The 112,975-nt window shown below is 75.7% G+C and carries 109 protein-coding genes, 2 tRNA genes, 1 pseudogene and 1 riboswitch (1 of these 113 cut by a window edge); of the genes and pseudogenes, 76 read left to right on the top strand and 36 right to left on the bottom strand.

All coding sequences use genetic code 11. The annotated features are described in order from the left end of the window. Positions 1-1,403, bottom strand: partial view of a glycogen debranching protein GlgX gene (gene glgX / locus KVT14_RS00560; protein WP_308160784.1) — the 5' portion only. The gene continues 871 nt to the left of window position 1, outside the view; only the first 1,403 of its 2,274 coding nucleotides appear in the window; its start codon is at positions 1,401-1,403; its stop codon lies off the left edge, out of view. Positions 1,404-1,534: 131 nt separating this feature from the next. On the opposite strand from glgX, the gene KVT14_RS00555 reads away from it, so the two are divergent. Together KVT14_RS00555 and KVT14_RS00550 are read left to right on the top strand one after the other, a co-directional pair. Then, positions 1,535-2,368, top strand: coding sequence for an electron transfer flavoprotein subunit beta/FixA family protein (locus KVT14_RS00555; protein ID WP_217613863.1), 834 nt, complete (start codon positions 1,535-1,537; stop codon positions 2,366-2,368). Next, the gene (locus KVT14_RS00550; RefSeq protein ID WP_217613862.1) at positions 2,368-3,357 is read left to right on the top strand and encodes an electron transfer flavoprotein subunit alpha/FixB family protein; all 990 of its coding nucleotides are present in this window, start codon (positions 2,368-2,370) and stop codon (positions 3,355-3,357) included. Before KVT14_RS00555 ends, KVT14_RS00550 begins: the two co-directional genes overlap by 1 nt. A gap of 29 nt (positions 3,358-3,386) precedes the next feature. Here KVT14_RS00550 and KVT14_RS00545 read toward each other — a convergent pair whose 3' ends face one another. Further along, complete coding sequence (locus KVT14_RS00545; protein WP_254630124.1) at positions 3,387-4,391, bottom strand: phosphotransferase family protein; 1,005 nt, start codon at positions 4,389-4,391, stop codon at positions 3,387-3,389. Positions 4,392-4,421: 30 nt separating this feature from the next. Here KVT14_RS00545 and KVT14_RS00540 point away from each other — a divergent pair, with 30 nt between their 5' ends. The 5 genes from KVT14_RS00540 to KVT14_RS00520 are packed head-to-tail and all read left to right on the top strand — an operon-like array spanning position 4,422 to position 8,662. Next, complete coding sequence (locus KVT14_RS00540; protein WP_217613860.1) at positions 4,422-5,648, top strand: cysteine desulfurase family protein; 1,227 nt, start codon at positions 4,422-4,424, stop codon at positions 5,646-5,648. Continuing rightward, complete coding sequence (gene mnmA, locus KVT14_RS00535; protein ID WP_217613859.1) at positions 5,648-6,793, top strand: tRNA 2-thiouridine(34) synthase MnmA; 1,146 nt, start codon at positions 5,648-5,650, stop codon at positions 6,791-6,793. The genes KVT14_RS00540 and mnmA overlap by 1 nt, the downstream gene beginning before the upstream one ends. Next, on the top strand, positions 6,790-7,833 hold the full coding sequence (locus tag KVT14_RS00530) for a hypothetical protein (protein ID WP_217613858.1): 1,044 nt from the start codon (positions 6,790-6,792) through the stop codon (positions 7,831-7,833). The genes mnmA and KVT14_RS00530 overlap by 4 nt, the downstream gene beginning before the upstream one ends. Beyond that, a complete protein-coding gene (locus KVT14_RS00525; RefSeq protein ID WP_217613857.1) occupies positions 7,830-8,294 on the top strand; it encodes a hypothetical protein in 465 nt (154 codons plus the stop codon). Before KVT14_RS00530 ends, KVT14_RS00525 begins: the two co-directional genes overlap by 4 nt. Positions 8,295-8,353: 59 nt before the next feature. Then, positions 8,354-8,662 carry a helix-turn-helix domain-containing protein gene (locus KVT14_RS00520; RefSeq protein ID WP_217613856.1) on the top strand — a complete coding sequence of 103 codons (309 nt, stop codon included), beginning with the start codon at positions 8,354-8,356 and terminating at the stop codon, positions 8,660-8,662. A gap of 51 nt (positions 8,663-8,713) precedes the next feature. On the opposite strand, the gene KVT14_RS00515 is transcribed toward KVT14_RS00520, so the two are convergent. Next, positions 8,714-9,100: a hypothetical protein gene (locus KVT14_RS00515; protein WP_217613855.1), complete on the bottom strand. Its 387-nt coding sequence runs from the start codon at positions 9,098-9,100 to the stop codon at positions 8,714-8,716. Positions 9,101-9,214: 114 nt separating this feature from the next. Next, positions 9,215-9,439 (bottom strand): helix-turn-helix domain-containing protein, encoded by a 225-nt coding sequence (locus KVT14_RS00510; RefSeq protein ID WP_147795985.1) that lies wholly within the window; start codon positions 9,437-9,439, stop codon positions 9,215-9,217. A gap of 140 nt (positions 9,440-9,579) precedes the next feature. Between KVT14_RS00510 and ligA the strand changes: the two genes are divergently transcribed. The 8 genes from ligA to KVT14_RS00470 all read left to right on the top strand — a co-directional run bounded on the left by ligA (position 9,580) and on the right by KVT14_RS00470 (position 18,277). Beyond that, the gene (ligA, locus tag KVT14_RS00505) at positions 9,580-12,036 is read left to right on the top strand and encodes an NAD-dependent DNA ligase LigA (RefSeq protein WP_308160782.1); all 2,457 of its coding nucleotides are present in this window, start codon (positions 9,580-9,582) and stop codon (positions 12,034-12,036) included. After that, positions 12,033-13,301 (top strand): GNAT family N-acetyltransferase, encoded by a 1,269-nt coding sequence (locus KVT14_RS23340; protein ID WP_217613854.1) that lies wholly within the window; start codon positions 12,033-12,035, stop codon positions 13,299-13,301. The genes ligA and KVT14_RS23340 overlap by 4 nt, the downstream gene beginning before the upstream one ends. Before the next feature lie 93 nt (positions 13,302-13,394). Then, on the top strand, positions 13,395-13,808 hold the full coding sequence (locus KVT14_RS00495) for a pilus assembly protein CpaE (RefSeq protein ID WP_217613853.1): 414 nt from the start codon (positions 13,395-13,397) through the stop codon (positions 13,806-13,808). A gap of 159 nt (positions 13,809-13,967) precedes the next feature. Next, positions 13,968-14,240: a winged helix-turn-helix domain-containing protein gene (locus KVT14_RS00490; protein WP_368858775.1), complete on the top strand. Its 273-nt coding sequence runs from the start codon at positions 13,968-13,970 to the stop codon at positions 14,238-14,240. Between the two features lie 10 nt (positions 14,241-14,250). Next, complete coding sequence (gene gatC / locus KVT14_RS00485; RefSeq protein ID WP_147795987.1) at positions 14,251-14,547, top strand: Asp-tRNA(Asn)/Glu-tRNA(Gln) amidotransferase subunit GatC; 297 nt, start codon at positions 14,251-14,253, stop codon at positions 14,545-14,547. 1 nt (position 14,548) lies between these two features. Continuing rightward, positions 14,549-16,063, top strand: coding sequence for an Asp-tRNA(Asn)/Glu-tRNA(Gln) amidotransferase subunit GatA (gene gatA, locus KVT14_RS00480; RefSeq protein ID WP_217613851.1), 1,515 nt, complete (start codon positions 14,549-14,551; stop codon positions 16,061-16,063). Beyond that, complete coding sequence (gene gatB / locus KVT14_RS00475) at positions 16,060-17,568, top strand: Asp-tRNA(Asn)/Glu-tRNA(Gln) amidotransferase subunit GatB (protein ID WP_217613850.1); 1,509 nt, start codon at positions 16,060-16,062, stop codon at positions 17,566-17,568. The genes gatA and gatB overlap by 4 nt, the downstream gene beginning before the upstream one ends. A 163-nt stretch (positions 17,569-17,731) precedes the next feature. After that, positions 17,732-18,277 (top strand): GNAT family N-acetyltransferase, encoded by a 546-nt coding sequence (locus KVT14_RS00470; protein WP_147795990.1) that lies wholly within the window; start codon positions 17,732-17,734, stop codon positions 18,275-18,277. Positions 18,278-18,392: 115 nt separating this feature from the next. Here the strand turns inward: KVT14_RS00470 and KVT14_RS00465 are convergent, their stop codons facing one another. From KVT14_RS00465 to KVT14_RS00450, 4 genes are all read right to left on the bottom strand, one after another. Then, positions 18,393-18,956 (bottom strand): DoxX family protein, encoded by a 564-nt coding sequence (locus KVT14_RS00465; protein ID WP_217613849.1) that lies wholly within the window; start codon positions 18,954-18,956, stop codon positions 18,393-18,395. Between the two features lie 318 nt (positions 18,957-19,274). Further along, positions 19,275-19,841 (bottom strand): DoxX family protein, encoded by a 567-nt coding sequence (locus KVT14_RS00460; RefSeq protein ID WP_217613848.1) that lies wholly within the window; start codon positions 19,839-19,841, stop codon positions 19,275-19,277. A 172-nt stretch (positions 19,842-20,013) separates the two neighbouring features. Continuing rightward, entirely contained in the window at positions 20,014-21,375 is a 1,362-nt protein-coding gene (locus tag KVT14_RS00455; protein ID WP_217613847.1) for a deoxyribodipyrimidine photo-lyase, read from the bottom strand. 259 nt (positions 21,376-21,634) lie between these two features. After that, positions 21,635-22,438, bottom strand: coding sequence for a MerR family transcriptional regulator (locus KVT14_RS00450; protein ID WP_217613846.1), 804 nt, complete (start codon positions 22,436-22,438; stop codon positions 21,635-21,637). 116 nt (positions 22,439-22,554) lie between these two features. Here KVT14_RS00450 and KVT14_RS00445 point away from each other — a divergent pair, with 116 nt between their 5' ends. From KVT14_RS00445 to KVT14_RS00430, 4 genes are all read left to right on the top strand, one after another. Beyond that, positions 22,555-23,238: a VOC family protein gene (locus tag KVT14_RS00445; RefSeq protein ID WP_217613845.1), complete on the top strand. Its 684-nt coding sequence runs from the start codon at positions 22,555-22,557 to the stop codon at positions 23,236-23,238. Positions 23,239-23,359: 121 nt separating this feature from the next. After that, positions 23,360-25,222: a dihydroxy-acid dehydratase gene (ilvD, locus tag KVT14_RS00440; RefSeq protein WP_217613844.1), complete on the top strand. Its 1,863-nt coding sequence runs from the start codon at positions 23,360-23,362 to the stop codon at positions 25,220-25,222. A gap of 79 nt (positions 25,223-25,301) precedes the next feature. Next, positions 25,302-27,017, top strand: a complete 1,716-nt coding sequence (ilvD, locus tag KVT14_RS00435; RefSeq protein WP_217613843.1) for a dihydroxy-acid dehydratase — start codon at positions 25,302-25,304, stop codon at positions 27,015-27,017. Positions 27,018-27,092: 75 nt separating this feature from the next. After that, complete coding sequence (locus KVT14_RS00430; protein WP_217613842.1) at positions 27,093-28,814, top strand: alpha-glucosidase; 1,722 nt, start codon at positions 27,093-27,095, stop codon at positions 28,812-28,814. Positions 28,815-28,829: 15 nt separating this feature from the next. On the opposite strand, the gene KVT14_RS00425 is transcribed toward KVT14_RS00430, so the two are convergent. After that, complete coding sequence (locus KVT14_RS00425; RefSeq protein ID WP_217613841.1) at positions 28,830-29,486, bottom strand: hypothetical protein; 657 nt, start codon at positions 29,484-29,486, stop codon at positions 28,830-28,832. 365 nt (positions 29,487-29,851) lie between these two features. On the opposite strand from KVT14_RS00425, the gene KVT14_RS00420 reads away from it, so the two are divergent. The 13 genes from KVT14_RS00420 (at position 29,852) to KVT14_RS00360 (ending at position 43,998) form a co-directional block, all read left to right on the top strand. Continuing rightward, on the top strand, positions 29,852-31,729 hold the full coding sequence (locus tag KVT14_RS00420) for an acetolactate synthase large subunit (RefSeq protein WP_217613840.1): 1,878 nt from the start codon (positions 29,852-29,854) through the stop codon (positions 31,727-31,729). 10 nt (positions 31,730-31,739) lie between these two features. Beyond that, positions 31,740-32,264 (top strand): acetolactate synthase small subunit, encoded by a 525-nt coding sequence (gene ilvN / locus KVT14_RS00415; RefSeq protein WP_147796002.1) that lies wholly within the window; start codon positions 31,740-31,742, stop codon positions 32,262-32,264. A gap of 42 nt (positions 32,265-32,306) precedes the next feature. Then, complete coding sequence (gene ilvC, locus KVT14_RS00410; RefSeq protein WP_147796003.1) at positions 32,307-33,335, top strand: ketol-acid reductoisomerase; 1,029 nt, start codon at positions 32,307-32,309, stop codon at positions 33,333-33,335. Between the two features lie 112 nt (positions 33,336-33,447). Then, positions 33,448-34,017, top strand: coding sequence for an ASCH domain-containing protein (locus KVT14_RS00405; protein ID WP_217613839.1), 570 nt, complete (start codon positions 33,448-33,450; stop codon positions 34,015-34,017). A 44-nt stretch (positions 34,018-34,061) separates the two neighbouring features. Continuing rightward, positions 34,062-35,105: a 3-isopropylmalate dehydrogenase gene (locus tag KVT14_RS00400; RefSeq protein WP_217613838.1), complete on the top strand. Its 1,044-nt coding sequence runs from the start codon at positions 34,062-34,064 to the stop codon at positions 35,103-35,105. Between the two features lie 102 nt (positions 35,106-35,207). Next, positions 35,208-36,317: a branched-chain amino acid aminotransferase gene (locus tag KVT14_RS00395; RefSeq protein WP_217613837.1), complete on the top strand. Its 1,110-nt coding sequence runs from the start codon at positions 35,208-35,210 to the stop codon at positions 36,315-36,317. 269 nt (positions 36,318-36,586) lie between these two features. Further along, positions 36,587-38,242 carry a citramalate synthase gene (gene cimA / locus KVT14_RS00390; protein ID WP_256447912.1) on the top strand — a complete coding sequence of 552 codons (1,656 nt, stop codon included), beginning with the start codon at positions 36,587-36,589 and terminating at the stop codon, positions 38,240-38,242. A gap of 89 nt (positions 38,243-38,331) precedes the next feature. After that, positions 38,332-39,492, top strand: coding sequence for a glycerate kinase (locus KVT14_RS00385; RefSeq protein WP_217613836.1), 1,161 nt, complete (start codon positions 38,332-38,334; stop codon positions 39,490-39,492). Positions 39,493-39,531: 39 nt separating this feature from the next. Next, complete coding sequence (locus KVT14_RS00380; protein ID WP_217613835.1) at positions 39,532-40,404, top strand: sensor domain-containing protein; 873 nt, start codon at positions 39,532-39,534, stop codon at positions 40,402-40,404. A gap of 75 nt (positions 40,405-40,479) precedes the next feature. Beyond that, on the top strand, positions 40,480-41,358 hold the full coding sequence (locus tag KVT14_RS00375; RefSeq protein ID WP_217613834.1) for an NAD(P)-dependent oxidoreductase: 879 nt from the start codon (positions 40,480-40,482) through the stop codon (positions 41,356-41,358). A 250-nt stretch (positions 41,359-41,608) separates the two neighbouring features. Next, positions 41,609-42,418 (top strand): 23S ribosomal RNA methyltransferase Erm, encoded by an 810-nt coding sequence (gene erm / locus KVT14_RS00370; protein ID WP_308160779.1) that lies wholly within the window; start codon positions 41,609-41,611, stop codon positions 42,416-42,418. Between the two features lie 10 nt (positions 42,419-42,428). Then, positions 42,429-43,505, top strand: coding sequence for a biotin/lipoate A/B protein ligase family protein (locus KVT14_RS00365; protein ID WP_217613832.1), 1,077 nt, complete (start codon positions 42,429-42,431; stop codon positions 43,503-43,505). 94 nt (positions 43,506-43,599) lie between these two features. After that, positions 43,600-43,998, top strand: a complete 399-nt coding sequence (locus KVT14_RS00360) for a YccF domain-containing protein (protein ID WP_217613831.1) — start codon at positions 43,600-43,602, stop codon at positions 43,996-43,998. Between the two features lie 21 nt (positions 43,999-44,019). On the opposite strand, the gene KVT14_RS00355 is transcribed toward KVT14_RS00360, so the two are convergent. From KVT14_RS00355 to KVT14_RS00340, 4 genes are read right to left on the bottom strand one after another with little or no spacing between them, the layout of a single operon-like run. Further along, positions 44,020-44,403 (bottom strand): DUF202 domain-containing protein, encoded by a 384-nt coding sequence (locus KVT14_RS00355; RefSeq protein WP_217613830.1) that lies wholly within the window; start codon positions 44,401-44,403, stop codon positions 44,020-44,022. Further along, positions 44,400-44,771 carry a DUF202 domain-containing protein gene (locus tag KVT14_RS00350; protein WP_217613829.1) on the bottom strand — a complete coding sequence of 124 codons (372 nt, stop codon included), beginning with the start codon at positions 44,769-44,771 and terminating at the stop codon, positions 44,400-44,402. Before KVT14_RS00350 ends, KVT14_RS00355 begins: the two co-directional genes overlap by 4 nt. Further along, a complete protein-coding gene (locus tag KVT14_RS00345; protein WP_217613828.1) occupies positions 44,768-45,541 on the bottom strand; it encodes a YggS family pyridoxal phosphate-dependent enzyme in 774 nt (257 codons plus the stop codon). The genes KVT14_RS00350 and KVT14_RS00345 overlap by 4 nt, the downstream gene beginning before the upstream one ends. A 50-nt stretch (positions 45,542-45,591) precedes the next feature. Then, on the bottom strand, positions 45,592-46,623 hold the full coding sequence (locus tag KVT14_RS00340) for a YafY family protein (RefSeq protein WP_217613827.1): 1,032 nt from the start codon (positions 46,621-46,623) through the stop codon (positions 45,592-45,594). A gap of 85 nt (positions 46,624-46,708) precedes the next feature. Here KVT14_RS00340 and KVT14_RS00335 point away from each other — a divergent pair, with 85 nt between their 5' ends. Beyond that, the gene (locus KVT14_RS00335) at positions 46,709-47,701 is read left to right on the top strand and encodes an ABC transporter ATP-binding protein (protein WP_217613978.1); all 993 of its coding nucleotides are present in this window, start codon (positions 46,709-46,711) and stop codon (positions 47,699-47,701) included. Next, a complete protein-coding gene (locus tag KVT14_RS00330) occupies positions 47,698-48,519 on the top strand; it encodes an ABC transporter permease (RefSeq protein WP_217613826.1) in 822 nt (273 codons plus the stop codon). Before KVT14_RS00335 ends, KVT14_RS00330 begins: the two co-directional genes overlap by 4 nt. Before the next feature lie 29 nt (positions 48,520-48,548). Here the strand turns inward: KVT14_RS00330 and ybaK are convergent, their stop codons facing one another. Then, a complete protein-coding gene (gene ybaK / locus KVT14_RS00325) occupies positions 48,549-49,046 on the bottom strand; it encodes a Cys-tRNA(Pro) deacylase (protein ID WP_217613825.1) in 498 nt (165 codons plus the stop codon). 46 nt (positions 49,047-49,092) lie between these two features. Next, a riboswitch (TPP riboswitch) is annotated at positions 49,093-49,201 on the top strand. Positions 49,202-49,256: 55 nt separating this feature from the next. Between ybaK and KVT14_RS00320 the strand changes: the two genes are divergently transcribed. The 4 genes from KVT14_RS00320 to KVT14_RS00305 are packed head-to-tail and all read left to right on the top strand — an operon-like array spanning position 49,257 to position 53,100. Next, positions 49,257-49,919, top strand: coding sequence for a Ykof family thiamine-binding protein (locus tag KVT14_RS00320; protein ID WP_217613824.1), 663 nt, complete (start codon positions 49,257-49,259; stop codon positions 49,917-49,919). Next, complete coding sequence (locus KVT14_RS00315) at positions 49,912-50,541, top strand: ECF transporter S component (protein WP_308160778.1); 630 nt, start codon at positions 49,912-49,914, stop codon at positions 50,539-50,541. The genes KVT14_RS00320 and KVT14_RS00315 overlap by 8 nt, the downstream gene beginning before the upstream one ends. A 58-nt stretch (positions 50,542-50,599) precedes the next feature. Beyond that, complete coding sequence (locus KVT14_RS00310) at positions 50,600-52,363, top strand: ABC transporter ATP-binding protein (protein WP_217613823.1); 1,764 nt, start codon at positions 50,600-50,602, stop codon at positions 52,361-52,363. Continuing rightward, positions 52,360-53,100: an energy-coupling factor transporter transmembrane protein EcfT gene (locus KVT14_RS00305; RefSeq protein ID WP_217613822.1), complete on the top strand. Its 741-nt coding sequence runs from the start codon at positions 52,360-52,362 to the stop codon at positions 53,098-53,100. The genes KVT14_RS00310 and KVT14_RS00305 overlap by 4 nt, the downstream gene beginning before the upstream one ends. A 111-nt stretch (positions 53,101-53,211) precedes the next feature. On the opposite strand, the gene KVT14_RS00300 is transcribed toward KVT14_RS00305, so the two are convergent. Together KVT14_RS00300 and KVT14_RS00295 are read right to left on the bottom strand one after the other, a co-directional pair. After that, positions 53,212-53,868 carry a VIT1/CCC1 transporter family protein gene (locus tag KVT14_RS00300; protein ID WP_217613821.1) on the bottom strand — a complete coding sequence of 219 codons (657 nt, stop codon included), beginning with the start codon at positions 53,866-53,868 and terminating at the stop codon, positions 53,212-53,214. A gap of 115 nt (positions 53,869-53,983) precedes the next feature. Beyond that, the gene (locus KVT14_RS00295; RefSeq protein ID WP_308160776.1) at positions 53,984-56,578 is read right to left on the bottom strand and encodes a DUF3516 domain-containing protein; all 2,595 of its coding nucleotides are present in this window, start codon (positions 56,576-56,578) and stop codon (positions 53,984-53,986) included. A 43-nt stretch (positions 56,579-56,621) separates the two neighbouring features. On the opposite strand from KVT14_RS00295, the gene rnhA reads away from it, so the two are divergent. Together rnhA and KVT14_RS00285 are read left to right on the top strand one after the other, a co-directional pair. Continuing rightward, a complete protein-coding gene (rnhA, locus tag KVT14_RS00290) occupies positions 56,622-57,086 on the top strand; it encodes a ribonuclease HI (protein ID WP_147796023.1) in 465 nt (154 codons plus the stop codon). 116 nt (positions 57,087-57,202) lie between these two features. Continuing rightward, the gene (locus tag KVT14_RS00285; protein WP_147796024.1) at positions 57,203-57,472 is read left to right on the top strand and encodes an HPr family phosphocarrier protein; all 270 of its coding nucleotides are present in this window, start codon (positions 57,203-57,205) and stop codon (positions 57,470-57,472) included. Between the two features lie 94 nt (positions 57,473-57,566). On the opposite strand, the gene KVT14_RS00280 is transcribed toward KVT14_RS00285, so the two are convergent. Further along, positions 57,567-58,949: a PTS transporter subunit EIIC gene (locus KVT14_RS00280; protein ID WP_217613820.1), complete on the bottom strand. Its 1,383-nt coding sequence runs from the start codon at positions 58,947-58,949 to the stop codon at positions 57,567-57,569. A gap of 255 nt (positions 58,950-59,204) precedes the next feature. Between KVT14_RS00280 and KVT14_RS00275 the strand changes: the two genes are divergently transcribed. The 5 genes from KVT14_RS00275 to KVT14_RS00255 all read left to right on the top strand — a co-directional run bounded on the left by KVT14_RS00275 (position 59,205) and on the right by KVT14_RS00255 (position 61,788). After that, entirely contained in the window at positions 59,205-60,026 is an 822-nt protein-coding gene (locus KVT14_RS00275; protein ID WP_308160775.1) for a GntR family transcriptional regulator, read from the top strand. After that, positions 60,023-60,268, top strand: a complete 246-nt coding sequence (locus KVT14_RS00270) for a glucose PTS transporter subunit EIIB (protein WP_147796027.1) — start codon at positions 60,023-60,025, stop codon at positions 60,266-60,268. The genes KVT14_RS00275 and KVT14_RS00270 overlap by 4 nt, the downstream gene beginning before the upstream one ends. 80 nt (positions 60,269-60,348) lie before the next feature. After that, on the top strand, positions 60,349-60,579 hold the full coding sequence (locus tag KVT14_RS00265; protein ID WP_147796028.1) for a PTS transporter subunit EIIB: 231 nt from the start codon (positions 60,349-60,351) through the stop codon (positions 60,577-60,579). Beyond that, complete coding sequence (locus KVT14_RS00260) at positions 60,579-61,043, top strand: PTS glucose transporter subunit IIA (protein ID WP_217613818.1); 465 nt, start codon at positions 60,579-60,581, stop codon at positions 61,041-61,043. The genes KVT14_RS00265 and KVT14_RS00260 overlap by 1 nt, the downstream gene beginning before the upstream one ends. An 82-nt stretch (positions 61,044-61,125) precedes the next feature. Continuing rightward, positions 61,126-61,788: a pyridoxal 5'-phosphate synthase gene (locus KVT14_RS00255; protein ID WP_217613817.1), complete on the top strand. Its 663-nt coding sequence runs from the start codon at positions 61,126-61,128 to the stop codon at positions 61,786-61,788. Positions 61,789-61,794: 6 nt separating this feature from the next. On the opposite strand, the gene KVT14_RS00250 is transcribed toward KVT14_RS00255, so the two are convergent. Next, entirely contained in the window at positions 61,795-62,850 is a 1,056-nt protein-coding gene (locus tag KVT14_RS00250; RefSeq protein ID WP_217613816.1) for a heparan-alpha-glucosaminide N-acetyltransferase domain-containing protein, read from the bottom strand. 135 nt (positions 62,851-62,985) lie between these two features. Between KVT14_RS00250 and KVT14_RS00245 the strand changes: the two genes are divergently transcribed. The 6 genes from KVT14_RS00245 (at position 62,986) to KVT14_RS00220 (ending at position 67,354) form a co-directional block, all read left to right on the top strand. Next, positions 62,986-63,807, top strand: a complete 822-nt coding sequence (locus tag KVT14_RS00245) for a methyltransferase domain-containing protein (RefSeq protein ID WP_217613815.1) — start codon at positions 62,986-62,988, stop codon at positions 63,805-63,807. 14 nt (positions 63,808-63,821) lie between these two features. Then, on the top strand, positions 63,822-64,604 hold the full coding sequence (locus KVT14_RS00240) for a fumarylacetoacetate hydrolase family protein (RefSeq protein WP_217613814.1): 783 nt from the start codon (positions 63,822-63,824) through the stop codon (positions 64,602-64,604). 57 nt (positions 64,605-64,661) lie between these two features. After that, the gene (gene gltX / locus KVT14_RS00235; RefSeq protein ID WP_217613813.1) at positions 64,662-66,167 is read left to right on the top strand and encodes a glutamate--tRNA ligase; all 1,506 of its coding nucleotides are present in this window, start codon (positions 64,662-64,664) and stop codon (positions 66,165-66,167) included. Further along, positions 66,164-66,922: an HAD family hydrolase gene (locus KVT14_RS00230; protein ID WP_217613812.1), complete on the top strand. Its 759-nt coding sequence runs from the start codon at positions 66,164-66,166 to the stop codon at positions 66,920-66,922. Before gltX ends, KVT14_RS00230 begins: the two co-directional genes overlap by 4 nt. 185 nt (positions 66,923-67,107) lie before the next feature. Then, positions 67,108-67,179, top strand: a tRNA-Gln gene (locus KVT14_RS00225). Positions 67,180-67,281: 102 nt separating this feature from the next. Further along, positions 67,282-67,354: transfer RNA gene (locus tag KVT14_RS00220), tRNA-Glu, on the top strand. A 364-nt stretch (positions 67,355-67,718) separates the two neighbouring features. On the opposite strand, the gene KVT14_RS00215 is transcribed toward KVT14_RS00220, so the two are convergent. Continuing rightward, positions 67,719-68,438 carry an IclR family transcriptional regulator gene (locus KVT14_RS00215; protein WP_154728344.1) on the bottom strand — a complete coding sequence of 240 codons (720 nt, stop codon included), beginning with the start codon at positions 68,436-68,438 and terminating at the stop codon, positions 67,719-67,721. Positions 68,439-68,534: 96 nt separating this feature from the next. Here KVT14_RS00215 and leuC point away from each other — a divergent pair, with 96 nt between their 5' ends. The 8 genes from leuC (at position 68,535) to KVT14_RS00175 (ending at position 77,624) form a co-directional block, all read left to right on the top strand. Beyond that, positions 68,535-69,986 (top strand): 3-isopropylmalate dehydratase large subunit, encoded by a 1,452-nt coding sequence (gene leuC / locus KVT14_RS00210; protein ID WP_217613811.1) that lies wholly within the window; start codon positions 68,535-68,537, stop codon positions 69,984-69,986. Positions 69,987-70,038: 52 nt separating this feature from the next. Continuing rightward, positions 70,039-70,704: a 3-isopropylmalate dehydratase small subunit gene (leuD, locus tag KVT14_RS00205; RefSeq protein WP_217613810.1), complete on the top strand. Its 666-nt coding sequence runs from the start codon at positions 70,039-70,041 to the stop codon at positions 70,702-70,704. Positions 70,705-70,860: 156 nt separating this feature from the next. Next, on the top strand, positions 70,861-72,177 hold the full coding sequence (gene murA, locus KVT14_RS00200) for a UDP-N-acetylglucosamine 1-carboxyvinyltransferase (protein WP_147796039.1): 1,317 nt from the start codon (positions 70,861-70,863) through the stop codon (positions 72,175-72,177). Between the two features lie 192 nt (positions 72,178-72,369). Further along, positions 72,370-73,719 (top strand): ABC transporter substrate-binding protein, encoded by a 1,350-nt coding sequence (locus KVT14_RS00195; RefSeq protein ID WP_217613809.1) that lies wholly within the window; start codon positions 72,370-72,372, stop codon positions 73,717-73,719. Further along, positions 73,716-74,717, top strand: a complete 1,002-nt coding sequence (locus KVT14_RS00190) for a carbohydrate ABC transporter permease (RefSeq protein ID WP_217613808.1) — start codon at positions 73,716-73,718, stop codon at positions 74,715-74,717. Before KVT14_RS00195 ends, KVT14_RS00190 begins: the two co-directional genes overlap by 4 nt. Beyond that, positions 74,714-75,568: a carbohydrate ABC transporter permease gene (locus tag KVT14_RS00185; protein ID WP_308160773.1), complete on the top strand. Its 855-nt coding sequence runs from the start codon at positions 74,714-74,716 to the stop codon at positions 75,566-75,568. Before KVT14_RS00190 ends, KVT14_RS00185 begins: the two co-directional genes overlap by 4 nt. Before the next feature lie 5 nt (positions 75,569-75,573). Continuing rightward, a complete protein-coding gene (locus KVT14_RS00180; RefSeq protein ID WP_308160772.1) occupies positions 75,574-76,635 on the top strand; it encodes a glycoside hydrolase family 43 protein in 1,062 nt (353 codons plus the stop codon). Next, a complete protein-coding gene (locus tag KVT14_RS00175) occupies positions 76,632-77,624 on the top strand; it encodes a LacI family DNA-binding transcriptional regulator (protein WP_217613807.1) in 993 nt (330 codons plus the stop codon). The genes KVT14_RS00180 and KVT14_RS00175 overlap by 4 nt, the downstream gene beginning before the upstream one ends. A 272-nt stretch (positions 77,625-77,896) precedes the next feature. Here the strand turns inward: KVT14_RS00175 and KVT14_RS00170 are convergent, their stop codons facing one another. The 3 genes from KVT14_RS00170 to KVT14_RS23335 are packed head-to-tail and all read right to left on the bottom strand — an operon-like array spanning position 77,897 to position 79,905. Continuing rightward, positions 77,897-78,688: an ANTAR domain-containing protein gene (locus KVT14_RS00170; protein WP_217613806.1), complete on the bottom strand. Its 792-nt coding sequence runs from the start codon at positions 78,686-78,688 to the stop codon at positions 77,897-77,899. Between the two features lie 4 nt (positions 78,689-78,692). Continuing rightward, positions 78,693-78,866 carry a hypothetical protein gene (locus KVT14_RS00165; protein ID WP_217613805.1) on the bottom strand — a complete coding sequence of 58 codons (174 nt, stop codon included), beginning with the start codon at positions 78,864-78,866 and terminating at the stop codon, positions 78,693-78,695. Positions 78,867-78,891: 25 nt separating this feature from the next. Further along, entirely contained in the window at positions 78,892-79,905 is a 1,014-nt protein-coding gene (locus tag KVT14_RS23335; RefSeq protein ID WP_217613804.1) for an ANTAR domain-containing protein, read from the bottom strand. 351 nt (positions 79,906-80,256) lie between these two features. On the opposite strand from KVT14_RS23335, the gene KVT14_RS00155 reads away from it, so the two are divergent. After that, positions 80,257-80,985 carry a 1-acyl-sn-glycerol-3-phosphate acyltransferase gene (locus tag KVT14_RS00155; protein ID WP_217613803.1) on the top strand — a complete coding sequence of 243 codons (729 nt, stop codon included), beginning with the start codon at positions 80,257-80,259 and terminating at the stop codon, positions 80,983-80,985. Continuing rightward, complete coding sequence (locus KVT14_RS00150; protein WP_217613802.1) at positions 80,982-81,983, top strand: NAD(P)H-dependent glycerol-3-phosphate dehydrogenase; 1,002 nt, start codon at positions 80,982-80,984, stop codon at positions 81,981-81,983. Before KVT14_RS00155 ends, KVT14_RS00150 begins: the two co-directional genes overlap by 4 nt. Positions 81,984-81,988: 5 nt before the next feature. Here the strand turns inward: KVT14_RS00150 and KVT14_RS00145 are convergent, their stop codons facing one another. After that, entirely contained in the window at positions 81,989-83,155 is a 1,167-nt protein-coding gene (locus KVT14_RS00145; protein ID WP_308160771.1) for a PLP-dependent transferase, read from the bottom strand. A gap of 70 nt (positions 83,156-83,225) precedes the next feature. On the opposite strand from KVT14_RS00145, the gene KVT14_RS00140 reads away from it, so the two are divergent. Beyond that, the gene (locus KVT14_RS00140; RefSeq protein WP_217613801.1) at positions 83,226-84,380 is read left to right on the top strand and encodes a D-alanine--D-alanine ligase family protein; all 1,155 of its coding nucleotides are present in this window, start codon (positions 83,226-83,228) and stop codon (positions 84,378-84,380) included. A 33-nt stretch (positions 84,381-84,413) separates the two neighbouring features. Here the strand turns inward: KVT14_RS00140 and KVT14_RS00135 are convergent, their stop codons facing one another. Next, a complete protein-coding gene (locus KVT14_RS00135; protein ID WP_217613800.1) occupies positions 84,414-85,076 on the bottom strand; it encodes a DUF3515 family protein in 663 nt (220 codons plus the stop codon). Positions 85,077-85,322: 246 nt separating this feature from the next. Here KVT14_RS00135 and KVT14_RS00130 point away from each other — a divergent pair, with 246 nt between their 5' ends. Beyond that, a complete protein-coding gene (locus tag KVT14_RS00130; protein WP_308160770.1) occupies positions 85,323-86,342 on the top strand; it encodes a thiamine-phosphate kinase in 1,020 nt (339 codons plus the stop codon). A 64-nt stretch (positions 86,343-86,406) separates the two neighbouring features. On the opposite strand, the gene KVT14_RS00125 is transcribed toward KVT14_RS00130, so the two are convergent. From KVT14_RS00125 to rpmB, 4 genes are all read right to left on the bottom strand, one after another. Continuing rightward, complete coding sequence (locus tag KVT14_RS00125; RefSeq protein WP_217613799.1) at positions 86,407-86,673, bottom strand: type II toxin-antitoxin system RelE/ParE family toxin; 267 nt, start codon at positions 86,671-86,673, stop codon at positions 86,407-86,409. Beyond that, positions 86,670-86,945: a type II toxin-antitoxin system Phd/YefM family antitoxin gene (locus tag KVT14_RS00120; protein WP_217613798.1), complete on the bottom strand. Its 276-nt coding sequence runs from the start codon at positions 86,943-86,945 to the stop codon at positions 86,670-86,672. Before KVT14_RS00120 ends, KVT14_RS00125 begins: the two co-directional genes overlap by 4 nt. A gap of 280 nt (positions 86,946-87,225) precedes the next feature. After that, complete coding sequence (locus tag KVT14_RS00115; protein ID WP_147796046.1) at positions 87,226-87,747, bottom strand: GNAT family N-acetyltransferase; 522 nt, start codon at positions 87,745-87,747, stop codon at positions 87,226-87,228. 132 nt (positions 87,748-87,879) lie between these two features. Beyond that, complete coding sequence (gene rpmB / locus KVT14_RS00110; RefSeq protein WP_135974635.1) at positions 87,880-88,071, bottom strand: 50S ribosomal protein L28; 192 nt, start codon at positions 88,069-88,071, stop codon at positions 87,880-87,882. A gap of 353 nt (positions 88,072-88,424) precedes the next feature. On the opposite strand from rpmB, the gene KVT14_RS00105 reads away from it, so the two are divergent. From KVT14_RS00105 to mutM, 11 genes are all read left to right on the top strand, one after another. Beyond that, positions 88,425-89,888 (top strand): DAK2 domain-containing protein, encoded by a 1,464-nt coding sequence (locus KVT14_RS00105; RefSeq protein ID WP_217613797.1) that lies wholly within the window; start codon positions 88,425-88,427, stop codon positions 89,886-89,888. Beyond that, complete coding sequence (locus tag KVT14_RS00100) at positions 89,885-92,131, top strand: ATP-dependent DNA helicase RecG (RefSeq protein WP_308160769.1); 2,247 nt, start codon at positions 89,885-89,887, stop codon at positions 92,129-92,131. Before KVT14_RS00105 ends, KVT14_RS00100 begins: the two co-directional genes overlap by 4 nt. 55 nt (positions 92,132-92,186) lie before the next feature. Continuing rightward, entirely contained in the window at positions 92,187-92,879 is a 693-nt protein-coding gene (locus KVT14_RS00095; RefSeq protein ID WP_217613796.1) for an ABC transporter ATP-binding protein, read from the top strand. Continuing rightward, a complete protein-coding gene (locus KVT14_RS00090; protein ID WP_308160768.1) occupies positions 92,876-94,546 on the top strand; it encodes a DUF6297 family protein in 1,671 nt (556 codons plus the stop codon). Before KVT14_RS00095 ends, KVT14_RS00090 begins: the two co-directional genes overlap by 4 nt. Further along, positions 94,543-95,151, top strand: coding sequence for a 16S rRNA (guanine(966)-N(2))-methyltransferase RsmD (rsmD, locus tag KVT14_RS00085; RefSeq protein ID WP_217613795.1), 609 nt, complete (start codon positions 94,543-94,545; stop codon positions 95,149-95,151). The genes KVT14_RS00090 and rsmD overlap by 4 nt, the downstream gene beginning before the upstream one ends. 18 nt (positions 95,152-95,169) lie before the next feature. Beyond that, positions 95,170-95,673 (top strand): pantetheine-phosphate adenylyltransferase, encoded by a 504-nt coding sequence (gene coaD, locus KVT14_RS00080; RefSeq protein ID WP_217613794.1) that lies wholly within the window; start codon positions 95,170-95,172, stop codon positions 95,671-95,673. Next, on the top strand, positions 95,670-96,170 hold the full coding sequence (locus KVT14_RS00075; RefSeq protein ID WP_217613793.1) for a hypothetical protein: 501 nt from the start codon (positions 95,670-95,672) through the stop codon (positions 96,168-96,170). The genes coaD and KVT14_RS00075 overlap by 4 nt, the downstream gene beginning before the upstream one ends. A gap of 147 nt (positions 96,171-96,317) precedes the next feature. Then, complete coding sequence (locus KVT14_RS00070; RefSeq protein WP_308160767.1) at positions 96,318-96,896, top strand: DUF177 domain-containing protein; 579 nt, start codon at positions 96,318-96,320, stop codon at positions 96,894-96,896. A gap of 2 nt (positions 96,897-96,898) precedes the next feature. Next, positions 96,899-97,093, top strand: a complete 195-nt coding sequence (gene rpmF, locus KVT14_RS00065) for a 50S ribosomal protein L32 (protein ID WP_147796053.1) — start codon at positions 96,899-96,901, stop codon at positions 97,091-97,093. Positions 97,094-97,153: 60 nt separating this feature from the next. Beyond that, entirely contained in the window at positions 97,154-97,933 is a 780-nt protein-coding gene (rnc, locus tag KVT14_RS00060) for a ribonuclease III (RefSeq protein WP_217613792.1), read from the top strand. A gap of 7 nt (positions 97,934-97,940) precedes the next feature. Then, positions 97,941-98,864 (top strand): bifunctional DNA-formamidopyrimidine glycosylase/DNA-(apurinic or apyrimidinic site) lyase, encoded by a 924-nt coding sequence (gene mutM, locus KVT14_RS00055; RefSeq protein WP_217613791.1) that lies wholly within the window; start codon positions 97,941-97,943, stop codon positions 98,862-98,864. 117 nt (positions 98,865-98,981) lie between these two features. Here mutM and KVT14_RS00050 read toward each other — a convergent pair whose 3' ends face one another. Both KVT14_RS00050 and KVT14_RS00045 read right to left on the bottom strand, forming a co-directional pair. Continuing rightward, complete coding sequence (locus KVT14_RS00050) at positions 98,982-99,731, bottom strand: hypothetical protein (protein WP_217613790.1); 750 nt, start codon at positions 99,729-99,731, stop codon at positions 98,982-98,984. Between the two features lie 116 nt (positions 99,732-99,847). Next, positions 99,848-100,795, bottom strand: a complete 948-nt coding sequence (locus tag KVT14_RS00045; RefSeq protein ID WP_147796057.1) for a phosphoglycerate dehydrogenase — start codon at positions 100,793-100,795, stop codon at positions 99,848-99,850. Positions 100,796-100,994: 199 nt separating this feature from the next. Between KVT14_RS00045 and KVT14_RS00040 the strand changes: the two genes are divergently transcribed. After that, positions 100,995-101,624: a response regulator transcription factor gene (locus KVT14_RS00040; protein WP_217613968.1), complete on the top strand. Its 630-nt coding sequence runs from the start codon at positions 100,995-100,997 to the stop codon at positions 101,622-101,624. Between the two features lie 87 nt (positions 101,625-101,711). Here KVT14_RS00040 and KVT14_RS00035 read toward each other — a convergent pair whose 3' ends face one another. The 6 genes from KVT14_RS00035 to KVT14_RS00010 all read right to left on the bottom strand — a co-directional run bounded on the left by KVT14_RS00035 (position 101,712) and on the right by KVT14_RS00010 (position 112,145). Next, positions 101,712-103,565 (bottom strand): DUF222 domain-containing protein, encoded by a 1,854-nt coding sequence (locus KVT14_RS00035; protein WP_217613789.1) that lies wholly within the window; start codon positions 103,563-103,565, stop codon positions 101,712-101,714. A gap of 137 nt (positions 103,566-103,702) precedes the next feature. Beyond that, complete coding sequence (locus KVT14_RS00030; RefSeq protein ID WP_217613788.1) at positions 103,703-105,640, bottom strand: GAF domain-containing protein; 1,938 nt, start codon at positions 105,638-105,640, stop codon at positions 103,703-103,705. Continuing rightward, a complete protein-coding gene (cydC, locus tag KVT14_RS00025) occupies positions 105,625-107,673 on the bottom strand; it encodes a thiol reductant ABC exporter subunit CydC (protein ID WP_217613787.1) in 2,049 nt (682 codons plus the stop codon). Before cydC ends, KVT14_RS00030 begins: the two co-directional genes overlap by 16 nt. Continuing rightward, positions 107,670-109,550 (bottom strand): thiol reductant ABC exporter subunit CydD, encoded by a 1,881-nt coding sequence (cydD, locus tag KVT14_RS00020; RefSeq protein WP_217613786.1) that lies wholly within the window; start codon positions 109,548-109,550, stop codon positions 107,670-107,672. Before cydD ends, cydC begins: the two co-directional genes overlap by 4 nt. 15 nt (positions 109,551-109,565) lie before the next feature. Then, a complete protein-coding gene (gene cydB / locus KVT14_RS00015) occupies positions 109,566-110,648 on the bottom strand; it encodes a cytochrome d ubiquinol oxidase subunit II (RefSeq protein ID WP_217613785.1) in 1,083 nt (360 codons plus the stop codon). A gap of 12 nt (positions 110,649-110,660) precedes the next feature. Next, positions 110,661-112,145 carry a cytochrome ubiquinol oxidase subunit I gene (locus KVT14_RS00010; RefSeq protein WP_217613784.1) on the bottom strand — a complete coding sequence of 495 codons (1,485 nt, stop codon included), beginning with the start codon at positions 112,143-112,145 and terminating at the stop codon, positions 110,661-110,663. 470 nt (positions 112,146-112,615) lie between these two features. Here KVT14_RS00010 and KVT14_RS00005 point away from each other — a divergent pair. Further along, positions 112,616-112,975: pseudogene (locus tag KVT14_RS00005) on the top strand (transcription termination factor Rho); the annotation flags it as partial.

Raw genomic sequence — 112,975 nt, 5'->3', positions numbered from 1 at the left:
AGGTCGACGGACCCGGCGAGCCGGGTCGCGAGGTCCCGGACCCGGTGCTCGGGCAGGCCGTGGGCCGCGCGGGCCGGGTCGGCGAGCCAGAACGACCGCACGGAGTTGCGGAACCGGTCGTTCCACTCGGCGAACGGCGGCGGGAACTGCCCGGTCCGCCAGCCGCCCGGCCCGACGTCCCAGGGCTCGGCTATTAGCTTGAGCCCGTGCAGGGCGGGGTCGGTGGCGGCGGCGACCAGGAACGGGTGGTCGGGGTCGAAGCCGGTGTGCCCGCGCCCGAGGGTCACGGCCAGGTCGAACCGGAAGCCGTCGACGCCGACCTCCTGCGCCCAGTACCGCAGCGAGTCGAGCGCGAGCCGGACGACCTCGGGGCGCCGGAAGTCGAGGGTGTTGCCGGTCCCGGTGACGTCCGCCAGGGCCGCCGGGTGGGCGCCGTCGTGCAGGTAGTACACCGCGGAGTCGAGGCCGCGCCAGGACAGGTGCTGGCCGGGCAGCCCGCCCTCGCAGGTGTGGTTGTAGACGACGTCGAGGAGCACCTCGATGCCCGCCTCGTGCAGCGCGTGCACGGCGGTGCGCAGCTCGTCGAGCACCGCGGCGGGCCCGGCGGCGCGCGCGGCGGCGGTGGCGTACGGGGCGTGCGGGGCGAAGAAGCCCAGCGTGCTGTAGCCCCAGTAGTTGGTGAGGCCGCGCTGCACGAGGTGCGGCTCCGCGGAGAACGCGTGCACCGGGAGCAGCTCGAGGGCCGTGACGCCGAGCGCGCGCAGGTGGTCGACGATGGCCGGGTGCCCGAGCGCCGCGTAGGTGCCGCGCAGGTGCGGCGGCAGCTCGGGGTGCCGGACGGTGAGGCCCTTGACGTGCGCCTCGTAGACGACGGTGTCGGTCCACGGGGTGTGCGGCCGGTTGGCGGCGGGGTCCACCGCGTCCCCCGCGCCCCGGCGTCCCGGGCGGCGGTCCAGGACGACGGCGTGCGGCACGTGCGCGACCGAGTCCCGGGGGTCGGGCTCGCCGGCGGGGTCGCCCCGCAGCGCGTCGTCGACGACGTGCCCGTACGTCGCCGGGCCGTGGTCCACCTCGCCGACCAGCCCGCGGGCGTACGGGTCGACCAGCAGCTTCGCCGGGTTGTACCGCAGGCCGGCGCCCGGGTCCCAGGGCCCGTGCGCGCGCAGGCCGTACCGCTGGCCGGGCCGGACGCCGGGGACCCGCGCGCTGAACACGCCCAGGTCCGGGCCGTCGAGCCGGACGCGGCGCTCGGCCCACCCGGTCGGCGCGGCCGGGTCGGGGTCGAGCAGGCACAGGTCGACGGCGTCCGCGTGCGGCGCGAGCACGCCGACCTCGACGCCGTCGTCGGTCGCGTGCACCCCGAGGCGGGGCGGCGGGCCGGGGTGCGGGGCGGCGGGGGTCACGCGCCCCATTGTGGCCCGGACGCGGGGCTCCGCGGGGCCGCGACCTGGGACTCCGGTGCCGCGTGGCGCGCGGTGCCCCGGGGGACCGGGTCCCGTGCACCCGCTCCCGCGGGGCGGGTAACGTTCCCGGGGTGAGAATCGTGGTGTGCGTGAAGCACGTGCCCGACATCCAGTCCGAGCGCGCGCTGGGGGCCGACGGGCGCCTCGTCCGCGACGGCGGCGACGGCACCATCAACGAGCTGGACGAGAACGCGGTCGAGGCCGCGGTCGTCCTGGCCGAGCAGGCGCGCGACGCCGGCGACGAGGCCGAGGTCGTCGTGGTGACGGTCGGCCCTGACGACGCCGAGGACGCGGTGCGCCGTGGCCTGCAGCTGGGCGCCGACGCGGCCGTGCACGTGCTCGACGACGCCGTCGCCGGCTCCGACGTGTTCGGCACCGCCGCCGTGCTCGCCGCGGTGCTGCGCCGGCTGGGGGAGCAGGCGCCGGTCGACCTGGTCGTCACCGGCATGGCCGGCCTCGACGGGCTGACCTCGCTGCTGCCCGCGGCGCTCGCGGCCACGCTCGACCTGCCGCAGCTCACGCTCGCCGCCGAGGTCACGCTCGCGGACGGTGCCGTCACGGTGCGCCGCGACCTGGACCACGCCGTCGAGGAGCTCACCGCGCCGCTGCCCGCGCTGGTGTCGGTCACCGACCGCGCCAACGAGCCGCGCTACCCGAACTTCCAGGGGATCATGGCCGCCCGCAAGAAGCCGGTGGAGACCCTGACGCTCGCGGACCTGGGCGTCGACCCGGCCACCGTGGGCACCGCGGGGGCCCGCACCGAGGTGCTGGAGGCCGCGCCCCGGCCGCCGCGCACCGACCGGGTGCTGGTCACCGACGACGGCCAGGCGGGCGCGCGGCTCGCCGCGTGGCTGCTGGAGCGCGACCTGGTCCGCACCATCCCCGCGACCGGAGAGGTCCTCTGATGGCGACCGTCCTCGTCCTGCTGGACCACGCCGAGACCGGCGCCCTGCGCGGCAGCGTCCTCGAGCTGGCCACGGCGGCCCGCGACCTCGCCGACGGCGGCGAGGTGCACGGCCTGTGGGTCGGCGACGAGCCGGTCGACCCGGCGCTGCCCGTCCTCGGCCGGCACGGCGTGGCCGTCGTGCACCAGGTGTCCACCGGCGCCGTCGACGCCCGGCTGACCCCCGTGCTCGCCGAGGCACTCGCCGACGCCGTGCGGGAGACCGGTGCCACGGTGCTCCTCGCGCTGTCGACCTTCGAGAACAAGGAGGCGGCCGCGCGGCTCGCCGTCGCCACCGGGGCGGGCGTCGTCACCGACGCCGCCGCGGTCGAGCGGGACGCCGAGGGCCGGGTCGTCGCGTCGAAGACCGTGCTCGCGGGCACCTGGACCACCCGGTGCGCCGTGCGGACCGACCTCGCCGTCGTGCTGCTCAAGGCCGGCGCGGTGGTGTCCCGGCACGTCGAGGCGGAGGCGCCGCTCGCGCCCGAGCTGCGCACCCGCGCGCTCGCCGTGTCCGAGCGGGCAACCCGCGCGGCGCTCGTGCGGCGCACCCCCGCGGCACCCTCGGACCGGCCCGACCTGTCGTCGGCCGACGTGGTCGTCGTGGGCGGCCGGGGGACCGAGGGCGACTTCGCGCCGATCGAGGTGCTCGCGGACGAGGTCGGCGGCGCGGTCGGCTCGACGCGCGTCGCCACCGACGAGGGCTGGATCGGGCACGAGACCCAGATCGGGCAGACCGGCGTGACCGTGTCGCCGCGGCTGTACATCGGCGCGGGCGTGTCCGGGGCGGTGCACCACCGCGGCGGCATGCAGGCGTCCGGGACGATCGTGGCGATCAACCCCGACCCGGAGGCGCCGATCTTCGAGATCGCCGACTACGGCATCGTCGGGGACCTGTTCACGGTGCTCCCGCAGGTGACCGAGGAGCTCCGCCGGCTGCGGCAGGGCTGAGGCCGACCCGGGGCGGGACGGCCCGGGGCTCAGGCCAGCGCGCGGAGCCACTCCACCGCGTGCCGGCCCTGGGCCCCCTGGAACCGGCGCAGGTTCGGGATGCCGACCGGCGCGGGCTGCAGCGCGCCGTGCACGAAGTAGCCCGCGAGCCCCGCGACCGCGGCGCGCAGCCGCTCCTGCTCGACGCCCTTCGACGCCGGCCGGGTCCAGAACAGGTCCTGCGGCTCGCCGCCGCCCTGCATCGCGACGCTCGGCAGCATGAACGCGAGGTCCAGCCACGGGGCGCCCACGCTCGCGTGCGGCCAGTCGATCAGCGCGACCCGGCCGCCCTCGTGGTCGTGGTCGACCATGACGTTGTCCGCGCGCAGGTCGCCGTGCACCAGGGCGCTGCCCGCGCAGGCGGCGAGCGCGTCGTCCTCCCAGGCGACCAGGGAGTCCAGGTGCGCGAGCACCCAGGCGCCGGCCTCGCCGGTCCGGGCGGCGAGCGCGTCGAGGTCCGCGCCGGGGCGGTCCGCGATGGTCCGCCAGCCGGTGAAGTCGCCGGCCAGCGTCTCGGCGCTCGGGCGCAGCTCGTGCCCCGGCAGCGGCTCGGCCTCGGCCAGCGTGTCCAGCGCCGCGAGCACGAGGGCGAGCTCGTCGTGGCGCCAGGGGAGCAGCGGCGGCCGGCCGGGCGCCACCTCGAAGCCCAGCAGCACCCAGTCGCCGTCGTCGTCCGACCACAGCAGCGCCGGCGCGGGGACCTGGGGCGGCAGCGCCGCGGCGGCGCGCACCTCGGCCCGGGCCAGCTCCGGGGACTCCGGGTTCTGCTCGGGCGACACGGCCTTGACGAACACGCCGCGCCCGTCCGCCAGCTCGAGGACCGCGGCGAACCCCGGGCTGAACCCGGTGGTCGCGCTGGTCTCGGCCGTCACCTGGGCGCCCGCGAGCTCGGAGATCCGGGTGCGGACGGACCGCGGGAGGTCCCGCCAGTCCAGCCGTTGCCCGCTGAAGGCCAGCGGAGGCGTCGTCGCGTCGTCGGCACTCACGCGCCACATCCTGACAGAACGATTCGTAGACTTCTGCGGGTGAGCGCGTATCTGGACCACGCGGCCACGACGCCCGTGCTCCCGGAGGCGGCTGCCGTCCTGGTCGAGCACCTGTCCCGCACCGGCAACCCCTCGTCCCTGCACACCGCGGGCCGGGCCGCCCGGCGCGCCGTCGAGGAGGCCCGCGAGACGCTGGCCGCGGCGCTCGGCGCGCGGCCCAGCGAGGTGCTGCTGACCGGCGGGGGCACCGAGGCCGACAACCTCGCGGTGAAGGGCCTGTTCTGGGCCCGCACCGCCCAGGACCCGGCGCGGCGCCGCGTCCTGGTGTCGGCCGTGGAGCACCACGCGGTGCTGGACCCGGCGTTCTGGCTGGCCGAGCACGCGGGGGCGGAGATCGTCCTGCTCCCCGTCGACGACGAGGGCCGGGTGCGCCTCGACGCGCTGCGGGACGAGCTCGCCGAGCACGCCGGGCAGACCGCCCTGGTGTCGGTCATGTGGGCGAACAACGAGGTCGGCACCCTGCAGCCGCTCGCCGAGGTGGTCGCGCTCGCGCACGCCCACGGCGTCCCGGTGCACGCCGACGCCGTGCAGGCCGTCGGGCAGGTGCCGGTCGACTTCGCCGCCTCCGGGCTCGACGCGATGACCGTCACGGGGCACAAGCTCGGCGGCCCGGTCGGCGTCGGAGCGCTCCTCGCGCGGCGCGAGCTCGACCTGGTGCCGGTGCTGCACGGCGGAGGCCAGGAGCGCGGCGTGCGCTCGGGCTCGCTCGACGTGCCCGCGATCGCGGCGTTCGCGGTGGCGGTCGACGCGGCCGTGCGCGGGCGCGAGGCCACGGCGGCGCGGCTCGCCGATCTCCGGGACGCGCTGGTCGCCGGCGTGCGCGCGACGGTGCCCGACGCGGTGCTCCGCGGGCCCGCCGACCCCGCGGACCGGCTGCCCGCCAACGCGCACTTCACGTTCCCGGGCTGCGAGGGCGACTCGCTGCTCTACCTGCTCGACTCCGCGGGCGTCGAGTGCTCGACCGGGTCGGCGTGCCAGGCGGGCGTGCCGCAGCCGAGCCACGTCCTGCTCGCGATGGGGCTGGACGAGGCGGACGCGCGCGGGGCGCTGCGGTTCTCGCTCGGCTGGCCGTCGACGCGGGACGACGTGGACGCGCTGCTCGCGGCGCTGCCGGGCGTCGTGGACCGCGCGCGGTCCGCGGGGCTCGCGGGCGGCGGGCGGTCGGCGGGCGCGGCCGGTGCCTGGTCGACGGCGGGGGCGGTCTGATGCGGGTGCTCGCGGCGCTGTCCGGCGGGGTCGACTCGGCGGTGGCGGCCGCCCGCGCGGTCGACGCCGGCCACGACGTCGTCGGCGTGCACATGGCGCTGTCGCGCAACCGGGCGCAGATGCGCACCGGTTCCCGCGGCTGCTGCTCGATCGAGGACGCCGGTGACGCCCGGCGCGCGGCCGACGTGCTGGGGATCCCGTACTACGTGTGGGACCTGTCCGAGCGGTTCGAGGACACCGTCGTCGCCGACTTCCTGTCCGAGTACGAGGCGGGCCGCACGCCCAACCCGTGCGTGCGGTGCAACGAGCACATCAAGTTCGACGCGCTGCTCGACAAGGCGCTGGCGCTGGGCTTCGACGCGGTCGCCACGGGCCACTACGCCTCCGCCACCGCGGGGCCGGACGGTGCGCCCGTGCTGCGCCGCGCGCGCGACCGGGCCAAGGACCAGTCCTACGTGCTGGCGGTCATGGGCCCGGAGCGGCTCGCGCGGGCGATCTTCCCGCTCGGCGACGTCGCGTCCAAAGACGAGGTCCGCGCCGAGGCGGCGGCCCGCGGGCTGAGCGTCTCCGCCAAGCCCGACTCGTACGACATCTGCTTCGTGGCCGACGGCGACACCCGCGGGTTCCTCCGGGACCGGCTCGGCTCGCGCCCGGGCGAGGTCGTCGACGCCGACGGCACGGTGCTCGGCACGCACGACGGCGCCTACGGGTACACCGTCGGGCAGCGCAAGGGCCTGCAGCTCGGGCGCCCCGCGGCCGACGGGAAGCCGCGGTACGTGCTGGCGATCGAGCCGGTGAGCAACCGGGTCGTGGTCGGCGGTGCGGAGGCGCTCGAGGTCGGCGCGGTCGAGGCGCGGGACGCGGTGTGGTTCGGCGCCGCGCCGGCGGACTGGACGGCGTGCCTGCTGCAGGTGCGGGCGCACGGCGCGGCGGTGCCCGCACGGGCGCGCGCCACGGCGGCGGGCGGGATCGAGATCCGGGTCGACGGGTCGCTGCGCGGGGTCGCGGCGGGCCAGTCGGCCGTGCTCTACGGCGGGACGGACGGGGACGTGGTGCTGGGTCAGGGGACGGTCGAGCGGACGGAGCGCGCCTCCGAGGGCGCCGCGGACGGGGCCGTCGCCGGCCGCTCCGGGGCGACCGCGTGACGGCGGTCGGCGGGACCGGGCCCTGGCCGGGCTCGGAGCCGCTCGAGGCCCAGACGACCGTGCTCGGCGACGTCGCGGCGGCGCCGTCCGGCGTCGACGGGCTGCCCTGGACCGTGCGGCTGCCCGAGCGCGGGCCGTTCGGCAGCCTCGCCGCCCAGGCGCTGGGCCTCCTGGTGGAGCTGCCCGCCGAGCTCGGGCCGCACGGCTGGCGGCTCGCCGACCGGCCCGGCGCGGACGCCACCCGGCTGGCTGCGCTGCGCCGGGAGGACCTGGACGCGCTCGCCGTCGCCGCGCACGGCTGGGACGGCCCGCTGGTCGTGCCCGTCGCCGGGCCGCTGACCCTCGCCGCGAGCGTGTACCTGGCGCGGGGCGACCGCGCGGTCGCCGACCCGGGTGCCGTCGCGGAGCTGGCCGAGTCGCTGTCCGCCGGCGTCGCCGAGCACCTCGACGCGATCCGCCGGGCGGTCCCCGGCGCGCGGCCGACCGTGCTGCTGCACGAGCCGCTGCTCGCGCAGGTGGTCGCGGGCGTGCTGCCGTCGTTCTCCGGGTACGCCCGGCTGCGCTCCGTGGCGGCGCCGGTGGCGTCGGAGCGGATCGGGACGGTCGTCGCCGGGGTGCGGGCCGGCGGTGCCGAGCGCGTGGTGCTGCACGTCGGCGCCGGCGCGGCGGCGGTCGGCGCCGCGCGCGGAGCCGGGGCGGACGCGGTGGGGCTGGAGGTCGCCGGGCTCGACGAGCGCCGGTGGGAGTCCGTCGCCGAGGCCGTCGAGGGCGGCCTCGCGCTGTGGGCGTCCGTGCCGCAGCCGGAGACGTCGCAGTGCGCGGGCCCCGACGTGCGCGGGGTCGCGGACGCGGTGCTCCGCGGCTGGGAGCGGGTCGGGCTGTCCCGGGCAGGCCTGCGGGACGTCGTGCTGCTCGCGCCCGCGGGTCCGACGGTGCCCGGCGGGCCGACTGGCGCGCGGGTCGACCCGGCGGCGGCGCGGGCGACGCTCGCGACCGTGGCGCGGGCGGCGGCGGTTGTGGCCGAGCGGGCGGAGTCGTGAGCGGCGGCGCGGGGCTGCCGGACGCGGGGCGCGCGGGTGCGCCGGGTGCCGGGGGCGCGGGTGCGCCGGTCCTGCGGCGGCCGTGGCTCTCGCGCCGGCACGCGGCGGTGCTCGCCGCCGGGGCCGGGCTCGCGGTGGTCGGGCTGGTGGTGCTGCTCGTCGTCTGGGTGGGGCTGGTGACGTCGACGCTGCGCACCGGGCTCGGCGAGGAGGACACCTGCGTCGCCGCCGCGACCGCGGGGGAGGACGGCGCGACGGTGTCCTCGTCGCTGCTGCCGCCCCGGGCGGTGTGCACGTGGACCCTCGACGGCCGCGCGACGGAGACCGTGCTGGCGGAGCGCCCCGCCGCGCTCGCGGGCTCGGCGGTCGGGGCCGTCGGCGTCGGCGTGCTGCTCGTGGCGGGCGGCGCGGTGGCGGCGTGGCGGGCCCGGCGCCGCCCGGAGGTCGCGCCCGCGGGATGACCGCGGTGCTACTCATGAGGGTGTAGACCGCCGGGCGAGCGCGTCGGGACGCTCACGGTGTGGACGGAGAGCTGCAGCGCACCGTGGGACGCAACATCCGGCGCATCCGCCTGGCGGGTGACCTCAGCCAGGAGGACCTGGCGGACCGGATCGGGCACCACCGCACGTTCGTGGGGTCCGTGGAGCGGGGCGAGCGCAACCTGTCGCTGCGCTCGCTGGAGCGCCTGGCGGCGAGCCTGGGCGTCGACCCGGTCGCCCTGCTCACGCCGGTCGTCGCGCCCGCGCCGGGCGACCCCGACGCGCCGGGAGACCTCGACGGGCCGGGCGACCCCGACACGCCGGACCTCGACGGCCCCGCCCCCTCCTGAGCGCGCGACCGGGGCCCGCGCGGGGGTGCGGCTCGCCCCCGCGCGGACCGGTCAGGCGCGCGCCAGGTCCAGCACCCGGTCGAGCGCCGGCATCAGCCGGTGCCAGGACTCGGCGCTGAGCTCCAGGTGCTGCACCGCGCCGTCGCCCACGTACACCCAGGTGGTGCGGGCGCCGTCGCGGCGGTGCACGCAGACCGCGAGCTCGGCCGCCGCGGTGCGGTCCAGCGCATCCGGGGTCCCCGGCGCGGCGCTCGGCTCGCGCTCCGCGAACGGCGACACCGGAGCGCCCGGCCCGCCCAGGAGCTGCCGGGAGGCCACGGACATCGAGCTGCTGACGTGCGCCCGGTCGCGCACGTCGTCGTCCTGCGCGTGCAGCACCACGCACCAGTCGGGGCAGGGCTCCGCCTGCCAGGTCGGTCGGTCCTGCTCGGTGGTCACGGGTCCTCCTCGGTCGGCCTGCCGAGGGGCTCCTGCGCGGCCGCGCCCCTCGTCCCACCCACTGTGGGCACGACCACCGACACGGGAGCTCCGTCGTCCACAGGCCGCTCGGGCTCAGGCCTCGGGGGCGTCGCCGATCAGCTCGCGGACGGGCACGCCGAGGCGCTCCGCCAGCCGCTCGACGGAGCGCAGGGTGAGGTTGCGCTCCCCGCGCTCGACGCCGCCCAGGTAGGTGCGGTGCATCTCCACGTCGCGCGCGAGCGCCTCCTGGCTGATCCCGCGCTCGATCCGGAGCCGGCGCACGCGCCGCCCCACCGTCACCTGCAGCTCACCGATCACGGTCCCACGGTCGGGGTCGTGCTACTTCTCTGTCTACAGACTGATGAGTAGCAGCCTAGCGGCGCGGCCGCCCGGCGGGAACCCCCGCGCACCGCGCGCCCCGCAGGTGCCGTGTCGGGGGCTCGCGGCATGATGTCCGCGTGGACGCGACACGACCCGAGACGACGAACCCCGAGGACGCCGGCCTGGACGAGGCCGTCGCACGCCAGCGCTGGACCGAGCTGGCGGACCGCGTCCGGGAGCTCCAGTTCGCCTACTACGTGCGGGACGAGCCGGCCGCGAGCGACGCCGAGTACGACACGACGCTGCGCCGGCTGGAGGCGCTCGAGGACGCGTACCCGGAGTTCGGGCTCCGCACGCCCGAGTCGCCCACCCAGAACGTCGGCGGCACGTTCTCCACCGAGTTCCGCGCGGTCGACCACGTCGAGCGGATGCTGTCGCTGGACAACGCGTTCTCCGCCGAGGACGTCGCCGCCTGGGCCGAGCGGGTGCACCGCGACCTGGAGCTCCCGGCGGGCGCCGACGTCGGCTACCTCACCGAGCTGAAGATCGACGGCCTCGCGATCGCGCTGCTCTACGAGCGCACCGGCGACGGCCCGGCCCGGCTCGTCCGCGCGGCGACCCGCGGCGACGGGCGCACGGGCGAGGACGTCACGCTGAACGTCCGCACGATCGCGAGCATCCCGGACGTGCTCGCGGGGGACCCGGCGACGCACCCGGAGCAGATCGAGGTCCGCGGGGAGGTGTTCCTGCCGGTCGAGGCGTTCGAGCGGCTGAACGAGTCGCAGGTGGCGGCGGGCAGGGCCCCGTTCGCCAACCCGCGCAACGCCGCCGCCGGCTCGCTGCGGCAGAAGGACCCGCGCGTGACCGCGGGCCGGCCGCTCGGGATGTACGCCCACGGCATCGGGGCGCTGCGGTGGGGTCCGGGCGCGGTCGCGCTCGAGCGGCAGTCCCAGGTGTACGAGCTGCTGGCCGGGTGGGGCGTGCCGACGTCGCCGCACTACCGGGTCGTCCCCGCGCTCGCGGACGTCACCGCGCGGATCGAGGAGATCGGCGAGCACCGGCACTCCTACGAGCACGAGATCGACGGCGTGGTCATCAAGGTCGACGACCTGGCGCTGCAGCGGCGGCTCGGCGCCACCAGCCGCGCGCCCCGCTGGGCCATCGCGTACAAGTACCCGCCGGAGGAGGTGAACACCCGGCTGCTCGCCATCGAGGTGAACGTCGGCCGCACCGGCCGGGTCACCCCGTACGCGGTGATGGAGCCGGTCAAGGTCTCCGGGTCGACCGTGGCCATGGCGACGCTGCACAACAAGGACGTCGTCGCGCTCAAGGGCGTGCGTCCGGGCGACATGGTGGTGCTGCGCAAGGCCGGTGACGTGATCCCGGAGATCGTCGGCCCCGTCACGGCGCTGGCGGACGACGGCTACCCGCGCACCGACTGGACCATGCCGACCGAGTGCCCCGAGTGCGGGTCGACGCTCCGGCCGATGCGCGAGGGCGACGTCGACCTGCGCTGCCCGAACGCCCGCACCTGCCCGGCGCAGGTCCGCGGCCGCGTCGAGCACATCGGGTCCCGCGGGGCGCTCGACATCGAGGCGCTCGGCGAGGTCACGGCCGCCGCGCTGACCCAGCCGGAGATCCCCGAGGTCCCGCCGGTGGTGAACGAGGCCGACCTGTTCGAGCTCGTCGGCTGGGCGGCGGACGCCCCGGAGGAGGAGAAGGAGCGCGTGCGCGCGCGCAGCTTCGCCCGGCTGCAGCAGGTCCAGGTCGTCGTGCGCGACCCCGAGACGGGCGAGCCGCGGGTCGACGAGGACGGCACCGTGCGCCGCCGGACCCCGTTCCGGCGCCGCGTGACCCACAGCGTGAAGGCCCGGCGCGACGCCGAGGCGGCCGGGCAGCCGCTGCCCGAGTACGAGGACGTGCCGTCGGAGCAGGCCAAGAAGCTGCTCGACGAGCTCGACGCGGCCAAGACCAAGCCGTTCTGGCGCGTGCTGGTCGCGCTGAGCATCCGCAACGTGGGCCCCACCGCGGCGCGCGCGATCGCCCAGCGCTTCGGCTCGATGGACGCGCTGCGTGCGGCGCTCGCCGACGTCGAGGGGGCGCGGGCGACCCTGGCGGGCGTGGACGGCGTCGGCCCGACGATCGCCGACTCGGTGCTCGACTGGTTCGCCGAGGACTGGCACGCCGACATCGTCGACCGCTGGCGGGACGCCGGCGTGGTGATGGCCGACGAGGCCGACGAGTCCGCGCCCCGCACGCTCGAGGGCCTGACGGTCGTCGTGACGGGCAGCCTCGCGGGGTTCAGCCGGGACGGCGCCAAGGAGGCGGTGCTGTCCCGCGGCGGCAAGGCGTCCGGCTCGGTGTCGAAGAAGACCGACTACGTGGTCGTGGGGGAGAACGCCGGGTCGAAGGAGGCCAAGGCGATCGAGCTCGGGCTGCGGATCCTGGACGAGGACGGGTTCGTCGCGCTGCTGGCCGGCGGGCCGGCGGCGGTGGGGGACGGGCCGGGCGAGGACGACGACCCGGCGGGCGACACCCCGGCGGGCGACGACGCCGAGGCCGGCGACGGCGCCCGCGACGCGGACGCCTCGTGACCGCCGCGGCCGCAGCTGTCGGCCCGGTGCGCATCCGGCTCGCCCGCCCCGAGGACCACGCCGCCGTCGGCGCCCTGACCGCGGAGGCCTACCGCGCCGACGGGCTGCTGGAGGTCGACGACGAGTACGAGGTCGAGCTCCGCGACGCCGCGCGTCGCGCCCGCGAGGCCGTGCTCCTGGTCGCGACGGCGGCCGGCCGGGACGACGCGCCCGCCGAGGAGGTCGTCGGCACGCTGACGCTCGCGCCGTACGCGACCTCGTACGCCGAGATCGCCGAGCCGGGCGAGCTCGAGCTCCGGATGCTCGCGGTCGCCCCCGGCGCGCGCGGCCGCGGCGTCGCCGCCCGGCTGGTCACCGCCGCCCTGCGCGAGGCGGTCGCCCGGCGCGCCCGCGGCGTGGTGCTGTCGACGCTCGCCGAGATGGCGACCGCCCGCCGGCTGTACGACCGGCTGGGGTTCGCTGCCGCGCCCGACCGCGACTGGGGCCACGAGGGCGTGCACCTCCAGGCCCTCACCTGGGTCCCGCCCGTCGCGCCGGGCGTGCTGGTCGAGGCCGCGACCTGGGTCCCGGTCGCGACGCGGGACGTCGACGGCTGGCGGCTCGGGCTGTCGGGCGGGTTCACCCGCCGGGCCAACAGCGCCCTGCCCCTCGGCACGCCGGAGGACCTGGCGGCGACGCTCGGCCGGGTCGAGGCCGTCTACGCCGCGGCCGGGCAGCCGTCGGTGGTGCGGGTCTGCTCGGGCGCCCCCGACGGCCTCGCCGCCGCCCTGGCCGCGCGCGGGTACGCCGAGCGTGCGGCCACCGACGTGCTGGTCCGCGACCTCGCCGCGCTGCCGCCCGAGCGCGCCGCGGTCCCGCCGGACGTCCGCGTGACCCTCGCCGACGAGCCCGACGACACCTGGCTGGCCGGCTGGCTCGGCGTGAAGGCGGCGGGCGGCGCGGTCGACCCCGCGACCGCGCGCGCCGTCGTCGCCGGCTCCCCGGCGCTCTACCTGACGGCGACCGGCGCGGACGGGGCGACCCTGGCCGTGCTGCGCGCCGCGCTCGCCGACGGCTGGACCGGGCTGTCCTGCCTGATGGTCGAGCCGGCCGCGCGCCGCCGGGGCCTCGGCCGGCTGCTCACCCGCGCCGGGTTGCGCGCGGCCGCCGACCGCGGCGCGCGGCGGGCGTTCCTCCAGGTCGAGGTCGGCAACCCCGGCGCCGCCGACCTGTACGCGGGGGAGGGCTTCCGGCCGGCGGAGCGGTACGCGTACTGGGAGCGCTGACGGCGCGGGCCACGTGCCCGGCCCGGTCCGCGCGGCTCACCCGCGGCGGGGCCCCGCCGAGCGCGCCGTGACGCGCCGGACGATACTGGCGCGATGATCGCCATCGAGCGCGCGGAGCTCCTGCAGGCCGCGGGCCTGCGCTGGACGCCGACGTCCGGGGACCGGTTCGTGCTGCGCCAGCCGGCGCTGGCCGGCGAGGTCTTCACCATCAGCGAGATGACCATCGAGCCGCACGTGTACCCGAGCGGCACGGTGCTCGGCTTCAACGGCACCACCGAGTGGGCGCTCGACTCCGTGACCCAGGACGACGCCGTGTGGCTGCCGCGCGAGGACCAGCTGCGCGAGCTGCTCGGCGGCACGTTCCGGAGCCTGGCGCGGGCGCTCGACGGCTCGTACCTCGTGGTCGTCGAGCTGCCGGGCCAGCCGGAGCGCGCGTTCGCCGCCGAGGAGGCCGAGGACGCGTACGCGGACGCGGTGCTGGCGCTGGTCTCGGCGGCGCGGGTCTGACCCGGCCGGGGACCACCTGGGTGGTTCCGCAGCGCGGCTGCGTGCTGGGTGTGCGCGGCTAGCGTCGCCGGACTTCCAAAGGAGTCCAAATGCTGCGACGCAACCCGTTCCGTCCGACCGCCGGGTCGACGCCGCCGTTGCTCGTCGGCCGGGACCGCCATGACGCAGGACGAAGGTGACTCTTCGACCGGGGAGGTCGCGCGGAGGTTGGGCGTGACGCCCTCGTACGCCTCGACGTACCGGGCCCGCCTGATCGCCGCCGGGGTGATCGAGCCGACCGGGCACGGGAGGGTGGACTTCACGATCCCCTACCTGCGCGAGTACCTCCGGGAGCACGCGACTCGTCACGAGATGGCGACCCGCCGACGCCGGAACACGCGGGGGGGAGCGGGCGTGACGCGTCCCGACCTCCCGGGACGGCACCACGTCTAGACTCCGGGGTATGTCCTCCCTCTCTCGTGACGAGGTCGCGCGCGTCGCGGGCCTGGCGCGGATCGACCTGACCCCCGAGGAGCTCGACCGCCTCGCGGGCGAGCTCGACGTGATCGTCGAGTCGGTCGCCCGGGTCAGCGAGGTCGCCACGCCCGACGTGCCGGCCACCAGCCACCCGCTGCCGATGACCAACGTGTTCCGCCCGGACGTGCCCGAGCAGCCGCTGACGCAGGAGCAGGCGCTGTCCGGCGCCCCCGCGTCCGAGGACGGCAAGTTCCTCGTCCCGCAGATCCTCGGGGAGGAGTGAGATGACCGACCTGACCCGTCTCTCGGCCGCGGAGCTGGCCGACAAGCTCGCCGCGCGCGAGGTGACCAGCGTCGAGGTGACGCAGGCGCACCTGGACCGCATCGCCGCCGTCGAGCCCGCCGTGCACGCGTACCTGCACGTCTCCGCCACCGAGGCGCTCGCCACGGCCGCCGACGTCGACGCGCGCCGCGCCGCGGGCGAGGAGCTGCACCCGCTCGCCGGCGTGCCGATCGCCGTCAAGGACGTCGTCGTCACGGAGGGCCTGCCGACCACGGCCGGCTCGAAGATCCTCGAGGGCTGGGTGCCGCCGTACGACGCGACCCTGGTCGAGCGGATCAAGGCCGCGGGCCTGCCGATCCTCGGCAAGACCAACATGGACGAGTTCGCCATGGGGTCGTCGACCGAGCACTCGGCCTACGGCAACACGCACAACCCGTGGGACCTGGACCGGATCCCCGGCGGCTCCGGCGGCGGCTCGGCCGCGGCGGTCGCGGCCTACGAGGCCCCGCTGGCCATCGGCACCGACACCGGCGGCTCGATCCGCCAGCCCGGAGCCGTCACCGGCACCGTCGGCGTCAAGCCGACCTACGGCTCGGTGTCCCGCTACGGGCTCATCGCGCTCGCCTCGTCGCTCGACCAGGCCGGCCCCGTCACGCGCACCGTGCTCGACTCGGCGCTGCTCCACGAGCTCATCGGCGGGCACGACCCCCGCGACTCGACGTCCATCCCGGAGCCGCTGCCGGGTCTCGTCGCCGCGGCCCGCCAGGGCGCGTCCGGCGACCTCACCGGCGTGCGCGTCGGCGTGGTCCGCGAGCTGCAGGGCGAGGGCTACCAGCCCGGCGTGCTCGCGCGGTTCGAGGAGTCGCTGGAGCTGCTCCGCGGCGCGGGCGCCGAGATCGTCGAGGTCTCCTGCCCGCACTTCGAGTACGCGCTCGGCGCGTACTACCTGATCCTGCCGTCCGAGGCGTCGAGCAACCTGGCGAAGTTCGACGGCATGCGGTTCGGCCTCCGGGTCGAGCCCTCCGAAGGCCCCGTGACCGCCGAGCGCGTGATGTCCGCGACCCGCGGCGCCGGCTTCGGCGACGAGGTCAAGCGCCGGATCATCCTCGGCACCTACGCCCTGTCGGCGGGCTACTACGACGCCTACTACGGCTCGGCGCAGAAGGTCCGCACGCTCATCCAGCGCGACTTCGCGAACGCGTTCGAGCAGGCGGACGTGCTGGTCTCCCCGACGGCGCCGACCACGGCGTTCAAGCTCGGCGAGAAGCTGGACGACCCGCTGGCGATGTACCTCAACGACGTCGCCACCATCCCGGCGAACCTCGCCGGCGTGCCCGGCATGTCGCTGCCGAACGGCCTGTCGGACGACGGCCTGCCCGTCGGCTTCCAGGTGCTGGCCCCGGCCAAGGCCGACGACCGGCTGTACCGCGTGGGCGCCGCGCTCGAGGCGCTGCTGGAGAAGAACTGGGGCGGCCCGCTGCTGGCCAAGGCTCCCGAGCTGGAGGTGGGCGAGTGAGCACCCAGACCGTCGACCTGGTCGACTACGACGAGGCCGTGGCCCGGTTCGACCCGGTGATCGGCATCGAGGTGCACGTCGAGCTCGGCACCGCGACCAAGATGTTCGACGGCGCCCCGCAGACGTTCGGCGCCGAGCCGAACACCGCGGTCACGCCGGTGTCGCTGGGCCTGCCCGGCGCGCTGCCCGCCGTCAACGGCACCGCGGTGGAGTACGCGATCCGGATCGGCCTCGCGCTGAACTGCGAGATCGCGGAGACCTGCCGGTTCGCCCGGAAGAACTACTTCTACCCGGACGTGCCGAAGAACTTCCAGACCTCGCAGTACGACGAGCCGATCGCCCACGACGGGTACCTGGACGTCGAGCTCGAGGACGGCACCGTGTTCCGCGTCGAGATCGAGCGCGCGCACATGGAGGAGGACGCCGGCAAGAACACCCACGTCGGCGGCGCCACCGGCCGCATCCAGGGCGCGGAGTACTCGCTGGTCGACTACAACCGCGCGGGCATTCCGCTGGTCGAGATCGTCACGAAGCCGATCACCGGCGCCGGCGAGCGGGCCCCCGAGGTCGCGCGCGCGTACGTCCAGACGCTCCGGGACATCTTCCGGGCGCTCGGGGTCTCCGAGGCGCGGATGGAGCGCGGCAACGTCCGCGCCGACGTCAACGTCTCGCTCCGCCCGACGCCGACCGCGCCGCTGGGCACCCGCACCGAGACCAAGAACGTGAACTCGTTCCGCTCGGTCGAGCGCTCCGTCCGGTACGAGATCAGCCGCCAGGCCGCGATCGTCGACGCGCAGGGCTCGGTCACCCAGGAGACCCGGCACTGGCACGAGGACACCGGCATCACCACGGCCGGGCGCGTGAAGTCGGACGCCGAGGACTACCGGTACTTCCCGGAGCCCGACCTGGTGCCCGTCGCCCCGTCGCGGGAGTGGGTCGAGGAGATCCGCGCCGCGCTGCCCGAGCTGCCCGCCGCCCGTCGGCGCCGGCTGCAGGGGGAGTGGGGCTACGCCGACGCCGAGATGCGCGACGTGGTCAACGCGGGTGCCGTCGAGCTGATCGAGGCGACCGTGGCCGCGGGCGCGAGCCCGGCCGCCGCGCGCAAGTGGTGGATGGGCGAGCTCGCCCGCACCGCCAAGACGCAGGAGATCGAGCTCGCCGAGCTGCCGATCACCCCGGCGCAGATCGGCCAGCTGCAGCAGCTGGTCGACGCGGGGCGGATCAACGACAAGCTGGCGCGGCAGGTCCTCGAGGGCGTGCTGGCCGGCGAGGGCGACCCGGAGGCGGTCGTCGTCGCGCGCGGCCTGGAGGTCGTCTCGGACGACGGCCCCCTGCTCGAGGCGATCGACGCGGCCCTGGCCGCGCAGCCGGACATCGCGGAGAAGATCCGCGGTGGCAACCTCGGCCCGGTCGGCGCGATCATCGGCTCGGTCATGAAGGCGACCCGGGGCCAGGCGGACGCGGGCCGCGTGCGCGAGCTGGTCCTGGAGCGCGTCCAGGCCTGAGCAGCACGACGACGGCGCGGCACCCGGCGGGACCGGGGCCGCGCCGCCGTCGCGTGCGGCGGCCTGCACGCTCCGGCGCCCGCTCCGGAACGCGCCCGACCGCGCGGCGAAACACGACGGTCACCCGCAGTGCCTAGGCTCGGGTCGACGAGGAGGCAGCCCCATGGAGAAGCCCACGCTCGAGGGCGAGATGATCCACCTGCGCCCCATCCGCGCCGACGACGCGCCGGCGATGTGGGACATGGTCAACGACCCCGAGGGGATGCGGACCACCGGCACCACGACGGTGTTCACCCGCGCCCAGATCGACGCGTGGTGCGCGACGGTCTCCGGCATGGACGGCCGGATCGACCTCGCCATCACCGCGAACGGGTCCGACGAGTACCTCGGCGAGATCGTGCTGAACGACATCGACGAGGTCGTCGGCTCGGCGAACATGCGCCTGGTCATGCGGCCGGCCTACCGCGGTCGCGGCTACGGCACCGAGGCGATCGAGCTGGTGCTGGGCCTGGCGTTCGACGGGATCGGCCTGCACCGGGTCGGGCTGGACGTGCTGAGCATCAACGCCCGCGCGCGGTCGCTCTACGAGAACATCGGGTTCCGGGTCGAGGGGCGCCGCCGGGACGCGTACCGGGACGGCGACGGCTGGTGCGACGGGATCGACATGGGGATGCTCGAGGACGAGTACCGGGCGCTGCGCGCGGCCTGACCGACGTCGTCCGCGTCGCCCGCGCGCACGCCACGAGGCGCCGGTCCCCGGGAGGGTGGGGACCGGCGCCTCGCGCCTGCGGTGAGCGGCCGGGCCGCTCAGGGGTGCTGGTCGATCAGATGAGCCAGCGGTTCTTCTGCACGATCGGCAGGCTCTTCCACCAGCGGCCGAGGCCCCAGGTGTCGCCGCCGGCGGTGAGGGCCACCAGGACCAGCACCAGCGCGTAGATGATGTGGTAGTCCATGACCGGGTTGGTCGAGCCCGAGATGAGCGGCCACTCGGCGAGCCACATCATCGCCATGATCAGCGAGCCGGCGCCGGCCGCGACCCGGGTGCCGATGCCGAGCATGACCGCCAGGCCGACACCCAGCATGCCGAGCATGAACAGGACGTCCGAGACCGGGCTGGCGATGCCGTTGAAGAAGCCGGTCAGCGGGCCCTGGGCCGCGAACTGCAGGAAGCCCTGGCTCGGCGCGCCGCCGTTGATCCAGGCCGCGTCCGAGGCCGTCGAGTAGCCGAACCCGAACGTCTTGTCGAGGAACGCCCAGAGGAAGATGAACCCCGTCGACAGGCGGAGAGCGGCGAGCACGCGGCGGGCGGCCACCGAGGTGACGACGTCCTCCTGGGTCCGCGAGGTCGCGGGGGCCGCCTCGGTGCGGGGGGTGGTGATCGTGGTCATGATCCGTGCCTTCGTTGTTGTGGGTTCACCTTGTGATGACTTTCCCAATGTCCTCCCGTCGAAGGCCCTGCACCCCGGACGGAAGTCCCAAACTCCCTGCGTGCGGCTGCTGGAAAGCGCTCCGCGTCACCCGGATGCCGGTCACCCGGGACCTCGGTCCTGGGGTCGGGAGGGCCTGGTCCGGGACCTCGGTCCCAGCCCGAGACCCTGGAGGCGCCGGGTGCTCCCGCGCGCGGACGAGGCGCCCGCCCCGGGGTCGGGACGGGCGCCTCGTCGTGCTGCCGGCCGCGGCGGTCTCCGTCCGCCGCGGCCGCGTCCTCAGCGCAGCCAGCGCTGCGACCGCACCACCGGCAGCTCGCGCCACACGCGGCCGAGCCCCCAGGTGTCGCCGGCCAGGCAGGTCGCGCAGGCGATCAGGGCCAGGGCGTAGATGATGTGGTAGTCCACCAGCGGGTTCGTCGACCCGGCGGTGAGCGGCCACTCCGCGGCCCACATCAGGACCATGATGAGCGAGCCCGCCCAGGCGGAGACCCGCAGGCCGATGCCGAGCATGACCGCGAGGCCGACGCCGAGCATGCCGAGCATGAACAGCACGTCGGTGGCGGGGCTGGCGATCGACTGGAACAGGTCCTTGAACGGGCCGACCACGGCCTCGCTGTTGAGGAAGCCCTGGCTCGGCGTGCCGCTGTTGATCCAGGCGCGCTCGGACGGGGTCGAGTAGCCGAGGCCGAACGTCTTGTCGACGAAGGCCCACAGGAAGATGAACCCGGTGGCGAGCCGGGTCGCGGCGAGCGCGCGGCGCGCGTTCAGGGAGGTGACGACGTCCTCCTGGGCCGGCAGCGGGGCCGGTGCGGTGGACGAGCGCGAGACGGTGGGTGCGGACATGGCGGCTGCCTCCGGTCGGGATCACGGCTTTGTGACGACGCGCTCAATGTCCCGCTCTGTCCCTTGGGAGGGAGGGGTCGAAGGTCCCGACTTCACCGACCGCGTGCGCGCTCGGGCCTCGCAGGCCTCCGCCTTGGGACCTCGGTCCCGGGCCGACACCGGCCGGCCGCGCTCAGCGCATCGACTGGTACGCGCCCAGCGAGACCGCGCGCTCGTGGGCGTGGTCGACGATGCGCTCGGGGTAGTCCGGCGCGGCGGAGCGCGGCAGCTTCCACGGCTCGTGCACCGCCTTGCCGGGGATGTCGCGCAGCTCGGGCACCCAGCGCCGGACGTAGTGCCCGTGCGGGTCGAACTTCACGCCCTGGGTCACCGGGTTGAACACCCGGAAGTACGGCGCCGCGTCCCGGCCCGTGCCGGCGACCCACTGCCAGTTCATCTGGTTCTGCGGGATGTCGCCGTCCACCAGCCACGCCATGAAGTGGTCCGCGCCGCGCTGCCAGCGCACGTGCAGGTCCTTGACCAGGAACGAGGCCACGGCCATCCGCACCCGGTTGTGCATCCAGCCCTCGCCGCGCAGCTGCCGCATCCCGGCGTCGACGAGCGGGTAGCCGGTGCGGCCGTCGGCCCAGGCGGCGAGGGCGTCCGCCTCCGCGCGGCCGTCCACCCAGGCGTTCTCCGGGATGACCGGGGTCAGCGACTCGTGCGCGGCGCGGGGGTTGTGGAACAGCACGTCGGCGTGGAAGTCGCGCCACGCGATCTGGCCCCGGAACGTGTCGGCGCCCTCGCCCCGGCGGTGCGCGAGGTCCGCGAGGATCGTGCGGGGGTGGATCTCGCCCCACTTGAGCGGGACGGACAGGCGCGAGGTGCTGTCGAGGTCGGGTCGGTCGCGCTCCGCCTTGTAGTGCGACAGCGGCCCGTCGAGCATCTCCGCCCACCGGGCGAGCGCCGCCGCCTCGCCGGCCTCGGGCAGCGCGAGGCCGTCGGGCACCGGGGCGTCCGGCACCGCGTCGGACCGGCCGCCGTCCAGGAACGTCACCGCGCGGGCGGTCGCGACGGCGTCCGGGGCGGGGGAGTGCCAGCCGTGCTCGGCCCAGGCGCGGCGGAACGGGGTGAACACCTTGTACGGCGTGCCGGAGCCGTTGCGGACCCGACCCGGCGTCACCGCGTACGGCGACCCGGTCCGGACCAGCGCGCGGCCGTCCTCCTCGAGCGTCCACTCCACGTGGTCGTCCCGGCGCCGGCCGAACGGCTCGGTCGACGCCGCCACGTGCACGGCCTCGGCGCCGACCTCGCGGGCCACCGTCGGCACCACCTGGCGCGGGTCGCCGAGCCGGACCAGCAGCCGGCCCCCGGTCTGCTCGTCGAGCGCGGCGAGGCTCCGGGCCAGGTACGCCCGGCGGGGTGCGCCGGACGACGCCCACAGCCGCGGGTCGAGCACGTACAGCGCGAGCACGTCGCCCTGCGCGGCCGCCGCGTGCAGCGCGGGGTTGTCGCCGAGCCGCAGGTCGCGGCGGAACCAGTGGAGGGCGGTCACCCGGCGACGGTAGCCAGCGGTGTCCGCGGTCGCGACCCGGACCTGCGTCGAGGCACCACCGGCCCGGGCGATGAGCCGATGGTGCCTCGACTGGGGGTACCTGCTGACGGGTCGTCGTCATCAGGTGACCGGAGCGGACCGCGGGCGGGAAGCCCGGTGATCGCCCCGGGGGAGAGACGACCGGTGGTCCGTGCGCACCAGCCTGCCCCCGCGGCCCGGCTCGCGGATGGGCCGTTGGTCCCGACCTTCGCGCGCCCGATCAGCCGCCCGCGACCGCGTCGGCGTGCGCGTCGACGGCGTCCCGCAGGTAGACCGCGAGCCCGGGCGCGACCGCGTCGTACGTGGCCGCGAACCGCGGGTCGTCGACGTACATCGCCGCCAGGTTCCGGTACGCCTCGGCGTCCGGGGTCCAGAACAACGCCACCCAGGCGTGGTGCCGGGCGACCAGGTCGCGGACGGCCGGGTCGGTGACGGGCGTGCCCGCCGCCAGCAGCGCGGCGAGCCCCGTGCTCACGGCCTCGCCCTCGCGGCGGTGCGCCTCGCGCTCGTCCACGGACAGGTCCTCCCACGCGCGGGTGCTGCGGTCCACGGCCGCGTCGCCCCAGCGCTCGCGCGCCTCGGCCTCGTACCGGCGGTGGTCGAAGCCCTCGTACATCTCCTCGGCGGGCATGTCGGTGCCCCCTTCCAGGGACTCGATGGTGGCGGCGACGGTGCGGGCGAGCCGGTCGAGCCGGTCCCGCTCTCCGAGCAGCGCGGCGTGGTGCTCGCGCAGCCGGTCGGCCTGGACGCGCGCCGGGTCCGCGTCCGGGGTGCTCCCGCCGGGTGCGGTCGCGTCGAGGATGTCCCCGATCACCGCCAGCCCGACGCCGAGCTCCCGGAGCACGAGCACCTGCTGCAGCCGCAGCAGCTCCGCGCGCCCGTACTCCCGCTGCCCGCCCGGCGTGGTGCCGGCCGGGCGCAGCAGCCCGATCGCGTCGTAGTGCCGCAGCGTCCGGGACGTCACCCCGGACAGCCGGACCACCTCGGCGGTGGTCCACCGCTCCGTGCCCGTGGTGCCGGTCATCCCGTCCGCCCCGTCCTGCCGCCGACGGCGGTCGTTCCGCCGTCGCTGCTCGACGGTAGGCGTTGACGCGGCGTCAACCGCAACCCCGTGTCGGTGGGGCGTGGGAGGGTCGGGGCATGGACAGCGCAGAGCAGCGAGTCATCGGTCCCGGCGCCGCCACCGAGCGGGTCGACCCGCGGCACTGGCGGGTGCTGCTCCTGTGGCTGCAGGCCGCCTTCCGGGTCCCCGACCTCGCGACCGGCGCGGCGCTCGTCGCCCGGGTGGCCGCCGCGGCGGAGCGGGTCGGCGCCGCCCCGGACGTGACGCTGCGGCCCGGCGTGGTCCAGGTGCGCACGACCACGTGGGCGGCGCACGGGCTCACCGAGGCGGACCTGGCGCTCGCGGACGCCGTCTCGGCGGCGGCGGACGAGCTCGGAGTCAGCGGCGACCCGGCCTCGCTGACCTCGCAGGAGATCGCCATCGATGCCCTCGACATCCCGCGCGTCGCCCCGTTCTGGCGCGCGGTGCTGGGGTACGAGCCGGAGCCCGGGACCGACCCGGACGACCCGGCGCTCGCGGACCCAGGCGCTCTGGGACCGGGGTACTGGTTCCAGCAGATGGACGCCCCGCGCCCGCAGCGCAACCGGATCCACGTCGACGTCACGGTGCCGCACGACCAGGCCGAGACCCGGGTCGCGGCTGCGCTGGCCGCCGGGGGCACGCTGCTGTCCGACCGGCGCGCGCCCGCGTTCTGGGTCCTGGCCGACCCCGAGGGCAACGAGGCCTGCGTCTGCACCTGGCAGGCGCGCGGGAAGGGCTGAGGCGTCTCGCCCCTCGGTCGATCACAGGACGGACGCCCGACGCACCGTGACGTGCGCGGACGTACCGTGACGGCCACGCCGCCGCCGCGGTGGCGCCCTGCTCGTCCGAAGGAGCCCCAGCGTGAGTCGTCCTCTGCGCTCTCGTACCTCGACCCACGGCCGCAACATGGCCGGCGCCCGCGCCCTGTGGCGCGCCACCGGCATGGGCTCCGAGGACTTCGGCAAGCCGATCATCGCGATCGCGAACTCGTACACGCAGTTCGTCCCGGGCCACGTGCACCTCAAGGACATGGGCGACCTCGTCGCGTCGGCGATCCAGGAGGCCGGCGGCGTCGCGAAGGAGTTCAACACCATCGCGGTCGACGACGGCATCGCGATGGGCCACGCCGGCATGCTCTACTCGCTGCCCAGCCGCGACCTGATCGCCGACTCGGTCGAGTACATGGTCCAGGCGCACTGCGCCGACGCCCTGGTGTGCATCTCGAATTGCGACAAGATCACGCCCGGCATGCTCAACGCGGCGCTGCGCCTGAACATCCCGGTGATCTTCGTGTCGGGCGGCCCCATGGAGGCCGGCAAGGCCGTGATCGCCGACGGCGTCGCGAAGACGCACCTGAACCTCATCAACGCGATCAACTACTCCGCGGACGACAACGTCTCCGACCAGGCGCTGGCCACGGTCGAGGAGAACGCCTGCCCGACCTGCGGCTCCTGCTCCGGCATGTTCACCGCCAACTCGATGAACTGCCTCACCGAGGCGCTCGGCCTGTCGCTGCCGGGCAACGGCTCGACGCTGGCCACGCACGCCGCCCGCAAGGAGCTGTTCCTCGAGGCCGGCCGCACGATCGTCGACCTGGCCCGTCGGTACTACGAGGACGAGGACGACACCGCGGCGCCCCGCGGCATCGCGACCCGCGCCGCGTTCGCGAACGCGATGGCGCTCGACGTCGCGATGGGCGGCTCGACCAACACCGTGCTGCACGTGCTGGCCGCGGCGCAGGAGGCCGAGGTCGACTTCACGCTCGAGGACATCGACGCGATCAGCCGCCGGGTGCCCTGCCTGGCCAAGGTCGCGCCGAACCACCCGGACTACCACATGGAGGACGTGCACCGGGCGGGCGGCATCCCCGCACTGCTCGGCGAGCTCGACCGCGGCGGCCTGCTCGACCACGACGTGACCAGCGTGCACACGCCGACGCTGCGCGCCTGGCTGGACGACTGGGACGTGCGCGGCGGCAAGGCCACCGAGCGCGCCACCGCCCTGTTCCACGCGGCCCCCGGCGGCGTCCGCACGACGCAGGCGTTCTCGACGTCGAACGTGTGGGAGTCCCTCGACACCGACGGCGCGTCGGGGTGCATCCGCGACGTCGCGCACGCCTACACCGTCGAGGGCGGCCTGGCGGTGCTCCGCGGCAACCTCGCCGAGGACGGCGCCATCATCAAGACCGCCGGGATCGACCCGGACGTGTTCCACTTCGTCGGCCGCGCGCTGGTGTGCGAGTCGCAGGACGAGGCCGTCGACAAGATCCTGCGCAAGGAGGTCGAGCCGGGCCACGTCGTCGTCGTGCGCTACGAGGGCCCCTCCGGCGGCCCCGGCATGCAGGAGATGCTCTACCCGACGTCGTTCATCAAGGGCCGCGGCCTGGGCAAGGTGTGCGCGCTCATCACCGACGGCCGGTTCTCCGGCGGGTCGAGCGGCATCTCGGTCGGCCACATCAGCCCCGAGGCGGCGGCCGGCGGCACGATCGGCCTGATCGAGGACGGCGACGAGATCGAGATCGACGTCGAGACCCGTCTGATCCGGGTGAACGTGCCGGACGAGGTGCTGGCCGACCGCCGGGCCAAGATGGAGGCGAGCGAGAACCCGTGGCAGCCGGTCGACCGCGACCGCTACGTGTCCCCGGCCCTCCAGGCGTACGCCGCGATGGCGACCAGCGCCGACCGCGGCGCGGTCCGCGACGTGAGCCGCCTCCGCCGCGGCTGACGCAGCACCACCCGAGCGTCGCGCGGCGCGCCCCGGCACGTCAGGGGCGCGCCGCGCCGCTCGCGCCTACAGTCGGCACATGACGACCACGGGCGGGAACACCCCGGACATCGACATCAAGCCGCGCTCCCGGCAGGTGACCGACGGCATCGAGGCCACGGCGTCGCGCGGCATGCTCCGCGCCGTCGGGCTCGGCGACGACGACTGGGTGAAGCCCCAGATCGGCGTCGCGAGCTCCTGGAACGAGATCACGCCCTGCAACCTGTCGCTGCAGCGGCTGGCGCAGGCCGTGAAGAGCGGCGTGCACGCCGGCGGCGGCTACCCGCTGGAGTTCGGCACCATCTCGGTGTCGGACGGCATCTCGATGGGCCACGAGGGGATGCACTTCTCGCTGGTGAGCCGCGACATCATCGCGGACAGCGTCGAGACCGTCATGCAGGCCGAGCGCCTGGACGGCTCCGTGCTGCTGGCCGGCTGCGACAAGTCGCTCCCCGGCATGCTGATGGCAGCCGCGCGCCTCGACCTGTCGAGCGTGTTGCTCTACGCCGGCTCGATCATGCCGGGCTGGGTGAAGCTCGAGGACGGCACCGAGAAGGACGTCACGCTGATCGACGCGTTCGAGGCGGTCGGGGCGTGCTCCCGCGGCCTGATGTCGAAGGGCGACCTGGACCGCATCGAGCGCGCCATCTGCCCGGGCGAGGGTGCCTGCGGCGGCATGTACACCGCGAACACCATGGCGTCGGTGGCCGAGGCGATGGGCATGTCCCTGCCGGGCTCCGCCGCCCCGCCGAGCGCGGACCGCCGCCGGGACAACTTCGCGATGCGGTCCGGCGAGGCCGTCGTCGAGCTGCTGCGCAAGGGCATCACCGCGCGGCAGATCATGACCAAGGAGGCGTTCGAGAACGCCATCGCCGTGGTCATGGCGTTCGGCGGCTCGACGAACGCCGTGCTGCACCTGCTGGCGATCGCGCACGAGGCCGAGGTCGACCTGACGCTGGACGACTTCAAGCGCGTCGCCGCGAAGGTCCCGCACCTGGGCGACCTCAAGCCGTTCGGCCGGTACGTCATGGCCGACGTCGACCGCATCGGCGGCGTCCCGGTGATCATGAAGGCGCTGCTCGACGCCGGCCTGATCCACGGCGACTGCCTCACCGTCACCGGCAAGACCGTCGCGGAGAACCTCGCCGACGTCGCCCCGCCCGACCCGGACGGCAAGATCCTGCGCGCGCTGGACAACCCGATCCACCACACCGGCGGCATCACGATCCTCGACGGCTCGCTGGCCCCCGAGGGTGCCGTGGTGAAGTCGGCCGGCTTCGACACCGACGTGTTCGAGGGCACCGCCCGCGTGTTCGAGCGCGAGCGCGCCGCCCTGGACGCGCTGGAGGACGGCACCATCCAGGCCGGCGACGTCGTCGTCATCCGGTACGAGGGCCCCAAGGGCGGCCCGGGCATGCGCGAGATGCTCGCGATCACCGGCGCGATCAAGGGCGCCGGGCTCGGCAAGGACGTGCTGCTGCTCACCGACGGCCGGTTCTCCGGCGGCACGACGGGCCTGTGCGTCGGGCACGTCGCGCCCGAGGCGGTGGACGCGGGCCCGATCGCGTTCGTGCGGGACGGCGACCGGATCCGGCTGGACGTCGCGAACGCGACGCTCGACCTGCTGGTCCCCGAGGAGGAGCTCGCCGCGCGCCGGGTCGGGTGGGCGCCGCTGCCCCCGCGGTACACCCGCGGCGTGCTGGCGAAGTACGCGAAGCTCGTGCAGTCGGCGTCCACGGGGGCGGTGCTGATCTGAGCGCGGCGCCGGGGCGGCCCCGGGGACGACCGACGTCCCCTGCGCCGCCCCGGCGCACGTGACAGGGTGGTCCGCATGGGCTGGACCGTCGAAGATGCGCCGTGGTGGACCCGAGCCGTCGTCTACCAGATCTACCCGAGGTCGTTCCAGGACTCCGACGGCGACGGCGTCGGCGACCTGCGCGGGATCATCTCGCGGCTCGACCACCTGAGCGCCCTGGGTGTCGACGTGGTGTGGCTGTCGCCGATCTACCGGTCGCCGCAGGACGACAACGGCTACGACATCAGCGACTACCAGGACGTCGACCCGTCGTTCGGCACGCTCGCGGACCTGGACGAGCTCATCGCCGCGCTGCACGAGCGGGGCATGAAGCTGCTCATGGACCTGGTCGTCAACCACACGTCCGACGAGCACCCGTGGTTCACCGAGAGCCGGAGCGGCCCGGACAGCCCGAAGCGCGACTGGTACTGGTGGCGGCCGCCGCGCGACGGCATGGCGCCGGGGCAGCCCGGTGCGGAGCCGACCAACTGGCACTCGTTCTTCTCGGGCTCGACCTGGGAGCTGGACGAGGCGTCCGGCGAGTACTACCTGCACCTGTTCAGCCGGAAGCAGCCCGACCTCAACTGGGAGAACCCGGAGGTCCGGCAGGCCGTCTACGCGATGATGCGCTGGTGGCTGGACCGCGGGGTCGACGGCTTCCGGATGGACGTCATCAACCTCATCTCGAAGGACACGGCGCTCCCGGACGGCCCGGTGGTCGCGGGGGTGTGGGGCGACGGCAGCGCGCACTACACGGACGGCCCGCGGGTGCACGAGTACCTGCACGAGATGCACCGCGAGGTGTTCGAGGGCCGGGCGGACCGGCTGCTGACCGTGGGGGAGACCCCGGGCGTCACGCTGGACGAGGCGCGGAGGTACACCGACCCGGACCGGCGCGAGGTCGACATGGTGTTCCAGTTCGAGCACGTCGGCCTGGACCACGGCCCCGGCGGCAAGTTCGACCCGAGGCCGCTGCGGCTGACCGACCTCAAGGCGACGTTCGGGCGCTGGCAGGCGGGGCTCGCGGACGCGGGCTGGAACAGCCTGTACTGGGACAACCACGACCAGCCGCGCGTCGTGTCCCGGTTCGGGGACGACGGGAAGCACCGCCGGGAGTCGGCGAAGGCCCTCGCGACGCTGCTGCACCTGCACCGCGGGACGCCGTACGTCTACCAGGGCGAGGAGCTCGGGATGACGAACGCGCACTTCACGCGGTTCGACCAGTACCGGGACATCGAGTCGGTCAACCACGTCGCCCAGGCCCGGACGCTCGCGTCGGCGACCGACGAGCAGCTGCTCGCGGGCCTCGCGGCGATGAGCCGGGACAACGCCCGCACGCCGGTGCAGTGGGACGACTCGCCGCAGGCGGGGTTCACCACCGGGACCCCGTGGCTCGCGGTCAACCCGAACCACGTCGAGGTCAACGCGGCCGCCGAGCGCGCCGACCCGGACTCGGTGTTCCACCACCACCGGCGGCTGATCGAGCTCCGGCACGCCGACCCGGTCGTGGCGCTCGGCGACTTCACGATGCTGCTGCCCGAGGACGAGCAGGTGTACGCGTACAGCCGCGAGCTCGACGGCGACGCGCTGCTGGTCGTCGTCAACGTGTCGGGGGAGGAGCGGGTCGTCGACCTCGGGGACGCCTGGCCGCTCGCGCGCGACGGCGGCTGGGGCGAGCTGGTGCTCGGCACGCACGCCGACGCCGGGGAGCCGACGACGCTGCGGCCGTGGGAGGCCCGGGTGGTGCGGCGGGCCTGAGCCCGCCGCACCGGGTCAGGCCATCGAGCGCTGCACGTCGACCACGAGACGCACCGGGTCCTGCAGGAGGAACACCCGGTACGGCGCCTCGGGGTCGGTGAGCCCGAGGAACACCTGGGCCTGCGCCTCGAACGTGCCGGAGTACTCCGTCCCGGTGACCACCGTCCCGCCCGGACCCCGGGTCCCGGGCTGGAGCTCCTCGACCCCGGTGTCGAACGGGTAGCCGAGCCCGGTCACGTACAGGGTCAGCACGGCGTCCCCGCCGAGGTCGACCGCGTCCCCGGTGGGGTCCTCGGCAGCCGTGGCCGAGCGCTCGACGTGCCAGCCGGGAGTGCCGGTCCCACCCAGGTCGACGACGACGCGGTCGTATCCCAGGTGGGTGCCGAGACGGACCCCGCTCACCGTGAGCAGCGCGTCGGCGGACGCCTCGCCGTCGCCCGTGGTGCCCCAGTCGGGCGCGGCGGCGTCCGCCTCGGCGTCGTCGACGGGCGCGGTGGCGGACGCGCTGGGCGTGGGGGAGGGCGTCGCGGTGGCGCTCGCCGTCGGCGCCGGGGCGGTGGTCGACGGGTCGTCGCCCGACGTGCCATCGCCGCCGCACGCGGCGACCAGGGCGAGCGCCAGAACGGCGGTGCCGGCGAGCAGCGGGCGGCGGGCGGTGCGGGATCGCGTCATGCGCACGAGGCTAGGAGGCGGACCCCCGGCGCGCCGGGACGCGGGCGGCGTGGCCGGTCACGACTCGGCACCGATCACGTGGTGGACTCGTGCACCACGATGTGAGACGGACCAGGGCGGGCGTGACACCGCACGACGCGCGGCGTAGTGTCACGTGCCATGCGGACGAACCTCCTCCTCGTAGTACTTCCCGAGCGCGCCGGCTGACGCCACGCACGGAAGGCATCGCCCGCGCGCGCACCCCTCGACCGGCCCGGCTCCCCGGGCTCGAGGGGTTTTTTCGTGCCGGCGAGGCATCGCGCGGCACCCACGCGGCCCCGGTCGCAGCAGCACCCGCTCCACCCGCACAGACGCAGGAGACACCGATGGTCCAGGGCCCCCACCCGGCACCGCCCCGCAGGGCGGCCGCGGCCGCAGCGCCCGCCGGCGCAACCGAGGCGCGCGAGCCGGCGCGCCTCGCCGCACCCGCCGCGCCGCCGCGCCCCGTCGTCACCGAGCAGGTCACCGGCGCCAAGTCGATCGTCCGCTCGCTGGAGGAGGCCGGCGCCGAGGTCGTCTTCGGCATCCCCGGCGGCGCGATCCTGCCGACGTACGACCCGCTGATGGACTCCACCCGGCTCCGGCACATCCTCGTGCGGCACGAGCAGGGCGGCGGCCACGCGGCCACGGGCTACGCCCAGGCCACCGGCAAGGTCGGCGTCACGATGGCGACCTCGGGCCCGGGCGCGACCAACCTGGTGACCCCGATCGCCGACGCGAACATGGACTCGATCCCGCTGGTCGCGATCACCGGCCAGGTCGGCGCGTCGCTGATCGGGACGGACGCGTTCCAGGAGGCCGACATCGTCGGCATCACGCTGCCGATCACCAAGCACAACTTCCTGGTGACCGACCCCGACGACATCCCCCGGACGATCGCCGAGGCGTTCCACATCGCGTCGACCGGCCGCCCGGGCCCGGTGCTCGTGGACATCGCCAAGTCGGCCATGCAGACGGACACCACCTTCACCTGGCCGCAGCAGCTGGACCTGCCGGGCTACCACCCGGTGACCAAGCCGCACGGCAAGCAGATCCGCGAGGCCGCCCGGCTGCTGGCCACGGCCCGCCGCCCGGTGCTGATGGTCGGCGGCGGCGTGATCCGCTCCGGCGCGTCCGCCGAGCTGCGCCGCCTGGTCGACGAGTCCGGCGCCGCCGTGGTCACCACGCTGATGGCCCGCGGCGCGCTGCCCGACACCCACCCGCAGCACCTCGGCATGCCGGGCATGCACGGCACGGTGGCCGCGGTCGCCGCGCTGCAGAAGGCCGACCTGGTGGTGGCGCTCGGCGCGCGGTTCGACGACCGCGTGACCGGCAAGCTGTCGTCGTTCGCCCCGAACGCGACGATCGTGCACGCCGACATCGACCCCGCGGAGATCGGCAAGAACCGCGCGGCGGACGTGCCGATCGTCGGCGACCTGCGCGAGGTCATCGCGGACCTGCTGCCGGAGCTCGCCCGCGAGCAGGTGCAGCACGGCAAGCCGGACCTCGAGGCCTGGTGGCAGCAGATCGACTCCTGGCGGGAGACGTTCCCGCTCGGCTACGACGAGCCGACCGACGGCCACCTGGCGCCGCAGCACGTGATCTCCCGGATCGGCGAGCTGTCCGGGCCGGAGTCGATCTTCGTGTCCGGCGTGGGCCAGCACCAGATGTGGGCCGCGCAGTTCATCAAGTACCAGCGGCCGAACTCCTGGCTGAACTCCGGTGGCCTCGGGACCATGGGCTTCTCGGTGCCCGCGGCCATGGGCGCGAAGGTCGGCCAGCCCGACCGCACCGTGTGGGCGATCGACGGCGACGGCTGCTTCCAGATGACCAACCAGGAGCTCGCCACCTGCACGATCAACGAGATCCCGATCAAGGTCGCGGTGATCAACAACTCCTCGCTGGGCATGGTCCGGCAGTGGCAGACGCTGTTCTACGAGTCCCGGTACTCGAACACCGACCTGCACACCGGCCACGGCACCATCCACGTCCCCGACTTCGTGAAGCTCGCCGACGCCTACGGCGCAGTCGGCCTGCGCTGCGAGACCACCGCCGACGTGGACGCCACGATCAAGCGGGCGATGGAGATCGACGACCAGCCCGTCGTCGTGGACTTCACGGTGTCGCGCGACTCGATGGTGTGGCCGATGGTCGCCGCCGGCGTGAGCAACGACGACATCCAGTACGCCCGGGGCATCTCCCCGGCGTGGGACCGCGAGGACTGAGGAAGAGATCATGAGCCGTCACACCCTCTCCGTCCTCGTGGAGAACAAGCCCGGCGTGCTGACCCGCGTCGCGGGCCTGTTCGCCCGCCGGTCGTTCAACATCCACTCCCTCGCGGTGGGCCCGACCGAGCACGACGAGATCTCCCGGATCACCGTCGTGGTCGACGTCGACGCCCTGCCGCTCGAGCAGGTCACCAAGCAGCTGAACAAGCTGATCAACGTGATCAAGATCGTCGAGCTCGAGGACGCCGCCTCCGTGCAGCGCGAGCTGCTGCTGGTGAAGGTCCGCGCCGAGGGCCCGGTCCGCACCCAGGTGCTCGAGGTGGTCGAGCTGTTCCGGGCGCACGTCGTCGACGTCGTGCCGGACACCGTCACCATCGAGGCGACCGGCAGCCCGGGCAAGCTCACGGCGCTGCTCGCGGCGCTCGAGCCGTTCGGCGTCCGCGAGATCGTCCAGTCCGGCATCGTGGCCATCGGCCGCGGGCCCCGCTCCATCACGGACCGCGCGCTCGAGCGCGTCAGCCGGTCCGCCTGATCCGTCCGTCCGCACGACCCCGCACACACAAGGAGAACCATCGTGGCTGAGCTGTTCTACGACGACGACGCCGACCTGTCGATCATCCAGAGCAAGAAGGTCGCCGTCATCGGCTACGGCAGCCAGGGGCACGCGCACGCGCTGAACCTGCGCGACTCGGGCGTCGACGTGACCGTCGGCCTCCGCGAGGGCTCGGCCTCCCGCGCCAAGGCGGAGAACGAGGGCCTCAAGGTCGCCACGGTGGCCGAGGCCGTCCAGGGCGCCGACGTCGTCGTCATCCTCGCGCCGGACCAGGTGCAGCGGCACATCTACCGCGACGAGATCGCCCCGAACCTGACCGAGGGCGCCGCGCTGGTGTTCGGCCACGGCTTCAACATCCGGTTCGGCTACATCAAGCCCGAGGCCGGCCACGACATCGTCATGGTCGCCCCCAAGGGCCCGGGCCACCTCGTGCGCCGCGAGTACGTCGACGGCCGCGGCGTGCCCGTGATCGTCGCCGTCGAGCAGGACGCGTCGGGCTCCGCCTGGGACCTCGCCCTGTCCTACGCCAAGGGCATCGGCGGCCTGCGCGCCGCCGGCATCAAGACCACGTTCACCGAGGAGACCGAGACCGACCTGTTCGGCGAGCAGGCCGTCCTCTGCGGCGGCGTGTCCCAGCTGATCCAGTACGGCTTCGAGACCCTGACCGAGGCCGGCTACCAGCCCGAGGTCGCGTACTTCGAGGTGCTGCACGAGCTGAAGCTGATCGTCGACCTCATCTTCGAGGGCGGCATCACCAAGCAGCGCTGGTCCGTCTCCGACACGGCCGAGTACGGCGACTACGTCTCCGGCCCGCGGGTCATCACGCCCGACGTGAAGGAGAACATGAAGGCCGTCCTCGCGGACATCCAGAACGGCGCCTTCGCCGAGCGGTTCATCACGGACCAGGACGCCGGCGCGCCGGAGTTCAAGGAGCTCCGCGAGAAGGGCCAGAACCACCCGATCGAGCCCGTGGGCCGCGAGCTGCGCAAGCTGTTCGCCTGGGTGAAGCCGTCCGACACGGACTACGTCGAGGGCTCCGCCGCGCGCTGACCCGCGCGCGCCGTCCTCGGCACGAGTGGCACCGAGTGGAGCGTTCTGCCCGACACGCACGGCGTGTCCCGGCAGGACGCTCCACTCGCCGTATCTGGGGGAGGATCGGGGCATGACCGACGACGCCGCCACGCCCTCCGCCGACAGCACGCACCCCGACGAGGTCCTCCGGTTCTGGGAGGTCGCCCGGGTCCGGGCCGGGGTGATGCGGGTCGCCGCCGTCACCGGGCCGGGGATCGCGGGGTCGCTGGTGCCGCCGTCCTGGGCGTTCGGGGACGAGCCCGCCCTCGCGGACGCGACCCTCGCGCTCGTGCTCGACGGCACCAAGACCGCCACGTCGACGGCCCTGCCGGAGTTCGAGCACGCCGACGAGCCGCTGCCGGTCAAGGGCGACCTGTCGATCGTCACCGACGCCTCCGGCCGGCCGGGCGCGCTGATCCGCACCACGCGGGTGGAGACGGTGCCGTTCGGCGAGGTCGACGAGGACGTCGCGGCGGCCGAGGCGGAGGGCGACCGGACGCTCGCGTCCTGGCGCGCGGAGCGCCAGGGCTCCTGGGGTCCGGTGCTGGTGGCGCTGGGCGCGGAGCTCACCGACGCGACGCCGGTGGTCGTCGAGCGGTTCGAGCTGCTGTTCCCGCGTCCCGGCGACCGGGGCCCGTCCGCAGCCCCGTCCGAGGCCTGAGACGGTCGTCCCGGTTCGTAAGACGACTCACTAGAGTGGAGAGCATGGCGCAGCGCATCAACCTGGCCGTCGTCGCGGGTGACGGCATCGGCACCGAGGTCGTGGAGCAGGGTCTCCTCGCCCTGGAGGCGGCCCTGTCCGGCTCGGGCAGCACGGTCACCACGACCGACTTCGACCTGGGCGCGCGCCGCTGGCACGCGACCGGCGAGACGCTGACCGACGCGGACCTCGAGGCGATCCGCTCCCACGACGCGATCCTGCTCGGCGCGATCGGCGACCCGAGCGTGCCGTCCGGCGTGCTGGAGCGCGGGCTGCTGCTCAAGCTGCGGTTCGCCCTGGACCACTACGTGAACCTGCGCCCCGCCAAGCTGTACCCGGGCGTGGCCTCGCCGCTCGCGAACCCGGGCGACGTCGACTTCGTGGTCGTCCGCGAGGGCACCGAGGGCCCGTACGTCGGCAACGGCGGCGCGATCCGGGTGGGCACCCCGCACGAGATCGCCAACGAGGTCAGCGTCAACACCGCGTTCGGCGTCGAGCGGGTGGTGCGCGACGCGTTCGCCCGCGCTGCCGCCCGCCCGCGCAAGAAGCTCACGCTCGTGCACAAGCACAACGTCCTCGTGCACGCCGGCCACCTGTGGCGGCGCACCGTCGAGGCCGTGAACGCCGAGTTCCCGGACGTGACGGTCGACTACCTGCACGTGGACGCGGCGACGATCTTCCTGGTCACCGACCCGGCCCGGTTCGACGTCATCGTGACGGACAACCTGTTCGGCGACATCCTCACCGACCTCGCGGGCGCGATCGTCGGCGGCATCGGCCTGGCCGCGTCCGCCAACATCAACCCGGACCGCACCGCGCCGAGCATGTTCGAGCCGGTGCACGGCTCCGCCCCGGACATCGCCGGGCAGGGCAAGGCCGACCCCACCGCGACGGTGCTGTCCGTCGCGCTCCTCCTGGACCACCTGGGCGAGCGCGAGGCCGCGGCCCGCGTCGAGGCCGCCGTCGCGGCGGACGTCGCGGAGCGCGGGGGCCGAGTACGGTCGACGGCCGAGGTGGGCAAGGACCTCGCCGCGCGCATCGCCGGCTAGTCGCCGCCCGCTCGGGGCGCAGCGCCGCGCCTCGCGCCCGTCCCACCCCGGCCGTCGCCCAGGTACCGTCAGATCAGACTCCTGGTGAAAGGCCGCAGACACATGAGCATCTCCGACACGACCGACCTCGGTTCCATCTTCGAGGTCCGTCCCACCGACACCCCGACGCCCGACGCCGAGCGGGAGTCGCTGCTCGCCACGCCGAAGTTCGGCACCGTGTTCACCGACCACATGGCGCGCGTCTCCTGGACGCAGGGCCTGGGCTGGCACGACCGCCGGGTGGAGAAGTACGGCCCGCTGCTGCTCGACCCCGCCACCGCGGTGCTGCACTACGCCCAGGAGATCTTCGAGGGCCTCAAGGCCTACCGGCACGCCGACGGCTCGGTGTGGACGTTCCGCCCGCAGGCCAACGCCGAGCGGCTGCAGCGCTCCGCCCGGCGGCTCGCGCTGCCCGAGCTGTCGACCGAGGACTTCCTCGCGTCGGTCACCGCCCTGGTGCGCACCGACGTCGACTGGGTGCCGTCGGGGGAGGAGACCAGCCTCTACCTGCGGCCGTTCATGTACGCCTCCGAGGCGTTCCTCGGCGTGCGGCCCTCGATGCAGGCCGAGTACCTCGTGATCGCCTCGCCGGTCGGCTCGTACTTCGCCGGCGGCGTGAAGCCGGTGTCGATCTGGGTGTCCGAGGACTACTCGCGCGCGGCGGCAGGGGGCACCGGCGCCGCCAAGTGCGGCGGCAACTACGCCGCGAGCCTGCTCCCGCAGCAGGAGGCCTACGCCCGGGGCTGCGAGCAGGTGTGCTTCCTGGACGCCGCGACCGGCACGCTGCTCGAGGAGCTCGGCGGCATGAACGTGTTCGTGGTCGGCGCCGACGGCTCGGTGTCCACCCCGCGGCTCACGGGCTCGATCCTCGAGGGCGTCACCCGCTCCTCGATCCTGCAGCTGCTCACCGAGGACGGCCGCGAGGTCACCGAGCGGGACATCCCGCTGGCCGAGCTGCTCGACGGGCTGCGCGACGGCAGCGTCGCCGAGGTGTTCGCCTGCGGGACCGCGGCGGTCGTGACCCCGATCGGCCGGCTCGCGGGCGGCGACTTCGACGTCACCGTGGGCGACGGCGAGGCCGGCCCGGTCATGCAGAGCATCCGGCAGCGCCTCACGGACATCCAGTACGGCCGCGCGGCCGACCCGCACGGCTGGATGCACCGCCTGGTCTGACGGCCGCGCGTCGGCCCCGTCCCGCGAGGTGGACGGGGCTGACGCCGGGCGTGACGTGTGCCACGATGAGGCCATGGCCCTCCTGATCGTCATCGCCTAGCGCGTCCGCCCCACCCCCGCGGACGCGCCGACCTCCCGAACCCGGGGGGTCTTTTTGTTGCTCGACCCGCCCGCCGACCCCGGCGTGCACCCCGGCAGCTCGCCTCGTCCCCTCGCCGAGAGAAGCACTCCCCGTGACCGAGCCCACCGCCCCCGACGCCCCCGCCACCCTGCCCCGCGGCGGCGCGGCCCACCCCGCTCCCGGCGGCCCCGCGGCGTTCGACGTGTACGACACCACGCTGCGCGACGGCGCCCAGCAGGAGGGCATGAACCTCTCGGTCGCCGACAAGCTGGCGATCGCGCCGCTGCTCGACGACCTGGGCGTGGGCTACATCGAGGGCGGCTGGCCGGGCGCGATCCCCAAGGACACCGAGTTCTTCGCCCGGGCGGCCAAGGAGCTCGACCTCCGGCACGCGGTGCTCGCCGCGTTCGGCGCGACCCGCAAGCCGGGCGTGCGCGCGTGGGACGACGCCCAGCTGCGGGCGCTGCTCGACTCCGAGGCGCCGGTGGTCACCCTCGTCGCCAAGTCGGACTCCCGGCACGTCGAGCGCGCCCTGCGCACCACGGGTGCCGAGAACCTCGCGATGGTCGCCGACTCCGTGCGGCTGCTCGTGCAGGAGGGTCGCCGGGTCGTCGTCGACGCCGAGCACTTCTTCGACGGCTTCCGGTTCGACCCGGCCTACGCGCGCGACGTCGTGCTCGCGGCCGTCGAGGCCGGCGCCGAGACCGTCGTGCTGTGCGACACCAACGGGGGGATGCTGCCGTTCCAGGTGACCGAGGTGGTCCGCGACCTGCGCGCCGCGCTCGGCACCGCCGACGCCCTGACCCGGCTCGGCGTGCACGCGCACAACGACTCGGGCTGCGCGGTGGCGAACTCGCTCGCGGCGGTCGAGGCCGGCGCCGTGCACCTGCAGGGCACCGTCAACGGCTACGGCGAGCGCACCGGCAACGCCGACCTGCTGGCGACCGTCGCCAACCTCGAGCTCAAGACCGGCCGCAGCGTGCTCGTCCCGCCGGCCGACCGCCCGGGCGGGCTCGCCGAGATGACCCGGATCGCGCACCAGATCAGCGAGATCACCAACATCGCGCCGTTCGCGCGCCAGCCGTACGTCGGCGCGAGCGCGTTCGCGCACAAGGCCGGGCTGCACGCCTCCGCGATCCGCGTCGACCCCGACCTCTACCAGCACATCGACCCGCAGGCCGTCGGCAACGACATGCGGATGCTCGTGTCCGAGATGGCCGGCCGCGCGTCGATCGAGCTCAAGGGCCGCGAGCTCGGCTTCGACCTGGCCGGGCAGGACGAGGTGCTCACCCGGGTCACCAACCGGGTCAAGGACGCGGAGGCGCAGGGCTACACCTACGACGCCGCCGACGCGTCGTTCGAGCTGCTGCTCGCCGAGGAGGTCGACGGCTCCCGGCCCGCGTACTTCCGGGTGGAGTCCTGGCGCGCGATCGTCGAGCGCGCCGGGTCGCGCGGCACCCCCGCCACGGCCGAGGCCACGGTCAAGCTGCACGCCGGGGGCGAGCGCATCGTCGCCACCGGCGAGGGCAACGGCCCCGTCAACGCCCTGGACCACGCGCTGCGGCTCGCGCTCCAGCGGGTGTACCCCGAGCTGGCGGCCTTCGAGCTGATCGACTTCAAGGTGCGCATCCTCGACGCCATGCACGGCACCGACGCGGTGACCCGGGTGCTGATCGAGACCACGGACGGGCAGACGGCGTGGAGCACCGTGGGCGTGGGGCCGAACCTGATCGAGGCGTCCTGGGAGGCGCTGACGGACTCGGCGATCTGGGGCCTGCGCAACCGGGGCATCACGCCGCGCTGACTCATCGCCGAGTCTCCGCCCCTGGTCTGCGCGCCAGGGCGCCCGCAGAGGCCAGACGTGCAGGCTCGGTGTTCGGCATGCTGGTGTCCGTGAGGGTCGTCGTCGCGGTGGACGCGTTCAAGGGGTGCCTCTCCAGCGCCGAGGCCGGGGAGGCGGTCGCCGCCGGGGTGCGTGCCGCAGATCCCGGTGGGGCGGTGCGGGTCGTACCGGTCGCCGACGGGGGCGAGGGGACCGTCGACGCGGTGCTCGCCGCGCGGCCCGGGCTCCGGGTGGTGGCGCGGGTCGTGGACGCGGTCGGGCGGCCGGTGGACGCGGCGTACGCACTGCTGGACGAGGGGCCGGGGCCGACGGCGGTCGTCGAGGCGGCCTCGTGCGTCGGGCTCGCCCTGGTCGACGTCGGCCCCGACCTGCCCCCGCGCGCGGGCTCGGCGGGGCTGGGCCTGCTGGTGCGGCACGCGGTCGACCGCGGCGCGCGCCGGGTGGTCGTCGCGCTCGGTGGCACGGCCTGCACCGACGGCGGGCTGGGGCTGCTGCTCGCGCTGGGGGCGTCGGCCCGCGACCGCGACGGGGCGGCGCTCGGGGCTCCCGGCACCAACCCGCTGTGGGACTTCGGCACGCTCGACGCGCTGCCGGACCTCGGCGGGGTCGACCTGGTCGTGCTGACCGACGTCGACAGCCCGCTGCACGGCCCCGACGGCGCGGCGCACGTGTTCGGCCCGCAGAAGGGCGCGACGCCCGAGCAGGTGGCGCACCTCGACGGCCGGCTCGCCGTGTGGGGCGCGGCGCTCGCGGCGCACGGGCACCTCGTCGCGGACCGGCCGGGCGCCGGGGCCGCGGGCGGGCTGGGCGCGGCGTTGCTGGCACTCGGCGCGGAGCGGGAGCCCGGGTTCGGGTACGTGGCGCGGGCCGTCGGGCTGGCGGACGCGGTCGCCGGTGCGGACCTGGTGCTGACCGGGGAGGGCCGACTCGACGCGCAGACGGCGCGCGGCAAGACCCCGGCGGGCGTGGCGGCGCTCGGGCGTGCGGCGGGGGCGGTGGTCGTGGCGCTCGCGGGCGCGGTCGAGCTCGACGCCGACGATGCCGCCGGTCCGTTCGACGCGGTGCTGCCCGTGCACCCGCGGCCCCTCCCGCTCGCCGAGGCGCTCGACCCCGAGGCGACCGCCGCGCACCTCGCCGCCACGGCCGCGCAGGTCACCCGCCTCGTCGCCGCGGCACGCCGCCCCCTCGCGCCGGGCGGCGGCCCGCAATAGCGTGGCGCGGGACAGCGCCCCCGGCCCAGGGAGAACCCGATGACGGACCCCGCGCGCCCGCCCGCACCCGCCGACCGGCCGGGGCCCGGCGGGCGCCCGCCCGGGGAGCCACCCGCGGACACCTGGCTCCCGCGTGACCGGGCCTGGCCCTGGCTGCTGACCCTCGTCCTGGCGCTCGCCGCGGGCGTGCTGCTCGCCTGGCGGCCCTGGGCGCCCGCGCCCGCGCCCGGTGCGGCGACCCCGGACGCGACGGCCTCGGCGGCCCCGACGTCGGCCGCGGAGCCGTCGCCCACGGCGACGTCCGGCGCCACGTCCGGCACCGGCGGGTTCGACGCCGACTCCGCCCCCGCCCTGTTCCTCACGGACGCCGAGCTCGCCGAGGCGGTGCCGCTGGCCGCGGGCCAGTCGCTCGCGGACGCGCCGGAGGCGCAGTGGGGGCTGCCCGAGCGCTCGACCGTCGACCCGTCCGCGTGCACGCCCGCGGTCACGACCACCGAGCGGGAGCCCGACGTGTTCCTGCGCCGGTTCGCCAGCGACGACGCGGTGACCGTCATCCAGTCCGTCCTGGTGCTCGACGACGACGCGGCCGCGCAGCAGGCGTTCGACGCGCTGGTCGGCACGCTCGAGGACTGCGACGCCTACCAGCAGACCAACCCGGGGACCGACGGCGGCGCGTGGACCGCGGACCCGCCGACGACCGACCGCGGCACCGTGCCGACCGTCGTGCGCACCCTGACCCTGACGGCCGAGGGCGCGACCAGCCCCGAGGTCGAGGTGACCGCCCTCGCCGGCAACGCGCTCGTGACGACGACGGCCTCGGGCGTGGACCCGGCGGCCGAGCCCGCGGACCCGGCCACGCTCGCGGGCGTCGCCCGGAGCAGCGCCGAGCGCGCGCTGGCCGGCCTGGGCTGACCCGGCGGACGCCGCTCGTGGCCGTCCCGCCGCGCTCGGCTGGGCCGCGACCCCTCCCGGGGCGAGGATGGCCCCATGAGCGACGCACGGACGGTGGCGGTGCTGGGCACCGGGATCATGGGCGCGGCGATGGCGCGCAACCTGCTGCGGGCGGGGCACGCCGTGCGGGTGTGGAACCGGAGCGCGGCGAAGGCCGAGCCGCTGGCCGCGGACGGCGCCGTGGTCGCGGGCACGCCCGCCGAGGCCGTCGACGGCGCCGAGGTCGTGCTGACGATGCTGCACGACGGCGCAGCGGTCGCCGCCGTGGTCCGGCAGGCCGCGCCGGGCCTGCGTCCGGGCGCGGTGTGGCTGCAGTCCACGACGGTCGGCGTCGACGACACCCCGGCGCTCGCGGCCCTCGCCGACGAGCTCGGCGTCACGTTCGTCGAGGCGCCGGTGTCGGGCACCCGGCAGCCCGCCGAGGCGGGGAAGCTGGTCGTGATCGCGGCCGGGCCGCTCGCCGTGCGGGACGTCGTGGCCCCGGTGCTCGACGCGGTCGGCGCGCGAACCGTGTGGACCGGCGAGGACGCCGCGGCGGGATCCGCGACCCGGCTCAAGCTCGTCGTGAACAGCTGGGTCGTCACCGTGGCCAACGCCGCGGGGGAGGTGCTCGCGCTCGCCGAGGCGCTGGGCGTGGAGCCGGACCGGTTCTTCGAGGTGCTCGACGGCGGCCCGCTCGACACCCCGTTCCTCCGGGTCAAGGCCGACCTGATCCGCGAGGACCGGCTCAGCCCCGCCGCGTTCGCGGTCGGCACGTCCGGCAAGGACGCGCGCCTGATCGTCGCGGCGGCGCGCGAGCGCGGGCTGCACCTGGACGGCGCCGAGGCGTTCTCGGCCCGCCTCGACCGCGCCGCGGCGCAGGGCCGCACCGACGAGGACATGGCGGCGACGTACTACACCTCCGCGGCGGACTGATCCGGGCCCCGCGCGGACGTCTACCGCTGAAAACCCCGTGCGCGCCCACCCGGCCGCGCCGTACCGTCGCCCGCATGGGAACGCTGATCAGCACGGCCGCCGCGGCCGTCGCACGCCCCCGGTCCGCCTGAGCGCGGCCGGACGTCACACCGGTCGCCGCCTCCGGATGCCCCGAGCACCCGGAGCCGGGCCGAACCTTCGCTTCCGCCCCTCCGGGTGCTCCGTCCTGCCTGCGACTGGAGCACCTCCCGTGCGACACCCCCACGGCGGCCGGCACGAGCTCGGCCAGAACTTCCTGCACCACCGTCCGACCGTCGACGCCGTCGTGCGCCTGGTCGGCGAGACGGACGGACCCGTCCTCGAGATCGGCGCCGGCGATGGCGCGCTGACCCGGCCGCTCGCCGACCTCGGCCGCGACGTGCTCGCGGTCGAGGTCGACCCGCGCCGGGCGGACCGGCTCCGCGCCCGCGCGCCCGGCGCCACCGTGCTGTGCGCGGACGCCCTGCGCGTGCCGCTCGACCGGCCGGTGGTGGTCGGCAACATCCCGTTCCACCTGACGACGCCCCTGCTGCGCCGGCTGCTGCACCACGGACGGTGGCGGCACGCGGTGCTGCTCACCCAGTGGGAGGTGGCCCGCAAGCGCGCCGGGGTCGGCGGGCGGACGCTGCTCACGGCGCAGACCGACCCGTGGTTCGAGGTCGCGCTGCACGGCCGGGTGCCCGCCGACGCGTTCCGGCCGCGGCCCTCGGTGGACGGCGGGCTGCTGACCGTCGCCCGGCGCGACCGCCCGCTGGTCGACCCGGGCGAGCGCGACGGCTACCAGCGGTTCGTGGGGGCCGTGTTCACCGGCGCGGGCCGGGGGCTCGACCAGGTGCTGGCGCGGGCGGCGCGGGTCCCGGCGCCGACGGCCCGGCGGGCGCTGGCGGACGCGGGGGTGCCGCAGCGCGCGCTGCCGCGGGACCTGCACCCGGAGCAGTGGTCGGCGCTGTGGCGGGCGCTCGGTGCCCGGCGCGGGGCCGGGACCTCCGTCCACCGGCGACCACGCCGGTCAGGGGCCTAGGATCGGGACCGTGCGTGGCGAGTACAAGGTCCCCGGCGGCAAGCTCGTGGCAGCGGACGTGGAGGTGGCAGGCGGGGCGCTCACCGAGGTGAGCGTCAGCGGCGACTTCTTCCTCGAGCCCGACGCGGCCCTGGCGGTCATCGACGAGTCCCTGCGCGGCCGGCCCGCCGACGCGCGGGTCGCCGACCTGACGACGGCGATCGAGGACGGCCTGCGCCGCGCCGAGGCCGACGGCCGGTTCGACGCCCCGGTGCAGATGGTCGGGTTCACGCCCGAGGCCGTGGCCATCGCCGTGCGGCGCGCGCTCGGGCACGCGACGTCCTGGCAGGACCACACGTTCGAGCTGATCCACCCCGGCCCGCTGCCGCCCGCCGTGCTGGGGGCGCTGGACCAGGTGCTGACCGAGGAGCTCGCGGCCGGCCGGCGCGGCCCGACGCTGCGGTTCTGGGAGTGGGACGAGCGCGCCGTGTTCATCGGCTCGTTCCAGTCGCTGCGCAACGAGGTCGACCCCGAGGGCGTGGCCAAGCACGACGTGACCGTCGTCCGGCGGATCTCCGGCGGCGGGGCCATGTTCATGGAGGCCGGCAACTGCATCACGTTCTCGCTCGTGGTGCCGGCGTCGCTGGTCGACGGCCTGTCGTTCGAGCAGTCGTACCGGTTCCTCGACGACTGGGTGATCGGTGCCCTCGCCGACGTCGGCGTCACCGCGACGTTCTCCGGCCTCAACGACATCGCGTCCCCGGCGGGCAAGATCGCCGGCTCCGCGCAGAAGCGCCTGGCCGGCGGGGCCGTCCTGCACCACATGACGATGGCCTACGACATCGACGCCGACAAGATGCTCGAGGTGCTGCGGATCGGCCGCGAGAAGCTGTCCGACAAGGGCACCACCAGCGCGAACAAGCGGGTCGACCCGGTGCGGTCCCAGACCGGGCTGCCGCGCGAGCAGGTCATCGACGCCTTCATCGCGCACTTCCGGTCGCGGTACCGGACCGTCGACGGCGACCTGCGCCCGGAGGAGCTGGAGCGGGCGCAGCAGCTCGTCGCGGAGAAGTTCGGCAACCCGGAGTGGACCGCGCGCGTCCCGTGACGGGGCCGACCCGCGGCGCGCGTGCCGCAGGACCAGGGTCGGGTCGGGGGAACCCCGGATGCGCCCGCGGGCCGCGGCCTGCCACGCTGGACGGGTGAAGGCGCTCCTCAACATCATCTGGCTGCTGTTCGGCGGCATCTGGCTCGCGCTCGGCTACGTCCTGGCCGGGATCATCTGCTGCGTGCTGATCGTGACCATCCCGTTCGGCATCGCGTCGTTCCGCATGGCGTCCTACGCGCTGTGGCCCTTCGGCCGCACGATCGTGGACCGCCCGACCGCCGGCGCCATGTCGACGATCGGCAACGTCGTCTGGATCCTCGTCGCCGGCTGGTGGCTGGTCCTCGGGCACCTCACCACGGCGCTCGCGCAGGCCGTGACGATCGTCGGGATCCCGCTCGCGATCGCGAACCTCAAGATGATCCCGGTGTCGCTGGTCCCGCTCGGCAAGGAGATCGTGCCGACCGACCGGTCGCTGGCGGCGTACGGGCACTGAGCCCGGCGCGCGCCCGGCGCGTCAGCCCGCGGCGTGCCGCAGCACCGCGACCAGCGCGACCACGCCGAGCAGGGCCGCGGCCAGCGCCGTCGCGCCGAGCGCCCCGCCGCCCGGCGTGCGGGCGCCGTCGGGGACGGGGGCGCCGGGCCCGCGGTCGGGGTGCGCGTCGTCGACGACCCCCGCCCAGGAGGCCGTCCGGTGCGCGCCGGCGCGGTCGAGCACGAGGGCGCCGACCAGGCCGAGCACGACGAGGACCCACACGCCGGGCCCGGCCCACGGCTCGAGCACCCGGCCGGCGACCAGGGAGCCGATCGCGACCGAGAGCGAGGTGCGCCGCCAGGCCAGCGCGGTGCGCTCCGGCTGCGCTCCGGGCGGGGCGGCGTGCGCCGGGGTGCCGGCGCTCACCGCAGCAGCAGCCCGACGAGCACCAGCACCCCGGCCAGCGCCACGCCCGCGGCGAGCGGGCCGCTGAACGCCGGCGCGGGCAGCGGCTGCCGCTCACGCAGCGCGCGCTCCGCCCGCGCCCAGCCGAACCAGGCCTGCGCCGGGGCCGCGATCCCGAGGAGGATCAGCAGCACCGCCGCGGCGAGGCGCAGGTGCGGCTCGACCGGGAGGTCCAGGGCCTCCAGGGCGACGCCGCCCGCCAGCAGCGCGAGCGCCGTGCGGACCCAGGCGAGGAACGTGCGCTCGTTGGCGAGCGAGAACCGGCCGTCCGGCTCGGTGCCGCGGGCGTAGACGCGCCGGGGGAACCGGCGGTCGGCGGGGGCCGTCACGCGTCCGGGCCCGCGGGCGCCGCGGGGGCCGGCCGGGCCCCGAACACGGCCGTCCCCACCCGGACGATCGTCGCGCCCTCGGCAACCGCGGCCTCCAGGTCGCGGCTCATCCCCATGGACAGCTCGAGGGCGCCGCCGGTGCCGGCCTCGCCGCTGCCCGCGACCTTGTCCCGCAGGTCGCGCAGCGCGGCGTACCCGGCGCGCACGGCCCGCTCGTCGGGGGTGTTCGCGCCGACGGTCATGAACCCGCGCAGCCGCAGCCGGTCGTGCCCGGCGACGGCCCGGACGACGTCGAGCGCGTCCTGCGGCGCGGCGCCGTGCTTGGTCGGCTCGCCCGAGACGTTGACCTGCACCAGCACGTCCAGCGTCCGGTCGTCGTCGGCGCACCGGCGCGCGAGCCGGTCGGCCAGGGCCGTCGAGTCGACGCTCTGCACGCAGGTGGCCCAGCGCAGGGCGGCGTTCACCTTGTTGGACTGCAGCGGGCCGATGAGGTGCAGCTCGGGTGCGAGGTCGGCGAGGTCCGGCCCCTTGGCGACGAGCTCCTGGACCCGGTTCTCGCCCAGCAGCGCCCGGCGGGCCGCGCCCGCGGTGGTGGCGGCGCCGGCGGTGTCGGCGAGTACGGCCGCGCGCACCGTCGCGGCATCCTGGGTCTTGGTGGCGAGCAGCAGCCGGACCGAGCCGGCCGGGCGGCCCGCGGCGGACTCGGCGGCCGCGATCCGGGACCGGACGCGCGCCAGCCGCTCCGCCAGCTCGGTCGCCCCGGTCGTCATGTGCCCGACCCTAACCGCTCGCGCGCCGGCGACCGGCGGGCGGCCGGCGGTCAGGCCGGGTCCGGCGCCGGCGCGTCCGCCCCCGCCGCGTACCGCCGCGCGAGCTCCCGCGCCGCGTCCCGCAGCTCCGGCGGCCCGACGACGCGCAGGGGCACGTCGAACATCCCCAGCCACGCCGCCAGCCCGACCCAGGACCACGACCCGGCGACGACCCGGCACCGCTCGGCGTCGAGCGGCTCGACCACGTCCGCCGGCCCCGCCCAGCGCGCCACCAGCGACGCCGGCGCGTCGAGCACCGCCTCGCCGCGGCACGGCTGGGTCACCCCGGCGAACTGCTGCTGCAGGTACGCCGCCACGTCCGCGGCGGGCAGGTCCCGGCGCTCGAACCGCGGCCCGGTCGGGGTGCGCGGGTGCAGCCGGTCGACCCGGAACGTCCGCCAGTCGCGGCGGTCCAGGTCCCAGGCGACGAGGTACCAGCGGCGGCCGCGGGTGGCCAGGTGGTGCGGCTCGACCCGGCGCGGCGGTCCGTCGGGGGCGTCGCGGGTCCCGCTCCCGTCGGCCGCGGGTGCCGCGTAGTCGAACCGCAGCACCTCCCGCGCCCGGATCGCGGCCCCCACCGCCATCAGCCGCTCGGTGTCCACGTGCTCCTCGGCGGGGTCGGGCGGCCGGCGCACGGCGGTGAGGTCGAGCCCCTCGACCCGGGTCCGCAGCCGCGCGGGCAGCACCTGGCGCAGGGTCGCGAGCGCGCGGGCCGCGGCCTCGTCGAGCCCGTCGACGCCCGTGGTCGCGGTCTGCAGGGCCACGGTGAGGGCGACCACCTGCTCGTCGTCGAGCATCAGCGGCGGCATCGCCGTCCCGGCCGCGAGCCGGTACCCGCCGTCGGGGCCCTTGGTGGCGTGCACCGGGTAGCCGAGGGCGCGGAGCCGGTCGACGTCCCGGCGGACCGTCCGCGGGCTGACGCCGAGGCGGCCCGCGAGCACGTCGCCGGGCCAGTCGCGCCGGGTCTGCAGCAGGGAGAGCAGGGCGAGCAGCCGCGACGACGGCGTCGCGGGGGCGTCGGCCAGGTCGGGGATCGCGGTCATGGGGCCAGTCTGCTCCGGGTAGCGGACAGGACCTGACCGCTACCTCCGCCACGGTGGTGCCATGACCAGCAGAGGGGAACCCGCCATGATCCGCACCAGGGGACTGACCAAGGACTTCGCCGGGGGCAAGGGGCCGACCGTGCACGCTGTGCGCGGCCTGGACCTCGACATCGCGCCGGGGGAGCTCGTCGCCGTGCTGGGCCCGAACGGGGCCGGCAAGACCACGACCATCCGGATGCTCACCACGCTGATCGCACCGACCTCGGGCACCGCCGAGGTCGCGGGGGCAGACGTCGCACGCGAGCCCGGCAACGTGCGCCGCCGGATCGGCTACGTCGGCCAGGGCAACGGCGCGGGCCACGCGCAGCGCGCCGCCGACGAGCTCGTCGTGCAGGGCACCATCTACGGGCTCGACCGCCGGGACGCGCGCCGCCGGGCCGCCGAGCTCATGGACCAGCTCGACCTGGAGCCGCTCGCCCGCCGCAAGGTGTCCGACCTGTCCGGCGGGCAGCGCCGCCGGCTCGACGTCGCGCTCGGGCTCGTGCACGCCCCGCGGCTGCTGTTCCTGGACGAGCCGTCCACCGGGCTCGACCCGCACAACCGCGCCAACCTGTGGGAGCACATCCTCCGGCTGCGGGAGCGGCACGCGATGACCGTGGTGCTCACCACGCACTACCTCGACGAGGCCGACCAGATGGCCGAGCGGGTCGTCGTCGTGGACGAGGGCCGGGTGATCGCGGACGACACCGCCGCGGCGCTCAAGCACACGCTCGCGGGGGACCGGCTGGTGCTGGCGGCCGCCGACCCCGCGGACGCGCCGGCGCTCGCGGAGGTCGCCGCCCGGGCGCCCGGGGCGCGCGACGTCGAGGTGGACGGGACCGAGGTGCGCGCCCGCGTCGCCGACGCCCCCACCGCCCTGCCCGCCGTGCTCGCCGCCGCCGGCGCGCGCGGGCTCGCCGTCGCCCGGGCCGAGGGCCACCAGCCCACGCTCGACGACGTCTTCCTGACCCTCACCGGCCGCAGCCTCCGCGAGGAGGGGGCCGCGCGCTCGACCGACCCCGTGGAGGTGGCGGCATGACCGCGACGACCGCTCCGACCCTCCCCGCCGAGACCCTGCCCGCCCGCGAGGCGACCCGGTCCTGGTGGGGCGACGCCTGGCTCGTGATGACCCGCGAGCTGCTGCCGACCGTGCGCGACCCGTTCTCCGTCGTGTTCGGGCTGATCCAGCCCGTCGTGTTCCTCGGCCTGTTCGGGCCGCTGCTGGCCGGGTCCGTCGGCGACGGGCTGCCCGGCGGGGACGTCTGGGCCTGGTTCGTGCCCGGGATCCTCGTGATGACGACGCTGTTCGGCACGTCGACCACCGGGGCGAACCTGCTGTTCGAGATGCAGACCGGCGCCCACGAGCGGCTGCTCGTCACCCCGCTGGCCCGGTCGGCGCAGCTGGTCGGCCGGTCGTGGAAGGAGATGGTGCCGATCGTCGCGCAGTCGGTCGTCGTCGTGGCGGTGATGCTGCCGTTCGGGTTCTCGTTCAGCCCGGCCGGGGCGCTGATGGGGCTGGTGCTGCTCGCGGTGTTCGGCGTCGGGATCGGGTCGCTGTCCTACGCGCTCGCGATCGCGGTCCGGAAGCAGGACTGGATGTTCTGGGCCGTGCAGCAGACCCTGCTGTTCCCGCTGCTCATCCTGTCCGGGATGCTGCTGCCGCTGGAGACCGGGCCGCGGTGGATGCAGGTCGCGGCGGACGTGAACCCGCTCCGGTACGTCGTGGACGCCGAGCGCGCGCTGTTCGCCGGGGACCTGGCGTCCTCGACGGTCGCGTGGGGCGCGGTGGCGGCGGTGCTGACCGCGGCGCTCGGGCTGCTCGTGGGGGTGCGGACGCTGGCGCGGAGCGCGCGGTAGCGGCGGCCCGGTGGCGGACGCGCGGGCGGTCAGCCGCGCGCGATGTCCGCCACCGTGGCGGAGGTGAGCCGGATCAGGTCGTCCGGGGCCAGCTCGACGTCGAGGCCCCGGCGGCCGCCGGACACGAACACCGTGTCGAACAGCTGGACGGTCTCGTCGACGACGGTCGGGTGCGCGGTCTTCTGCCCGAGCGGGGAGATGCCGCCGACCACGTACCCGGTGGCGCGCTCCGCGGCGGCGGGGTCGGCCATCACGGCCTTCTTGCCGCCGACCGCGTGGGCCAGCGTCTTGAGGTCGAGCTTCCCGGCGACGGGCACCACCGCGACGGTGAGCGTCCCGTCCACCGACGCCATCAGGGTCTTGTAGACCTGCTCGGGGTCGATGCCGAGCACCTCGGCGGCCTCCAGGCCGTAGCCGACCGTGCTGCGGGGGTCGTGGTCGTACGCGTGCGCGGTGTGCGGGACCCCGGCGGCGGCCAGCGCGACCAGCGCGGGCGTCCCGGACGGCGCGTTCTTGGACCGGCTCACGGGGTCAGCCTAGGACGCCGCCCGGGCGTCCCGGGGCTGCTAGCGTGCGGGTGAGCACGGGAGTCCGGTGAGCCGGGCTGAGAGGGAGTACTCGAACTCCGACCGTAGAACCTGATCTGGATCATGCCAGCGCAGGGAGCGACATCTCGCAGGATGCCGGGCACCCGTCCGCCGTCCTCCCGTGCTGATCCGACCAGCACAGGAGGACGCATGATCCCGACACCGCCGTCGACGCCCGTCCGGCCCGCGGAGGCCGCCGACCTGGTGGCCGACCCGCTCCGGTTCGGGGTCGGTGCCCGCGTCACCGTCGCGGTGATGTCCGACCGGTACGCCGAGACGATCCTCGGCGTGCTCGGCTCCGTGGCCACGGACGGCCTGGTCGTGCAGACCGGCGACGTGAGCACCTACCTCGGCGGCACCGAGGCGGACCTGCTCCGGTACCTGACGGACCTCGTCGACGCGGTGGCCGCCACCGGCGAGCACGCGGCGGTGACGCTGCACCTGTCCCGCGGCTGCCCCGGCGAGGTGCGGTGCGCGCTGCCCGGGGGCGCGGGTCCGCGCGCGGTCGCGCTCCCGCCGGGCCGGCGCACCGGCCGGTCCGGTGCGGCCGAGTGGGCGCTCTACCCGCTCGCCGACGACGTCCGGGCCGGCGTCGAGCCCGACCACATGCGCGACATCGAGGCGGCGATCGCCCTGGCGCGGGACAACGGGACCTTCCGCGGCTCGGAGCACTTCGTCACGCGGCTGGAGGGCGACGTGGGCGCGCTCGTGGAGACCGTCGTCGGCGCGTGGGCGCGGGTCGGCCGCAGCGTCCAGCACGTCACCAGCCACGTCACCTTCTCGCTCAACAGTCCGACCCGGTCCCGTGGCTGAGCCCGTCCCGGGCGGGCGGCGGCGCGAGCCGCTCGCGCTGAAGGACATCGTGCTCATGGTCGTCCTCGGCGTGGTGTTCGGGTTCCTCTACTGGGCGCTCGTCCAGGCCTGGAACGGCCTGGCGGTGCTGATGGGACCCGCGGGCGACCTCGCGCAGCACGTGCTGCTCGGCGGCTGGCTGCTGGTGGCGCCGATCGCGATCGCGATCGTCCGGCGGCCCGGCGTCGGGGTGCTCGCCGAGGTGCTGGCCTCCGTGGTCGAGGTGGTGTTCCTCGGGTCGCCGGTCGGGCCGCTGCTGGTCGTCGCCGCGCTGCTCCAGGGCCTCGGCAGCGAGATCCCGTTCGCGCTCGGGCGGTACCGGCGGTTCGGCTGGGCCCGGTTCGCGGTCTCGGGGCTGCTCGGCGCGACGCTGGTGTTCGGGTGGTCGGCGTTCCGGTTCGGCTGGTACGGGCAGGACGTGCTCGTCCTGCGGCTCGTGCTGCAGGCCGCGTCGGGCGTCGTCCTCGGCGGGCTGCTGGCCAAGGTGATCGTGGACGCCCTGGGCCGCACCGGGGTGCTGGACGGGTTCGCGATCGGTCGCGCGGCGGCCGCCGCGCGCGAGCCCGTGGCGCGGCGTGGCTGAGCCGGCGGCAGGCCGGGGGAGCGGTCCGGCGACTGATCCCCCGGCCGGTCCGGGTGCCGTGCTCGACGTCGCCGGGCTCGAGGCGGTGCTGGACGGCGGCGCGGGCGTGGGCCCCGTCGACCTGCGGCTGGCGCCGGGGGAGCAGGTGCTCGTGCTCGGCCCGTCCGGCGCCGGGAAGTCGACTCTGCTGCGGTGCCTGCACGGCGCCGTCCCGCACGCGGTGCCCGCCCGGGTCTCGGGGCGGGTCGCGGTCGCGGGCCGCCCCGCCGCGGAGCACGGCGTCGCGGCGCTCGCGGACGTCGTCGGGGTGCTCGCGCAGGACCCCGAGACCGGGGTCTGCCTGGCGGACGTGGCGGACGAGGTCGCCTTCCCCCTGGAGAACCTCGGGACGCCGCTCGCGGCGATCGGGCCGGCGGTGGCGGCGGCGCTCGGTGCCGCGGGCGCCGCGCACCTGGCGGGCCGGCGCACCGACGCGCTCTCCGGCGGCGAGCTGCAGCGGGTCGCGCTCGCCGCCGCGGTGGTGACCCGGCCCCGGCTCCTGCTGCTCGACGAGCCGACGTCCATGCTGGACGCCGACGGCGTCGCGGCGGTGCGGGCGGCGCTGGACGCGGCCCGGGCGTCGACCGGCGCGGCGTGCGTGCTGGTCGAGCACCGGCTGGACGCGCTCGCCGGGGACGCGGGCGTCGCCGGGCTGCCGGGCCGGTGGGTGGTGCTGTCCGCCGACGGCCGGGTCACCCACGACGGCCCCGCGGCCGAGGTGGCCCGGGACGCGGGGCGCGAGCTGCTCGCGCGCGGGTGCTGGCTGCCCGAGGACGTGGAGCTCGCGGTGGCGCTCGGCGGGGCGGTGGGGGAGTCGGGGGCGTTCTACCGGCTGCCGGCGCTGGCCGCCGGGGCGCCGCCGTCGCGCGCCTCGGCCGCCGGACAGGGGGAGGTGCTGCTCGCCGCTCGGGGTCTGGCGGTCGGCCGGCGGCCCCCGGGTCGGGCGGCGCGCCGCCGGCCCGCCGCGCAGCCCGTGCTCCGCGACGTCGACCTCCGGCTGCACGCCGGCGAGGTCGTGGCGGTCGTCGGGGCCAACGGCTCGGGCAAGTCCACGCTCGTCGCCACCCTCGCGGGCGTGCTGCCCCCACTCGCGGGCGTCGTCGAGGGCGCGCGCCCCGGGCTGGTCGTGCAGAACCCCGAGCACCAGCTCGCGGGGCGCACGGTGGCGGCGGAGGTCGCCGTCGGGCTGCCGCCGGGCGCCGCGACGGACGACCGGGTGGCCGCCGCGCTCGCGCGCTTCGGCCTCGCCGCGCTCGCCGACCGGGACCCGCACCGGCTGTCCGGCGGCGAGCAGCGCCGGCTGAGCCTGGCCGCGATGCTCGTCCACGACCGCCCGGTCCTGCTGGCGGACGAACCGACGTTCGGGCTCGACCGGCACGGGACCGCGGCCGTGCTGCGGGCGCTCGCGGACGAGGCCCGCGCGGGCCGGGCCGTGCTGCTCACCTGCCACGACCTGCGGGCGGTGGCGTCGGTCGCGGACCGGGTGCTGGTCGTCGCCGAGGGCGGGCTGGTCGCGGACGTGGACCCGCTCGCGCTGCTGCGCGAGCCGCGCCTGCTCGCCGCGGCTCGGCTGCGGCCGTCGCGGCTCCTGCGACGGCTCGCGGAGGTGGTCGCCGACGCGGGCCGGCTGCGCGACGCGCTCGCCGCGCTGGACGCCCGCGCCCTGGTCGCGGTCGGCGCGCCCGACCCGGTCGGCGCGCCTGACCCGGCCGGCGCGCCTGACCCGGCCGGCGCGCCCGACCCGGCCGCCGTGCCCGACCCGGCGGGGGTGCCGGTCCCGTGACGGCGCTCGGTGCCCGGAACCCGACCGTCAAGCTGCTGCTGGTCGTCGCGGTGTCGCTCGCGACCCTCGCCCTGCTCGACCCGGCCGCGCTCGCGGCTCTGTACCTGCTCGGGCTCGCAGCGGCCCGGTGGGGCGCCGGGGTGGGCGGTCGGCGGCTGCTGCTCGCCCAGGTGCCGTTCTGGACGTTCGGCGCGGGGGTGCTGCTGGTCAACGCGATGAGCCGGCCGGGCGTCGTCCTGGTCGCCGGCGGGCCGTTCCGGGTGACGCACGAGGGCCTGGTGGTCGGCGCCGCGCTCGCGCTGCGCGGGTGCGTGATCGGCGTCGCGACGGTCGCGTTCCTCGCGAGCACGCCGCCGCGGGACCTGATGGTGAGCCTCGTCCGGCACGCGCGGCTGAGCCCGCGGTACGCGTACGCGCTGCTGGCGGGCCACCGGATGCTCGCCGGGCTGCCGCGGCAGTGGGCGACTATCCGGGCGGCGCAGATGGTCCGCGCCCCGCTCGGGCGGGGCGACCGCCCGCGCGAGGGCTGGCGCGGGCTCGCCCGGTCGGCGTTCGCGCTGCTCGTGGCCTCGATCCGCGCGTCCGAGCGCGTCGCGCTGGCGCTGGAGTCGCGCGGGCTCTCCGCCGGGGCGCGCACGGTCTGGCGCCCGGTCCCGTTGGGCGCGGCCGACGCCCTGCTGGCGGCCGGCGTCCTCGGCGTCCTCGCGCTGGTCGTGCTGGCGGGCGCCCGGCTCTGACGCGCCGGCCCGCCGCCGAGGTCGTCGGTTCCGGCCAGGGAGGCCCCGGCGGAACCGTCGACCTCGGGCGGAACCGCCGACCTCGGGCGGCGAGCCCCGGCGGAGAGCGGGTCAGACCGCGAGGCCGACCACGGAGCCGACGCCGTAGGTGATCGCCATCGCCAGGCTGCCGCCCACGACGTTGCGGAGCACCGCGCGGCCGGCGGGGGCGCCGCCCATGCGGGCGCTCACGGTGCCGGTCACCACGAGCGCCGCGACGACCGCCGCGAACGTCGCCACCACCCGCGCCTCGCCGCCCCACGGGCCGAGCATCGCGAGCAGCGGCACGACGCCGCCGACCACGAACGCGACGAGCGACGCCAGTGCCGCGTGCCACGGGTTGGTCAGGGACTCCTCGGCGTCCCGGACGCCGTGCGCGCGGAGCACCTTCTCGGCGTCGCGCTGGCTGCTGACCGACACGTACTCGCCGGCCGCCATCGACAGCGCGCCCGCGACCAGGGCGGCGACGCCGGCGACGGCGAGCGTCGCGAGCCCGGTCGAGGCGCCCGCGACGCCGACCACGGTCGCGGCGACGGACACGATGCCGTCGTTGGCGCCGAGCACCCCGGCGCGCAGCCAGTTCAGCCGCTCCGCGGTCGGCAGGACAACCGTGGCCGGGGCGCCGGGACCGGGGTCGACGGAGCCCGGAGCGCCCGGCTCGGGGGCGCGCCGGGGCGCCGGGTGGGCGGTGCGGTCACGGTCCACGAAGTGGGTCGACAGGGCGCTCATGGCAGCCACGGTAGGCCCGAGATGACGTCCTGTCATCACAGGAAAGGCTGCCCTGACCTGCGGAAACGCAGGTTTGCCTGCCCTTATCTGGAATCGATCAAGCCGTTCCTGCAGGTCAGAGCGGCCCCACCGCGAGCACCCGCAGCTCGACCTCGCCCGCGGCGTCCGAGGCGGGCAGGTCGACCAGCGCGTCGATGCGCCAGTCGTGGTCGCCGGCCGGGTCGTCGAGCAGCTGCCGCACGAACCACAGGTCGCCCCGGGAACCGGCCTCGCCGTGCCCGGCGGGCCGCTCGTCGACCTGGAACAGCGCCGGCCCGCGGGCCGCCGGGCCGGTGAGGATCTCGTCGTGGTCGTCGTAGAACGGGTCGAGCGCGTCGCCCCACCGGTCCGCGGTCCACGGCGCGTCCGACGCGTCCTGGTCGCCGAGCGCCGCCAGCGCCGGGTACGCCTCGCGCGCTGCCAGGTCGACCCGGCGGAACAGCGCCCCGCGGACGAGCGCCCGGAACACCCGCCTGTTGACGGTGATCGGCGGGGGAGCGTCGTCCTCCGGCCGCGACTCGGTGACCGTGGCGTCGTCCAGGTCCTCCGGGTGGGCGAGCCGCTCCCACTCGTCCAGCAGGCTGGAGTCGGTGCGGCGCACCAGGTCGCCCAGCCACTCGACGATCTCGTGCAGCTCCTCGGTCCGCAGGTCGTCCGGCACGGTCTGCCGCAGCGCCCGGAACGCGTCCGCGAGGTAGCGCAGCAGCACGCCCTCGGTCCGGTCGAGCTGGTAGAGCGAGACGTACTCGGCGAACGTCGCGGCGCGCTCGTGCATGTCGCGGACGACGGACTTCGGGGACAGCTCGTGGTCGGCGACCCACGGGTTGGTCTGCTTGTAGATCTGGAACGACGCGCCCAGCAGCTCGGCGAGCGGCTTCGGGTACGACACGTCCTCGAGCAGCGCCATCCGCTCCTCGTACTCGATGCCGTCGGCCTTCATCGCCGCGACCGCCTCGCCGCGGGCGCGGTTCTCCTGCGCCGCGAGCACCTGGCGCGGGTCGTCCAGCGTCGCCTCGATGACGGACACCACGTCGTGCGCGTAGCCGGGGTCGTCGAGGTCGAGCAGGTCGAGCGCGGCGTACGCGAACGGGGACAGCGGCTGGTTCAGCGCGAACGTCGGTGGCACGTCGAGGGTCAGGCGCACCGTCCGGCGCAGCCGCTCCGGGCCGGGGCCGTCCTCGACGACCCGCTCGACCACGCCGGCCGTGCGCAGCGACCGGTAGATCGCGATCGCCTGCCGGACCAGCCGGCCGCGCGACGCCTCGGGCTCGTGGTTGTCGAGCAGCAGGTGCTTCATCGTCTCGACGGGGTCGCCGGTCGGGCGGGCGAGCACGTTGAGCACCATCGCGTGCGAGACGCCGAACGACGAGGTCAGCGGCTCGGGCTCGGCGTCGCGCAGCCGCTCGAACGTCTTGTCCGTCCAGTTGACCATCCCGGGCGGCGCCTGCTTGCGGACGATCTTCTTGAGCTTCTTCGGGTCGTCGCCGGCCTTCTGCAGGGCCTTGCGGTTCTCGATGACGTGCTCCGGCGCGAGCACGTACACCTCGCCCGTGGTGTCGAAGCCGGCCCGGCCGGCGCGCCCGGCGATCTGGTGGAACTCGCGGGCGGACAGGTGCCGCATCCGGGTGCCGTCGTACTTCACCAGCGAGGTGAGCAGCACCGTCCGGATCGGCACGTTGATCCCGACGCCGAGGGTGTCGGTGCCGCAGACGACCCGGAGCAGGCCCTTCTGGGTCAGCCGCTCGACGACCCGGCGGTACTTGGGCAGCATCCCCGCGTGGTGCACGCCGACGCCGTGCCGCAGCAGCCGGGACAGCGTCCTGCCGAAGCCAGGGCCGAACCGGAAGTCGCCCAGCTCGTCGGCGATCCGGTCGCGCTGCTCCCGGGAGGCGAGGGTCATCGACAGCAGGGCCTGCGCGCGCTCGACGGCCTCCTTCTGCGTGAAGTGCACGACGTACACGGGGGAGCGGCCGGTCTGCACCAGCATCTCCAGCAGCTCGTGCAGCGGCTCGACCTCGTAGGAGAACGTCAGCGGCACGGGCCGCTCGGCGCCCGCGACGACGGCGACGGGGACGTCGGTGCGTCGCTCGAGGTCGTCGACGAAGAACGACACGTCACCGAGGGTCGCCGACATGAGCAGGAACTGGGCGCGCGGCAGCTCCAGCAGGGGCACCTGCCACGCCCAGCCGCGCTGCGGGTCGGCGTAGAAGTGGAACTCGTCCATCACGACCTGGCCGATGTCGGCGCCCGGACCCTGGCGCAGCGCCTGGTTGGCCAGGATCTCCGCGGTGCAGCAGATGATCGGCGCGTCCGGGTTCACCGCGGAGTCGCCGGTCATCATGCCGACGTCGGCCGAGCCGAACGCCTCGACCAGCGCGAAGAACTTCTCGCTCACCAGCGCCTTGAGCGGGGCGGTGTAGTAGGTGCGGCGGCCCTGGGCGAGGGCGACGAAGTGCGCCGCGGTCGCGACCAGCGACTTCCCGGAACCGGTCGGCGTCGACAGGATGACGTGCGAGCCGGTCACCAGCTCCAGCAGCGCCTCGTCCTGGTGCGGGTACAGCGTCAGGCCCTGGTCCGTCGCCCACCCGGTGAACGCCTCGTAGAGCGCGTCGGGGTCCTGGGGGTTCGCGGGGACGCGGTCGGCGAGGGTCCGGCGGTCGGTGGGGGGCACCGGCCGATCCTTCCACGGTTCGGCGGCCCTACAGTGGGCGACCATGAGCGACGCCCCCAGCAGCACCCCGCCCGCCGTCGAGATGTGGACGGACGGTGCCTGCAAGGGCAACCCCGGCGTCGGCGGCTGGGGCGCGCTGCTCCGGTCGAACGGGCACGAGCGCGAGCTGTTCGGCGGCGAGGCCGTCACGACGAACAACCGAATGGAGCTCACGGCCGTCATCGAGGGGCTGCGGGCGCTCAACCAGCAGTGCCGGGTCGACCTGCACGTCGACTCGCAGTACGTCATGCAGGGCGTGACCAAGTGGATCGCCGGCTGGAAGCGCAACGGCTGGCGCACCGCCGACAAGAAGCCGGTGAAGAACCAGGACCTGTGGCAGGCGCTCGACGAGCAGGTCGCTCGGCACGCCATCTCCTGGCACTGGGTGAAGGGCCACGCCGGCGACCCGGGGAACGAGCGGGCGGACCAGCTGGCGAACAAGGGCGTCGACGAGGTGCGCGCGGGCTGAGCCGCGCCGGGCGGGCCGAACCGCGCGGCGCGCGGCTCCCCGCGGCTGGTCCAGACCAGTTACAGTCGGGGCGTGCCCACCGCCGGGCACGATCCCGCTCGCACCGGAGGTCAGGCATGGAACGGTCCGTCGTCGTCGCCATCGCGGAGGGTCTGCACGCCCGCCCCGCCGCCCTGTTCGTCGCGGAGGCCGGCAAGCAGCCGGTGCCGGTCACGGTCCGCAAGGGCGACGCCGCCCCGGTCCAGGCCGCGAGCATCCTCGGGGTGATGACCCTGGGCGCCGCCGCGGGCGAGACCGTCGTGCTCGCGACCGAGGCCGACGGCCCGGACGCCGAGGCCAGCCTGGACGCGCTGGAGAAGTTCCTGAGCCAGGTCGAGATCGCCTGACCCCACGGAACGCACGAGTGGAGCGTTCTGCCGAGACACGCCGCGCGTGTCGGGCAGAACGCTCCACTCGTCTCCAGCCGGGCGGACTCCGGCGTCAGGCCGGGGACCCGCCCGAGGTGCGATCGCCCGGACGCCGGCCCGGGTCGTCCGCGCGGGACTCGACCCTCGCGGCCGGGACCGTCGCCGTCGCCGGGACCTCGGCCGGGGCGGTGTCCGCGGCACGCGCGGCCTCGTCGCCCGCGCCCTCGGCCACGGGGTCGTCCTCCCGGCCCGGCGTCTTGAAGTTGAACTTCAGGATCATGAACCGGAACAGGAAGTAGTAGATGACCGCGTAGACCAGGCCGATCACGATGAGCAGCAGCGGCTGCTCGGCGATCCGGAAGTTCAGCAGGTAGTCGATGGCGCCCGCGGAGAACCCGAACCCGCTGCGGATGTCGAGGGCGTTGACCAGCGCGAGCGAGGTGCCGGTGAGCACGGCGTGGATCGCGTACAGCGGGTAGGCCACGTACACGAACGCGAACTCGAGCGGCTCGGTGACGCCGGTGACGAACGCGACCAGCGCGGCCGAGCCCATGATGCCGGCGATGACCTTGCGGTTCTTCTTCTTCGCGGTGTGCACGATCGCCAGGGCGGCGGCGGGCAGCGCGAACATCATGATCGGGAAGAAGCCGGTCATGAACGTGCCGGCGGTCGGGTCGCCGTGCAGGAACCGGGCGATGTCGCCGTTCCACACCTGGCCGTCGGCCTCGTAGGAGCCGAACTGGAACCACGGCAGCGAGTTCAGCAGGTGGTGCAGGCCGAACGGCAGCAGCAGCCGGTTCAGGGTGCCGAAGACGAAGCCGCCGATGATGGTCGAGCCGGTGACCCACTCGCCGACCGCCGTGAAGCCCGCGTCGAACGCCGGGTAGATGAGGGACGCGACGACGGCGATGAGGACCGCGACCCCGGCCGTGATGATCGGGACGAACCGGCGGCCGCCGAAGAACGCCAGGTACGGGGGCAGCTTGATCCGGTAGAACCGCTGGTACAGCAGCGCCGCGGTCAGGCCGATGACGATGCCGCCGAGCACGCCGTAGTTGATGAGCTCCTGCGTCTCGCCCTCGGCCGCCTCGCCGAGGATGTAGGGCGACAGGGCGTCCGTGACGCCCTTGAACACGAGGTAGCCCACGAGCGCCGCGAGTCCCGTCGACCCGTCGGCCTTGCGGGCGTACCCGATGGCGACGCCGAGCGCGAACAGCAGCGGCAGGTTGCCGAGCAGCGCGTTGCCCGCGGCGGCGAGCACGTCGGCCACCGGCAGCAGCCAGTCGGCGCGGGCGCCGAGGCCGTCGGCGCCGAGCATGTCCGCCTGCCCGAGCCGCAGGAGGAGCGCGGCGGCGGGCAGGGAGGCGATCGGGAGCATGAGGGATCGACCCACGCGCTGCAGCTGCGCGAGTCCGGGGATGCCCCGCTTGGGGGTATCGACCGTGGTGGCGGTCATGGTCACTCCTCGTGGGTTCGGGTCGCGGGCGCCGCCGGGGCGGGGTGCGCGCGGGTCGGGGGGAGGTGTGGGCACGCGGTGCGCGTCGGTGCGGGACGTGCGTGGTCGCCGTCGAGCCGGCAAGTTGTCTGGACCAGTTGCGGTCAGAGTGGTCTAGACCGGAGTATGTGTCAAGGACCACATGACCGCCCGCGGAGCGCCCGGACGGGCACCCGGTGGTGCGGACGACGGCGACCGAGGTGGGAGGGTGAGCGCGTGCACGCGAAGCAGCCCGCCGCCCCCGGCGCCCACAAGTACCAGGCGGTTCGCGCCTACCTGGTCGGCCTGGTCGAGCGCGAGCTGCACGTCGGCGACGCGATCCCGTCCGAACGCGCGCTGTGCGAGCGGTTCGGCGTCTCCCGGATGACCGTGCGCCAAGCCGTCGACGCGCTCGTCGGCGAGGGCGTGCTCGTGCGCGAGCAGGGGCGCGGCACGTTCGTCGCGCCGCAGCGCATGGACTTCGAGATGCGGCTGACCACGTTCGGCGAGGAGATGCGCCGGCGCGGGATGCGGCCCGAGACCCGGGTGCTCGGCATGGGTACCGTGCCCGCCTCCGCGGAGGCCGCCGACGCGCTCGGCACCGAGCCGGGCGCCCCGCTGCACCACCTGCGCCGCGTCCGGTACGCCGACGGGTCGCCGATGAGCATCGAGCAGCACTGGGTGTCGGTCGACCTGGTGCCCGGGCTGCTCACCGACGGCCCGCCGCCGAGCATGCACGACGCCCTGCGCGCGGTCGGCCTCGACCCGTCCTGGGGCGAGGAGACGCTGACCGCCGCGGAGGCGACCGACGAGGAGGCCGCGCTGCTCGACCTGCGCGGGACGCGCGCCGTGCTGCGCGCGACCCGGCGGACGTTCAGCGCCGACACGCCCGCGATGTACTCGAACGCCTGCTACCGCGGGGACCGGTACAGCGTGTGGGTGCCGCTCAGCGCGCCGGCGCCGGCCCTGGTGCCGCGGCTGCGCGAGCGGGACGAGGACGAGCGGCTCGACCAGCGGGAGGCCGTGGGCGCGGCCCTGGACGACGGGAGGACCGGATGAGCGCGCGGGGCACCGGCCAGGCCGAGGCGATCCTCGCCGGCCTGGGCGGGGTGGGGAACATCGACGAGATCGAGCCGTGCACGACGCGGCTGCGGTCGCTCGTGAAGGAGCCGTCCCGGGTGGACGCCGCCGCCCTGCGCGCCGCCGGCGCATTCGGCGTGATGGTGTCCGGCCGGGTGGTGCAGGTCGTGATCGGCCCGAGCGTCGACACCCTCGCCTCCGACCTGGAGGACCTCATGTGACAGCCGCGGCCCGCGCGGCCGCCGCACGCCAGCACCGACCCGCCGCACCGCACCGGCGGGAAGCACGAAGGAGAAGAACCATGAGCAAGGCAGAGCAGATCCTCGCCGGACTCGGCGGCGACGCGAACATCGTCGACCTCGAGCCCTGCATCACCCGGCTGCGCGTCGAGGTCGAGGACCCGTCGAAGGTGACCGAGTCCGTCCTCAAGGCGGCCGGGGCGATCGCCGTGATGCAGTCCGGCACCGTCGTGCAGGTCATCGTCGGGCCCGAGGCGGACACGCTCGCCTCGGACATCGAGGACCTGCGCTGATGGCGCTGACCGTCCTCGCGCCGGTCGCCGGGGTGGTGCACGCGCTCGCGGACGTGGACGACCCGGTGTTCGCCCAGGAGATCGTCGGCCCGGGCCTGGCCGTGCAGCCGGACGCGGAGTCCGGCGCCGGCCGCTCGGTCGTCGCCCCGGTGGCCGGCACCGTCGCCAAGCTGCACCCGCACGCGTTCGTGCTGCTCGCCGAGGGCGGCCGCGGCGTGCTGGTGCACCTCGGCATCAACACCGTCCAGCTCGGCGGCGACGGCTTCACGCTGCACGTCGCCGAGGGCGACGCCGTCGAGCAGGGCCAGCTCCTGGTCGAGTGGGACCCGGCGGCGGTCGAGGCCGGCGGGCGGTCGGCGATCTGCCCCGTCGTCGGGCTCGAGGCGCAGCCCGACTCGCTCACCCGGCTCGCAGAGCCGGGCACCCGCGTCGCGGCGGGCGACCCGCTGCTGCAGCTGGGCTGAGCCGCCGGCGCCGGCCGGGACCCGCGAAGGTCCCGGCCGGTGTCCCGGACGCGGCGCGAGCCCCGGCCGGATACTGAACGGCATGCTGCCCCGCCCGAGCACCCGCGACCTGCTGCGGTCGCTGCCCGCGCTCACCGGCGACCTGCCCGAGGTCGACCCGTACGCGCTGCCGGCGGACCCGGTCGACGCGTTCCAGGACTGGTTCGCCGCCGCCGTCGCCGCCGGCGTGCCCGAGCCGCACGCGCTGTGCCTGTCGACGGTCGGGCCCGACGGGGCGCCGCACGCGCGCGTCGTGCTGCTCGCCGATGTCGCGGACGGGGCGTGGGTGTTCGCGAGCGACGCGCGGGCCGGCAAGGCCCAGGACCTCGCGGCCGAGCCGCGGGCGGCGCTGACGTTCTACTGGCAGCCGCTGGGCCGGCAGGTGCGGGTCGTCGGGCGGGCCCGGGCGCTGGACGCCGCGACCTGCGCGGCCGACTTCCTGCGCCGCTCGCCGAGCAGCCGCGCCGCGGCGCTCGCGTCCCGGCCGGGGGAGCGGCTGCTGTCCGCCGACGAGCTGCACGCCGCCGTGCAGCAGGCCCGCGCGCGGGTCGACCGGGAGCCCGGGCTGGTGCTGCCGACCTGGCAGCTGTGGGCGGTCGAACCCGACGAGGTCGAGCTCTGGCAGGGCGACTCGGACCGGGCGCACGTGCGGGTCCGGTACACCCGGGCCGAGGACCGGTGGGACCGGCACCTCGACTGGCCCTGAGCGGCCTCAGTCCCGGGCGGCGGGCACCGCGTCGCGCGGGGGCAGCACGTCCGGCGACACGTCGGCCGCCCGGGCCGCCAGGGTGTGCAGCAGCCGCTCCAGCGGGCCCCGACCCAGCGCCGCCCGCCACAGCCAGCACGCCAGCACCGTCACGACCAGGAACGCGACCCAGGTGCCGGCGTCCGGCTCCCACACCACCGACTCCCCGAGCAGGGCGATCACCACGAGCTGGCCGGTGTAGGCGGTGAGTGCGAGCGCGCCGGTCGCGGCCAGCGGCGCCACGAGCGGGGGGACCGCGTCGGCCACGATCAGGCACAGCGCCAGCGCCGCGAGGCCGACGCCGGTGTTGGCGACGACCTCCAGGCCCGACGACGAGTGCGGCTCGGTGGTGACGAGCGCGACCAGGGTCGGGTCGCCGGCGAGCGTCCGGGTCAGCAGCGCGGACGCCGCGTGCGCGACGACCGCCAGCGCCGCCCCGGCGCCGAGCAGCCGGAGCCGGACACCGCGGTCCCGCAGGTCCATCCGCCCGACGGCGAGGCCCACCAGCACGTACGCGAACCACACGACCGCCGGGTAGTAGTCGCCGACCAGCAGGTCCGTGAACTCCCGGCCGGGGAGCCGCAGGAGCACCGGCTGGAGCGCGAGGTGCAGCAGCGGCCCGAACGCGGCGACGGCCACCGCCCCGCCGAGCAGCCGCCGCGGCGGCACGCCCAGCAGCGGCGTCGCGCACGCGAACAGCACGGCGTACGTCGGCAGGATCACCGCGATCGGCGTGCCGAGCAGGATCACCGCCACCCCGATCCCGAGCACGGCGAACGCGCGGACCAGGATCTTGGCGCGGGCCTGCACCCGCCGCACACCGGTGACGGGCGCGGAGCCGCCGGAGATCAGCGCGACCGAGATCCCGGACAGCAGGACGAACAGCGCGGCCGACCGGCCGTCGACGACCTGCGCGAGCGACCAGGGCCACGGGTCGTCCGGCCCGCCGGGGCCGACGTGCGCGGTGAGCATGCCCAGCACCGCCAGGCCGCGGGCGACGTCCACCCCGGTGATCCGCTGCATGGCGCCACGCTAGCCGGGCGGCCGGCCGGGCGCGGGCGCCCGCGTCGACGTGACGCCGGCCGCATCGTCTCGCGGGTCGGGACGCGATGTACCGCTTACTGGAATGCCCGTCCCTGACCGGGCTACCGTCGGACCGTGACCGACACGCACCAGGCCGACGTCTACACCCACGGCCACCACGACAGCGTGCTGCGCTCCCACCGGTGGCGCACCGCGGAGAACTCGGCGGCCTACCTGCTGCCGGCCCTGCAGCCCGGCCAGTCCCTGCTCGACGTGGGCTGCGGACCCGGCACCGTGACCGTCGACCTCGCGTCGCGGGTCGCGCCCGGCGCCGTCGTCGGCCTCGACCGCTCGGAGAAGGTGCTCGACCTCGCCCGCGAGGAGGCCGCGAAGGCCGGCGCGGACAACGTGACGTTCCAGGTCGGCGACGCCTACGCGCTGCCGTTCCCGGACGCGTCCTTCGACGTCGTGCACGCGCACCAGGTGCTGCAGCACCTCACCGACCCGGTCGCCGCCCTGCGCGAGCTGCGCCGCGTGACCCGGCCCGGCGGCGTCGTCGCCGTGCGGGACGCGGACTACGCCGGCATGACCTGGTTCCCCGCGTCGCCGGTGCTCGACGAGTGGTCCGCGCTCTACCACGAGGTCACCCAGGCCAACGGCGCCGAGGCCGACGCCGGCCGCCGGCTGCACTCCTGGGCGCTCGCGGCCGGGTTCGACCCGGACGGCCTCGTCGCCACGGCCGGCGTGTGGAGCTACGCCTCCGACGAGGACCGGGCGTGGTGGGCCGACCTGTGGGCCGAGCGCTGCGTCGTGTCGGACTTCGCCCGGCAGGCCGTCGAGCACGGGCTCGCCGACGAGGTGGGGCTCGAGCAGCTCGCCGCCGGCTGGCGCGAGTGGGGCACCCACCCGGACGGCTGGTTCGCGGTGCTGCACGGCGAGGTGCTGGCGCGCGTCTGACCTAGGGTGGGGCCGTGCGCATCGCCAGGTTCACCACCGGAGACGACCCCCGCTACGCCCTCGTGGAGGGGGAGCCGGGTCAGGAGCAGCTCGTCGTCATCAGCGGCGACCCGATCTACACCCCGGTGCAGCCCACCGGCGAGCGGATCCCGCTCGGCGACGGCGTCCGGCTGCTCGCCCCGGTGATCCCGCGGTCCAAGATCATCGGCGTCGGCCGGAACTACGTCGACCACGCCGCCGAGATGGGCAACGAGGTGCCGGCGTCGCCGCTGCTGTTCCTCAAGCCCAACACCGCCGTCGTCGGCCCGGACGACCCGATCGTGCTGCCCGACTGGACCGAGGAGGTCTCGTACGAGGCCGAGCTCGCCGTCGTCATCGGCAAGGTCACCAAGGACGTCGCGCCCGAGCACGCCCTGAGCAAGGTGTTCGGCTACACCGTCGCCAACGACGTCACCGCGCGCGACGCCCAGCGGTCCGACTCGCAGTGGACCCGCGCCAAGGGCTTCGACTCGTCCTGCCCGATCGGCCCGTGGGTCGTGCCCGGGCTCGACGTCGAGGACCTGGCCGTGCGGTCCCGGGTCAACGGCGAGGCCAAGCAGGACGGCCGGACGTCGCAGATGGTGTTCGACGTCGCGTACCTGATCTCGTACATCTCCGAGGTGTTCACGCTGCTGCCGGGCGACATCATCCTCACCGGCACCCCGGCGGGCGTCGGCCTGCTGGCCGAGCGGGACGTCGTCGAGGTCGAGGTCGAGGAGATCGGCACCCTGCGCAACCCGGTGCTGCGCCGGTCCTGAGGCCGTGGGGCCGGAGCGCGGCGGGGGAGGCCCGCCGCGCTCGCTAGGGTGGAGCGCGTGAGTGCTGCTGCCCCCGCGACGCCGGTGCGCGTCCGCTTCTGCCCGTCCCCGACCGGTACGCCGCACGTCGGCCTGATCCGCACCGCCCTGTTCAACTGGGCGTACGCGCGGCACGTCGGCGGCACGTTCGTGTTCCGCATCGAGGACACCGACCCGGCGCGCGACTCCGAGGAGTCGTACCAGCAGCTGCTCGACGCGCTGCGCTGGCTCGGCCTCGACTGGGACGAGGGCGTCGAGGTCGGCGGGCCGCACGAGCCGTACCGGCAGTCGCAGCGCATGGACCTGTACGCCGACGTCGCGCGCCGGCTGGTCGAGGGCGGCTACGCCTACGAGTCGTTCACGACGCCGGAGGAGGTCGAGGCCCGGCACCGCGCCGCCGGCCGCGACCCCAAGCTCGGCTACGACGGCTACGACCGCGACCTCACCGACGAGCAGAAGGCCGCGTACCGCGCCGAGGGCCGCGAGCCCGTGCTGCGCCTGCGGATGCCCGACGAGGACGTCACGTTCACCGACCTGGTCCGCGGCGAGGTCACGTTCAAGGCCGGCTCGGTCCCCGACTTCGTGATCGTCCGCGGCAACGGCCACCCGCTCTACACGCTGGTGAACCCGGTCGACGACGCGCTCATGGGCATCACGCACGTGCTCCGCGGCGAGGACCTGCTGTCGTCCACCCCGCGCCAGGTCGTGCTCTACCGGGCGCTGCTCGAGATCGGCGTCGCCACCGTGATGCCGGCGTTCGGCCACCTGCCGTACGTCATGGGCGAGGGCAACAAGAAGCTCTCCAAGCGCGACCCCGAGTCGAACCTGTTCCTGCACCGGGAGCGCGGCTTCACGCCCGAGGGCCTGCTGAACTACCTGTCGCTGCTCGGCTGGTCGATCGGGCCGGACCGGGACATCTTCTCGGTCGCCGAGCTGGTCGAGGCCTTCGACGTCGCCGACGTGAACCCGAACCCCGCGCGGTTCGACCTCAAGAAGGCCGAGGCCATCAACGCCGAGCACGTCCGGCTGCTCGCGGCCGACGACTTCCGGGACCGCCTGGTGCCGTACCTGCACCGCGCCGGCCTGGTGCCCGCCGACTCCTACGCCGACCTGTCGCCGGAGCACCGCGCGCTGCTCGACGCCGGGGCGCCGCTGATCCAGACCCGCGTCACGCTGCTCGGCGAGGCCGTCGGGATGCTCGGGTTCCTGTTCACGGCCGACGACGCGCTCGCGGTCGAGGACGACGCCCGCGGCGCGCTCAAGGACACCGCCGCCCAGGTGCTCGACGCCGCCACCGAGGCGCTGTCGGCCCTGCCCGAGGACGGGTTCACCACCGAGGCCACGCAGGACGCCCTGCAGGCCGCTCTGGTCGACGGGCTCGGCATCAAGCCGCGGTTCGCGTTCACGCCGCTGCGCGTGGCCGTGTCCGGCCGCCGGGTGTCGCCGCCGCTGTTCGAGTCGCTGGAGATCCTGGGCCGGGCCTCGACGATCGCCCGGATCGCCGCGCTGCGCGCGTCGCTGTGACGGCCGCGGCTGCGGGACCGGCGGGGGAGCGCGCCGTCGACGGCGTGCTGTTCGACGTCGACGACACGCTGGTCGACACGCACGGGGCGTTCGCCGCGGCCCTGGCCGCTGTCTCGCGGGAGTGGCTGCCGGGCCTGGACCCCGCGCGGGACACCGAGGTGCTCGACCACTGGCGCGCGGACGCCCACGGCCGGTACCGCGGGTACACCCGCGGCGAGGTGTCCTACCGCGAGCAGCGGATGGGCCGGGCGAACGACCTGCACGCGGCGTTCGGCGGTCCCGTGCTCGACGACGCGGCCTACGACCGGTGGAACGCGCTGTTCGAGGACCGGTTCACCGGCTCGTGGGCCGCGCACGACGACGCCGCCGGCGTGGTGCGCCGGCTGCTCGACGCCGGGATCAAGGTCGGTGCGCTGACCAACGCCGCGACCGAGTACCAGGTGCGCAAGCTCACCCGCGCGGGCCTGGCCGACGACGTGCCGCTGCTGGTCGGCGTCGACACCCTCGGGTTCGGCAAGCCCGACCCGCGGGTGTTCGCCGAGGCCTGCCGCCGGCTGGGGACCTCCCCGGAGCGGACGGCGTACGTCGGCGACGAGCTCGACGTCGACGCGCGCGCCGCGGTGGCGGCCGGGCTGCGCGGCGTGTGGCTCGCGCGGCCGCAGCTGGGGGCCAAGCACGCGAACGACACCGAGGCGCTGCCGACCGACGTCGTGATCACGTCGCTGACAGAGCTGCCGGGGGTGCTCGGGCTCTGACCGGACCCGCTCGCGACGCCTGTGACGCGCGTCGCGAGCGGCCGGTTTGGAGCAGGCCCGTTCCTCCGGTAATGTTCTCGGTCGGCACGGCGTCCAGAACGCCGGTCCTCCAACCCGCTCCATCAGGCGCCCCGTGCGCCGGTCGGCGCTGGCTGCGGGACCGGAGGAATGGCCGGAAGTGCCATTGGGGTATGGTGTAATTGGCAGCACGAGTGATTCTGGTTCACTTAGTCTAGGTTCGAGTCCTGGTACCCCAGCAAGGTTTCACAGAACGGCCCGGAAAGGCCGATTTGAAGAGGCCGAGCAGGATGCAGTACAGTAAGACCCGGTCAAGCCGCTCCGGTGGCGAGATCAACTAGGCCCCCATCGTCTAGTGGCCTAGGACGCCGCCCTCTCACGGCGGTAACAGGGGTTCGAATCCCCTTGGGGGTACATAGGGAAAGGCCGGTCGCCAGCAGGCGGCCGGCCTTTCTGCTGTCCGCGGCGCGGGGCGGGCGCAGGCGGGGCGCGGCGGATGTGCGGCGCCCGAGGTCGTCGGTTCCGGCCACCCGGCGGGCGGCGCAACCGCCGACCTCGGGCGCAACCGCCGACCTCGGGCGCAACCGCCGACCTCGGGCGCAACCGCCGACCTCGGCGCACCGTGCCCGCAGACCTCGGGCCGGCGTGCCCGTCGCAGGCCGGCATGCCCGTCTCGGCCCGGCGCGGCCGTCTCGGCCCGCCCAGGCAGCCGGGACGCCGTGAGGCCGCCACCCCCGAGGGGGTGACGGCCTCGCGCAGCGGGTCGGGCTGGTCGGGGTCACTCCGCCGTGCGGCGCAGGACCTCCGTCAGACGGTTCGCCGCCGACACCACCGCGGCGGCGTGCAGCCGCCCCGGCTGGCGCGACAGCCGCTCCACGGGGCCCGAGATCGAGACCGCCGCGACGACGCGCCCCGACTGCCCGCGCACCGGGGCGGAGACCGACGCCACGCCGACCTCGCGCTCGGACACGGACTGCGCCCAGCCGCGGCGGCGGACGCCGGACAGGATCGTCGCGGTGAACTTGGCGCCCTGCAGGCCGCGGTGCAGCCGGTCCGGCTCCTCCCAGGCGAGCAGGATCTGCGCCGCGGACCCGGCCGCCATCGTGAGCGTCGCGCCCACGGGGATCGAGTCGCGCAGGCCGATGGGCCGCTCGGCGGCGGCCACGCAGATGCGCTGGTCGCCCTGGCGGCGGTACAGCTGGGCGCTCTCGCCCGTGTGGTCGCGCAGCGCCGCGAGGACGGGGCCGGCGGCGGCGAGCAGCCGGTCCTCGCCGGCCGCGCTCGCCAGCTCGGTCAGCCGCGGACCCAGGACGAACCGGCCCTGCATGTCGCGCCCCACCAGGCGGTGGTGCTCGAGCGCGACGGCCAGCCGGTGGGCCGTCGGGCGGGCAAGATGGGTGGCGTTGACCAGCTGCGCGAGGGTGGCGGGTCCGGCCTCGAGGGCGTTGAGGACCGAGGCGGCCTTGTCCAGCACGCCGACTCCGCTAGAGTTGTCCATAGGTCGATATTGCCGTCTCGCACACTGAGACGCAAGTCGGCACCACGAAGACCCCGGTCGGCCCCCACCGACCGACGGAGGAGAGGACGCCCGAACATGGCCGGCACACTGGCGGAGAAGGTGTGGGAGAACCACATCGTGCGGCGCGGCGCCGACGGCGCGCCCGATCTGCTCTACATCGACCTGCACCTCGTGCACGAGGTCACCAGCCCCCAGGCGTTCGAGGGGCTCCGGCTCGCCGGCCGTCCCGTCCGCCGCCCGGACCTCACGCTCGCCACCGAGGACCACAACACCCCGACGCTCGACATCGACCTGCCGATCGCCGACGCGACGTCGCGCACGCAGATCGACACGCTGCGGAACAACGCGAAGGAGTTCGGCGTCCGGCTGCACTCCCTCGGCGACGCGGACCAGGGCATCGTGCACCAGGTCGGCCCGCAGCTCGGCCTGACGATGCCGGGCCTGACGGTCGTCTGCGGCGACTCGCACACGTCCACGCACGGCGCGTTCGGCGCGCTGGCGTTCGGCATCGGCACGTCCGAGGTCGAGCACGTGCTCGCCACGCAGACCCTGCCGCTCGCCCCGTTCAAGACGATGGCGATCACGGTGAACGGCGCCCTGCCGATCGGCGCGACGGCGAAGGACATCATCCTGGCCGTCATCGCGAAGATCGGCACCGGCGGCGGCCAGGGCTACGTCCTGGAGTACCGCGGCGAGGCCATCCGGTCCCTCTCGATGGAGGGCCGCATGACGATCTGCAACATGTCGATCGAGGCGGGCGCCCGCGCCGGCATGATCGCCCCGGACCAGACGACCTTCGACTACCTGAAGGGCCGCCCGCACGCCCCCGAGGGCGCCGACTGGGACGCCGCGGTCGCGTACTGGGAGACGCTGCGCAGCGACGACGACGCGACGTTCGACGCCGAGGTGGTCCTGGAGGCCGCGGACCTCGAGCCGTTCGTCACGTGGGGCACCAACCCCGGCCAGGGGCTGCCGCTGTCGGGCGCCGTGCCGGTGCCGGAGGAGATCGCCGACGCCAACGAGCGCGTCGCCGCCGAGCGGGCCATCGAGTACATGGGCCTGACCCCGGGTCAGCCGCTGCGCGAGATCGCGGTCGACACGGTGTTCATCGGCTCCTGCACGAACGGCCGCATCGAGGACCTGCGCGCGGCCGCGAAGCTCATGCAGGGCCAGAAGAAGGCCGACACCCTGCGCGTCCTGGTCGTGCCGTCGTCCGCCCGCGTGCGGCTGCAGGCCGAGGCCGAGGGCCTGGACAAGATCTTCCTCGACTTCGGGGCGGAGTGGCGCAACGCCGGCTGCTCGATGTGCCTGGGCATGAACCCGGACCAGCTCGCGCCGGGGGAGCGGTCGGCGTCGACGTCGAACCGCAACTTCGAGGGCCGACAGGGCAAGGGCGGCCGCACGCACCTGGTGTCCCCGCTGGTCGCCGCCGCCACGGCCATCCGCGGCACGCTGTCGTCCGTCTCCGACCTGGGCCCGGACGTGGCGGTCCCGGACGGCTCGCCGCTGGACCTCCAGCCGGCCTGAGCCGCCGCACCGCCGCCCCGAAGACCCTCTGACCGAGAGAGCGAGCACGCTCGTGGAGAAGTTCACCCAGCACACCGGCGTCGGCGTCCCGCTGCGCCGCAGCAACGTCGACACCGACCAGATCATCCCGGCCGTCTACCTCAAGCGCGTGACCCGTACGGGCTTCGAGGACGCGCTGTTCGCGGCCTGGCGGGGCGACCCGTCGTTCGTCCTGAACCAGGACGCCTACCGCACCGGCTCGGTCCTCGTCGCCGGCCCGGACTTCGGCACCGGCTCGTCCCGCGAGCACGCCGTGTGGGCGCTCAAGGACTACGGCTTCAAGGTCGTCCTGGCCTCGCGGTTCGCCGACATCTTCCGCGGCAACTCCGGCAAGCAGGGCCTCGTCGCGGCCCAGCTGGCGCAGGAGGACGTCGAGCTCATCTGGAAGGTCCTGGAGGCCGCGCCGGGCACCGAGGTGACCGTCGACCTCGAGGCGAAGACGGTCACCTGCGACGACGTCGTGGTGCCGTTCCAGATCGACGACTACACCCGCTGGCGCCTCATGGAGGGCCTGGACGACATCGGCCTGACCCTGCAGCACGAGGACGAGATCACGGCGTTCGAGGCCACCCGCGACGCCTGGCGCCCGAAGACCCTGCCGGCCAAGCACCTGCCGCCGGTGGAGATCAAGGCCGCGCGCCCGGTCGAGCTCAGCCTGGGCAAGCGCCCCGGCCTCTGAGCCGTCCGCCGGGCCCGTCCCGGCCCTGGGACCCCGCCCGGGTCGCGCAGCATCCTGCGCGGCCCGGGCGTCCCATATGTGGAGGTTTGGCGCGCGCTGTGCGGCCCGCGCGGCGCGGGTGCGTGACCCGCCCGGCGCGTGCGCCACCATGGGGGGATGACCGATCTCCTCTACGTCCACGGCGGCACGCCCCTCTCGGGCGAGATCACCGTGCGGGGCGCCAAGAACTTCGTCTCCAAGGCGATGGTGGCGGCCCTGCTGGGCGAGACCCCGAGCGAGCTGCGCAACGTGCCGCAGATCCGCGACGTCGGCGTCGTCACCGGCCTGCTGGAGCTGCACGGCGTGCGGGTGTCCGCCGACGCCGAGGGCGGCGTCCTGCGGCTCGACCCGACCGACGTCGAGTCCGCGCACGTGGCCGACATCGACGCGCACGCGGGCTCCAGCCGCATCCCGATCCTGTTCTGCGGCCCGCTGCTGCACCGGCTCGGCGAGGCGTTCATCCCCGACCTGGGCGGCTGCCGGATCGGCGACCGGCCGATCAACTACCACCTGGACATCCTGCGGCAGTTCGGCGCCGTGGTGGACAAGCGCGAGAACGGCATCCACATCCGTGCGCCGCGCCGCCTCCAGGGCACCAAGATCACGCTGCCCTACCCGAGCGTCGGCGCCACCGAGCAGCTGCTGCTCACCGCCGTGCGCGCCGAGGGCATGACCGAGCTGACCAACGCGGCCATCGAGCCCGAGATCATGGACCTGATCAACGTCCTGCAGAAGATGGGCGCGATCATCTCCGTCGACACCGACCGGGTCATCCGGATCGAGGGCGTCGACCGGCTGGTGGGCTTCCAGCACACGGCCCTGGCGGACCGCATCGAGGCGGCCTCCTGGGCCTCGGCCGCGCTGGCCACCGGCGGCGACGTGTACGTCCGCGGTGCGACCCAGCCCGAGATGACCGCGTTCCTCAACACGTTCCGCAAGGTGGGCGGCGAGTTCGCGATCGACGACGAGGGCATCCGGTTCTTCCACCCGGGCGGCGACCTGAGGTCGATCGTGCTGGAGACCGACGTGCACCCGGGGTTCATGACCGACTGGCAGCAGCCGCTCGTGGTCGCCCTGACGCAGGCCAAGGGGCTGTCGATCGTGCACGAGACCGTGTACGAGAACCGGTTCGGCTTCACCGACGCCCTGCGTGGCATGGGCGCCACCATCCAGGTCTACAAGGAGTGCCTCGGCGGCCGGCCGTGCCGGTTCGGGCAGCGCAACTTCTCGCACTCCGCGGTCATCTCCGGCCCGACGCCGCTCACCGCGGCCGACATCGAGGTCCCGGACCTGCGCGGCGGGTTCAGCCACCTCATCGCGGCGCTGACCGCCCAGGGCACGTCCGCCGTGCGCGGGATCAGCCTGATCGACCGGGGCTACGAGAACTTCACCGCGAAGCTCGAGGCGCTCGGCGCGAAGTTCGACCGCGACTGACGCTGCCGCGTTAGCGGCCCCGCGACGCCCGCCCCGCCTCCCCGGCCGGGCGGGCGTCGTCGTCCCCAGGCGGGCGAAGTGGGGGTTTACAACGGAGGAACGGCTTCGCTAGACAGAGGCCACGGTTATCCGTTGTAACGGCCGGGTGGCGCTCAGCCGCCGCCCCCTGGCCCCGATGGCGAAGGAGCCACCGTGAGCCAGCCCGTCCCTGCCCCCGCGCGCCCGCGTCCGGGTGCCCAGCCCCGACCCACCGGCCTGTCCCGCCGCGGCTTCCTCGCCGGCCTGGGCGCCGTCGGCCTCGGCGCGACCGTCGCCGCCTGCTCGAGCGGCAGCCCGTCGCCGTCGGGCACCGGGCGCGGCGGGGTCGTCGACCTCACCTTCTGGAACGGCTTCACGGGCGGCGACGGGCCCGTGATGCAGGACCTCGTCGACCGGTTCAACGCGGAGCACGAGGGCGTCGCGGTGAAGATGACGACGATGGAGTGGGCCGACTTCCACGCCAAGCTGCCCGCCGCGCTCACCTCCGGGCAGGGCCCGCACATCGCGATCCAGCACCTCGACTCCCTGCCCACCTCCGCCGCCCGCGGGCTGCTGCTGCCGCTGGACGACCTCGCCGAGGACCTCGCGCTCACCGCGGACGACTTCATCCGGCCGGTGTGGGACGCCGGCATCTACGCGGGGGAGCGGTACGGCATCCCGCTCGACGTGCACCCGCTCGGGTTCTTCTGCAACACCGCGGTCATGGCCGACGCCGGCCTCGACCCCGCGGACCCGCCGATGGACCGCGCGTCGTACGAGGCGGCGCTCGACGCGCTCCTGGCGCACGGGGTCGCGGGGCACTGGATGAGCCCGCACACCTTCACGGGCGGGCAGACCCTGCAGTCGCTCATCTGGCAGTTCGGCGGCGACCTGCTCGACGCCGACGGCGCCACCGCCGCGTGGGCGCAGGACGAGGGCGTCGAGGCGCTGTCCTGGATGGTCGACGCCGTGCACCGCGGCTGGAGCGCCCGCGACGTGGGGCAGGACGCCGACATCATCGCCCTGCAGAACGGGCAAGCGGCGTTCAACTGGAACGGCATCTGGTCGATCAACACGCTCGACGAGATCAGCGGCCTCGAGTGGGACGTCCGGCGGCTGCCCCGGATCGGGAGCGTCGACGCCGCGTGGGCCGGGTCGCACAACTTCGTGCTGACCAAGCAGAAGGGCACGACGGACGACCAGCTCGAGGCCGCCCGCACGTTCGTGAACTGGGTGTCGCAGCAGTCCGCGGCGTGGGCCGTCGGCGGGCAGGTCCCGGCGCGGCGCTCGGCGCGGGAGTCGGCGGAGTTCCGGGCCCTCGCCCCGCAGGTGGCGATCGCCGAGCAGGCCGACGACCTGCGGTTCCCGCCGTCGATCCCGGGCATCGGCGACGCGATCGGCGAGCTCTACACCGCGCTGAACGAGGCGGTCCTCCTCGTGAAGGAGCCGCGCGAGGCCCTGGCCGACGCGGCGGCGCGCGCCGACCAGGTGCTGGCCGACAACCGCGACCGCTACGGCGCATGAGCGCGGCGCTCCCGCCGCCCCGGCGCCCGCTGCGCCGGGGCGCGTGGTGGACGCCGTGGGCGTTCCTGGCGCCGTTCGCGCTCGTCTTCGGCACGTTCGTCGCGCTCCCGGCGGTCCGCGGGATCTGGATGTCCCTGCACGACTGGGACTACCTGATGCCGGACAAGCCGTTCGTGGGGCTCGGCAACTACGCGGACCTGTTCGACTCGACGAGCGTGGTGTTCCAGCGGTTCTGGGACGGCATGGCCGCGACGGGGATCTTCGTGGTCGCGTCGGTGCCGTTCCTGCTCACGCTGCCACTGCTGCTGGCGATGGCCCTCAACCGGCGGTTCCCGGGGCGGACGTTCCTGCGCGCCGTGGTGTTCCTGCCGTACGTGCTCGGGGTCGCCGTGGTGGGCGTGCTGTTCCGGTTCGTGCTCGACCCCAACCTCGGGGTGCTCAACCACCTGCTCGGCCTGACCCGCCTGGACCGGGTGCTGCACGCGCTCGGCGCCGGCGACCCGGTGCCGTGGCTGACCGCGCAGCCGTGGACCTGGGTGTCGCTGGTGGGGGTCACGGTCTGGTGGACCCTCGGGTTCAACACGATCATCTACCTGGCCGGGCTCCAGGACGTCCCGCGCGAGCTCTACGACGCCGTTGAGGTGGACGGGGCCTCCGCGGGCCAGCGGTTCCGGCACGTGACCCTGCCGGGCCTGCGACCGGTGCTGGCGTTCGTGCTCACGATGACGTTCCTGGCGTCGGCGAACATGTTCGGGCAGGCCGACCTCATGACCAGCGGCGGACCCGGCACGTCGACCCGCACGGCGCTCATGGTCATCCTCGACACCGGCCTGGGCCAGTACAAGATGGGCTCGGCCGCCGCCATGGGGTACCTGCTGTCGATCGGGCTCGGCCTCGTGTCGATCGCGAACTTCTGGGCCCTGCGCGACCGGGACGGGCGCGGCGGTCGCCGGCGGGGTGCCCGCACCGGCCGCCGCGGCGCCGGGGGTGCGTCGTGAGCGCGGGGCGCACGGGCCGCGCGCGCCGCGGGCTCGGCGCGGGCGCCGTCTGGGCGCTGGTGCTCGTGCTGGTCGCCACGTTCGTGGGTCCGCTGCTCTGGATGGGCCTCACGTCGGTCAAGTCCTACGGCGAGGCGACGGCGTCCCCGCCGACGCTCTGGCCGCAGGAGGTGGACCTGTCCGCCTACGAGCAGCTGCTCAGCCTCGACGGGCCCTACCCGGTGCTGCGCTGGTTCCTCAACTCGCTGCTCGCGGGCGTGCTGCACACCGCCCTCGTCCTGGTGGTCGCCTCGACGGCGGCGTTCGCGCTGGCGCGGATGCCGTTCCGGGGACGTGGCCTGGTGTTCGGCGTCATCGTGTCGACGCTGTTCCTGCCGGCGTTCGTGTTCCTCATGCCGAACTACCTGATGATCGACCGGCTCGGCTGGACGGACTCGGTGTGGGCGCTCGTCGTCCCGGGCGCCGCGGGGGCGTTCGGGGTGTTCTTCCTCCGGCAGTTCATGGTGAACCTGCCGGTCGAGCTGGAGGAGGCCGCGGCGCTCGACGGCGCGAACCAGTGGGTCGTGTTCCGCCGGGTGGTCCTGCCGAACACCCGCCCCGCGCTCGCGACGCTCGCCGTGCTCGCGTTCCTCGGGAACTGGAACGACTACATCTGGCCCGTCTACGTGCTGTTCAGCCCGGAGCGGCTCACGCTGCCCGCGGGGCTCCGGCTGCTCCAGGGCGCCTACGTGACGGACTACCCGTCGATCATGGCCGGCGCGGTCGTGGCGTCGGTCCCGGTCATCGTCCTGTTCGTGCTGACGCAGCGGTTCGTCATCGAGGGCGTCGCGCGCAGCGGGCTGAAGGGGTGAGCGGCGTGCGACGGGGCCGACGCCCGGGGGTCGGCGGGGCGGTGCGGGCGGGGGTCGCGGCGACGACGCTCGCGCTCGCGGCCGCCCTGGCCGGCTGCGGCGGAGCGCCCGGACCGGAGCCCGACCCCACCCCTGCGACCAGCGAGGAGACCGACGTGGCCTTCACCAACCCCGTCTACGACGGCAACCTGCCCGACCCCTTCGTGCTGCGCGCCGAGGGCGCCTGGTACGCGTACGGCACCCAGGGGCGGATCGGCACCCTGCCGGTCCTGCGCTCCGACGACCTCGTCCACTGGGAGGTGGTCGGCGACGGGATGCCGGTGCTGGCCCCGTGGTCCGGCGCGGGGCGGCACTGGGCGCCGGAGGTGGTCGAGCTCGGCGGGCGGTACGTCGCGTACTACACCGCGATGGAGCGCGGGACCCAGCAGCAGTGCGTGGGCGTCGCGTTCGCGGACCACCCGGCGGGCCCGTTCGTCGACGAGGCCGCGGCCCCGTTCGTCTGCGAGCACGCGGAGGGCGGGTCCATCGACGCCTCGCCGTTCGTCGACCTCGACGGCACGCCGTACCTGCTGTGGAAGAACGACGGCAACCACGTCGGCGTGCGGTCCTGGATCCGGGTCCAGCAGCTGAGCCCGGACGGGTCCGCGCTCGTGGGCGACGGACCGGTGGACCTGATCACGCACGACCAGCCGTGGGAGGGGCACCTCGTGGAAGGCCCGACCGTGGTCGCGCGCGACGGGCGGTACCACCTGCTCTACTCGGCCAACGACTACGGGTCCGCGGACTACGGCGTCGGCTGGGCGGTCGCCGACGCGCTCACGGGGCCGTGGACCAAGCCGCGGGACGAGCCGCTCATGCGCTCGTCGCCCGAGGCGGCGGGACCCGGGCACGGGTGCGTCGTGACGGCCGACGACGGGGCGACCTGGTACGTGCACCACGCCTGGCCGCCGGACGCGGTGGGCTCGACCTTCCCGGGCCGGCAGGTGTGGCTGACCCCGCTGGACTGGGACGCGGACGGCGTACCCGTGCTGGACGGGCCCGCGGTCCCGGTGGGCCGGCACCCGTGACCGTGACGCTGCGGGACGTGGCCGCGCGGGCCGGGGTGTCGTTCAAGACCGTGTCGAACGTCGTGAACGGCCACCCGCACGTCAGCGAGGTGACGCGGGCGCGGGTGCTCGCGGCCATCGAGCTGCTCGGGTACCGGCCCAACCAGACCGCGCGCAGCCTGCGGCACGGCCGGTCGGGGATCCTCGCGCTGGCGGTGCCCGAGCTCACCTCGCCGTACTTCGCGGCGCTCGCGTCCGCGGCGGGCCGGGCGGCGAAGGAGCACGGCCGCGTCCTGGTGATCGAGGAGACGCGCGGCGACCTCGAGGGGGAGCGCGTCGCGCTGGTGGACCTCACCTCACGGCTGGTCGACGGGGTGATCCTGTCGCCGCTGGTCACGCCGCGCGAGGCGGTGGTCCGGCGGATCGGGCGCACCCCGATCGTCATGCTCGGCGAGCACCGCTACGACGTCGGGGCCGACCACGTCGCGATGGACAGCGTCCGCGCCGCGCGCGAGCTGACCGAGCACCTGCTGGCCACGGGGCGGCGGCGGATCGCGGTGCTCGGCCGCCAGGAGCCGGGCAGCACGGGCGGCGAGCGGTGGCGCGGGCACGTCGAGGCGCTCGCCGCCGCCGGCCTCGCGCCCGACGAGGCCCTGGTGCCCCGCGTGGGCGCCTACCGGCGCGACGACGGCGTCCGGGCGGTGCGCGAGCTGCTCGCCGCCGGGGTGCGACCCGACGCGGTGCTCTGCTTCAACGACCTGCTCGCGCTCGGCGCGTGGCACGCCCTGCGCGCCGCGGGCCTGGCGGTCCCGGACGACGTCGCGGTCGCGGGGTTCGACGACGTCGAGGAGTCCCGGTACGCGGGCCTCTCGTCCGTCGCGCCGGACCTCGGGCTGCTCGCCCGCGAGGCGGTGCGACTGCTGGTGCGGCGGGTGGAGGACCCGGCCGTCGCACCGGCGCAGGTCGTCGTCCCGTTCCGGGTGCGGGTCCGCGCGAGCACGGTCGGGTAGGGGCGGCGCCTGCTCCCGGGTTGCGACCCGCGCGGATGTCCCTAGCGTGGGGCGCGGGTCCAGCGACGGCCCGGATCACGAGTCCGGGGCCGGGGACGCCCCGAGGCAGCGGCCCGACGCCCGACGCGGCGGCACGGGTGGCGCCCCTCCGGACAGCGCCGCGGTCGGCGCGCCGCAGGGGGACGCGCCGACCGCGGCCTCGTCCCGTCCGGCGGAGGTCCGGCGCCGGCGCAGCCACGGGAGGCCGCACCCCCAGCAGCGGCCCCGGCGGGTCAGCGGCGCGGGCGCTCCTGGAAGTCGTGCGGGCTTTGCGGCTCCTGGCCGGAGACCGACGCGACCATCGCGGCGGCGAGGTCGCGCATCTTCTGGTTCCGGGTCTGCGAGGCCCGACGGAGGATGGCGAACGCCTCCTCGGGCCCGCACCGGTTCTGGGCCATGACCACCCCGAGCGCCTGGTCGATGACGGCGCGGGCCGCCATCGCGCTGCGCAGGTCCTCGTTGGTGCGACGCTGCTCCTGGGCGCGCGCCGCCACCGCGACCGCCCGGGCGGCGTCGTCCGCGAACCGGGCGACGTCCCCGAGGACGTCCTCGCCCCACTCGCCCGGCTCCGGGCGGTACAGGTCGATCGCGAGATCGACGTCGACCTCGGCGTGCCGGGCGGCCGGGAGCGCGGCCGTGGCGCAGAACCCCGCCGCGAGCGTCGCCTCCCGCCACGCGGGCCACCGCGGGTCGTCGTGGACGTCGGGGACGGTGATCCGGCGCTGCTCGCGGGAGGCGTCCAGGCACGGTCCCTCGCCGGCCTCCTGCTCCGCGCGGTCGCACGCCGCGGCGAGCGCGTCCGACGCCGCCGCCACGGCCGACGTGCGACCGAGCCGGACGGTGATCGCGGCCGAGCCGCCGGCGCGCCGGGCGGCGTGCCCGACGATGGCGTCGAGCAGGGAGTCGACGGGCACCGACGAGACCAGGAGCTCCTGGATCTCGTCGAGAGCCCCGGCACGCCACGCCTCCGACCCCGTGACCTGCACGGGGTCGTCGGGGGTGCCGGGCTCGACCACGGCGCTCACCGCCTCAGCGCCCGTCCGCGGGCGCGTCACCCTCCGGCGCGTCGTCCGCGCTTCCCGGGTCCGTGTAGCCCGCCTCGGGTCCGTCGCCGTCGGAGCCCGGTGTGCTCTGCTCCGCCCGGTCGTCGGGGTCGCCGTCGGGCAGGAGGCCGTCGGGGCGCTCGTCCGGGTCCTGGGTCATGCGGGTCCTCCTCGTTCCGGGTCCCTCACATGCTCGTGCCGGCGACCTCCGCGCGCATCCCGGGGCGGCCGTCCCGGAGCGGGACGACCCGGAGCTGGACGCCCGCGTTCTCGGCGCGCCGACGCAGCCGGGCGATGTGCAGCGCGGCCACCGGTCCGAGCCGCAGCAGGCCCGAGCCGTCGACGACGAGCGTCCCGCGCGGCGGGACGGCCTTCAGCGCCTCGCTCAGCCCGGCGACCAGCGTCGGGGCCGTCGCGGCGTCGACCTCGCCCTCGAGGTGCGCGACCACCGCGCGGCCCTCGGTGACGTGCCGGACCGTCAGGGACGCCGGGAGCGTCGGGCCGTCGCCGTGACCTGTCAGGTCGCGCGCCGTGCCCGGCACGACGCCGAGGTCGGCGAGGGCGGCGTCCAGGACGTCCCGGGGGTCGCGGTCGGCGGGCCGGCCGGGCAGGGACCGGAGCAGGCGCTCCGCGACGCCCCGGACCTTCACGTTGAGGTGCTCGGAGTGCCAGCGCAGGAACTCGAACGCCGCCTCGCCGTCCAGGCCGTAGGCGAGCATCGCCGCGCCCTTGGCCTGGTCGATGACCTCGCGGGAGGCGATCGCCGCGGCGAGCATGTCGTCCGCGCGGCGGGCGGCGCTCGCGCCGATCTCCGCGCCGAGGTCGATCAGCATCCCGAGCCGCTCGGCCGGCCGGCCGTCGTGCACGGCGCCGTCCGCGGCCGGAGCCCCGTCGTGGTCGGGCGCGGGTCGGCCGTCGCCGTCCGCCGAGCGGTGGCCGTGCCGCGGGTCGACGCCCGGCGCCAGCACGGCGAGCACCGAGCGCTCGGTGCCGGCGGTGTCCAGGAGGCGGTAGCGGACGCTGCTGCCGTCCCCGCCGGGGACGGGCGCCGCGCGGAGCACCGCCTCCAGGGCGGCGCGGTCCTCGCGGTGGCAGTGCGCCAGCATCAGGGCGGTCGAGGGGACGACGTCGCCGGGCTCGAAGCCGTGCAGCCGGTAGACCGGCTCGGACCAGGCGAGCGAGTCGCCCTCCCCGAGCACGTGGAAGGTCCCCGGGGCGACCGACCGCGGCTGCGTCGACGTGGTCGAGGGACGAGAGGAAACGGACAATGTGGTGCTCCGAAGCCGAGGTGCGACGACGTTCGCGCACGTCGCACCAGGTTTCTCGCGCAGCTCGCTTCGTCCCAACGATGCGCGGAGGCCCTGGGGGGTGAGCCGAGGGGACCGGGGTCGATAGTGCCAAATCGGAGCGCCCGGCGCACGTCGGCCCTGCGTCCCCGGTTGCGCTCGCGGCCCCGCGCCCTACTCTGGGCTCCCCGTCGCGCCGGGCCCCCGTCACGCGGGCCGGGTGCTCGGCGGGTCCCGCGGCCCCTCCGGGTAGCATCGGCTCCCGTGCATCCCCCCCGTGCGAACCGGTCCTACCGCAACATCGCCCGCGTGCTGCGCCCCGTGCTGTACGCGATCACGCGGCGTGACTGGCGAGGCGCCGAGCACCTGCCGGCCGGCACCGGGTTCATCGCCGCCGGGAACCACATGACCAACGTCGACCCGGTGACGTTCGCGCACTACCTCTACGACAACGGGGTGGCGCCGAAGATCCTCGCGAAGTCGTCGCTGTTCGGCGTGCCGGTCCTCGGCTGGGTGCTGCGCACGTCGGGGCAGATCCCCGTCTACCGGAACACCTCGAAGGCGGGCGACTCGCTGCGCGCCGCCGAGGCCGCCCTCGCGGAGGGCGAGTGCGTCGCGGTGTTCCCGGAGGGCACGCTGACCCGCGACCCCGACCTGTGGCCGATGGTGGCCAAGACCGGCGTCGCCCGCCTGGCGCTGACCGCGCGCGTGCCCGTCGTCCCGATCGCCCAGTGGGGCGCCCAGGACCTGCTCGGGCGGTACAAGAAGGTCTTCAAGCCGATCCCGCCGAAGAAGGTCACGGTCGTCGCCGGCCCCCCGGTCGACCTGTCCGACCTCTACGACCGGCCGCTCGACGCCGCGACCCTCCGCGAGGCCACCGCTCGCGTCATGGCCGCGATCACCGCGCTGCTCGCGGACGTGCGAGGCGGGACGCCCCCGGCGCAGCCGTACGACATGCGGCGCCCGGGCGGCGCGACGACGGACCTCACGTGACCCGCGCCGCCGTCCTCGGGGCCGGCGCCTGGGGCACCACGTTCGCCGCCGTCCTCGCCGACGCGGGGTGCGACGTCACCGTCTGGGGCCGCGACGCCGCGGTGTGCGAGGCCATCGCCCGCGACCACCGCAACGAGCGCTACCTGCCCGGGATCGACCTGCCCGAGCGGGTGACGGGGGAGGCCGACCCGGCCGCCGCCGTCGCCGGGGCGGACGTCGTCGCGGTCGCCGTGCCGTCCCAGTCCGCGCGCGCCGTGCTGACCCCGCTCGCCGACGCGCTCGCGCCGGGCGCGGTCGCCGTGTCGCTGATGAAGGGCGTCGAGCTCGCCACCGACCGGCGGATGAGCGAGGTCATGGGCGAGGCCCTGGGCCTGCCGGCCGAGCGCCTCGCCGTGCTGTCCGGTCCGAACCTGGCCGCCGAGATCGCCGCCCGCCAGCCGACCGCCACCGTCGTGGCCTCGGCGGACGCGGGCACCGCCGAGCGCGTCGCGGCCGCGTGCGCGTCGGCGTACTTCCGGCCGTACACCAACGACGACGTCGTGGGCGTCGAGCTGTGCGGCGCCGTGAAGAACGTCATCGCGCTGGCCGTGGGCATCTCCCAGGGACGCGGGCTCGGCTACAACACGATGGCGACCGTGATCACGCGGGGCCTGGTCGAGATCACGCGGCTCGGCCTGGCGCTCGACGCGAAGGCCGAGACCTTCCCGGGGCTGGCGGGCATGGGCGACCTGATGGCGACCTGCGCCTCGCCCGACTCGCGGAACCACCGGCTGGGCCTGGCCGTCGGCCGCGGGCTGTCGCTCGACGAGGCCGTGGCGGCGACCGGCGGCACCGCCGAGGGCGTGAAGTCGTCCCGGTCCGTGCTCGACCTGGCCGAGCGGGTGGGCGTCGAGATGCCGATCACCGCCGCCGTCGTCCAGGTGCTGCACGAGGGGCTGCCCGTCGACGCGCTCGCGCCCCTGCTGCTCGGGCGGCCCCGCAAGGCCGAGGGCGTCTAGCCCCGTCAGCCGCGCAGCGCGCGGTCCAGGTCCCGCCAGAGGTCCTCGACGTCCTCGATGCCGACGCTCAGCCGCAGCAGGTCCTCCGGGACCGTGGGCGACTCGGTGGCGAACCGGCGGCGGCGCTCGATGCTCGACTCCACGCCGCCGAGGCTCGTCGCCGGCACCCAGAGCCGCAGCGCGGCGACGAGCGCGTCCGCACCGGCCGCCCCGCCCGCGGGACGCAGCCCGATGATCGAGCCGTAGCCCGCCATCTGCGCGGTGGCGCGCTCGTGGCCGGGGTCGCCGGGGAGGCCGGGGTGCCGCACCTCCACGACGCCGGGATGCTCGGCCAGCCGCCGGGCCAGGTCGAGGGCGGTGCGCTGCGAGCGCTCGACGCGCAGGGCGAGGGTGCGGATGCCGCGCAGGGCCAGGTAGACCTCGAACGGGCCGGCGATCGCGCCGTGCACCGTGCGGTAGCCGTGCAGCTTCTCCCGGAGGGCCGCGTCGTCGGTGAGCACCGCGCCGAGCACGACGTCGCTGTGGCCTGCGAGGTACTTGGTCACCGAGTGCACGACGACGTCCGCCCCGTGCTCCAGCGGGCGCTGCACCAGCGGCGTCGCGAACGTGTTGTCCACCGCCACCAGCGCGCCGGCGGCGTGGCCCGCGGCGACCAGCGCCGGCAGGTCCGCCACCTCGAGCATCGGGTTGGTCGGCGACTCCACCCACAGCAGCGACGTGGCGCGGCCCGTGGGGGACGCGGCCGGGTCCAGCGCCGCGACGACGGCGTCCGTGTCCGCGATGTCGACCTGCTGCACCTCGACGTCGGAGCGCTCCGCCAGGTCGCGGGCGTAGCCCAGCGTCACCTGGTACGCGTGCCGGGGGAGGACCAGCCGGCCGCCGTGCGGGACGAGCGACAGCGCCGCGGCGATCGCGGCCATGCCGGAGCCGAGCACCAGCGCCGGGTGCGCCGAGCCCTCCAGGGCGCCGAGGGTCGCCTCGAAAGGGCCCCACGTCTCGGTGTCGCCGCGGGCGTACATCATCTCGCCGGGCTGCGGCACGCCCTGCGACACGTACGTCGAGGACAGCACCACCGGGGGGTTCACGGGGGCGCCCTGCGCGCGGGCGGGGCGGCCCGCCGTCACGGCGAGGGTCTCGCGGGACAGGTCGGCGTCGTGCTCGTGCGGGGTCACGGGCCGCAGGCTACGCGCACGCGCGCGGCGTCGACGGTCCCGTCCCACCCAGCGGCTAGGCTGCCGGGCGATGTCCAGCCTCCCTGAGCCCGTGTCCGGGCCCGCCGCGTCCGCCGCCAGCCGCCCCCGGGTGCTCGTGCTGTTCGGGGGGCGCTCCAGCGAGCACGCCATCTCGTGCGCCACCGCCGGGGCCGTGCTCCGCGCGATCGACCGGGAGCGGTACGACGTGCTGCCGATCGGCATCACCCCCCAGGGCCGGTGGGTGCGCGTCGCCGACGACCCGGACCGCTGGGCCATCGTGGACGGCCGGCTGCCCGAGGTCGAGGCCGTCCCCGAGCAGGTCCTGCTCCCGCAGGAGGTCGGCTCGCGCGAGCTGCAGGTCATCGAGCCCGGGTCGCCCGCCGTGGACCTCGGCGCCGTGGACGTCGTCCTGCCGCTGCTGCACGGGCCTTTCGGCGAGGACGGCACGCTCCAGGGCATGCTGGAGCTCGCCGACGTCCGCTACGTCGGCGCAGGCGTGCTCGCCTCCGCGGTCGGCATGGACAAGCACTTCATGAAGATCGTCCTCGCCGGCGCCGGGCTGCCCGTCGGGCCGTTCGTCACCCTGCGCGGCGACGACCTGGAGACCGACCGCGACGGCGTCCGCGCCCGGATCGCCGCGCTCGGGCTGCCGCTGTTCGTCAAGCCGGCCCGCGCCGGGTCCAGCATCGGCATCACCCGGGTCGTCGACCCCGCCGACCTGCCCGCCGCCGTCGCCGCCGCCCAGGAGCACGACCCGAAGGTCGTGGTCGAGGCCGGCATCGTCGGGCGCGAGATCGAGTGCGCCGTCCTCGGCGGCCGCGGGGGCGCGCGCCCCCGGGCGTCCCTGCCGGGCGAGATCGTCGTGACCGACGCGACCCACGGGTTCTACGACTTCGAGGCCAAGTACCTCGACGAGGCCGCCGTCCAGCTGTCCTGCCCCGCCGACCTGCCCGAGGACGTCATCGCCCGCGTGCAGGACGTCGCCGTGCGGACCTTCGAGGCCGTCGACGGCGAGGGTCTCGGGCGGGTCGACGTGTTCGTCACGCCCGGCGGCGAGGTGGTCGTCAACGAGATCAACACCATGCCCGGGTTCACGCCGTTCTCGATGTACCCCCGCATGTGGCAGCAGAGCGGGCTGTCCTACGCCGACCTGCTGGACGAGCTGCTGCAGCTCGCGCTCGAGCGGCCGACCGGGCTGCGCTGACGCGTTCGCGCGTGCTGGGGTCGCCCGCAGGCGTCAGAGGCAGGCGCGCGTCGCCTCGACCTGGGCGATCGCGGGGCTGAGCGCGTCCAGGAACGACGTCGACCGCTCCGCGACCACCGCGGCCGGGACGTGCACCTCCACCGCGGGGTCGCGGCCGTAGGTCACGAACGTCCAGTCGGACGAGCCGGGGTCGAGCAGGGCATCGGTGCCGGACGACGGGTCCGCGGCGGGGTCGGCCGTCGCGCCGGGGTCGGCCGTCGGGTCGGCGGAGGCCGCCGGGTCGGCTGCGTCGGTGCCGGCGTCGTCGTCGGCGTCGTCGGGGTCGGCGCCGGGGTCCGCGGGCTCCGCGTCGGCCCGCACGAGCCAGTCGATGCTGGTGCCGCTCGCCGTCTCCATCGTCACGCACTGCTCGGTCGTCGGGCCGGGCACCGCCACGCCGCAGCGCAGCGTCACCGGGTCCGTCGGGTCGCCCCACGCCCAGGTCGCCTGGCTCGTCGTGCGGAGCTCGTCCAGCCCGTCGCCGAGCTGCTCGGGCAGCGCCAGCACCACCCGCGCGCACGCCGGGTCCGCCGCGTCGGGGGCCACCGCGACCCCGACGGTCGACGCGCACCCCGCGAGCAGCGGGACGCCGGCCAGCACCAGCGCGGCCGTCCCGGCGGCGGTGCGGGCGGGGCGACGGCGGGGGGAGGGGCTCACGGGAGCCACGGTAACCCGGCGCGGGCGCCGGTCCGGAACCGGGACGCGGGGCTTCCGCGCCGAGGGGGTAACCGACACGTCGAGTGCCTACCCAGCGGATAGGCACTCGACGTGTCGGTTGCTCACTCGGGGTCGGCTGCGCGCCGTACTGCGGCCGCGCGGGGGGGTGCGGGCGGGAGCGGGCGCCGGTCGCGCGGGAGAGCCCTGGCGGCCGGCGCCGGCGCCGCGGGCGCTACCGTGGCGGGCGTGACCGACCGCGCCGCCCCCGACCTGCCCGACGCCGCCGGCCCCACCGTGGCGGAGCTGTCCGAGGACGGCCTGCTCGCGCGGATCTTCCCGCACCTGCCCGCCGGCGACCGCACGCTGCTCGGGCCGGGGGACGACGCCGCCGTCCTCGCCGCCCCGGACGGTCGGTTCGTCGTCTCGACCGACGTCCTCGTCGAGGACCGGCACTTCCGGCGCGCGTGGTCCACCGGCGAGGACGTCGGCTGGCGCGCCGCCATGCAGAACCTCGCCGACGTCGCCGCGATGGGCGCCCGGCCGACCGCGATCGTCGTCTCGCTGGTCGTCCCCGGCGACCTGCCCGTCGCGTGGGTCGAGGGCCTGGCGCGCGGGCTCGGCGCGGCGTGCGCGACCGTCGGGGCCGGCGTCGTCGGCGGTGACCTGTCCGGGGGTGCGTCCGTCGTCGTGGCGGTGACCGTGCACGGCGACCTCGCGGGGGCCGACCCGGTCCTGCGCTCCGGCGCCCGGCCCGGGGACGTCGTCGCGCTCGCGGGGACGGTGGGCCGCTCGGCCGCGGGGCTCGCGCTCCTCGACGCCGGGCGAGCGGACGCCGACGCGGCGGTCGTCGCCGTGCACCGCCGCCCGCAGCCGCCCCTCGCGGCGGGCCCGGCCGCCGCGGCAGGTGGCGCCACCGCGATGCTCGACGTCTCGGACGGGCTGCTGCGCGACGGCGAGCGGCTGGCCGCGGCGAGCGGCGTCGTGCTGGACCTCGACGACCCGGCGGACGCGCTCGGCGACGACATCGACGCCCTGGCCGTGGCCGCCGCCGTCCTCGGCACCGACCCGGTCGGCTGGGTGCTGGGCGGGGGCGAGGACCACGGCCTGCTCGCGACGTTTCCCGCGGCGGCCGCGCTGCCGGAGGGGTTCCGGCGGATCGGCGTGGTGGCCGAGGCCGGTGCGGACGCGGACGGCGTCGCGGGCACGGTGCTCGTCGGCGGCACGCGGCCGGTGGTCGCGACCGGTTGGGAGCACTTCCGGCGCTAGCCGACCGGGCAGTGGCCGAGCCGCCGACCGCAGCGCGCCGGGCGCCGTCGCGCGGTACCGGCGGTCAGTGCGGGCGGTACGCGTCGCGGCGGTGCTCGACGCTCGTGATCACGACGGTCCCGGCCTGCTCGTCGATCATGTACAGCACGCGGTACGCGCCACGGCGGGCGGAGTGGGTGTCGTCCAGCGGCGCGCGCAGCCGCTTGCCGACCCGGTAGGGGTTCTCGCGCAGAGGTCCGTGGACGAACTCGATCGCAGCGGTCGCCGCGTGCTCGGGGAGCCGGTCGAGGGCCCTCCGGCTGGTGGGCAGCCAGCCGATCTCGTAGCTCACGGGAGGTCGGTCGGCGGACCGGTCCACACCGGTCGCTCGAAGGAGACGAGGCCGTCGGCCAGCTCCCGCCGGGCCTCGCGCAGCTCCCGGACGAGCCGCTCGTCCCGGAGGACGTCCAGCGTCTCCTCGAGCGCATCGAGGTCGTCGGCGCTCATGAGGACCAGCTCGCGGCGGCCGTTGCGGGTGATCGAGATGCGGTTGTGCGTCCGCACGACGTCCGCGGCGTACGCGCTCAGGTGCGCCTTGGCGTCCGACAGCGAGGTCTGCTCCATAGACCAAGATTCTAGTCCGTGGCGGCGTCGTCGGGCAGGGGCAGTCGTGGGTGGAGCCGGAGCGAGCCGGGCTCCTCCTGTGGTCGTTCACGTCATCGCGCATGCTGCGACGCTAGGGCTGATGGCCGCGGTGCGAGCCTCGGCCGGCCGGCCGCCTGGGGACGGCGCGCAGCAACGCGGGCTGTGGAGGACTCGGTGCCCGCCCAGGACCGCGGGCCCGTCGCCTGTGCGGATCGCGGCGCCGGCCTCGTCGGCGCAGACCGCCGTCCGGCCCGGTGGGTCAGCGCCGGCGGTAGCGGACCTCGAGCAGGTCGGCGCCGCCGACGTCCTCGGTGCGCTCGGTGCCGTCGGGCTGGAAGCCGTGCCGGCGGTAGAAGTGCCGGGCGCGCTCGTTGTCGGCGAACACCCAGAGCGTGACGGGGATGCGCGGCGGGACGTCCTGCATGGCGGTGCGCAGCAGCTCGCGCGCGACGCCGGAGCCCCACATCCCGTGGTCGAGGTAGAGGGCGTACACCTGCAGCGCGGAGCGCTCGGCGTCCTCGTCGAGGGCGGGGCCGAGGGAGATGAACCCGACGACCTCCTCGGGCTCGAGGGTCGCGACCCACGCGCGCAGCCGGCTCCCGTGCGCGAGGTCGCGCTGCCAGACCTCGGTGCGCCGGTCGACGTCGAGGGACGACAGGTAGCTGTCGGGGACGAGGCCCGCGTACGCGTGCTGCCACGTCCGGACGTGCACGGCGGCGATGCCGGCGGCGTCCCGGGGCTCGGCGGGCCGGACCGTGTGCTCGCGGCGCTGCTCGCTCATACGCTCAGCGTGCCACACCCGACGGCGCCGCCACAGGCCGTTCGCCCGGTCGCCCGGTGGTCGGCCCGGATCGCCCCCGGGCAGCACGAAGGCCCGCGCGGACGAACCGCACGGGCCTTCGAGAGACGTCGCTCAGACGGCGCGCTGGACCTTGCCGGCCTTGAGGCACGAGGTGCAGACGTTGAGGCGCTTCGGGGTGCCCGCGACCACCACGCGCACGCGCTGGATGTTCGGGTTCCAGCGGCGCTTGGTGCGCACGTGCGAGTGCGAGATGCTGTGCCCGAAGCTCGGGCCCTTGGCGCAGACGTCGCAGTTGGCAGCCACGGTCTTCTCCTGATCCGGTCATTGCACGCCGCTCGGGAGGGAGCCCCGGGCGGCAAGTCCTGGTTGGTCGGTGGGGCCCGCACCGGCGGTCCGAGGACCGTTCCGAGGGGCACACCCGTGCCCGGCAGTGGCCAGGCAACCGGACAAGACTAGCCCACGACTGCCGTGACCCTCAAAACGACGTCCGTCACACCTCGCGGGCGGACCGGCAGCAGGGCCCGGGCTGGGGACGACCGGGGTCCTGTGGGTCGCGTGCGGCAGAGTAGGGGACGCGCGGGCGAGCGGCCCGCGCGGTCGTCGGCGGGCCGGGTGCCGGACGGGCGACCGGGACGACGAGAGGACTGCGCGCGGACGTGGCTGGGCGACTCGGGGACGGCGACGTGCTGCGCGACTGGCTGGGCCGCGCGGTGCCCGCGCTGGAGGCGGCGCGCGAGCGGATCGACGCGGTGAACGTCTTCCCGGTGCCCGACGGCGACACGGGGACGAACGTGCTCCTCACGGTGCGCGGGGCGGCCGACGACGTCGCGGCGCTGCCCGCCGGCGCCGACGGGGCGACGGTGCTCCGGGCACTCGCGCGCGGGGCGCTGCTGTCGGCGCGCGGCAACTCCGGGGTGATCCTCAGCCGGTACCTCGGTGGGCTGGCCGGCGCGGCGTCCGCGCCGCTGCCGGACGCGCTGGCGGCCGCCGCGGCGGCGGCGCGCTCGGCGGTGGCCGAGCCGGAGGACGGGACGGTGCTGACAGTCGCCGCCGTGGTGGCCGACGCGGCGCGGCGGGCGGCGGCGCCGGGCGAGGGTGAGGCGGCTGCGCCGGGCGAGGGTGAGGCGGCGGCGCCGGGGGAGGCCGAGACGGCGGCGCCGGGCGAGGGCGAGACCGCGGTGCCGGGCCAGGGCGAGGCGGCGGCGCTCGGCGCGGGCCTGGCCGCGGGGCGTGCGGACCTCGCGCGGATCAGCGCGGGGCACCCGGTGCTGCGCTCGGCCCGGGTCGTCGACGCCGGGGCCTGCGCCCTGCTGGTGCTGCTCGACGCCCTGGCCGCCGCCCTCGCGGGCTCGGCCGGGCCCGTGGACGTCGCGTGGCTGCACGCCCACGACGCCGCGGAGCCGGCGGGTGCCGGGGCCGAGGGGGCCGCCGACGCGCACGGCTACGAGGTCGTCGCGCTGCTGCGGGTCGACGGGTACGCCGGCGGCGCCGAGCGGGTCGCCCGCGGGCTCGCGGATGCACTGGCCGCGGTCGGCGACGCGGTCGCGGTGGTGCCCGGGGACGGGCTCGTGACGGCGCACGTGCACGCGCCCGCGCCCGCCGACGCCGCGGCGGCCCTGGGAACCTCCGGCGCGCGCTGGACGGCGACGGTGCGGACGCTGCTCGGCCCGGCGCGGCCCGTGGTCGCGTGCACCGGCTCGGGCGCGGTCGCCGCCGCGCTCGCGGACGACGGCGCGGTCGCCGTGCTGCTGCCGGACGGGACGCCCGCCGGGGAGGCCCGCGACGCCGTGCGCCGGGCGACCCAGGAGGCGCAGGTCCCGGTGCACGCGGCGGACGACGCCAGGGCGGCGAGGGCCGCCGGGCAGGGGTCGGTCGTCGTGCTGCCCGGGGACCGGCTCGACGCCGCCGCCCTCGACCCCGGGTGGGTCGTCCCGGCCGGGGCGTCCGACGACGCGGGGGTGCTCGCCTCGCTCGCCGCCCTCGCGGTCCCCGCGACGGACCCGGTCCCCACGAGCACGGGCGACCCCGCGACGCCTGCGGCCCCCACCACCCCGACCCCGACCACCCCGACCCCCACCACCCCCACCACCCCCACGACCCCGACGGAGGCGCGCCCGTGACCGTCCCCCACGACGCGGTCGTGCAGCCGCCGCCGTACCTGGACCAGGACCTCGGCACGTACGTCCCGGGCGCCGCCAAGAAGCTCGCCAAGCTCGGGCTGCGCACGGTCGGCGACCTGCTGCGCTACTACCCCCGCCGGTGGTCCCACTGGGGTGATCCGGCGACCATCGGGCACCTGCGCGTCGGGGAGCACGTGACAGTGGACGCCGTGGTCGACCGCTCGACGACGCGCACGATGCGCTCGCGGGGCGGCGTGATCCTCGAGGTGGTGGTGCGGAACGGTCCGCAGACCCTGCTCCTGACGTGGTTCGCCAAGCACCCCGGCGCGCTGCGGCACTTCGAGCAGCAGCTCAAGCCGGGCGTGACCGGCCTGTTCTCGGGCACGGTCAAGGAGTACCGCGGGCAGCTCCAGCTCCTGCACCCCGAGTTCGAGGTCGACGACCCGATGTCGTTCGAGGACGAGGCCCAGCGCCTGATCGAGTCGCGGCGGCCCCGGCCGGTCTACGGCCTGACCGCGGGCCTGCGGAACGAGACGGTGGTCTCCGCGGTCGAGATGGTGCGCCGCCTGCTCACCCCGGCCGACATCCCGGACCCGCTGCCCGACGAGGTGCGCGGCGGGATGCCGGGGATCGTGGACGCGCTCCAGGGGGTGCACCACCCGCTCGACGACACGGAGAAGGACCGGGCGGTGGCGCGACTGCGGTTCGAGGAGGCGTTCGTCCTGCAGGCCGAGCTCGCCCGCCGCAAGGCCCGGTTCGCCGCGCAGGCGGCGGTCGCCCGGCCGGCGCGCGCGGGCGGGCTGCTGGACGCGTTCGACGCGCGGCTGCCGTTCGAGCTGACGGGCGGCCAGCGGGAGATCGGCGCGCAGATCGCCGCGGAGCTCGCGGCCGGCAGCCCGATGCAGCGCCTGCTGCAGGGCGAGGTCGGCTCCGGCAAGACGGTGGTGGCGGCGCGCGCGATGCTCCAGGTGGTCGACGCCGGCGGGCAGGCGGCGCTGCTCGCCCCGACCGAGGTGCTCGCGGCGCAGCACGCCCGGACGCTGCAGGCCCTGCTGGGCGACCTGGCGGAGGCCGGGATGCTGGGCGGCGCGGAGGTGGCGACGCGGGTGGCGCTGCTGACCGGCTCGCAGGGCTCGGCGGCCCGGCGGCGGGCGCTCGGGGAGATCGCGGGCGGGGCCGCGGGGATCGTGGTCGGCACGCACGCGCTGCTGTCCGAGCACGTGCAGTTCGCGGACCTCGGGCTGGTGGTGGTGGACGAGCAGCACCGGTTCGGCGTGGAGCAGCGGGACGTGCTGCGCGCCAAGGCGGGCGGCGTGCCGCACCTGCTCGTGATGACGGCGACGCCGATCCCGCGCACGGTCGCGATGACGGTGTTCGGCGACCTCGAGACGTCGACGCTGCGCGAGGTGCCGAAGGGCCGCGCGGACGTCGTGACGCACGTGGTCCCGGCGGACAAGCCCGCCTGGCTCGAGCGCACGTGGCAGCGCATCCGCGAGGAGGTCGACCGCGGCGGCCGGGCCTACGTGGTGTGCGCGCGGATCGACGGCGACGCGAAGAAGGCCGACGTCGACGGCGCGGACCTGGTGGCCGACGACCCGCCGGAGGACGAGGACGCCCGCCCGCAGCGCCCGCTGCACGCGGTGCTGGAGGTCGCGGAGCAGCTGCGCGGTACGCCCGCGCTGCGTGGCGTCGCGGTCGGGGAGCTGCACGGCCGGATGACCCCCGAGGACAAGGACCGGGCGCTCGCGGACTTCGCCTCGGGCGCGGTGCCGGTGCTGGTGTCGACGACCGTCATCGAGGTCGGCGTCGACGTGCCGGACGCCACCGTGATGGTGGTGCTCGACGCGGACCGGTTCGGCATCTCGCAGCTGCACCAGCTCCGCGGGCGGATCGGCCGCGGCGCGAAGCCCGGCGTCTGCCTGCTGGTCGCGGACGCCCCGGAAGGCACCGACGCGGCGACCCGGCTCGGCACGCTGGCGGAGACCCGCGACGGGTTCGCGCTCGCGGCGGTGGACCTGGCGCTGCGCCGGGAGGGCGACGTGCTCGGGGCCGCGCAGTCCGGCGGGAGCTCGTCGCTCCGGCTGCTCCAGGTCACGGAGCACGCCGACGTGATCGAGCGGGCCCGGGTCGCGGCGCGCGAGCTCGTCGACGCGGACCCGGACCTGCGCGAGCACCCGGCGCTCGCCGAGGCGATCCAGCGGATGCTGGCGGGGGAGCGCGAGGAGTTCCTCGACCGGACCTGACCGCGGGCCGTCGGTCCCGGCGGAGGCACCAGCCACGGTGCGTACGCTGCTGCCCGTGTCGAAGCAGCCCGTGATCCGTGCCGTCGATCTCCTCGTCGGGTACGGCGGGGAGCCCGTGTGCGCCCCGGTCTCGTTCACCCTCCCTCCCGGGAAGGCCCTCGCGCTCGTCGGCGCGAACGGCTCGGGCAAGTCGACGGTGCTGCGCGCCGTGCTCGGCCTGCTGGAGCCGGTCGGCGGCCGGGTGGAGGTGCTGGGCCGCGCCGTGGACGAGCGCGACGTCGGGTTCCGCACCCGGGTGTCGAGCGTGCTGGACGACGACGCGTACTTCCCGGCGCTGACGGTCGCCGAGCACCTGTACCTCACGGCCCGCGGGCACGGGGTGCAGGGCGCGGACGCGGTGGTGGACGAGCTGCTGGGCGAGTTCGGGCTGACCGAGCACGCCGCGGCGCTGCCGGTCGCGCTGTCCTCGGGCCAGCGCCGGCGCCTGCTGCTGGCGGCCGGGCTCGTGCGCCCGCGGTCGCTGCTGGTGCTCGACGAGCCGGAGCAGCGCCTGGACGTCGCGATGCGCGACCACCTGGCGCAGCGGCTGGTCGACGAGAAGCGCGCGGGCGGCTCGGTGCTGCTGGCGACGCACGACCCCGAGCTGCTGCGCGTCGTGGCGGACCGCGCGGTGCTCGTCGCGGACGACCACTCGCGCCTGCTCAGCACCGCGGACGCCGTCGAGGCGCTGCGGCCGGGCGTGCTGTGAGCGAGTTCGCCGCCACCGCCGACGACGCCCCCGCACCCGCGGCCGGCTGGGACGACGTCCCCGAGCCCGCCGTCGCCCCGACGCAGGGCCGGACGCCGGTCCCGGGCGCCCGCTCGATCCGCCGGTATACCGCGCAGGTCGCCAAGCGCCGGTCGGGCGCGGGCATCGGCGAGGTGCTGGGCGACGTCTACTACGCGGTGGTCATGACGGCGATCGGCCTGGGCGTCGCCCTCGGCCTCGCCGGGCAGCTCCGCTCGACGCTGCCGCACGTGCCCGACGAGGCGCTGCGCTCCGGGATCAGCCTGCCGACGGTCGTCGCTGTCGCGGCGTTCGTCGTCGCGGGCGTGGTGCTGTCCCTCAGCGCGCGCCTCGGACCCGTGGGCGCGGGCGGCGCCGAGGCGACGTGGTGGCTCGGGATGCCGGTGGACCGCCGCGGCCTGCTCCGCCCGGCCTCGCTCCGGCTGCCGATCGCGTCCGGCCTGATCGGCGGGGTGGTGCTCGCGCTCCTGGACGGCGGGCTGCTCGCGGACCACGGCCTCGGCCACGTCCTGCGGCTGGGCGGCACGGCCGCGCTGGTGTGCGCCGGGCTGGCGCTGCTGGCCGGGCACCTGCAGAGCCGCGGGGTGCCGCGCCGGGTGACGGCGCTCGCGGGCGACGCGGTGATCGGCGTGGCGCCGGTGCTCGCGCTCGTCGCGGCGCTCGCGGGCTGGCGGGTCGCCGCGCTGCCGGACGTCGCCGGGTGGGTCCTGGTCGTGCTCGCGGTGGCGGTGGCCGGCGCGTGGTGGTGGCTCGACACCCGGCTCGGCCGGATCCGCGGCCGCGACCTGCGGGAGAGCGGCTCGGTCGCCACCCAGGCCGCCGGCGCGCTGGTGTCCATGGACTCGCGGGAGCTCGGCCGGGCGCTGTCGGATTCGGCCGCGCGCCCGCGGCGGCGCCGGGTGCGCCGGATGCGGCTCGTCCGAGGCCCGGTGTCGGCGGTGGTGGTCGCGGACGTGACGGTGCTGCTGCGCTCGCCGCGGCACCTCGTGCAGCTCGTCGTGTCGGCGCTGGTGCCGGTGGTCGTCGTCATCACGCCGCAGCTCGCGGGGGTGCTCGGGGTGATCCTCGCGGTGCTGGTCAGCGGCTACGTCGGGATGCTGGCGACGGGGGAGGGCGCGCGCCGCGCCGAGATGGCGCCGATCGTCGACCGGCTGCTGCCGATGTCCGCCAAGGCGGTCCGCCGCGCGCGGCTGATCGTGCCGGGCGTGGCGATGCTGCTCTGGTCGGCCGCGGCCTTCGCGGCGGTCGGCCGCTGGGAGGGCGAGGTCGGGCCCTGGCTGCTGCTCGGCGTCGTGTCGGCCCCGGTGTGGGCGGGCGCCGCGCTGCGCGCCGCGTACCGGCCGTCGCCCAACTGGGAGGGCCCGCTGGTGGCGACGCCGATGGGCGCGCTGCCCGGCGGCGTCGCGGCCGTGCTGGCCCGCGGCCCGGACGTCGCGGTGCTCGGCATGGTGCCCGTGGTGCTGTCGGTCGCGCTCGGCACGGTGCTGCCGCAGGTCGTGGTCGTCCAGGCCGCCGTCTCGGCGATCGCGCTGGCCGTCGGGTCCAGCACCAGCACCAAGACGATGATGGAGCGCATGACGGACATGCAGGAGACCGCCGAGGCCGAGAAGAAGCGGGCCGGCCGGTGACCCGGATCGTCGCGGGGTCGGTCGGCGGGCGCACGCTCGCGGTGCCGCCGTCGGGGACCCGCCCGACGAGCGAGCGGGTGCGGGAGGCGCTGTTCTCCCGGCTCGAGCACCTGGACGCCGTCGAGGACGCGCGGGTGCTGGACGGCTACGCCGGCTCGGGCGCCCTCGGCCTGGAGGCGGCGAGCCGCGGGGCGGCGCACGTCGTGCTCGTCGAGTGGGGCAAGGCCGCCGCCGAGGTGTGCCGGAAGAACGTCGCGGCGCTGGGCCTGCGCGACCGGGTGGACGTCGTGCGCGAGCGGGTCGAGGCCTACGTCGCGCGGCCCGCCGAGCCGTGGGACCTGGTGCTGCTGGACCCCCCGTACGACGTCCCCGACGCCACGCTGGCCGAGGTGCTGGCCGCGCTGGTGCCGGCGCTGACGGTCGAGTCGGTGGTGGTCGTCGAGCGGTCGACGCGCAGCGGCCCGCCGCCCTGGCCGACCGCGATGCACGGGTTCGACACCCGGACGTACGGCGACACCGCGGTGCACCTCGGCGCGCGCAGCCCGGTCGACGACGAGCCGGCCGACGCGCCCGGCGGCCCCGTCGACGAGGACGCCCCGGCCTGACGGCGTAGGTTGGGGCGCGTGGTTCTCGCGGTCTGCCCCGGCTCCTTCGACCCCTTCACGCTCGGCCACCTGGACGTGGTGCGCCGCGCCCGGCGTCTCGCCGACGAGGTGGTCGTGCTCGTCGCGCGCAACGCCGCCAAGCGGCCGCTGCTCGACGTCGACGCCCGCGTGGCGCTGATCGAGGACGCCGTCGCCGACCTCCCGGGCGTGCGCGTGGCGTCTTCGTCCGGCCTGCTGGCCGACGAGCTCCGGGCGCTCGGGGCCGACCTCGTCGTCAAGGGCCTGCGCGGCGGCGCGGACTTCGACGCCGAGCTGCCCATGGCCCTGATGAACCGGCACCTGTCGGGCGTCGAGACGGCGTTCGTCGTCGGCGACCCGTCGCTGTCGCACGTCGCCTCGTCGCTGGTGAAGGACGTGGCGCGGCACGGCGGCCCGATCGACGACCTGGTGACGCCGGCGGTGGCCGCCGCCGTCCGGGCGGCGCTGAGCACCCCCACGACGGCCGACGGGAGCCGCGCATGACCGAGCAGAGCAGCACCGGGTCCCAGCCCCGCCACGAGGGCCTCACGGCCGTCCTGGACGCCCTGGAGCAGGCGGTCCAGGCCGCGCGCGCCGTGCCGATGTCGGCCTCGGTGCTCGTGAGCCGCGCCGAGCTGCTGGACCTGGTGGACCAGGCCCGCGCGGCGCTGCCCTCGCAGATCGGGCGCGCCGACGAGGTGCTGGCCGCCGCGGACGCCGAGCGGGCCGCCGCGCGCGCGGACGCCGAGCGGATCGAGGCGGCCGCGCGCCGCCGGGCGGCCGAGCTGGTCGAGCAGGAGTCCGTCGTCGCGCAGGCGACCGAGCGGGCCGCGCAGATCGTCCAGGACGCCGAGGAGACCGCCCGGGGGCTGCGCCGGGACGCCGACGACTACTGCGACCGCCGGCTCGCCGACTTCGAGATCGACCTCGGCAAGGTGCTGACGCAGGTGCAGGCCGGGCGGGCGAAGCTCGCGGACCGGCTGGAGGACGGCGAGGGCTGACCTGCGCCGCCCGCCGGATGTGCCGGCGGGTGTGACCCAGGCCGCCCGCCGGGCGATTGGGCGGAGGGCGACCCGTGCCGTAAGATCGTCCGTTGGTCCTGCCGGTCATGGCGGTGACCGAGACCCCTCACGACAGGAACAGGGACCGTGGAGCGCGCCAACCACCTCGATCCCCGCTCGCCGTTCGTGCTCGACACCCACGAGCTCGGCCGACGTCCGGGATCGATGCGTCGTGCCCACGCCACGGTGCCGGCTCCCGAGGACCTCGGTACCGACGTGATCGGCGTCCCCGTCGGCGACGACGTCGAGCTGGACGTCCAGCTCGAGGCCGTCATGGAGGGGGTGTTCGTCTCCGGCTCCGTGCGGGCCCGGGCGGTCGGGGAGTGCGTGCGCTGCCTGGACGAGGTGGTCGAGGATCTCGACGTCCGCGTCCAGGAGCTGTTCGTCTACCCCGGTCGCGCGGAGGCCGCGAAGGACAGCGGTGACGACGAGGAGGACCTCCCCGAGCTCGACGGCGACCTGGTCGACGTGGAGCCCCTGGTTCGGGACGCGGTCGTGACTGCGCTACCGTTCCAGCCGTTGTGCCGGGACGACTGCCCCGGGCTGTGCTCCATCTGCGGGGCGCACCTCGCGGACGACCCGCAGCATTCCCATGAGACCCTTGATCCTCGGTGGGCCGCCCTCGGTGGTCTGCAGAGCACGCTTGACGAGAAGAGAGAGAGCTAGCCGTGGCTGTTCCGAAGCGCAAGATGTCGCGCAGCAACACCCGTGCGCGTCGGTCGCAGTGGAAGACCACTGCCACGACGCTCAGCACCTGCCCGCAGTGCAAGTCGAACATGCGCCCGCACCAGGCGTGCCCGACGTGCGGCGCCTACGCCGGTCGGCGCTACGCCGAGGCGATGCGGACCGAGCACGCCGGCTGAGCCGACGCGCCGAAGGCCCGGCGCCCGGGTGACGCACCGGAGGGCGCGGGCCGCCGCACGATGAGCACCACCGCAGCACAGCTCGCCCAGCAGCTCGGGGTCCACCTGGACCCCGAGCTGCTGGTGCTCGCCCTGACGCACCGGTCGTTCGCCCACGAGGCGGGCGGCATCCCGACCAACGAGCGCCTGGAGTTCCTCGGGGACACCGTGCTCGGCCTGGTCGTCACCGAGGACCTGTACCGCCGGCACCCCTCGCAGTCCGAGGGCGAGCTCGCGAAGATGCGCGCGGCGACGGTGTCGCAGCGGGCGCTCGCCGAGGTCGCCCGCACGCTGGACCTCGGGTCCTACGTGCTGCTCGGCAAGGGGGAGCTCGCCACCGGCGGGCGGGACAAGGACTCGATCCTGTCCGACACCCTCGAGGCGCTGTTCGGCGCCGTCTACCTGTCGCACGGGCTCGAGACCTCCCGCGAGATCGTCATGCGCCTGGTCGGCCCCCGGCTGGCCCAGGCGGCCGACCTCGGCGCCGGCCTGGACTGGAAGACGAGCCTGCAGGAGCTGACCGCGACGCTCGGCATGGGCGCACCCACCTACCAGGTGACCAGCGCCGGGCCGGACCACGCGCGGGTGTTCACCGCCGACGCGGTCGTCGCCGGCGACGTCTACGGCACCGGCACGGGCACCGCGAAGAAGCTCGCCGAGCAGCGGGCGGCCGAGCTGGCCTGGACCGCGCTGCGGGACGGGGCCGAGGCCGCCGCGGGCGGGACGGCTGCCGACGGGGCGGCCTCCGACGGCGAGCCCGCCGGGTCCGCCGCCCCCGCGACCGCGCCCGCCGCGGACTGACCCCCGCGTGCCCGAGCTCCCCGAGGTCGAGACCGTCCGGGACGGCCTGGAGCGGCACGTCGTGGGCCGCTCGGTCCGCGCCGTCGAGGTCCGCCGCCCGTACAGCGTCCGCCGCCACCTCGCCGGCCCCGACGACCTCGCCGGGCGCCTGGCCGGTCGCACGCTGACCGCCGCCGTGCGCCGCGGCAAGTTCCTGTGGCTGCCGCTCGACCACCCCGGCGCCGCCGGCGCCACGCCCGACGACGCCCTGCTCGCGCACCTCGGCATGAGCGGCCAGCTGCTGGTGCGCGGCACGCCCGCCGACGTCGAGCAGGGCGGCGCCCACACCCACCTGCGGGTCCGGCTGCTCCTCGACGACGGGGGTGCGCTCGACTTCGTCGACCAGCGGACCTTCGGCCACCTGTCCGTCGTCGACCTGCTGCCCACGCCCGACGCGCGCCCGGGCGGCGCGGGTTCGGACCTGCCGCTGGTGCCGGCCCCCGTGGCGCACATCGGCCGCGACCTGCTCGACCCGGCCGTCGACCGCGAGGCCGTCGCCCGCGCGATCCGCCGCCGCAGGACGCAGATCAAGCGCGCCGTGCTCGACCAGGGCGTCATGTCCGGGGTCGGCAACATCTACGCCGACGAGGGCCTGTGGCGCGCGCGGGTGCACCCCGCGACGCCGACGGCCGACCTCGACCAGGCGACCGCCCTGCGGGTGCTCGACGGCGTCGCCGGGGTGATGTCCGACGCGCTCGCCCAGGGCGGCACGAGCTTCGACGCCCTGTACGTCAACGTCAACGGCGCGTCCGGGTACTTCGACCGGTCGCTCGCCGTCTACGGGCAGGCGGGCGAGCCGTGCCCGCGGTGCGGGACGCCGGTCGTGCGCGAGCCGTTCATGAACCGCTCCTCGCACTTCTGCCTGGTCTGCCAGCCGGCGCCGGCGGGCTGACCGCCCGCGACGTGCGGGGCCTGCGGCTGCGAGCCGCGAGCCGACGGGGCCGGCGTGCGGGGCCGACCGTCCCACCTGCACGCCGACCGTCCCGGACCGCGGCCCGGCGCCGCGGCCTCAGCCCGCCAGCGCCCGCAGCTCCGCCGCCACGCCCGCGCTGACGGCCTCCGGCCACGGGTAGCGCCGCGCCGTCGACCCGAGCGTCCAGCCGTCCAGCGCCAGCGCCGCGACCAGCGCACGGTCCGGCAGCCGCTCGCCGCGCGCGACCGGCGACCCGGCCCGGGTCGTGTCGACCGCGCCCGGCGCCAGCTCGACCCCCGTCAGGGCGAGGAACCGCACCATCGCGACGACCCGCTCGGAGCTCGCGCAGGCCGCCAGCAGCTCCGGGAGCTCCGGCTCGTCGTGCGCGGGCAGCAGGTCGTCGAACGCCTCCTCCGCGATCCGGCTCACCAGGGCGTCGACCAGCTCCTGCACCGAGCCGTGCATGCTGAGGATCCAGTCGGGGTCCCGGCCGCTCTCCTCGGCGACCCGGTCCAGCGTCAGCGCGTCCGTGCCGCCCTCGCGGACCAGGCGCAGCACCGCGTCGGTCAGCGGCGACGCGTCCCGGAACGGCTCCGCCTCGAGCGCGAGGTCCAGGTTCGACGCGCACTGGTGGGGTGCCGGCAGGCCCGCGTAGTCGGCCACGGCGGTCAGCGCGCGGCCCCACCAGCCGTCGTCCGGCGGGTGCACCCCGGCGTAGAACCCCAGCAGGCAGCCGTCGACCGCGAGGGCGGCGACCGTCTCGCGCGGATCGGGCCCGGCGGGGTCGCCCGGGCCGACGGGCAGCAGGTCGACGCGGTCGCGCAGGGTGGGCGCGGCGGTGGTCATCGAGGTGCTCCTCTTCTCGGGGAGCAATCCACTGTACCAACTGGACGGTTTCGCGGGGTGGTGCAGCCCCGGGGCCGGCCGGGCTGGTCGCCGGTCAGGACGGGCGCCGTCCTGGGTCAGCGGCGCACGACGTTCCGCAGCGGCTCGCCGCGCTCGAACGCGCCGATGTTGTCGGTGAGCAGCGTGTCCGCGCCCACCGGCCGGCCGCCGGCGGCGTGCGGGGTGATGAGCACCCGCGGCTCGTCCCACAGCGGGGAGGACGCCGGCAGCGGCTCGGTCTCGAACACGTCGAGCGCCGCGCCCGCGATGCGGCCGCCCGCGATCGCCGCCAGCAGCGCCTCCTCGTCCAGCGTCGACCCGCGCCCGACGTTGACCACCCAGGCGTGCCGGGGCAGCCGCGCGAACACCGCGGCGTCGAGCGCGCGCCGGGTCGCGGACGTGGCGGGGAGGATGCCGATGAGCACGTCGGTGCCGGGCAGCGCCTGCGGCACCTCCGCGGGCGTGATGACCGGGTAGCCCGCGCGCTCCCCGGCGCGCGACGCCACCCCGACGACCTGCGCGCCGAGCACCGTGAGCAGCGGTGCGAGCCGGGCGGCGATCGAGCCGAACCCCCAGATGAGCACCCGCGCCCCGGACAGCGAGCGGAACTCCCCGCCCTCGTGCGGCAGCCGCTGCATGCCGCCGAGCTCGTCCGCCCAGCGGTGCTGGTCCTGCGCGCGCACCAGCTCGGGCAGCCGGCGGGCCGCGGCGAGCACCAGCGCGAGGGTGTGCTCCGCGACCGGGCCGTCGTGGAGGCCCCGGCCGGACGTGATCGTCACGTGCGGCGGGAATCCTGCGCTCAGCACCGCGTCGGGGCCGGCGGCGAGCGTCTGCACCCAGCGGAGCCGGCCCATCCGCCGCGCGGCGTCGGCGAGCTGCGCGGTCGGGTTCCCCCAGGCGACCAGCGCGTCGGCGTCCACCAGGTGCTCCGGGACCGGCTGCTCCACGTCGTACGTCGCGGCGCGGACACCCTCGGGGAGCGTGGGGGACAGGGGGATCGAGGAGGGCAGCAGCACCGTCGTCATGGACGGGAGCGTGGCGCACCCGGCGCCGTCGCGCCAGGGGACGCGCCCCGAGGCCGCGGTGCCGTGCTCCTGCCGGCGGGGGAACTCGCGACGGGCCGGTGCGCCGGTGCCCGACGCGGTCGCCCGGGCTGGATACGATGACCGCGTGTCCGCCACGAACAGCGCAGTCCAGCCGGCCCGCTCCGGGGAGATCTCGGTGATGATCGTCGACGACCACGAGGTCGTGCGGCGCGGCATCGCCGAGGTCGTCGAGCGCGCCGACGGCATGAAGGTCGTCGCCGAGGCCGGGTCCGTCGCCGACGGCGTGCGCCGCGCCGGGCTGGTGCACCCGGACGTCCTGCTGGTCGACCTGCAGCTCCCCGACGGCACCGGCATCGACCTCATGACGCAGGTGAAGGCCACCCTGCCGACCGCGCGGGCGATCGTGCTCACGTCGTTCGACGACGACGACGCGCTGGCCGCCGCCCTCGAGGCGGGCGCTGCCGCGTACCTGCTCAAGAGCGTGCGCGGCGCGGAGATCACCGACGTCGTGCGCGCGGTGGCCGCGGGCCGCACGCTGCTCGACGAGCGGACGGTCACCCGTCGGCGCGCGGGCCACGAGGACCCGACCGAGAACCTCACGCCGAGCGAGCTCAAGGTGCTCGACCTGATCGGCGACGGCCTGTCCAACCGGGAGATCGCCGAGCGCCTGGGCGTCGCCGAGAAGACCGTGAAGAACCACATCACGTCGCTGCTCGCGAAGATGGGCCTGCAGCGCCGCACCCAGGTCGCGGCGTGGGTCGCGGCGCGGCGGCACTCGGGCTGGCGCGCGGAGACCAACCACTCCTGACCTGGGCACGGGCGGCGCACGTCTCCTGGCGCGCGGCCCCGTGAGCCGCCCGAGCAGCAGGGCCGCCGAGCCGGGACAGTGGGCTCTTCAGAACGGGGCCGGCTCGTCGTAGGGGTCGGCGATCGCGTCGTGGGTCTGCCCGGTGCCCGGACGGGTGAGGTAGCGGTGCCCGGTCGGGGTGATCCACTCGTAGAGCCCGGGGCTGATCTGGCGTAGCCGGAATCCGCCGTCGGTCTTGAGCCGGTGGTGTCGGTGGCACAGCGGTCCGAGGTTGTCCGCGTCGGTGCGACCCAGGGTCGCGTCGGGGTCACCGCCGGGTTGGGGGTGGAACTCCTTCGTGTGGTCGAGCTCGCAGCCGCAGGCGGGGACCCGGCAGCCGGGTGCGGCGCAGGTCTTGTCGCGGGTGCGGATGAGGTCGGCGAGGGCAGCGGGTGGTCGGTAGCGTTCGCGGCCGACGTCCAGGACCCGGTCGGTCACGGGGTCGGTGACGACCCGCTGCCAGACCCCGCCGATCGCCAGTGCCCTGGCCTGGACGGCGTCGATGGGGCCGTGCCCGTCGAGGTGGGCGGGCTGGTCGTCCAGGCCGAGGAGGGTCGAGGCGGGGATGGTGATGCGGACCTCGGCGCCGGGGCGGCCGGAGCAGCGGGTGCAGCCGCGATGCGCGGGTGCGGGCGCGACGGCGCTCGGCGCACGTACGGGGGCGGTGGTCGCAACGGTGGGTGCAGCGGTGCCGGTCGGTGCGTCGGGCGACGTGGCTTCGGGTGGTGCGCCCGGCGCCGTCGCTTCGGGTGGTGCGGTCGGCGACGTCGTCTCGGACGGTGCGTCGGGCGCCGAGGCGGGGTGGTCCTGGTCGGGCGCGGGGTGCGTGGCGGTGTCGGTGAGCGGGGTGAGGGTGGCGATCGGGATCGGCTCGACCGGGCGCGTGAGCACGACACCGTCCGGGTCGGTGGAGGTCGCCCCGTTCCACGACCGCTCCGGCTCCGGCGGCACGGGCAGGCCCGGGGACAGGTGGACCTCGAACGCCGGCCCGTCGGACGCGGGGACGTCGCCGACCACCAAGTCGCGGAGGCCGTCGGCGCGCAGCTGGTCCAGGGTCCGGTCGTCGCCGAGGGCCTTGGCGGTCTTCGCGGCGTGCGTGAGGACCCCGTCGACGCGCAGCGCGTCCGCCGCGTCGAGCACCAGCCACATGGAGGCCATGCCGTCCGGCTGCGGGCGGGGGTGGGAGACCCTCCTCGTGCAGCGGGCCCGTTCGCGGCGTGCGGCGGCGCCCTCGGGGTCGACGAGCCGGATCTCGCGCGCCACCCGCTGCCGCAGCTCGGCGACCGAGCACTGGTCGGCCTCCGGCAGCACCGCGTCCTCGACCGCGTGGGCGACCTGGAAGGGCAGGTCCGCCAACCCGGCGGTCAGGACCTGGGCCTTGCCGGGGTCGAGGTGCCCGACCTCCAACGCCTCCCGGGTGGCGCCGAGCATCCCGTCCAGCACCAGGGCCCGGTGCACGGTCTTCGTCGCGGTCACCCGCGACCACCCGAGGCGCATGGCGAGCTCGTCGCCCGCTACGCACGCCTGCGTCGGGGGCGCACCGGCCAGCGGCGACCACTCCGGGCTCATCTCCTCCCGGGAGGCGAGCTCGGCGATCAGGCCCAGGGTCCGGGCGTGCTGGTAGGACTCGATCCGGGTCTGCGCGGCGATCACCTCGACCACGATCGCCGAGGGCAGCACGCGCGGGTCCAGGCCCCGCAGCCAGGCGTCCAGCTCGGGTCCGGGCGGGCAGGAACGGATCGCCTCGATCTGCCGCTGCTCGCTGGTCCGCGGCGCCCCACCGGCCGCCACCACGGAGTCCGGGCCGAAGTGCGTCAGGCACGTCCCGTCGGGCCCGTAGACCGGCAGCACCGCGTCGGCGATCGGGTCGCCGTCGGGGTGTTCCTGCAGGTCAGATGCCATGGAACGACACTACCGACGCCCACCGACACGACCCCGGCAAGCGAACCCCGCCCTGGGGACGACGCACGCCCATCGCACCTGTGGACGACTCGGCGCCCGCACGAGCAGCCGCGCCAGCAGGCGCAACCGGGACGCGCTCAGCCGAGCGGGACCTCCCAGGACAGCAGCGTCCCCTGCCCGCCGGGCGCGACCCCGAGCGAGAACGTCCCGCCGTGCTGCCGGGCGCGCGCGGCCAGGTTGCCCGTGCCGGAGCGGCGGTCGCGGGTCGCGGGCAGGCCGGCGCCGTCGTCCTCGACCTCGACGTGCACGGTGCCGAGCGGGCCCGCGCCGCGGACGGTCACGCGCACGGCGACCGAGGACGCGTGCGCGTGCCGGGCGGCGTTCGCCAGGCCCTCGCGGACGACGGCGACGACGTCGTCGGTGCGGTCCGGGCCGATCCGCTCGTCGATGAGGTCCGCGACGATGTAGTCGCCGTCCGGCACGGACTCGCCGTCGAGCAGGACGATGAGCGAGGGCGCGAACCCGAGCCCGGTGCGGGCCAGCGAGGCCTCCCGGCGCAGCCGCTCGACGATCCCGGTCGCGGCGTCCGGGTCGCGCAGCGCGTAGACGATCTGCCGGATCTGCCGCACGGAGGCGTCGACGTTGTCGAGAGCCTCCTCGACGATGCTGGTCAGCTCGGACGGGTCGACGCCGCGGGACGACCGCCGGCGCACGGTCTCGAGCTGCATGCCGGTGGCGAAGAGCTGCTGGATCGCCAGGTCGTGCAGGTCGCGCGCGATCCGCTCCCGCTCGTCCAGCAGGGCCGCCTGGTCCTGGGCGTGCCGGGCCTCCGCGAGCACGAATGCCAGCGCGGCCTGGGACGCGAACGACTCCGCGGTCGCCAGGTCGCCCCCGTCGAAGGCCAGGGTGCCGACCTTGCGGAGCAGGATCAGCACGCCGACACCCCGGCCCGAGGTCTGCAGCGGGGCGAACAGGGCGGAGCCGAACGCGCGCATCGCCGGCACGGTGATCCGGCTGGACCGGGCGAGGGAGTCGATGATCAGCCCCTGGCCCTCCTCCATGACCGACCAGGTCGGCCCGCCCGGGGTGAGCTGCGCGCCGACGAGCGCGTCGGCGTTGTGGCCGTCGGCGAGCTCGATGAGCAGCTCGCCGCCGACGCCGGGCAGGGCGAGCGCGGCGGCGTCCGCGTCGGCGACGTCCCGGGCGGTCGCGGCGATGTGCGCGAGCGCGTCCTCCTCGTCGGCGCCGGACAGCAGCATGGTGGTGATGTCCTGGCCCGCGCGGAGCCAGTGCTCGCGGCGGGCGCCCTCGGCGAACAGCTGGGCGTTCGCGACGGCGACGCCGGCCGTGGCGGCGAGCGCGATGACGGTGGTGGCGTCCTTCTCGGTGAAGCCGCCGTCCTTCTCGGACAGGTACAGGTAGCCGTACACCTGGTCCCGCACGCGCACCGAGGCGCCGAGGAAGGACCCCATCGAGGGGTGACCCGCGGGCCAGCCCTGGAACGCGGGGTGCTCCGTGAGGTCGTCCAGCTTGAGGACGCCGTGGACCGGGATGTGCCCGAGGACGCCGCGGGCGTGCGGGGGGTGGCCCATCATCGCGGCGGCGGCCGCGGGCACGCCGGTCTGCACGAACGTCGTGGACTCGCCGCGGGAGTCGAGGACGTTGATCGCCCCGTACGTCGCGCCCGTGAGCTCGACGGAGACCCGGACGAACCGCTCGAGCACGCCCGGCAGGTCCAGGCCCGAGGCCACGGAGAGCACGGCGTCGAGCAGGTCGGCGAGCTCGTCGCCGGTCTCGGACGCGGTGCCGAGCTCGAGGTGCGAACGGCCGCCGGGCTCGCGGACGTGGATCGTCGTGGTGACGCCGGGGCCGTAGGTCGGGGCGGCGACGCCGAGGGCGGCGGCGCGCTGCTCGGCGGCGGCCGCGTCCTGCGGGCGGGGTCCCGGCTCGCGCCGGACGGGGGCGTGCGGGTCGTGCGGCGCGGTGCCCCGGAGCGCGGGGTCCTGCGGTGCGGCGTCCCGCGGTGCGGCGTCGTGGGGCGCCGCGTCCTGGCGTCCGGTCAGCTCGTCGGCCATGTGCTCGTCGTCCCACCCTCGTCCTGCTCGCTGGCGTGCGCCTCACCGTACTGGGCGTCGGTGGCCAGCAGGTGCGCGTGCGTCCCGCGCGCCGCGACCCGGCCCTCGCGGAGGACCAGCACCTCGTCCGCCGCGTCGAGCGGGGCGAGCCGGTGCGTGACGACGAGGACGCCGCGCGCGGCCGCGTCGTCGACCGGCGCGGTGGCGCCGGCGGGGGAGGGGGCCGCGTCGCGCGGGGCCGCCTCGTGCGGGGCCGCCAGGAGGTCGCCCACCAGGCGGTCGGCGGTCGCGGGGTCCAGGTGCTCGGCCGGCTCGTCGACGAGCAGCAGCGGCGCCGTCGCGAGCAGCGAGCGGGCCAGGAGCAGCCGCCGGCGCTCGCCGCCGGACACGCTGCGGGCGTCCGGGCCGAGCGCGGTGTCGACGCCGTCCGGCAGGCCCGCGAGCCAGTCGCCCAGACCCGCGCGGGCCAGCGCCGCGCGGGCGTCCGACGGCGTCGCGTCGCCGCGGGCGACCCGCAGGTTCTCCAGCACGGTGGTCTCGAAGACGTGCGCGTCCTCGGTGGTGAGGGCGAGCCGCGCGAGCCGGACGGTCGGGTCGACCTCGGCCAGCGGGATGCCGTCGAGGAGCAGCTCGCCCGCCCGCGGGGGCAGGAAGCCGGCGAGCGTCAGCAGCAGGGTGGTCTTGCCGACGCCCGACGGGCCGACGACGGCCACGCTGCGGCCCGGGGCCAGGTCGAGGTCGAGGCCGGTGACGACCGGGGCGCGGCCGGGCCAGCCGACGGCGAGGCCGCGGGCGGTGAGCCGGGGAGAGTCTGGCGGGGCGGTCGGGCCGGCGAGGGCAGGGCGGGGGAGCCCGGCAGCCGGGGCGTCGGTCGTGGCGGCCTCGGAGGCGGGGCGATCGGGGGTCGCGGTGGCGGGCGACTCGGCGACGTGCGCGACCGCACCCACGGACGCCGCGGTCCCCGCCCCCTCGTCCGGCGTCGCCGCGTCGTCGAGGACGGCCATCAGCCGGGCCGCCGCCACGCGGGAGCGGTGCAGCTGGATCGCGGCGGCCGGCAGCACGCTCGTCGCCTCGAACGCGGCGAGCGGCGTCAGCACGATCACCGCGAGGTCGACCTCGGCGATGTGGCCGGCGGCCAGGGCCGGGACGCCGACGAGCAGCGCCGCGAGCACGGCGATCCCGACGGCGAGGTTGCCGAGTCCGGCGGCCAGCGCGGCGGGTCCGGCGCCGCGGTCGGTGGCGCGCGCCAGGTCGGCGTCGGCGGCGCGCAGCCGGTCGAGCTCGGTGCCGGTGCGGCCCTGCACCGCGAGCGGGCCGGCGTCCTCGAGCAGGCCCAGGGAGGTGGCGGCCATCTCGGCGCGCGCGTCGGCGGCGCGCTGCTCGGTCGCCCGGGCGGCGCGCTGGGCGAGCCACGGCGCGACCACCCCGGCGAGCACGAGGCACACCGCGAGCGTCAGGCCGGCGGCGGGCAGGAACAGCCCCATCGCGACGACGGTGCCCAGGCCGAGCACGGCGGCGACCGCGGCGGGCAGCAGGCCCCGGACGACGACGTCGCCGACGGCGTCCACGTCGGCGCCCACCCGGGCGAGCAGGTCGCCGCGTCGCAGGCCGAGCGTGGCGCCGGGCCGGCCTGCGGCGAGCCGCTCGTACAGCGTGGTGCGCAGCCGGGCCATGCCCCGGAGGGCGACGTCGTGCGAGACCAACCGCTCCAGGTAGCGGAACAGGCCGCGGCCGATGCCGAACGCGCGGACGGCGACGGTCGCCACGGACAGCTCGAGCACGGGCGGCATCTGCGCAGCGCGGGTGATGAGCCAGGCGGAGACGGCGGCCAGTGCGACCGCCGAGCCGAGCGCGGCCACGCCCAGGACGACGGCCAGCCCCACCCGGCGGGGATCGACGTCGAGCAGACGCACGGCGCGCCACAGCGGGTCGGCGGCGAGGCGGCGGGTGAGCGGGCCGTGGGGGTTGGCGCCCGCGGACGCGCCGGCGGCGGCGGCCGCGGCGGGGCCCGGGTCGGTGGTCGCGGTGCTCATCGGTCGCCCTCCCCTTGGGCCGGGGCGGTGCCGGACACGCCGGCGGTGGTGACGAGGGCGGACTCGGCGGCGCCGAGGCGGGCGACGGCGGCGCCGGCGCTCGGGGCCCGGTCCGGGTCGTCGACGGGGCGGTCGGCGTGCGCCCGGTCCGCGCCCGCCTCGCCCGCGCCCGCCTCGTCCGCGTCCGCCCGGTCGGCGGCGGGCAGCGGCGCGGACCGCACGGTGACGACCTCGTCGGCGAGCGCGATCAACGACGGCCGGTGCGCGACCAGCAGCACGGTGCGTCCGGCGGCCCGCAGCGCCCCGACGGTCGCCAGCACGACGCGCTCGCCGGCGGCGTCGAGGTGCGCGGTGGGCTCGTCGAGGACGACGAGCGGCGCGTCCGACAGCAGGGCCCGGGTCAGGGCGACGCGCTGCCGCTGGCCGACGCTGAGCCCCGCCCCGCCGCGGCCGAGGTCGGTGTCCCAGCCGTCGGGCAGGTCCGCGACGACCGCGTCCAGCCCGGTGAGGGCGGCGGCCTCGTCGCGTCGGGCGCGGGCGGCGGGGTCGAGCTCGGCGTCCTCGGCGCCCGACACGAGCCGGCTGACCGACGCCGGGTCGAGCACGGGCCGCTGCGGCAGCCAGGCGACCTGCGGCCAGTAGGTGCTGGGGTCGACGTCGGCGAGCGGCACGACGCGGCCGTCGGCGCCGACCAGCTCGACGGCGCCGCCGTCCGGCCGGAGCAGGCCGAGGAGCACGTCGACGGTGGTGGACTTGCCCGCGCCGCTCGGGCCGGTGACGGCGACGGTGCGGCCGGGTGCGAGCTCGAGGTCCAGGCCGGCGGGCGCGAGCAGGTCGCGGCCCGGGGCGCGGACGGTGACGCCGCGCAGCCGGACGGTCGCGCCGCGCAGGTCGGGGGCGGGGGTGGTCCCCGCGGCCGGGACGGGGGTCTCGAGGACCCGGAACACCTGGTCGGCGGCGGCGACGCCGTCGGTGGACGCGTGGAACTGCGCGCCGACCTGGCGCAGGGGGAGGTACACCTCGGGGGCGAGCACCAGCACGGCGAGCCCGGTCGTCAGGTCGAGGTGGCCGTAGACCAGCCGCAGGCCGATGCCGACCGCGACCAGGGCGACGGCGAGGGTGGTGAGGAGCTCCAGCACCATGCCGGACAGGAAGGCGACCCGGAGCGTGCCCATTGTGGCGCGCCGGTGGGCGTCGCCGAGCGCCTGCACCCGCTTGGCCGGGCCGCGCTCACGGCCGAACGCGCGGAGCGTCGTCAGCCCGGCGACGAGGTCGAGCACCTGGGAGCCGAGGCGCTGCATGACCCGGAGGCTGCGCTCGGAGCGGCCCTGGGTCAGGTGCCCGATGAGGACCATGAAGATCGGCACCAGCGGGATCGTCCCCGCGGCGATGGCGGCGGACACCCAGTCGAGGTCGAGGATCACGACCAGCACCGCGGGCGTGACGGTGGCCGACAGCACGAGCTGCGGCAGGTACTTCACGAAGTAGGGCTCGAGGGCGTCGAGCCCGCGGGTCGCGAGCGTGACGACCCGTGCGCCCTCGCCCTCGGCCAGCCAGCGCGGGCCGAGGGCGGCGGCGCGGGCGACGACCTGCTCGCGCAGCTCGGCGACCGCGCGGGTCGCCGCCCGGTGCGCGTACCGCTCCTGCACGCCGACGGCGAGGGCCCGCGCCGCGACGACGGCGGCCAGCCACCCGACCCGCGGGAGCAGGTCGGGCAGCGTGGCCCCGTCGTGCGCGGCGGCGGCGAGCACCTGCGCGAGCAGGATCGCCTGGGCGATCACCAGGCCGGCCGTGACCAGCCCGAGGGCGACGGTCAGGGCCAGGTACCCCCGGGCGGCGCGGGCGTACCGGAGCAGGCGCGGGTCGAGCGGCTTCACGCGGTCGATCGTCCCTCAGGCGCGGGTCGAGCCGTCGGGGGAGGTGCCCCCGTGGCCCGTGGACGCGCCGGTCGTCGGCAGCACCGCGGCGAACGTCAGCCCGGTGTGCTCCGGGATGTGCTCGGCCGAGATGCGCTTGCGGAACACCCAGTACGTCCAGCCCTGGTAGAGCAGGACGACCGGCGTGAGGATCACGGCCACCCAGGTCATGATCGTCAGCGTGTAGTCCGTCGAGGACGCGTTCCGGATGGTCAGCGAGTTCGCCGGGTCGAACGCCGGCATGACGTCCGGGTACATCGAGCCGAAGATCAGCACGACGGCCGCGACGATGACCACGGACGACCACACGAACGCCCAGCCCTCGCGGCGCGCGCGGGTGGTGACGACCACCGCGAGCAGCCCGACGGCGGCGAGCGCCACCGCGGCCCAGGTCCAGGTGACCGAGTAGGCGAGCTGCGCCCACACGGCCCACGCCGCGGCGACCACGAGCGTGATCGGCGCCAGCCGCGCGGCGAGGACGCCGGAGCGCTCGCGCATGTCGCCCGAGGTCTTGAGCGCCAGGAAGATCGCGCCGTGCGTGACGAACAGCAGGGCCGTCACCGCGCCGCCCAGGAGGGCGAACGGGTTGAGCAGCGCCCAGAAGCCGCCGACGTACTGGTGGTTCGCGTCGAGCTCGACGCCGCGCACCAGGTTGGCGAACGCCACGCCCCAGAGGGTGCCCGGGATGTACGAGCCGAGCATGATGCCGCGGTCGGCCCACGCGCGCCAGGTGTCGGTGTTGATCTTGCCGCGCCACTCGAACGACACGATCCGGAAGATCAGGCCGACCAGGATGAGCAGCAGCGGCAGGTAGAAGCCGGAGAACAGGGTCGCGTACCACTCGGGGAACGCGGCGAACGTCGCGCCGCCGGCGGTGATGAGCCACACCTCGTTGCCGTCCCAGACGGGGCCGATGGTGTTGATCATGACCCGGCGGTCCTTGTCCTTGCGGCCGAGGAACGGCAGCAGCATGCCGACGCCGAAGTCGAAGCCCTCGAGCACGAGGTAGCCGGTCCACAGGACCGCGATGAGCACGAACCAGATGAGCGGGAGATCCATGGCCGCCTCCTCTCAGTACGCGAACGACAGCGGGCGCTCGGCCGCGTCGGGGTCGTCCGGGTCGGGCCGGTTGTCGGGGTTGTCCGTGCTGTAGTCCTTCTCGGTGTCCGCGACGCCCTCGACGGCGTACCGCTTCATCAGGCGGAACCAGAACACCGCCAGCACGCCGTACACGAGCGTGAACGCGACCATCGAGATGACCACGGTGGTCGGGCTGACCACCTCGGAGACGCCGCGCTCGGTGAGCAGCCAGACGCCGTCCACGCCCCCCGGTGCCGGGTAGACCACCCAGGGCTGGCGGCCCATCTCGGTGAAGATCCAGCCGAACGACGAGGCCAGGAACGGGGTCGGGATGGCCCAGATCGCGATGCGGGCGAGCCACTTGTTGTCCGAGACCCGGCCCTTGCGGGTGAACCACAGCGCGGCCAGCGCGAGCGCCACGGAGCCGGCGGCCAGGCCGATCATGAGGCGGAACGCCCAGTAGGTGACGGTGAGGTCGGGGATGTAGTTGACGCCCTCGCCGTACTGCTCCTCGTAGCGCTCCTGCAGGTCGTTGACGCCCTCGATGCGCGACGTGAAGTCGTTGTTCGCGAGGAAGGACGTCAGGCCCGGGATGCTGATGAGGTGCGCGACGCCGTCGCAGTTGTTGGTGAGGTCGCCGATCGCGAGGATCGAGAAGGCCGCGCCGTCCTCGGTCTCGCACAGCGCCTCGGCGGCGGCCATCTTGGTGGGCTGCTGCTCGAACATGAGCTGGCCCTGCGCGTGGCCGGTGATGCCGAGGCCGACGCCCGAGATCAGCATGGTGAACACGCCGAGCATGACGGCCGGGCGGTAGACCGTGCGGGCCTTCTCGCTGTCGCCGTTGCGCACGAGCCGGACCATCCACCAGGCGGCGATGCCCGCGACGAAGGTGCCGGCGGTGAGGAACGCGGCGGTGACGGTGTGGGGGAACGCCGCCAGCAGCGTGCTGTTGGTGAGCACCGCGACGACGTCGGTCATCTCGGCGCGGCCGGTCTCGGTGTTGAACGTCGTGCCGACCGGGTGCTGCATCCACGAGTTCGCGGCGAGGATGAAGTAGGCGGAGAGGTTGGTCGCGATCGCGACCGCCCAGATCGACGCCAGGTGGATCTTCTTGGGGAGCTTGTCCCAGCCGAAGATCCACAGGCCGAGGAACGTCGACTCCACGAAGAAGGCGGCGAGGGCCTCCATGGCGAGCGGGGCGCCGAAGACGTCGCCGACGAACCGGGAGTACTCGGACCAGTTCATGCCGAACTGGAACTCCTGCACGATGCCCGTGGCCACGCCGATCGCGAAGTTGATCAGCATGAGCTTGCCGAAGAACTTGGTGAGGCGGAGCCAGGTCTCGTTGCCGGTGCGGACCCAGATGGTCTGCATGATCGCGACGAGCGGGGTCAGACCGATCGTCAGCGGGACGAAGATGAAGTGGTAGACGGTGGTGACACCGAACTGCCAGCGTGCCAGGTCGAGGGCTTCCACGGGGGTGTCCGTCCAGGTGCTGAGGCGAGTGGTGGTGGGGGCGCGACTGACTGGGAGGGGGTCGAACGGCCCAGGTCAGGGCCGCTCGTCGACGGTATTGCGCCCCGATTCACAAGCGTAGGACAAAGGTCCCGCGATCTGACGCGATGTCGTCTCGTTGTGACTGGTTTCACGAGCGTGACCTACCGCACGTCCCGCGGACCTCTGTGCGATACTGACTGCGGTCTCCCGGGATCCACACACCCCGGGCGCCACCGTGCTCGCCGCACCAGCGCATCGCGCTGCCAGGCGCCGCCGGCCGGCCGACCCCGACCCAGGGGATCGCGCGGCCAGGCAGGCGATGGCGCCGAACGCCCGTGCAGCGGCCGACACCGACGACTTCCGTCGCCGCGGACCCGCGAGCGACGACCGACGGCCCGATGGGCGCCGAGCGTGTGGCCGGCGTACCCGGGCGTGCAGGAGCACCGCGCGTGACGCTCGACAACACCTCGGACAGCACCACCACCGCAGCGCAGACGGGTGGTGACGCGCCGGCCGAGACCGCCGCGCCCGCCCGCAAGCGCACCACCCGGACCCGCGCCACGCGGGCCACCAAGGCCGCGGAGCCCGCGGCCGACACGCTGGACTTCACGGTCGGCGACGGCGCGGAGGCCGCCGCACCCGCGGAGGAGACGCCCGCCAAGCCGGTGCGCCGCCGGGCGCCGCGGAAGACCGCCGCGCAGAAGGCGGCAGAGGCCGCCGCCGAGGCGGAGACCGGTGCGCCTGCTGCCGAGGCTGCGCCCGCCGAGGTCGCGCCGGCCGCCGACGCCGCGCCCGCTGCCGCGGCGCCC

Origin of the sequence: Cellulomonas sp. GbtcB1, from assembly GCF_019091725.1 — a bacterium.
Taxonomy (GTDB): Bacteria; Actinomycetota; Actinomycetes; order Actinomycetales; family Cellulomonadaceae; genus Cellulomonas.
This window is presented reverse-complemented; position numbering and strand designations above follow the sequence as displayed.

What these genes read in the sequence shown, in the direction of transcription:
- KVT14_RS00550 (WP_217613862.1), top strand. Translation starts at nt 2,368, where the DNA reads ATGGCGACCGTCCTCGTCCTGCTGGACCACGCCGAGACCGGCGCCCTG.
- KVT14_RS00545 (WP_254630124.1), bottom strand. Translation starts at nt 4,391, where the DNA reads ATGTGGCGCGTGAGTGCCGACGACGCGACGACGCCTCCGCTGGCCTTC.
- mnmA (WP_217613859.1), top strand. Translation starts at nt 5,648, where the DNA reads ATGCGGGTGCTCGCGGCGCTGTCCGGCGGGGTCGACTCGGCGGTGGCG.
- KVT14_RS00495 (WP_217613853.1), top strand. Translation starts at nt 13,395, where the DNA reads ATGATCGCCATCGAGCGCGCGGAGCTCCTGCAGGCCGCGGGCCTGCGC.
- KVT14_RS00490 (WP_368858775.1), top strand. Translation starts at nt 13,968, where the DNA reads ATGACGCAGGACGAAGGTGACTCTTCGACCGGGGAGGTCGCGCGGAGG.
- gatC (WP_147795987.1), top strand. Translation starts at nt 14,251, where the DNA reads ATGTCCTCCCTCTCTCGTGACGAGGTCGCGCGCGTCGCGGGCCTGGCG.
- gatA (WP_217613851.1), top strand. Translation starts at nt 14,549, where the DNA reads ATGACCGACCTGACCCGTCTCTCGGCCGCGGAGCTGGCCGACAAGCTC.
- KVT14_RS00470 (WP_147795990.1), top strand. Translation starts at nt 17,732, where the DNA reads ATGGAGAAGCCCACGCTCGAGGGCGAGATGATCCACCTGCGCCCCATC.
- KVT14_RS00465 (WP_217613849.1), bottom strand. Translation starts at nt 18,956, where the DNA reads ATGACCACGATCACCACCCCCCGCACCGAGGCGGCCCCCGCGACCTCG.
- KVT14_RS00460 (WP_217613848.1), bottom strand. Translation starts at nt 19,841, where the DNA reads ATGTCCGCACCCACCGTCTCGCGCTCGTCCACCGCACCGGCCCCGCTG.
- KVT14_RS00450 (WP_217613846.1), bottom strand. Translation starts at nt 22,438, where the DNA reads ATGACCGGCACCACGGGCACGGAGCGGTGGACCACCGCCGAGGTGGTC.
- KVT14_RS00445 (WP_217613845.1), top strand. Translation starts at nt 22,555, where the DNA reads ATGGACAGCGCAGAGCAGCGAGTCATCGGTCCCGGCGCCGCCACCGAG.
- ilvD (WP_217613843.1), top strand. Translation starts at nt 25,302, where the DNA reads ATGACGACCACGGGCGGGAACACCCCGGACATCGACATCAAGCCGCGC.
- KVT14_RS00430 (WP_217613842.1), top strand. Translation starts at nt 27,093, where the DNA reads ATGGGCTGGACCGTCGAAGATGCGCCGTGGTGGACCCGAGCCGTCGTC.
- KVT14_RS00425 (WP_217613841.1), bottom strand. Translation starts at nt 29,486, where the DNA reads ATGACGCGATCCCGCACCGCCCGCCGCCCGCTGCTCGCCGGCACCGCC.
- KVT14_RS00420 (WP_217613840.1), top strand. Translation starts at nt 29,852, where the DNA reads ATGGTCCAGGGCCCCCACCCGGCACCGCCCCGCAGGGCGGCCGCGGCC.
- ilvN (WP_147796002.1), top strand. Translation starts at nt 31,740, where the DNA reads ATGAGCCGTCACACCCTCTCCGTCCTCGTGGAGAACAAGCCCGGCGTG.
- KVT14_RS00405 (WP_217613839.1), top strand. Translation starts at nt 33,448, where the DNA reads ATGACCGACGACGCCGCCACGCCCTCCGCCGACAGCACGCACCCCGAC.
- KVT14_RS00400 (WP_217613838.1), top strand. Translation starts at nt 34,062, where the DNA reads ATGGCGCAGCGCATCAACCTGGCCGTCGTCGCGGGTGACGGCATCGGC.
- KVT14_RS00395 (WP_217613837.1), top strand. Translation starts at nt 35,208, where the DNA reads ATGAGCATCTCCGACACGACCGACCTCGGTTCCATCTTCGAGGTCCGT.
- KVT14_RS00380 (WP_217613835.1), top strand. Translation starts at nt 39,532, where the DNA reads ATGACGGACCCCGCGCGCCCGCCCGCACCCGCCGACCGGCCGGGGCCC.
- KVT14_RS00375 (WP_217613834.1), top strand. Translation starts at nt 40,480, where the DNA reads ATGAGCGACGCACGGACGGTGGCGGTGCTGGGCACCGGGATCATGGGC.
- KVT14_RS00345 (WP_217613828.1), bottom strand. Translation starts at nt 45,541, where the DNA reads ATGACGACCGGGGCGACCGAGCTGGCGGAGCGGCTGGCGCGCGTCCGG.
- KVT14_RS00340 (WP_217613827.1), bottom strand. Translation starts at nt 46,623, where the DNA reads ATGACCGCGATCCCCGACCTGGCCGACGCCCCCGCGACGCCGTCGTCG.
- KVT14_RS00335 (WP_217613978.1), top strand. Translation starts at nt 46,709, where the DNA reads ATGATCCGCACCAGGGGACTGACCAAGGACTTCGCCGGGGGCAAGGGG.
- KVT14_RS00330 (WP_217613826.1), top strand. Translation starts at nt 47,698, where the DNA reads ATGACCGCGACGACCGCTCCGACCCTCCCCGCCGAGACCCTGCCCGCC.
- KVT14_RS00320 (WP_217613824.1), top strand. Translation starts at nt 49,257, where the DNA reads ATGATCCCGACACCGCCGTCGACGCCCGTCCGGCCCGCGGAGGCCGCC.
- KVT14_RS00300 (WP_217613821.1), bottom strand. Translation starts at nt 53,868, where the DNA reads ATGAGCGCCCTGTCGACCCACTTCGTGGACCGTGACCGCACCGCCCAC.
- rnhA (WP_147796023.1), top strand. Translation starts at nt 56,622, where the DNA reads ATGAGCGACGCCCCCAGCAGCACCCCGCCCGCCGTCGAGATGTGGACG.
- KVT14_RS00285 (WP_147796024.1), top strand. Translation starts at nt 57,203, where the DNA reads ATGGAACGGTCCGTCGTCGTCGCCATCGCGGAGGGTCTGCACGCCCGC.
- KVT14_RS00280 (WP_217613820.1), bottom strand. Translation starts at nt 58,949, where the DNA reads ATGACCGCCACCACGGTCGATACCCCCAAGCGGGGCATCCCCGGACTC.
- KVT14_RS00270 (WP_147796027.1), top strand. Translation starts at nt 60,023, where the DNA reads ATGAGCGCGCGGGGCACCGGCCAGGCCGAGGCGATCCTCGCCGGCCTG.
- KVT14_RS00265 (WP_147796028.1), top strand. Translation starts at nt 60,349, where the DNA reads ATGAGCAAGGCAGAGCAGATCCTCGCCGGACTCGGCGGCGACGCGAAC.
- KVT14_RS00260 (WP_217613818.1), top strand. Translation starts at nt 60,579, where the DNA reads ATGGCGCTGACCGTCCTCGCGCCGGTCGCCGGGGTGGTGCACGCGCTC.
- KVT14_RS00255 (WP_217613817.1), top strand. Translation starts at nt 61,126, where the DNA reads ATGCTGCCCCGCCCGAGCACCCGCGACCTGCTGCGGTCGCTGCCCGCG.
- KVT14_RS00250 (WP_217613816.1), bottom strand. Translation starts at nt 62,850, where the DNA reads ATGCAGCGGATCACCGGGGTGGACGTCGCCCGCGGCCTGGCGGTGCTG.
- KVT14_RS00215 (WP_154728344.1), bottom strand. Translation starts at nt 68,438, where the DNA reads ATGGACAACTCTAGCGGAGTCGGCGTGCTGGACAAGGCCGCCTCGGTC.
- leuC (WP_217613811.1), top strand. Translation starts at nt 68,535, where the DNA reads ATGGCCGGCACACTGGCGGAGAAGGTGTGGGAGAACCACATCGTGCGG.
- murA (WP_147796039.1), top strand. Translation starts at nt 70,861, where the DNA reads ATGACCGATCTCCTCTACGTCCACGGCGGCACGCCCCTCTCGGGCGAG.
- KVT14_RS00190 (WP_217613808.1), top strand. Translation starts at nt 73,716, where the DNA reads ATGAGCGCGGCGCTCCCGCCGCCCCGGCGCCCGCTGCGCCGGGGCGCG.
- KVT14_RS00165 (WP_217613805.1), bottom strand. Translation starts at nt 78,866, where the DNA reads ATGACCCAGGACCCGGACGAGCGCCCCGACGGCCTCCTGCCCGACGGC.
- KVT14_RS00140 (WP_217613801.1), top strand. Translation starts at nt 83,226, where the DNA reads ATGTCCAGCCTCCCTGAGCCCGTGTCCGGGCCCGCCGCGTCCGCCGCC.
- KVT14_RS00120 (WP_217613798.1), bottom strand. Translation starts at nt 86,945, where the DNA reads ATGGAGCAGACCTCGCTGTCGGACGCCAAGGCGCACCTGAGCGCGTAC.
- KVT14_RS00115 (WP_147796046.1), bottom strand. Translation starts at nt 87,747, where the DNA reads ATGAGCGAGCAGCGCCGCGAGCACACGGTCCGGCCCGCCGAGCCCCGG.
- KVT14_RS00075 (WP_217613793.1), top strand. Translation starts at nt 95,670, where the DNA reads ATGACCGAGCAGAGCAGCACCGGGTCCCAGCCCCGCCACGAGGGCCTC.
- rnc (WP_217613792.1), top strand. Translation starts at nt 97,154, where the DNA reads ATGAGCACCACCGCAGCACAGCTCGCCCAGCAGCTCGGGGTCCACCTG.
- KVT14_RS00050 (WP_217613790.1), bottom strand. Translation starts at nt 99,731, where the DNA reads ATGACCACCGCCGCGCCCACCCTGCGCGACCGCGTCGACCTGCTGCCC.
- KVT14_RS00045 (WP_147796057.1), bottom strand. Translation starts at nt 100,795, where the DNA reads ATGACGACGGTGCTGCTGCCCTCCTCGATCCCCCTGTCCCCCACGCTC.
- KVT14_RS00040 (WP_217613968.1), top strand. Translation starts at nt 100,995, where the DNA reads ATGATCGTCGACGACCACGAGGTCGTGCGGCGCGGCATCGCCGAGGTC.
- KVT14_RS00035 (WP_217613789.1), bottom strand. Translation starts at nt 103,565, where the DNA reads ATGGCATCTGACCTGCAGGAACACCCCGACGGCGACCCGATCGCCGAC.
- KVT14_RS00030 (WP_217613788.1), bottom strand. Translation starts at nt 105,640, where the DNA reads ATGGCCGACGAGCTGACCGGACGCCAGGACGCGGCGCCCCACGACGCC.
- cydC (WP_217613787.1), bottom strand. Translation starts at nt 107,673, where the DNA reads ATGAGCACCGCGACCACCGACCCGGGCCCCGCCGCGGCCGCCGCCGCC.
- cydB (WP_217613785.1), bottom strand. Translation starts at nt 110,648, where the DNA reads ATGGATCTCCCGCTCATCTGGTTCGTGCTCATCGCGGTCCTGTGGACC.